Below are 115,343 nucleotides of genomic sequence, written 5' to 3'. Positions count from 1 at the left end.
ACCTTTTCACAGGCGCGCAGGTGAGCTCCTTCGTCAACGATGCGTGGGAAAATCTGCCTTACGCACTTGCAACCATTGAGCCGTATGTCTTGGGAGCTCTCGCAGTCGAAGGTTTTACCCGAACTTATCCTTCGACGTAGCAGGGAATCATCGCAAGCCATGGGATCTTCTGCCTAGTCCAGAAGCTCGATGCTTGGGCGAGTCATGTGCAGGGGTGGATACTCGCCCAGTATCTGGAAGGCCGTGTAGGTTCCGGCGAATTCACGGTCTGAGACCAAGAGCGCAGTTGCGACGGCGACTTCCGCCGCAGCAACGGTTCCCGAACCAGCCAGCAGTCTGCCTCTTAAGGAACGACCATCGCTGGAAACTACCTCTGCCATCAATTTCACTCGTACTCGATCAAATTCGGGGATCGGCTTCAACCCTGGAGATTCGATGATCGGGCGATAAACTGCAGCCTGGTTGGCTTTGGCGGCGAGGGAGGGAAACGCCTCCTTCAAGAGCGCCGTGTCCATATCGATCGCCGCCATGGTTGTTATATTGGGGATATTTGAGGAACGGTAAAGGGCCATCGCATCTCCTGTGGCAATGATGACACCTGAGGGGTGTCCGCCCCAGACGGGCAGCTCTCTTATCCTGGCCACGCCGCGCACACTGTGTTCACGACCGGCTTGGAATGAAATTCCAGGACTAGACAGCACCACATTATGACTCGCAGCTACTCCGGCGCTCTTGAGCCTTGCCCCGGACGGGAGCGTGAGCAAGGTTGCAGAATCTGGCGTTCGACCTAGTGACCGGACAAGCTCATTCACGAGCAGTTCACTAAACCAAGTTCCCATACCCGCACCGGTCACCATCGCGACCCCGCGACTACGCGCATGATCGCTGAGTGACCACGCTGTTTTGTGAACTTGAAATTCATTGGAGGCATCAACGTAGTGCACACCGGAATTGAGACATGCGTCCATCAATGGTCTCGCTGTCTTGACGTAGGGGCCGGCGAGATTGATGACACCAGCGATACCGTCCATGAGTGGACGAAGATCACCGTTTAGCTCGGAGACACGGTAATCGATGTCCATCGTGCCGGCCAGCTCGACCACTCGCGAAGAGTTTCGGCCCGCAAGAATCACTGGCAGACCGACACTCTTGGCTTGCTCTAGACCCAAGACCGCTAGGGCGCCTGTGCCGTACACGAGCCAGGATTGCTGCACGTTCTGGATACTTGAAATGGCTTAACCTCTTCACTCAATAGCACCCTCCTCGACCGGAGAAAGCATGCTGTACGACTTTGCTCAAAAAACCGTTACAAGGGTATGATTTGAACAAGTTCATGGTCTATGCGGGGGCCAATAATCAGCCAGAGCTCCCTCGTGTTAAGGGTATTGCTTTCAACCTTGGACCAAAAATTTGGCACCGAAACTTTTGTGACCAGCACCTAAGGTGCTGGGAAAATGCGACTTTTCCTTGGAGGAACAATGATCATGCGTCGGACCCTCAGATCAGCCTCGGTCTTCATCGCTGCACTGACTCTGGTCAGCTGCACTAGTGGGGCCACTTCGAGCCGCGAAACAGACCAGGCTACTTTGACGCAGGAACGGCTCATCAACTCACTTACGCAGGGGACCCATGAAGTTTACGGGGCCGCCGCCGATAGCGGAGGCGGGAGCGCTGAGGCAAGGATTGAGATCCCTCTCGATCGCGATGGCCTAGAAATTTGGGCCCTATGCTCGGGCGGTAACGGCAAGGCCCTTGTCAGCCTGAACGGTGAAGGCCCGTTCGAGTTGTCGTGCGATGAAGATGGGTCCATCCAGGAGATCACCAGTTCGCTCGTCGTCCAAGGTAGTCGCTTGCTCATTTCGGTCGTAGACGCACCAGAGGCCGCGACATGGTCTGTCGCAGCCTCTGGTGTCCCCCAAAGTTAGAACTCGTTCGCTAGCCTGCTGCTACACGGCAATCGACACCTGTGGGCAAGAATGCAGTTCCAGCCACACCGTTGTACTTAAACATCACGAACGTACCCATCGGGTACGCGTTGTATACCTGACCGAAGCTCAGCTTCGGCGACGTGCAGGAGACACCGAGAGCGACCGCGTTCGAGTAGCCCCCACCCAAGTTGGCATTCAGAACACTGAAAGAAATCCCTCCGCCAGCTGTGATGGAAGCGGTCTGGGTGACCGTCTTTGACAGTGTGCATGTTCCCCCAGGATTCCGGCACGATGTGAGCACGTTCGTCATCCGAGTGTTCGGCTGCTTGGAGGTCACTTGGAAGGTCGCGTAGGGCACAAACCCGGCTCTACTTTCGTCGCCGGCCGGAGCGAACTCGGTCGCATTCTCCGCGTGCTTTAGGACCTCGGGTGAGAATGTGACTTCACTTGACTTGTCTGCGGTCGCAGTTTCCGCCGCCATCCCAGGCGAAACACTTGCAAACATCATCGCCAAGGCTATCGCCCCGGCCGCCAGAATTTTCTTCATTGCAAACTTCCGTTCTTTCCGAGTGAATTGATATGAGGGGCACATTGGGCTTCAAAGGGAGCCCAATACCTGAGTGCCATCATGCCCACCCCACGTCGCTCAGTCGCGACGATCCAGCAGCATTGTGAGGTGCACCTCTCCTCAAAATAGAGCATACCGCCATAACGGTTTGTGTCACAAGCTGATGACCTTGGATCAATCTTTGGCCATCGTAATACGGGAGGCAGGTGAGTTCTTTTTCGACATGTTCCATGGGGTTCTCCTCCAGTGATGGCTCCCCGAGCCGGGGAGCACACCTCTATCGCCCAACGGTTTTTGGGGTCGTGTTGAGATGGGGCTCGTGCCGCGTTTTCCTGGTGCACGGACACCAAGGCTGTATTCGAATCTGCGACTTTTCGCTCCCAATGCGGATGCTCTAGTGAGCCTTAGCTACACCCAGGTACGCACTTCTGGCCGTAGCCGGGGCATGCTGGCCTGTCCCGATATTCTTTGGCCAAAAGCCAACCTAAAAGGAGCAACATGCCTGTACCGTCCCGCGAACATGCCCCGATCCTGAGAAAGTTGCCGAAGGAGATACGGAATGTTTCCCCGAAGCTTTCTTTCTTCACGTGGCACGTCCTAGACGAAGGCGGACCGCAGGTCTACATCGACTCGGTGCACCACGCAGCTGGCAACCGGGGCGGCGGCGAATCGTTCGACGGCGCCGAAAACCGCATCGTGGCCAAGGGCCAGATCAGGCTTGGCTGGTCCGACCGCGAAGATGGCATTGGATTCGCGTTCTCCGTAGCGGACGCGAAAGAGATCACCGACCTCGAAGGTACGGGGACTCTTGACCCCGAGTTTGAAGGGCGCCCCGGGCTGGAATCCTACTAAGCCCCGAGAGGCACCAGGACAGACCATTCCCTCATTTGACGCTAGTTTGCTTGCATCACCATTCCATCAGTGACGACTGCTGTGATGAGACCAGCCTTGGTCTTTGAGAGAGGGTGGTCATGGGTAGACAACACAGCGGCAAACTGCTGGACCGCGATCCTGGCCGTTTCGCTGTCCTCACTATCAGGATCGAAGTTGGTCATTGCCTGTGCCCTAGAGGCGCTGTAGGGAAATATCGCGGATGCACTGCATGCTGCGTTCAACATCGTAGGGAGAGTCTTGGCCCTCGACGGACTCATTTCATTAGCTAAAGTAACAAGCTTGCTAGTTTTTGAAGCGCCAGCGCTAGCCAGCTTCAACCTACCCGGGGCAGACCCATGTACTATGAAAATACATAGATACCTCCGGATAACGTCCCTCTTGTCACTAAAGTGATTAGGCACCGTTGGCTGTAGATTATGCAAAGAACGGCTCGCACCTAGTGCGGGCCGTTCTGCTTTGGGGCCACGGCAGACCAGGCTACGGATCGGGCTGCTCTCCACTCACTCTTGCGTCCGCCGTCTTCCTCCACCCCGGTAGCGCGCTGTCAAGCGCTTCCAGCCGCCAGTGCAATATCTCTCGGTGATGTGTCTTGTGGTGCTGTGTGGCCATCCAAATTCCCAGCACATGTTCTGTCTCGGTCGTAGTCTTCGGATGTCTGGGTAGGCGACCATGCTCGGCAACGAATTCAACTACTCTGCCAAGCTGTTCCCGCCACCGCCGGTCCCACTCGCGCTCCAGATCTGTTGTGATCCAATCTTCCCAACACCCCCATCTCGCGGGCCTTCGCCCATCCCAAGGTCTGCGCCAAGTGTGAATGGCGCTGGTCCGAAAGCCACACGTAGAGAGACGCTTCACGGTCCTTCGTGCCATGGATGGTGGGATAGTGGCCGTGGGTAGCGATGAAGTCTCGAAGCTCGGCCAGATGCCTGTGCCACACCTTGGATGGCCCTCGAGGCGCTTCTGCCCGTGCCACGGCCAAGTCAGGATCAATGGCTCTGCGGCCTTCGAGATGCCGATGGATTGTCCCGACGCGGGAGCCCGTCAGTTCGGCGATTCGGGGAACCGGGAGGCCAGCAGCGTACATTCGGTCCCACGCCTCGTGATTCGAGTCAGCGATCTGTGCCATGGGGGGCCCTTTCCAATCGTCGTAGATTGGGGCCAGCCTAGCTGCGCTGATTGACCGGCGCACCGTGTAGTAGTGGAAAAATGCATGTCACGGAATCAATTGTCGCCGACAATCGCGGGGCGATTGCATCGGTGCGGCATCCTGAGACTGGCTGATTCGGCCCATCGGTCGGGGCCACAGGATCTCCTTCACTTCCTCGGTGACCAATCGCCAAATGCGTTCATTCATAAAAAAACTTGCCGGAATCGAGGTCTGATAATACTGAGCGACCAGTGTGTCACTTTGCCCGCCCTACCTGCCACAAGGAACAGTCTTAGTCTGACTGAGCGAGAGAGGTTTGAGACGATTGCTCTTGATGTCCAGCCGGCAGTCGCGTCAGTTGGTGTGCCCCTTGCGTGGCGTGAACGTGTGCCACTTGGAAGGCCCCCCAACAGGCTGATCCTCCGACGAATACCCACAACCACGCATCGCTACCGCACCCCTCGACTAAAGCGAGTGCCAAGAGGACTCCAGTACCCATAACCGTGACCGCACATACGAATCCGAGCAGAAACTCGCGCTTGGTCCCGCCTTCCATCTGAGCCAACGTGTCGATACGAACGGGCTCCACATCTGAACCGCCCAACACAAATTGTCGGGCCACCCTCGTCCGTTCAGAGTAGAGCCTGATTGCTTTCCGGACCATGATCGTCAGGTTCAAGACCCCAGCGACCACTGCGATCACCAGGAATAAGGTTTCGCTACTCCGTGAGGCGGCTGAGATCACAAACGCAGGGGACAGCAATGTCCAAGCGATCGCTGAGGAGAATCGCCACCAAGGGACGTATTGAGCAGCAATCAAATACCCTTGTCCCCGGAGTTTGAGTCGCTCAAGAACCATCTGCCTTGCTGAATCTTTCTCGACGCTGAGGGCCGCCGATGTCCATTCAATTGTCCGGCTGGCTCGCGCAGCGCCTGAGAGCTGACCCAAGCCGACTACCAATCCAAGAACCGTAGCGCCGACTGCCAAGATGGCACCGAAAACAGTAAGGATGTCGGTGTCTTTCGGTATCCAGTCCATGGCATGACTCTACTGGCCGCAAATGGATACAGGAGGTACCTCGCCAACATGCCCACTCCGACTTGCTTATTCTCCGGCCGAGAGGTTCGCATCAGGGACGTTTTGGTGGCGAGGTCGCATTGGGGCCAAGCCGAACACTTCCCCTCGCAGTATCGAATGTAATGTTTCTGATACGTTGGATGAATATTTGAACAAGTAGTGAGGGTACCTGTGGGTAACGAGAAGGCCACCGACCAGTTTGTGCGTGAATTGTTGCGCGACATCGACGTCACCAAGCCGTGGGAGCAGGACGGGGGACCCAAGTGGAAGCGTGATGCGCTGGCGAACGGTTCCAAGTCGAAGACTGCGAGAGCCGAAGGCAAACCTGAGTTCGTCTTCGTCGTCGATGATTTCATAGTCGTCATCGAGGACAAGAAGGAGTCACGGTTCACCCGGTACCTATTAGACGGGCAGATCGATACGGATCATCCTTACCGTTCCGACTACGCACTCAACGGCGCAGTCCACTACGCATCCGCTATGCTCGCTAACGGTACCCCACACGATAGCGGGATCTTTGCAGTAGGTATCGGCGGTGACGAGCATCATCACGAAATCGCCGTCGCATACATTTCGCCAGGGATCATCAAGCAGCTCGAAGATCTCGACAACCTTGATGTCTTCGCCGCCGACAAGATCGTCGAATATCACTCCGTCGCCGTCCTCGGCAATAAGCCGCGGGCCGAACGACAGCTCGACTCGGTCAAGGCAGCAGCGTCACAGCTTCACGAGGGGATGCGGAACTACGGATCGGTCGAGAATGATCGTAAGGCCCCGCTTGTTTCGGCGATTTTGCTAGCTCTCCGAGACCCCGATTTCTCAGTTGAAGACCTCAAGGGCTCCTACGATGAACGGAGACCCAATAGTTGGGACGGCAAAAAGATCTATGACGCGGCTTCCAACTACATGGACTCACAAGGGTTCGGTCCAATGCAAAAGATCGGCACGTTGCTGGACCAGTTTGCTTTCATCGCGAAATCTCCATCCCTAAACCGCGTAAATTTGGACTTGGGAATGACACCCATCAAGTCGTTCACGCAGATCCTTCAATCCGAGGTTCTGCACGTGGTCACCAATCCCTCAATGAGTTCATTCGACGTGCTCGGTAACTTCTACCACGAGTTCATTTCTTACGGCGGTGGAGACGGCAACACGCTCGGCATCGTCCTGACGCCCGATCACGTGACGACACTGATGGCCGAACTGATTGACATCGGTGCTGGTGATTGGGTGCTTGACCCAACTGCCGGAACAGCGTCGTTCCTGATCGCCGCCATGCAGCGAATGTTTAAGGACGCTGGCAACGATGAGGCTGTCAAAGAGGACATCCGAGCAAACAGGCTTCACGGGATTGAACTACAAGATAAGCTCTTTGCCATAGGCACCACGAACATGATCCTTCGCGGCGATGGCAAAGCGAATTTTCGTCGCGACTCAATTTTTGAGGCCCCTGTCCGAGAGATGCGAGGTGACAAACTCGACGCCAACGGCAACTGGATCCAAGGTCATGGCTTCACGAAGGTGCTGCTAAATCCGCCGTACTCTCAATCGAAAGACGCAACGACACGTCATCTTTCGGAGCTCGCATTCATTGAAAAGGCCCTGTCATTCCTCAACACCGGTGGCCGACTCGCAGCCATCGTCCCGCAGTCGGCGATGGTAGGGAAAACCAAGGAAGATAAAGCGCGTAAGGCTTCCATCCTAAAGAACCACACTCTTGATGTGGTCATAACCATGAATCCCTCGACATTCGCCAACTCAGGTGTAACACCACACGCTGTTGTGGCGCTTTTCACGGCTGGTAGGCCCCACCCGTCGGACGCCATGGTGAAATTCGTAAACTACGAAAACGATGGTTACAAAGTCGCGATGCACCGTGGACTCGTCGACACGGGAACAGCTGCGTCGCGGCGAAAACACCTTCGCGACGTCCTGCGCGGCAACGCCGACGACGATACACGATTTATTGTGCGGTCAGAGATTAAGGCAACTGACGAGTGGCAACACTCGTATTTCTACTTCAACGACCAGCCGCCGACTCACGACGACTTCTTGGCGACGGTTGCCGATTATCTAACTTGGCAGGTAGACATGCACGCACACGGGCGGGGAGACCTGATCACGCCGAAGCCTTTCGACGAGGTCCCAGGTGAGACATCGGTTACAGCGAGCGTGATTGAGCAATGAGCGCCCTTACTGAGCTGAAGTTTGAACCGATGTATGTCCTTCAAGCCGAAGGCCGAGAAGGTGGCCTATTCCAGGCGCACAAGGGCAAACGACTGATCACGGCTGACCGGAGGGCTGGCAAGACACCTTTCGTGGCCGGCTCTAGGATGAACAACAGCATCACTGACTTCGCTGATACTCCGGCGCTGTTTCCCGGCGGGTGGGTGACGCTGATTTACAACGGTGATGGCGGCACCGGTCACGCAAAGTACCAGCCGGCACCATTCAGTGCATCTGATGATGTGATTGCACTTGAGCCATTGTCGGTTGAAGCCTCCGAGGCATCCCTGCTTTTCATCGCTTGCCTGCTTACTCATCAATGTGTGCCGAAATTTGGATTCGGTTACAAGTTGACTCTGCATCGACTCAGCCGTCAGAAGATCTTGGTGCCCGTGACCACCGATGCCTACGGCATTCGGACCGTTGACTGGGCGGGAATGTCTCGTTTTGGGGAGGAGTTGTTCGTCGAGGCGCATTCGCAAGCGCGCGCTGCTCGTTGGACTTGTCCCATAGATGACGAGGAACTCCCGAACCTGAAATTCGAACCGAGGCCCATCATGGATGTCTTTGAGACGATGCATGCCGCCGGAAAGTGGCTGGATCATAATAAGGCCGTCCTTCACGGTGAACCTTCTGTGCCGTACGTCACTCGTTCGGGTGTTGGTAACGGAGTCGGTGCGTTTCTGCCACATCAAAGCTTCGATGCTCCTAACGACGGTAATGCCATCTCAATAGGCGTCTCTACGTCCACCGTGTTCTATCAGCCCGTAGCCTTCTACACCAGCAAGGAAATTCAAGTCCTCCGGCACCCGAATCTCTCTGTTAATAATGGGCCTGTACTGGTAGCAATCATCCGTGCACAAATGAGCAAGTTTCAATGGGGCAATGGAGCGTCACTTGTGCGGCTTAAGGCAACCCGCATCATGGTTCCCGTAAGTACCGATATTGATGGCAAGTCCATCGTCGACTGGGATGGGATGAGTCGCTATGGGCGCGTCCTGAGAGGCCAGGCGGAACGCTCACTTGACACTGTGTTGAGCACCATTCTGGAAGCTGTTGCGGCGTGATTGAGAAACCCCGCACGTTCGCCGGCATCGGGACCACGATCCGTGAAGCCCGGATAAAGCGGGGCTGGTCCCAAACGGTTCTCGGTGAGCGAGCGGGCGTATCTCGTCCCACAGTTGCTCGAATTGAAGCGGACCACGACATCTCGACGGCGACTCTTTCCAAGGTCGCCACCGCACTTGGGCTCACGGTGGAGCTAGAAGTCAGGGAATAGCCCTTACGCATGGCGCCGGTCCGACCCGCGCCGTTTCGTATGTCTTAGTTCATAAGTAGAAACGATGGTTGACTGGGTCAATCTAACCCTGTTGAGCATAAGGACATCATGAAACTGGTTGCTGTTTCGTTAAAGAACTTTCGTGGCTATGAGCAGGAGCAGTGGATCGAATTCGGTGACCTCACCACTGTGGTCGGACGAAACGATGCGGGCAAGTCGACGATCCTTGAGGCGCTAGACATCTTCTTCGGCGGCGGTGTCGTGAAAGCGGACAACACCGACAAGAACGTTTTGACAGATGACAACTACTTCGAGATCAGCTGCAAGTTCTCAGAGGTTCCTTCAAGTCTCATCCTGGATGCTCAGGCGGAGACAACTCTCGGCGCGGAGCACCTGCTTGACGCTGATGGGCATCTGCATATCAGGAGAAGGTGGGTTTGCACTGGCGCGAAGCCAAAGGAAGAAATCCATGCGGTCTGCCAGCACCCGGCGAACGAGGGTCTAAATGAACTGATCGTTTTGGGTAATGCGGGGCTGAAGAAGTTGGCCCAGAATCGCCTAGACACTGACGCTTATGCCGCCGTCAACAAGTCAACTAATCCTCAACTCCGGACTGCGCTCTGGGGAACTGAAGAATTGGTTTTGGAAGAAACTTCTGTGCCGCTGAGCAAGGAAGACGGCGGGAAGATCTGGCAGAAACTTGCAACCTACCTTCCTCATTTCGCACTGTTCCAGTCTGACCGTAAAAGCACCGATGCTGACGACGAAGTCCAAGAGCCAATGAAATTGGCGATCGCGGCAGCTTTGGCTGAAGAATCCGTAAAAGAGCTTCTTACTCAAGTTGTCGATGCGGTAAGAATTCGGGCGACTGAACTTGCCACGCGCACCCACGAGGCATTGGCCGAGATTGACCCCGCAGTGGCAGAAGGATTGATCCCGGATTTCAAGAGTGATCCACGTTGGAACAGTTTGTTTTCCGTCGCTCTGCAAGGCTCCAACGGAGTCGCTATCAACAAACGTGGATCTGGCGTTCGGCGGCTGATCCTAGTGAGCTTCTTCAAAGCCGAAGCTAAACGCAAGCTTGAAGAGAACGATAAGACTTCAGTGATCTACGCACTTGAGGAGCCAGAAACTTCGCAGCATCCCCACAATCAACGTATCCTCCTGGACTCATTCAGCGCCATGGCAGAGGCTGACGGTACTCAGTTGATCCTCACTTCCCACAGTCCGGGCTTTGTTTCCCACCTACCGGCGAAGAGTCTCCGGTACGTGCGTAAGGACCCTTATTCCGGTGCACCTACTATTTCCGAAGGCACGGATGACACTTGGACTGAGCTAGCTGATGAGCTTGGGGTGCAGCCGGACAACCGGGTAGTAGTCCTGATTTGTGTGGAAGGTCCCCATGATGTGACCTCGCTCCAGCAATTGTCCAAGGCTCTCCATGAGAGCGACCCTGAAAAATATCCCAATCTCATAACGGACCACAGATTTGCTTTCGTCCCTCTTGGCGGCGGAACACTCGGGCAATGGGTCAGTAATCGCTATCTGAAGGGTCTCGGCCGGAAAGAGTTCCATCTGTACGACGGCGATGTCAAAAAGTACAAAGGTTCCGCCGATCAGGTAAACGCCAGAGGCGACGGCTCGCACGCGATAACCACAAAACGATTAATGATGGAGAACTATCTTCATCCTGAAGCGATTTTCCAGGCTTTGGGCGTTCACGTTGAGTTTGACCACCAAAGCAATGTGCTGAATCTAGTGGAGGCCGCAACGAAGAACACTGAGGGCGTTCGTCCCATGAAAAATGGGGTGGTTAAGGGACGCCTTGCAGAAAAAGGTTTTGGCCAAATGACAGCTGCCCTACTGGATGAATCTGATCCCGATGGTGAGGTTAGAGGTTGGTTCGAGCACCTCGACAAAATGGCCCGATCGTAAAGTGAATATGAGGTTCTAACCCGATGAAGTGAGTGCCCCGTAGTTGAAACTGGACACTCACTTTTTCATTGCGGACGTCTGTTGGGGCTGCTCGCTGTAGAGGCTGGGAGTCAGTGCCTATCGGGGGTATGGATATTAACGCTTGGGTAATTCCCATTGTCATTGCAATTTTGGGACTTGCCGGCGTCGCCGTCGGCGGAGGGCTAGCAGCCACATCACTATTGCGGGTGCGTCTCATTGACAAGGTCCGGGAGGACTCTCGGGGCCATAGGGACTTCCAAGTCCGCGCGGTGGAGGCGATGAATGAGCTAGGAACATCATCGGCCCACCTCATCGCCAAACGGATTTCGACCCTTACTCAAGCCCATGACGCGGCACTGCTTATAGTGCATTGAATTTCGACCAGAGTCGGCCCTAAATGAGGATTCCTCGTCGGTAGCGAACTTGCTGCGTTACGGGATGCTGGCAATCAATTTTGGCACGCTCTCGCCCATACGCGCAGTTCTGCTCTTATATTGACTACCCTTACAGCTAGGCTGACAGTGCCCGAATCTCGTATTCAACTTGCCGCCGTAGGAAGATTTAGACAAGGAACCTAATCCCAATGACCGTAAAATTACCGCGCTTAGTCGATTCTGGCGGCTTCAAGATCAAAGATAAGTCCTTCTACGTTGCCAGTGATGCTGAAGACAACATCCAGAGGATTGGCTCTGTGCCGGAGCTTCTCGCAGCGATCAAGAAAGTTAAAGGCACTACTAAACGAGAACTATGGTTCCGTGGTCACAGACAGTGGTCGTGGCGCTTAGAACCTACATTCTTCCGCGACACCGAACGGTATCCTAAATTTTCCAAGGAAGAAATCAAGGCGGGCAACACCATAGGCCAGATGGAATTCGAGCTAGGAAATCTGGAAGCGACCCTCCAGGTCGTGAAGAAAGTCGTCGAGGACCGCGGCCACAAGACCGTATCTAATAGCGAAGTGTTACTGCTCGCGCAACACTATGGCGTCGATACGCCATTACTGGACTGGACTACTTCACCGCTAGTCGCGGCTTGGTTCGCGCTCAACAAGGCCTCGAAGCTCGACCCGACCAACCCTCCAGTGCTGTGGCTTTTGGATCCTCAGTTTGTAAATACTGGAGCCTTCTATTCAATACCTCCACGACTTGAGGACGGGGCTGGTGTGGACATCGAGGAGTTATTTCCGCTACTCCACTTATCCGCGAAAGCGATGAAGCAAGATGACACTCCGATGGAGTTTCCAGTGGCGCTCTTCTCTAATAGTGACTTCACGTCGAGAATCGGACGCCAATCTGGGAAGTTCACCTATTCAGGCCCAGCGCGATTATTTAGAAATGTTGCCACGGGAGGTGCGACGCTCGGTAACAATGGTGAACGCCCTTTCGCTCCTCTCCTTCTCGATGTCAAGCGCGCACCCTCGATGATGAGAGAGTTAGACATACTCGGTGTGAATGAAGAAACCGTGTATGGAGGTCGTTCCATCGACGAATCAATCGAGAAGGAATTAAAGGATGCTGGTCTCCGTCGCAACGGTAAACCAGTTGGTCCTTAGATGTTGCCTCCTCACTTAGAAGGTTGACTTGAAGTCAACGTTTCATGTGAGGCTTTTTGGCTACCCATCAAACGATCGAATGATGGGACCCCAACTGTGCGCCTCAGAAATCCTCAGAATCACCCTAAAAACTGTCGCAACTTGTGTGTCTCACATAGGATTTGTTAAAGTTGTCTCAATAACAAATGAGTGCATCCGGTTTATGAGAATGAGGCCACATGCGGTACGGGTATGCGAGGGTAAGTATGAAGAGCCAGGAGATCGGCAGTCAGATCGACGAGCTAGTTACAGCCGGGGTCGCGGAACAGGATATTTTCCGGGACGTCGGTGTCAGCGGCAAGCGGGCATCCCGCCCCGGCTTGGATGCCATGCTGGCAGGTCTCCAGTTAGGAGATGAGGTTGTCGTCGTGAAGCTCGACCGCCTAGGCCGGTCCATGCTCCACACCGCCCAACTTGCAACGGACTTCCGGGAACGCGGGGTCGGATTCCGGTCCTTGAGGGACAACGTCGACACATCGACGGCCATAGGCCGGATGATGTTCAACCTACTGGCCACGTTCGCGGAATATGAGAGAGAAATGATCGTTGAGCGGACAGTTGCCGGGCTGGAACATGCTCGGGAGAATGGTCGCCTGGGAGGACGCAAGCCCGTCATGCAGCACCCGCTGGCGTTGCAAGTGAAAGCGCTCGTCGATGGTGGACTGAAGCCCGTTGAGATTGCCAAGCAGCTCAAGGTGAGCCGGGCGACAGTCTACCGATACCTGGAAACTTATGAGAACGCCCTGGAGGGTGTCTGGGAATCGGCGTCTACGACCACCTGCCCCAGCTGATGCCTGAGCAACACTTGATGGCCCGCCAGAGGGGCGCGCGGGGCGCACCGCTCGGCGGCCGAAGGTCGACGTATGCTGACAACTCAGGCCATCATGGATGCTGGGCTAGCCTTTTTCGACCATGCCTTTCGTGAGCATCCCGCCGGGTAACCACAGCCGAGGCTGTCCGAGTTGCAGGAAGAGCACCTTGTAGAGCTGTAGAGGTCCGGTGAGCACACCACACCTGAGATGGCCCAGCAGTGCGGCGTTGCACGGTCAACGGTGTGCAAGGCCGTCGAAAGGGCTGGGGCTTTATCGGTGGCGTGAGTGAACTGAAGGCAGTTTTCAATCCTTTCAGGTGAAGTCGCCCACCAGCCCTGGCTCGGTGACGACCAAATCATTTCGCTCAGGGTCGTCCCATGAGCTTGGAGGAGGGCCGAGGATTTTATTTTCAGCCTTGATCACGAACCATCCGAACAGGTGGTTTCCGCCTGCCCCGATGCCAACTCCGATGAATAGCGGGATTTGCTTTCCGAGGACAAGAGTTCCCTGCTTCAGGCCGTACTTGGTTATGAACCTTGGGCCGAGGACTTTGTTGGCCGCGTTGATCGCCGACATCGGAATCGACTGGACAATCTTCTTCCCCCAATAGGGGGCAGTGCGACCGATCAACGGTTCCAAGACGGACTTCGCCGCAGAGTCTCCAACGAGGACACATGTGACTAGAAATCTGCGTCGCTCAACGTCTTCAACGTCACTTCCGTGGATCTCAGCAACTGACAGGGTGTAGAGGACAGAGGCCTCCAAGAACGTGACTAGGTCGGCAGCAGCGACTGGAACTTGAACCCACCCATTCGGGATAATCGCCGTCGCGCCCGCGCCTGCTCCCGTTGCGGTGACGGTGGCAAGATATATCTTGTTCAGATAGGAGACGAGCTCTGCCGGAGATTTGCCAGGGTGAACTCGACGGAGACGCGCGACGTTCTCAACCGCCAGCGGGTATTGAGCATCCACTGCCTTGTTGAGTCCTGCTTTGACAAGAGCTTGAGGGTTGAACTTCCTTTTTTCTTCCACCAAGTGATTATGCCTTAAAGCCTGCCTCGCTAATCGAACGGGACCTCACGAAGTTTGTAAGTTCGCCAGGTGTTGACGACGACATGCGGCCGGCTGGTGTTCCCCTTGATGTTTGACTGTCCGCCAAGAAAGAGGGCGTGATCGAAGCCCCCAAATCTATTGCCCCCATCGGCTGACAAGCTGATAATCAGCCGCACCAAATTAGAATTCCCTTGTCATGCGTGAGTCTGGGTTGCGCGCCGCATAAGGGACCAGCTAGCCGGTTCTTTACCTTGAAAGGGCGTCCTTAACCACCTTCATGAGGAATCCCACGAGGAATCCAAGTGGATCTGACGACTGATTCATAGCTTCTGCGGCTCGTGCAACGGGATCGATACGAGCTATATCTGTGTTTTGCAATGGTGAGTCGAGCTGCACTTCAGGATTCCCGTCGACGAGAACATCCAGTGAGACTCTAGCCCCTCGACGCAGTAGTACAGGCTTGATGCGGATGCGGTTGGCAATTTGATCGATATCGGGCTCCACATCGACAGAATTGATGTCAACAACAGTCAGATAGCCGTTGGGAAGCACTATTTCAAGGTTCCTCATAGCATCGAAGTGCGATGAGGAAATATCAGCAGATCCGATGTTCTTCAGTGTGATCTGCAGAATGTATGGGTCCACGACCGGCGTCCCCCCGTAGGACACCTCGAGGGCGCCCTTGGCCCGACTTGTTCCAGCAATTAACTGCACCGCATCCCAAGCAAAGAGGAGCTTTCGTCTTCTGTTGCCGAACTTCCGCCCGAAGAACCAGCTAATCATCACAGCAATAAGGATTCCGGCCAGCCATAACCACTCATTTTGTCCCCAAGTCATTGGACAATTATGCAGTAGATGTTAGGACCGCACATTCGGTAGCGGGTGTGTGACGAAGTGGCAGCGCTCGTGCAGGGGCCGGATAGCACCTCGGGAGGTCCCCTGGACGGGTGGACGGCATGGATGGCCGGGGTAGGGCCCAGTGCCTCGGTGCCTCGCCAACGACCATGTGAACCGCCGCATGGCCAGTGGTCCAGGCGTTATCCGAGAGTCATACCCCGGGGTGAGGACGCCGTGTCTGCTGCCTGGGCGCGGCGGCAGGCCCGGCCAATGGACCAGGCGTCGGGTGGTGCCATACGGCCGGATTATACGACTTGGTAAATGCCCTGGTGGCATCCAGAGTCGTGAGGGGAAGCCATGCTTGTAGAGTTCGCACCCATAAAAAGGAGCATCCGCTAACACCGCTGGTTGTTGGTCTAGGCATGCCGGCCCAGAGTCCGTGACTGTCCGTCGGACTTGGCCATTGGAGCAACGTCGGCAGCTGGCATTGGCCGGCTCCCTCTAGAACCAGGTCTTGTGCCTGGCCACCCAAGATCCCGCCGAGGTGACCGATCGGCATCGTCAAAGTCTCTGACGTTAGGCAACACCGTGCCGAGGTTCGATACCAACAGTCTCCTCGGCGGCAGGTAGCGTAGTGATCCGGTTACCATGGCCGACCTTTTTGATGACTACAGTCATGAGCATTTCGACCACAGCACGGCGGCGGGCCAAGGTCGAGTGGTCCCACCATGCACGTACATCGTCAACTCCTGCAAGGTCAGCTAGTGGGTCATGCCTTACGGCTTCAGCAATTTCATCGTTTACAGTTCGAAGCTCGCTAGCAAGGTCGTCCAGTGCTCCCTCAGCAGCCTTCGGGCTCATCTTTCCGGAGGCGATCAGAAAGGCAATAGCACCATCGCGCCCTTGGAGTTCGAGTCGGCGGGAATGGAGCACAGCGATGTCGGCAGTATCCGGACGCGATGCGAGCAGCGCCATTGCATCCCGCTGTGATAACCGGGCAATGCAGACCTCCGCAACGTACGCATCTATGATGTCACCGTTCCTCATGAAGTGGCCCCTGACGCAGCGGTACGCGTGGTAACGCTTCGTGGGCGCTTTGCCAGACCCATCAACTTTTGCGGTTGGATGGGTCTCTCCTGCGGCTGATCGGACGAATTCCCGACAGACCCCGCAGACAGCCAAACCAGCGAGCAGCCACTTCCGGGCCGTGCCTTGGTGATTGGGCTTGACACCGATGAGGCGCCCGCGCGTGGCGAGTAGTTGATCCAGGTCCACCACCGGTGCCCAAGCGCCGGGGACACATTCTTCAATTCGAATCTTCGTCGAGTCGAACTCCCCGGTTGGTTGTGCTGGCGCCAGTAGGGCTGCGTACACGGGGTTCAGCAACACCCGCCTTATCGTAGAGGCACGCCACGGAGCACCTCTTCGGGTAGACCGTCCAGATGTGTTCAGGTCCCGGGCCACCTGCCCCAAGGGTGCGCCAGCAAGGAACTCCTTGAAAATTTGCCGCACGTCCTGTGCTTCGTCTGGATCGATCACGAACCGGGTTCCCTGTTCATCGCGGTCTTGCTTCGCCACCCACCTGTAGCCGTGCGGGACCATGCCGGCCGTCGGGTGACCCGTCGCACGGCGTTCTAGCGCATACCGCTTGGCCCGTGCAGCCTTTAGCTTCACTTCACGCTCTGCTAGGAGTACCAGCTGCTTGAACATGAAGTCATCCACCGCTGTGTCGATCCCCCCACGGACGGTGAGTACCCGGATCGTGCGGCGTGGGACACTCAGCTCAAGAACATCACTCAGATTGCGTGTCAGCCGGTCAACGTCGTTGGCCAATACTGTGTCGAACTCTCCGGCGTCGAAGGCCTTGAGCATCGCCGCCCACTGCGTGCCGGAGCCACGCAACTTGCTGGCGCTGGTGTCATTGTCACGGTACTCAGCAACGATCCGCCAACCCTTGTACTTGGCCTCTGCGCGGCAGTCGTCGATCTGCTGGGTGATGCCTTGCTCCTCATCCGCCGACTGGCGGGCATAGACTGCGATCCTTGGGTTATTGGGGTCTCTAGAGGCCATAGAGTGAGTCTAGATGAAATATGTCATTAGTCGCCAACGGTGGCCAGTGTGGCTATGGCGTATTCAGCTGTCGCCATCCCTGCTTCCAGGCTCCTGTGGGCCACATGTCTGCCCTCTGCCACCGGACGAATTCTGGTGTTCACGACAGGGCGATTCCTGATTGCTCCGGGAAAGATCTCACGAACGTTCTCGGCGACGAACGTGCCATCTGCGCCGAGGATCTGCCCCTGTGCGGATTCATTACTATTCATCTGAACTCCTTGATATTCCACAACTGCTGTCTGCAGTTTTTGATGCAAATACGTCTTTGAGCTCCGCCGCTGGCGTTGGGAACGTTCAGCGATGTGTGGGCTGGTAGCTCCAAGCCTGCTCCAGTCCCCACGCCCATAAAAGGGCACTTGTGCAATCCGTGGACTAACCCTTCACTGGCTGTGCCTGTGGATGAATGAAGCGGGCCTTCGCAGCCGATTCCTGGCGAACATCCATGTCACAGGGCTGGAATCATGGCCATCACCACAGGCACCACACCCAAGGCGATGAAGGCTGGCAACGAGCAAAGTCCTAGTGGAACAACGAGTTTGACACCCAAGGCTGCTGCCCTCTTCTCAGCCTGGCGGCTGGCGGTTCGCCGGTACTGCTGCGCCTGGGCATGAAGCAGGGGCGCCGCCGCCGCTCCCGTCAATGCAGCAAAGCTGAGGGCAGTATGGATCTGGGCTACGTCAGGGCGCCCCATGTTTCCCTCCCACGCGTTGTGCCAGGACGCTCCAATCTCCAGTCCTGCCACCACACGCAGCAAACTCTCACGAATGCGCTCCGCCGAAACACCAGCAACCAGGCGCAGTGCGCCCGGCACTGTGAGCCCGGTATCCAGTGCTGTGCCTAGAAGTTCCAGCAGAAGCGGCACGTCCTCTATGCCGGCGGCCGGTTCATCGGACCCGCCGGGTTGTTGTCTTCGATGCTTGCGCCCGGCAACTCCGGGCACCAACTTTTTCGCCTGTGAATTCTGCCAAGTCGGACCTGAGGGATCATGATGACCCTGGGCACGCATCGCAGCCACGGAACTTGCCCCCCAGAGGCACCACGATGCCACCATGGAGAAGGCCAAAACCAGAATTGATCCCGTCATGGCAACCTGCGTATGCGGTGCTGGGATCCACCAGTTATGTTGGCGGTGCGAATTCTCCGAGCTGTGGGCGGAGCCGCCGCTGTGGCGATCATTTTGCTGGACCAAGCCCAACCTGCGAGCGCAAAAGTCACACCAACGGCGAGCACCGTCCAACCAATCGGCCCACCTAGGAGCGCCCCGAGGGGGTCCACCCCCATCGACATCCCGAGACCGAGCCCAATAAAAGGCAGCCAGCTCAACAGGCGCACCGTGGCTCGTGGGCCCGCCAGTGCGGTTTCCCGCAAGGCTGCTGCGTCTTGTTCGGCCTCGATGGCTGCAGCTAGCCGATTCAGAACTCCTGTCACGCCCGCACCGCTGGCCTCACACACCTCAAAACAGGCAGCCAGCTCCAACCAGGTTCTGTGCTGCTCAGCCGTCAGCGCAGCGCCCCGGGCTGTGGGATGCCCGCGCTCATTGGCGAGTGCCGCTGTACAGGCCTCACGTATTGATGCAGATGCTGGCAGCCCCAAGGTGCTGGCCCGTTGCACGGCCAGGACCAACAAGATGGTCGCGTCAGCAGGCTGTGGTGGACCGTTGATCCGCAGTTGAGAAAGTGTAGGTGGTGCCTGCGAGGGACCCGTGGACCACAGGTTCCTTCCACTGCCCCCACGCTCGCTTGTTGCACCGTCAGCTTCCACTGTCAGCACGTGGCCTAGCGCTCCCCAAAGAACTGGTCCTGTCCTTCCAGCCGCCAACAGTGACGCCAATTGACGGACCAATCGCGGTAAATCCTCCGGCGGAGCGTGCTTGTTCCGAATACGGGGAATCTGGCGAGTTCTGCCCACGACCGGCGGCTTCCGCCAGGCGGAGGTGTCAAGAGTAAGGAGGATGCCGGCCGCGCACAGCAAGACCAGCATCAGTATTGCCCTCACGGTGGCACCACTCGTTGTGGTCCTGCGGGGGTTAACACGGACGGTACATCAAAGTTTTCGGTTATGCCCAGGCGCCCGGCAAGCGAGGGCCAGCCACTGCCTTGAACAAGTTGATCAGCCAGCTCCGGCCTAGTGACATCAGCTCGAGGCAGTGGTGTTGCCTGGACATGCAGAGTTAGCGCAGGCACCACGGTCAGCTGGCGGTCGCGGAGTTCCACCACAGCAATTTCTGCGGCAACCCTGCGTCCTTGGATTCTTTCAAGATGAATGATGACATCAAGGGCACTGGCGCCCTGCAAATACACTGCCTCAGGGCTCATGGATGCCAGGGCCCCCAGCGCCGTGAGCCGTGCGGGCACGTCACGGGCACTGTTTGCATGAATGGTGCCGCCGCCACCGCTGTGCCCGGTGTTCAGTGCCATGAGCAGTTCCCGGACTTCTCTGCCCCTGCATTCGCCCACTATCAAACGCCCGGGGTTCATGCGCAAGGCTTGACGCACCAACTCCGCCAAATCCACTGCTCCGGCACCCTCTGCGTTCTCGTGACGGGCTTCCAACGTCACCACGTGGGGATGCTCCGGCTCCAACTCGGCAGCATCTTCTATCAGGACAAGCCGTTCCTGTGCGGGGCACAGACCAAGGAGAGTTGTTAGCAATGTGGTTTTGCCGGCTCCTGTGGCCCCACTGATGAGGAAATTCAGCCGGCATTCAATGACCTTCTGCAGGACACGAGCCAGCCTCGGCTCCACGCTTCCCGTGGCCATCAACTCATCCAGGGTTAGAACAGTTTTGTGTTTCATGCGAATGGACAGCAGCGTTCCGGTGGCGGAGATGGGAGGCAGTACCGCATGAACCCGGTAACCGGAGGCAATCTTCACATCCACGCACGGGCTGCTTTCATCCAATCTGCGACCCCCGCTTGCCACGAGACGCACGGCCAACGAGCGCAGCTCCCCCTCATCGGAAAACCGGACCGCGACGCGTTCAGGGCCCATCCCGCGATCAAGCCACACGGAGTCCGGTGCATTGACAAAGATGTCGCTCACAGCAGGGTCCCTCACCAGCGCCTGCAAGGGGCCCAGGCCATTGAGTTCGGCCGTGATCCTGTCCATGGCCACCAAAGATCCTGCGGCACCGAGCAACCGCCCGCTTTCCCGCACGGCAGCTGCCACCTGAAGGTCCGTCACAGGCCCTGCGTGGGCCAGAACTGTCCTGCGAACCACGTCGAGCAGCTCAGCATCCACCAGCTCCGGCCCGGCGGAACTATCCCAGGGGTTCCGGGGGAAGTTCTCGTTGTGTGCTGACGCACTCATGACTGACTCCTGCCCCGGGACCGGCGGGCCAGACTTTTGTCCCCTGCCATCCACTCAAGCGCGCTGGCCACCAGCATCCGTACGCGCCGTCGTCGCAACAACTCTGGGAGTCGCTGCGAGTCCAACGCTGCAGCCACTCCCCGCAGGCGCGGAAACTCGCCCACCAACGGCAGGCCCATAGCATCGGCCACCATGGCCGCGTCGAGGCCCTCCGCCACCGGGCCACGGACCACCACGGCAACCGGCATGGGCGGCAGCGAGTCCATCATCGCCAGCGCAGCCGAAGCAGCCCGCGTTCTTGCCGGGACCACCACAAGCAGTCCATTGCAGTGAACTGCAAAAGTCCTGAAGGCCTCGGGTGTTCGGCCCACGTCAACCAAGACCAGACCAAATGCTCCCTGAGCCGCCCGCATTACTTCAGCCACCGCAGACTGCGCTTGAGGCGGGGCTTGGGGCCCTGCCGTCAGGGGTAGCCGGGATTGGTGTGCGGCCACGGGCCGGCTCCCCGCTGAGGCAGGACCCCTCATAGCCACGGTGCCTTCTGTGTCCGGCCGCCCCGTTGAGTCCCACGAGATGAACGTCAAGGGGCCAACGTGGGGAAGTGCGGCAGCCAGTTGTTCAGGATTGATGGATCCGGAAACGCCCAGCAGTTCCGGCCAGCGCAGCCCCGGAATATCCTGCGCAGACATGGCAGCGCTCAAATCTCCTCCCCACCTGTCACCATCGATCAACAGGGTTCGGGTACCGCGCGCAGCAGCTTCGGCAGCCACCAGCACTGCCAATGTTGAAGCACCTGCCCCGCCACAACCTCCCACAATGCCCACCACCCCAGCCCCCGGAGAGGGACTGTGCAGACACGCCAAGTAGTCGGCCAGCCACTGCGCTGAATCCGGCAAAATGGCTACCCTATCTGCCCCGAGCCGTGCTGCCTGGCGCCACATTTGCCCTGCATCGTGGGCAAACCCCACAACAACGGTTGGACCACGCCAACCGGCGAGTCCCACCTCAACAACCGAATCGACCAGTACCGCCGCAACATCATCCCACTGCACAGGCAACTGCTCCAGGTCCTGCCCAATCAGCAGCTCAACCGCGCCTGCCGCACTGACCCGCCCCACTTCACCCTGCAGTTCCGGCGTGGCCGACAGCAGCAGCACAGTGGTGTCGCGGCGTGGGAGCCAGGGGTCCCCCGCCTTCCCGCGGGGCAGGCTTTTGCTGCTTCTCATAGGACAACTGTGACCATGCAGCGCCTGGGTCTCCAGAGCCCAAGGACAGAATGTGGACAACGGGGCACCATAGGGTGGCTGTGGAGGAATTAAGCAATCCGCCAGTGGAGAATAGAAGCTATGTACGCATTGCTGGCCATAGCCCCCGACAGTCCCACTGTGGTGGTTCAGCTCAGGCACGACGACGGCACGCCCGCCGCCCCCGCCAGGGCCGTGTCCCGAACGGGTCTCGGCGAGCTGGTGCGCAACATTGAGCACGAGCACCGTCCCCGCTGGGTATGGGACCGGGCAGCGCATTGGTATCCGGAGCTGCTGGCAGCCAACGTTCGGGTTGAAAAGTGCCACGATTTGACCCTCTGCCAGAACATCTTGCTGCACTCAGAGTTTGCTGCGACAAGCGACTACCACCGGCAGTTCACCCCCGTACCACCGGAAAACGAGTCCCTCCAGCGAGGAATTTCCCGCGGCGGGATCAACACCGGCCAGGAAAGCTTGTTTGACGCACCCCCGGCCATTGCTGCCCACAGGGCGTGGGACTTGGACACCGTGGCAAAGGAACTTGGGGCCCAAAAGGCCGCCATTCATTCATCCACAAGCCCCTCCCGGCTCACACTTTTACTCAGTGCAGAATCTGCCGGCGCTTTAGTGGCTGCTGAGATGCAATATGAAGGTATCCCTTGGCGGGAAGACCTACATAGGAGGCTGCTGCATGAACTGCTCGGACCCGAACCCAGCATCCACACGCACCCGGAAAAAATGGAAGCCCTGGCAGGGGAACTGCGCACCGCCCTCAACGCACCATCACTGAATCCTGATTCTCCACAGGAGCTGATGCGGGCTCTGCACCGGGCCGGGATCGACGCCAAATCCACCAGAAGCTGGGAACTGATGGAGTTCAAGCACCCTGCCATCGAATCCCTGCTGGCATACCGAAAACTCAGCAGACTTTTCACCACGAATGGCTGGAACTGGCTCGAACAATGGGTTCATGACGGACGTTTCCACTCTGAATACGTGGTGGGTGGTGTGGTGTCCGGCCGCTGGGCATCCCGCGGTGGTGGTGCCATGCAGATCCCGGCACAGATCAGGGGCGCGGCCGTGGCCGATCCCGGCTACTCACTCATTGTGGCCGATGCTGCGCAATTGGAGCCCCGCGTGCTAGCAGCCCTGGCCCAGGACACGGCCATGGCAGCGGCGGGCCAGGACGACGCCGGGAACAACAAGGACTTGTATGCCGGAATTGCGGCGCAAGGATTTGGCGGCGACCGCAGCATGGCTAAAATTGCTTTGCTGGGCGCCATTTACGGCGCTACCTCCGGCGAATCGGGGCGCCTGGTGCCGCAATTGGCGCGCATGTATCCCCGCGCACTGGACTTTGTGGAACGGGCAGCCCGGGCCGGGGAACGTGGCGAACGCGTGAGTACCTACTTGGGCCGCAGCACCCCGCCCACCACCACCGAGTGGCACGACAGCCAGCGAAGCGACTCGGCCCAGGAGCAACGCAGGGCTGAATCGGCGGCCCGCTCCCGTGGCCGGTTTACCCGCAATTTTGTGGTTCAGGGGACGGCTGCGGAATGGGCCTGCTGCTGGTTGGCGGAATTACGACGCCGGTTGCGGTCTCTGCCGGCCGCCTCACCAACCGTCGGCGACAGTCCGGCGGGTGGGGGCGCACCGGCGTTGGTGTTCTTCCTCCACGATGAAGTCATGGTGCACTGCCCGGACGCCTTGGTGGAGGAAGTAACCCAGATTGTGCACGAGTCGTCCAGGGCCGCCACCGAACTGATCTTCGGCAAGATTCCGCTGGAGTTTCCCGTCAACGTCAGTGTTGTCCAGTGCTACGCTGACGCCAAGTGAATCAGGGTGGCTGTACGGCCACCCGCAACGGCAAAAGCAACCCGTGAGAGGCCCCGCATGAGCGATGCCCAGTCAACGCCCGCCACAGCACCGGCCGCACCCCTACTCCGGGCAGCCCGTGGCACGCATCCTGAACAAGTTTTTTGCAACGGCAGCATCCTCACCATGGACGGCCCGGCCCCCAAGTATGTGGAATCGTTGGTCATCAGCGGCGGCACGATCGTTTTTGTTGGCGACGAATCGACGGCACGGGAGCGTTTCCCCGCCGCCGAACCACGTGATCTGGACGGGGCAGCCCTGCTCCCCGGGTTCATTGACGCGCACAGTCACTTTTCTGCAGCTTTTGACCTTGCCGACAGGGTGAACGTGGGCCCGCCACCCCTGGGCCACTGCACTGACATTGCCACAGTTCTGCAAACACTGGAGGCGTTCAGGGTCAGCCGCAGCATTGGCCCCGGCGAGTGGCTCATCGGTTATGGCTACGACCAGGAGGCCCTGACCGAAAACCGGCACATCACTGTCAACGACTTGGACGCGCTCTTCCCCGACGCCCTGGTCATGTTGGTGCACGTTTCCAGCCACGGCGCCGTCTTGAATTCGGCGGCCCTGCAGTGGGCGGGCATCAATGCCACCACGCAAACGCCCAGCGGCGGTGTCATCGCCCGGCTGCCAGGATCGCAGGACCCGGCGGGGCTGCTCATGGAAACGGCGTATATGAACCTCGTGGTGAGCAAGCTGCCGGTTCTCAGCCCGGGGGACAAGCTTCGCCTGCTCGACGCCGCCCAACAGGACTATGCCTCGCAGGGGTACACCCACGCCCAGGACGGTTTCGTCACTGTGGCCGATCTGGATCTCTACCAATCGGCGGCAGCTGGCGGGCTGCTCTATTTGGACATCGCAGTTCTGGGCTCATTCATGGAAGCGCCCCAATGGTTGGGCAATCCAAAGTACCCCACGGGAAGTTACAGTGACGGATTCAAGATCGCCGGACTGAAAGTTTTGCAGGACGGTTCACCCCAGGGCCGCACAGCGTATATGCGAAGTCCGTACCTGACGGGCGGTTTGGACGGCCAGGCGGATTGGTGCGGAGAGCCCATGATGCCGTTCGAGTCCTTCGCTGCGCTCGTGCAAGGCACCCTCATGCACGGCGTCCAGCTGTACACCCACGTCAACGGCGACGCCGCCATCGACCAGCTCATCCGGGCCGTGGAACAAACAGGAACCACAGCTGCCGACGACTTGCGGACGGTAGCCATCCATTCACAATTCCAGCACCCGGAACAACTGGCGGACTACGTGCGGCTCGGCATCACGCCAAGCTATTTCACCAACCACACATTCTTCTGGGGCGATGTGCACCGCGCCAACACGGGCGAGGGCCGGGCAGCGTTCATCAGTCCCCTCAAATCTGCTCTGGAAAAGGGGTTAGTCGTGTCCAATCACAGCGATTTCCCGGTGACAGCCCTGAACCCGTTCTTCATGATTTTCACCGCCACGAACCGCACCACCCGGTCCGGGAACATTCTTGGCCCGCACGAGCGGGTCAGCGGCTACCAGGCACTGCGGGCCCTCACCACCGGACCGGCCTTCCAACTCTTCGAGGAGCACAGAAAAGGTATGTTGAAAGTTGGCATGCTGGCTGATCTGGTGATGCTCGACGTCGATCCCCTGACGGCAGTTGCCGACGCGGTCAAGGACATTCAGGTGTTGGAAACCATCAAGGAAGGCGTGACTGTTTTCAGGCGCTAGATGGGGGCAGGAATTTCGCGGTTTTCATCCCACGGCACTGCCCAGCCCAATTCCTGGAAAACATACGTGAGGATGCCCGCGGTGAACCCCCACACCACCACGCCGTTCACCACAAAAGCGGGTCCCTTGTAGGGAAACCTGCCTCGTTTCAAGACTGCACTGACCCGGTTCTCCGGATCCAGCAGATCCCGCACCGGCACCCGGAAAACCTGCGCTGACTCACCATAGTCAACAACATCCACAGGCGATTGTCGCGCCCACCATCCCACCACCGGTGTCACCAAGAAATTACTGACGGGCAAGGGCACCTCGGGCAGCATGCCCAATACTTCAACCCCTGTCGGGTCAAGACCAGTCTCTTCTTCGGCTTCGCGCAACGCGGCAGCCACGATGGTGGCGTCCGTTCGATCCACTCCGCCACCGGGAAAAGCCACCTGGCCGGGGTGATCGCTGAGCGTGTGTGCGCGTTCAATCAGCAGTACGTCCAAATCGGCCGACACCAACGGCTTTGTTGAGGTGGCTGGTACGTCATCCAAAGCACCAAAGAGCATCAGCACAGCCGCTTGCCGGGCGGAGTCCCTGTCCATGGCTGGTTGCCACAACGACGGCCGTCCGGCCCTCAAGGCTGCCGGCAACGCGGCCGTGGCTGCTGCTTTTTCGGCCAGCGCCGCCAGATCCGCGTAGGCACTCACAGCTTTGATTCCGAATCCCGAGCAGCGCGCTGGAACTCTTGCCTGTACTGCGCGGCCATATCCACATCGGCAAGCATGCGCGCCAACAGATCCTCGGCTCCGGCAGCAAGCTCATATTTGAGCAGTTTGGCAGCCTTTACAGGGTCAACTTCGCCATCTCCATAGGCGGGGCACAAGTGCGCGATCGGGCAGGCTCCGCAGGCGGGTTTGCGGGCGTGGCAAATGCGTCTGCCGTGAAAAACCACACGGTGCGAGAGCATTGTCCAGTCTTTGGGCTCGAACAAGGCAGCCACATCGGCTTCGATCCGCACGGGATCGCTGGATTCGGTCCAGCCAAATCGCCGGGCCAACCGCATGAAATGCGTATCCACGGTGATGCCAGGAACGCCAAATGCATTGCCCAGCACTACGTTGGCGGTTTTTCGTCCCACTCCCGGCAACGTAACCAGGGCTTCCAGGGAACCTGGCACCACGCCGTCGTACTCATCGACAAGGCGCGTGGCCAGCGCGAGCAGGTTCGCCGCCTTGGCCCGGAAGAATCCCGTGGGCCGGATCAGCTCTTCCAGGTCCACGCTGTGGGCCTGGGCCAGCGCCAACGGGTCCGGGTAGCGGGCAAACAGTGCCGGGGTGACGGCATTGACGCGGACATCGGTGGTTTGCGCCGAGAGCACGGTGGCCACCAGCAGCTCAAACGGGTTGCGGAAATCCAGTTCTGCGTGCGCATAGGGGTATAGCTGCGCCAGTTCGCGGTTGATTTTCCGGGCCCGGCGTTTGAGTGCCAGCGTCGATTCCTTTGCCACCATTTCGTTGAGAACTACTGGCTGTCCGAGGCCCGCTCAATGCCCACCAGGTCAAGCAAAATGCCTGTCTTGCCGTGGCTGTCCTGGACCAGAAAACTGCTTCCGCGGTCTTCCAGTGCCAAGATCCACGAGCCGGGTGTCAGCTTGAAAACAAACTGGCGGGTCTTCTCATCAATCACGTTCTGGGGACGGTCAACGGCAAACCAGAAGGGATCAGACACCACGGGGGCGGCGCTGGCCTTGGGGTTTACGGTGGCGGCGATGCTCTCCTTGACGGGAGTAGCGACGGGGGCAGGTGCCGAGGAAACCGCTGCCGGCTCGGCCACCTGGGGGTTCAGCGTGGTCGCGGGTGCATCCGCGGACTGATCCGCCACGGTGTTCGCAGCGGCGCTCTGGCTGCTGGCCTGGGCGGCCGAATGAGCGGAGGTGGCCGCGGCAGCTTGCGCGGCCGGCTGGGCGGTTGTGGGCTGCGCCGTTGTGTGCGCAGTTGTGTGGACTGTCGACTGGGCAGCCGGGGCAGTGCTGCCCGCGGCCGCGATCGTTGCGGACTGGGCAGCTGCGGTGGCTGCAGGTGCCGCGTCGGCCACGGTTTGGGCAGCGGCGCCAGCAGTTGCACCAGCAGCTCCGACGCCTGCTGCAGGGGTTTCCTTGGCGGGGGTGAAAATCTGGCCGGCTGCCGTGTGCCCTGCTGCTGCTTGCGGGGCGTTCCACGCGTGGGGCTGCGAGGTGGTGTGAGCACCGGCAGCTGCGACTCCAGCCACAACGCCTGCGGCCGCACCGCTGTTCGAGCGTGAAGCTGCAACGTCATGGGTGGCAACCACGGTCTTCGCGGCCGAGGCGCGCGCAACGGCGGGAACGGCGTCGCGCGCTGCAACATGCGCAGGAACTTCAGGCCGGCCGGCAAAATCCGAGGCCAGCATGGGGATCCACTGTGCGCAAACAGTAGCCGTGAGCAGCACCAGCGAACCCACCAGGCCCAGCAAGTAAGCGATACCGAAGGTGGTTACGGTTCCGGTGAAGAAGAAGAACGTGGCGAAACATGCCACAACAGAAGCAAATTGGTCAATGGACAGCGAACCTATGCGGATCTTGACCGCAGGGCTCAGCCGGCGGACCAGGAACAGAGCGCCCACAGCCAGCGGCAGGATGACGCCGACGCCAATGTAGAACAGTCCAGCAGCATTCCACAGGTTGAAGGTTCCGGCGATGGTGACAATAATCGGCACCAGTGAGGCGATGAAAATTAGTGCAACGGATCCCAGCACTGCCAGGTCGCGAATGGTCAAGGGGCCGGCTACAGCAGTGCTGACCGTTGCCACGCCGGGGCCTGTGGTGGCCGGCGCCGATGGCGTTTGTTGCTCTGTCATGGTCTTACTCCTAAATGTCACGATTACTCCCAAGCCTAGTTACCGCAGAGGGCCAACACTAGCGAGCCACAGCAATACCGGTTAGTAATACACCACACGGGGAGAACTGCCCATGCCTTGGTGCATCGCCGGGTCACGTGCAGTTGAGCGCAGAATCGACCCCACTGGCCCCATTCGACTGTGACGGCAGACACGTTTTAAGCTGGAAAGCGCTACAGTGAAAGCAGGACGACAACTTCTGTCCCTGGCACCCAATCTGCGTAAAGCCATCAGCCCTGTCAAGGAGCTGCGGCGCACTGCGCCATGATTGGCGCTGCCTGGGATGTTAGCTAAGTAGGAATGAAGGGATATTAGATGTCTGAGGTCACCTCACCCGCGGTACACGAGTCCGGGGACGCACTGGAAAATCTCCTCACCGAGAGCCGCCAGTTTCCGCCCAGCGCGGAATTCGCCGCCAACTCCATCGTCAAAGCCGACGAATACGATGCCGCCAACGCTGACCGCCCCGCTTTCTGGGGCAAGCAGGCCCGCGAACTGCTTTCCTGGTCCAAACCGTTTACCAAGACCTTGGACTGGAGCAACCCGCCGTTCGCCACCTGGTTCGAGGACGGCGAAATCAATGCCGCCTACAACGCCCTGGACCGCCATGTGGAGGCCGGCAACGGTGACCGCGTCGCCATTCACTTTGAGGGCGAGCCCGGCGATACCCGCACGTACACCTACGCGCAGCTCACGGAAGAGGTCAAGAAGGCCGCCAACGCGTTTGAGGCGCTTGGCCTGGCCAAGGGCGACCGCGTAGCCGTCTACCTTCCCATGATTCCCGAAGCAGTCATCACCCTGCTGGCCTGTGCCCGCATTGGCGCCATCCATTCGGTGGTGTTCGGCGGCTTCTCGGCCGACGCCCTGCGCTCACGCATTGACGACGCCGAGGCCAAGTTGGTTGTCACGGCCGACGGCACCTTCCGCCGCGGCAAGCCCAGCGCGTTGAAGCCTGCCGTGGATGAGGCGCTGGCAGCACCCGGGCACTCCGTGGAGAACGTCGTGGTGGTTAAGCGCAACGGCCAGGACGTCAACTGGGTTGAAGGCCGCGATCAGTGGTGGGACGACACTGTAGGTACAGCCTCCACCGAGCACACCGCCGTCGGACATGCCGCCGAGCACCCGCTGTTTATCCTCTACACCTCCGGCACCACGGGCAAGCCCAAGGGCATCCTGCACACCACCGGCGGCTACCTCACCCAGACCGCGTACACCCACCGCGCCGTGTTTGACCTGCACCCGGAAACGGATGTTTTCTGGTGCACGGCCGACGTCGGATGGGTCACCGGTCATTCCTACGTCACCTACGCGCCGCTCATCAATGGCGCCACGCAGGTCATGTACGAGGGCACCCCGGACTCCCCGCACCAGGGCCGCTTCTGGGAAATTGTTCAAAAGTACAAGGTCTCCATCCTGTATACGGCCCCCACGGCCATCCGCACGTTCATGAAGTGGGGCGAGGACATCCCCGCCAAGTACGACCTCTCCTCGATCCGCCTGCTCGGATCCGTGGGCGAGCCCATCAACCCGGAGGCGTGGATGTGGTACCGCCGCGTCATTGGCGGCAATAACGCCCCCATCGTGGACACCTGGTGGCAGACCGAAACCGGCGCCATCATGATTGCCCCGCTGCCCGGGGTCACCAGCGCTAAGCCCGGATCCGCCCAGGTCCCCATGCCCGGCATCGCCGTGGACGTGGTGGATGAGCTCGGGGTTTCCGTGCCGCACGGGCATGGCGGCTATCTGGTGATCCGTGAGCCGTGGCCTTCCATGCTGCGCGGGATTTGGGGCGACAACGAACGCTACAAGGAAACCTACTGGTCCCGCTTTGACGGCATGTATTTCGCCGGTGACGGCGCCAAATGGGATGACGACGGCGACATTTGGCTTCTGGGCCGCGTTGATGACGTCATGAACATTTCCGGGCACCGCCTCTCCACCACGGAGATCGAGTCTGCTTTGGTCAGCCACCCCTCGGTGGCCGAGGCAGCCGTGGTGGGCGCAGCTGATGAGACCACCGGCCAGGCCGTGGTGGCGTTTGTGATCCTGCGCGGCTCTGCCGTGGAAGACGCTGACATTGTCACCACCTTGCGCAACCATGTGGGCAAGGAAATTGGCCCGATCGCCAAGCCCAAGACCATCCTGGTGGTGCCCGAACTGCCCAAGACCCGTTCCGGGAAGATCATGCGCCGCCTGCTCAAGGATGTGGCCGAAGGCCGCGCCGTGGGTGACTCCTCAACCCTGGCTGACAACACAGTCATGAACCAGATTGCCGAGTCCCTGCGCGCCTAGCTTCTTCACAACTGACCCGCAGAAAACGACGAAAAATCGCTATTTTTACGTGATTTTCGGCGTTTTCTGCGGGTCAGTTGCTTAAGTCGGAAGGGTGGCTGCTCCAGTGGGGCATTATTAACCCATGACCTCAACCACTGCAGCGGACCGCGGCGCACTGCTGATCCTCAACGGCCCCAATCTGAACCTTCTGGGCACCCGCGAACCGGAGATTTACGGCTCAGCCACGCTGGCCGACGTCGAACTTCTCGCCACCGAGGCGGCCACGGCTGCCGGGTTCAGTGCAAGCTGCGTGCAGTCCAACCATGAGGGTGTTTTGCTGGATGCCATTCACGCAGCCCGGGGAACGGCTGTGGGGATCATCATCAATGCCGGCGCGTACACGCACACCTCAGTGGCGCTGCGGGACGCGATTGCCGCCGTCGAACTCCCCACCGTGGAGGTGCACATCTCCAACGTGCACCAGCGCGAGGAGTTCAGGCACCACTCCTACCTGTCAGCCGTGTGCGGCACAGTCATTGTTGGCGCTGGCATTCACGGCTACGAGCTTGCGGTGAGCTACCTGGACAAAACCCTGAATTAGAGGCCTAGAAGGGCCGCTAACCCGTCAACCGACCTTGCAGGACCCTGCGGACACGGCACTGTTGAGCTGGGGCGCGGCCGCGATCACAGGTCCGGCTTCTTCCATGGTCAAGGCGAAGCCAATGTTGTTTTGCGTGGTGGCTTTCGCGAAGATGACGCCCACAACGCGGCCATCGCTATCCAGCAAGGGCCCGCCGGAGTTGCCTGACTGGACGTTGCCAGCCAGCTGGTACACGTTCAGGAGGGATTTTTGCCCGCCGGTGATGTCCGGAACCATCATGGGTCCGGAGGACAGCACAGTGGCCGGGCGCACTTGCAAGGGCCCGCCCAGCGGGTAGCCCGCAAACGCCGCAGCCGTGTTGCTGGGTGCCGTTCCTGCCGCGGGCAGTGGCGCAGCGTCCAACGAGTCCACGGCCAGAATTGCCAGATCCTTCACAGGGTCAAAGAACACCACGCGGGCAGGCAGAACACCTTGGGTTTGGGTTTGCACCACCGGCCGCGCAACGCCGGCAACCACGTGTGCGTTGGTCAACACCCGTCCGGGCGAGACCACAAATCCCGTGCCCGTCTGGTTTTGTCCACACTGGAATGCTGTCCCGGAAATCTTCATGACTGAGGTGGCCGCGTTGTTCCAGGCCGAGGTATTCGTGTCGGCATTGGGTGCCGCAACCTGAACATTGGGTCCGGCCGGGTTCAACAGCGCGGGGATCCCCTCATCCAAAACCAGGGAGCGAATTTGGGCGGCAGCCGCCTTGACCGGATCTGGTGTCCAGGCCTCAATTCTGGAGATGACTTTCGAGTCGCTCAGTTGCTTGGAGACGGCCGGGATACCCAGGTTGGACACGCTAAATGCCAGCATCGATATGACTAGTGCGGCGACAAAAACGTTAAGCACGCCACCCAAAAGCCTGTTGACAGTCCTGATGGAGTCCGATTTCACACGCCGGCCAATGGCCCGGCCAAGGCGCATCCCCAATGCATGGCCACTGGCTATCAGCACCACGGTGGCACCCAACACCATGGCGGTACGCCAACCGGGGCTGGGCGCGAATTGGTTGACGAAGGGCGCAGCAAAGAACGCCGCCACGGCGCCTGCCACAAACCCTGCAAGGCCGCCCAGCCCCACTACAAGCCCGGTTTTCAGGCCGTAGATCAACTGCCACAACAGCCACAGGATCAGCACCGCATCTAGCCAGGAAAAACCAAACACCTATGAGCAGAGCTCCTCGCGGGCTGGGCCCGCCATCATCAAAGTTCGGGCACAGAACGTGTCCCGACTGGACATATTACCGGGGCAAGCCGAACGATCCCTGAGCTTTCGCACGTCTCAATCTGCCAATATGCTGTCAACGAACGTCTTGAATGCCAAATTGGTCACAAAAACAGAAAAGTTCTGAAACAATCAATATTAGGTCAGAACTGATTAGCTACATACTGCAAGGAGATTTCATGGACATCGAGGTACTACGCCGGGCACCCCTTTTCGCTACGCTCGACGACGAGGCATTCCGCCTTTTGACGGACGAACTGGCTGAGGTGGATCTCTCTCGCGGCGCATCTGTCTTCCGTGAAGGCGACCAAGGCGATCAGCTGTACTTCATCGTTTCGGGCAAGGTGAAGCTGGGACGCACTTCCTCCGATGGTCGCGAGTCCCTGGTTGCCATCTTGGGCCCGGGCGAGCTCTTTGGCGAAATGGCACTCTTCGATCCGGCACCCCGCAGCACCACTGCAACAGCCGTTTCTGAGACTCGCCTGGCCGGGTTGAAGAACGAATCCCTGAACAATCTGCTGCGCAACCGCCCCGAGGTCTCCATGCAGTTGCTGCAGGCCCTGGCCCGCCGCCTGCGCCGCACCAACGACAACCTCTCCGACTTGGTCTTCTCCGATGTTCCCGGGCGTGTTGCCAAGGCCATTCTGGACCTGGCAGACCGCTTTGGCCGACCGGCCACCGACGGCATCTTGGTAGCCCACGAGCTCACCCAGGAAGAGTTGGCCCAGCTGGTCGGCGCTTCTCGCGAAACAGTCAACAAGGCCCTGGCCGAATTTGTCCAGCGTGGCTGGCTCCGTCTGGAAGCCCGCGCAGTTGTCATCTTGGACGTCAACCGTCTGCGCCAGCGCAGCCGGTAGTCCCCACCCGCCGGCCCGATAAATCGCTGACGCGATTTCCCGGGAACCTGGCGAGCGTGGGCCCACCCGCAAAAAGCACGGGCCCGGCCACCTAATTAGGTGGCCGGGCCCGTGCTTTTTTGTCACGAGAACCGCTCGTGGACGCGAATGCTGACCTTAGCCGCAAAAGAGTCTGTGTAACCATGCATCTCGCGGCTAGGGTCAGCACAGCCGTCAGAAGCAGTGAACCCGTGCCGTTACCGCTCGCGGCAGGCGCCGCCTTCGGACGCTGTTAACACTTCCAGGCAAAACGCCTCAGGGTCCTCGCCAATGAGCCGCGGCTGGTATTCATTGATGGGGCGCTTGTGGTTCAAATATGCAATGCACCCGCGCGCCGCGGCAATTTTCTCCAGAATGATTTCCACACCGGGCACCACCAGCTCACCGAGCGTCAGCCCAACGGTCAGCGGCTGGCCCACTTCATCACCCAGGGCAGTGGTTTCACGATCCGCCAAAATATCCCCGGCACTTGCCCATCGTCCCCACACACCCTTGCTGGTGAGCAGTGACGCCTGCTGGTTGATGGGTGTGGCAGCGGCAAAGTATCGGGTGTCAAAGCGCCTGTGAGCAAAATCCGGGCTCAACCAGTGACTCAGCGGCTTGAGCAGATCCGTGCGCAACGCCAATCCGTACCGCTCCAGCAAGGCAGCGAAAGTGGTTTCCTGCCCGGCAATGGACTCGCGGGCGCGCATCCATTCGGGTCCGGAAATGTTTTCCACGAGGCTCGACGCATCCGGACCGGCCAACAATATGCCGGTCTCCTCGAACGTTTCGCGAATGGCAGCCACCACGTGACGCTTGGCCAGGCCTATGTCTGTCGTGCCCAGGCTCTTGGCCCACACTGTGGGTGAGGGGCCCACCCAGTCGGTGACGTCGTCGTCCGCGGCCTCAATGGTGCCGCCAGGAAACGCAACCGCACCCAGCGGAGATCCCCCGGGGCGGTACGTCAAAAAAGTTTGCAAACCGCTGGGGCTGTCCTTCAACAGCACCACCGACGACGCCGGCCGCGGCTTGCTGGGCGTGCGGGCACCAAATTCCACCCATGTCTGCGCAGCTTCCCGCTGGTCTGCACTCAGCGGGAAACGGCGCTTGCCCATGGGCCGCGCACCCACGGGACTGCTACTGGAATTCGGCAATCAGCTCAACCTCAACAGGAGAATCCAAGGGCAAAACGGAAACTCCGACGGCGGAACGTGCGTGAACTCCGGCGTCGCCGAATACTTCGCCCAGAAGTTCGGAGGCGCCGTTGATGACACCTGGCTGGCCTGTGAAAGATGGGTCCGAGGCAACAAAGCCAACAACTTTAACAATCCGGGTCACCCGGTCCAGGTCACCAATGACGTTTTTGAGCGCCGCAATGGCGTTGATGGCACACGTGGCGGCCATGGACTTTGCGTCCTCAGCTGAAACCTCGGCTCCGACCTTGCCCGTAGCTGTGAGTTTGCCGCCAATAAATGGGAGCTGCCCGGAGGTGTAAACGTGGTTGCCGGAGATGACGGCTGGCACATACACAGCTACAGGGGGGACCACCGGGGGAAGGGTCAAACCCAGCTCGGTCAGGCGTGCCTCAATGCGCGAGGATCCGTGGTTTGATGCGGTTTCCACGGTTACGCCTTCTCTCGTTTAAGGTAGGCCACCAAGCCCCTGCCGTCAGGTCCGGGAACAACCTGGACAAGCTCCCAGCCGTCGTCTCCCCAGCTGTCCAGGATCGCCTTGGTGTTGTGGATAATCAGCGGAATCGTAGAGTACTCCCATTTGGTCATACGTCAAAGAGTATCCCCTGCCGGTAAACTGAGAAAATGGCAGCAAAAAAACACCCCATTTTCGATACCGCCACCACTCTAGGCAAATTGGTCGCCTTCCTGGGCGTCAGCACCATTTGTGGTGTCCTGGTGGCCGGACTCATGGTTCCGGCTGTGGCACTGGCGGGCACAACCACCACCTCATCCATCTCTTTCTTTGATGATCTCCCGGATGAGATGACTGTTGGCACCCCCGCCCTGTCCTCGAAGATTCTTGCTGCCGACGGGTCCGTCATTGCGACTTTCTACGATCAAAACCGTACCGAAGTGGCTCTGGAGAACATTTCCCCGTTCATGAAGAACGCGGTGATTGCTGTTGAAGACGCCCGCTACTACGAGCACGGGGGCATTGACACCCGTGGTTTGATCCGTGCCGTTACCTCCATGGCCCAGGGCGGTGGACGCCAGGGCGCCTCCACCATCACCCAGCAGTACGTGAACAACGTCATCATTCAGACCTACGCTGCCAATGGCGAGAATGACAAGATCAAGCTCGGCTCTGACAAGGGTATCGGCGAGAAAGTGCGCGAGATCAAGCTCGCCATCTCCATGGAGAAGAAATATTCCAAGGACGAAATCCTGCAGGGCTACCTGAACTGGGTGCTTTACGCCAACGGCAACTTCGGCATTGAATCAGCTGCATCCTTCTACTTTGGTGTCCACGCAAAGGATCTCACCTTGCCGCAGTCGGCTCTCCTGGCTGGCGTGGTGAACAGCCCCACCGTTTACGACCCAGTGGCGAACCCCGAGGCCGCAGTTGGCCGCCGCAATTTGGTGCTGGCACACATGCTGGACCAGGGCATGATCGATCAAAAGCAACATGACGAAGCAGTTGCGTCACCCATTGGCCTGAACATCCAGGAGAACCGTCTGGGCTGCACAACGGCCGTCCGTGCTGAGTACTTCTGCGAGTACGTCACCAACCTGATCTCCAATGATCCCGCCTACGGAAAAACTGTGGAGGACCGCGAAAAGCTGCTGCTCCAGGGTGGACTGGCAATCACCACCACACTGGATCCGGGGTTGCAGGATGCTGCACAGGCCCAGCTGCAGAACTTCACACCCATGGAAAACAACCCTGACAGGGTAGGTCAGAGCCTGGTCACAGTGCAGCCTGGCAGCGGCAAGATCCTAGCCATGGCCCAAAACACCAAGCTGGCTCCGCCGGAAGGCCAATGGAAAACCGACTACAACTTCAACGTTGACCGCCTCGACGCCAACGGCAATTCGCTGGGCGGCTCGGGCGGATTTGATGTGGGTTCAACCATCAAGCCCTTTACCTTTGCCGAGTGGCTGAATTCAGGCCACAAGATCAACGAAATTGTCAATGCCTCGGTCCGCAAGTACCCGGCTGGCTTCCAATGGAACAACTCGTGTGGTTCCACGGGCGGAATCTACGACTCCAACAATCCTGACGCCGCGGATGACCTCCAGAATGCAGAAGAAGGCTGGTACCGGAACTTGACGGCGCGTGAGGGCCTCTACAACTCCCTGAACACTGCCACCTTTGCCACAGCCGCAAAACTTGACATCTGCAACATCCAGAAAATGATGACAGCAACGGGAATCCACAATGGTGAGGACCCTAAGCAGCCGTACAATCTGGAGAACGTCAGCTCACTCCTGGGCTCAGGCGAAGTGGCACCGGTGATCATGGCCTCTGCCTTTGCCACCTTTGCTTCCGGCGGCGTCCACTGCGATCCCATTGCCTTGGTTTCAATTTCCAATGCCAAGGGAGATAAGTTCCCGGTACCCTCCGCCAATTGCAAGCAGACGGTAAAGCCTGAAGTTGCCGCAGGCGTCAACTCGGTGCTGGGTGAAGTGCTGGTCCGCGGTTCCGGCTACCAGATTCCGCTGCAGTTCAAGCCCGCAGATCCGCTGCAATACAACTCCGCTGCCAAGACCGGTACCACCAATGACTCCCAGCAAACCTGGACCACGGGCTACACCAAGGGTCTGGTGACCACCTCATGGGTGGGCAGTCCTGAGGAGAAGAACCGTTCCAACAACGGATTGCTGATCGCCAACCAGCGCATCAGCTATGTGGATGGTGCCACCTACGCTGGCAAGGCGTGGCAGGGGTACATGAATCAGGTTGCCGGGTTCTTTGACGTGAGCAGCTTTACACCCCCGCCGGCCAGCATGGTCAACGCCCCCGTGACCGTTGCACCCCAGCCAGCTGCGCCCAAGCCCGCAACGCCAAACTCCGGCGGCTCCGACAAGCCGGCAGACGAAAAACCTGCCGACAACAAAGACAAGAAAGACTAGAGCACGGCTCAGATGTCACGTACACGTACAGCCGGATCCAGCCTCTCCGCGTTGGGAGCAGCGGCGGGGCTCGCCGTAGCCACGGGTGTGGGCGCTGTGGCGTATGGTGCCTTGATTGAGCGCAACTGGTTTGCGATCCGGGAAGAGCGGCTTGCGATTCTGCCGCCAGGTGCAGCGCCTTTCACGGTGCTGCACCTCTCAGACATCCATCTCTCCCCGGGTCAGCACAAGAAGACGCGCTGGTTGAGGGAACTCGCCGCAATTCAACCGGACCTTGTGGTCAATACGGGGGACAACCTCAGCCATCCTGCGGCCATTGCCCCGTTGCTGGAGGCTTTGGGTCCGCTCATGGAGTTTCCTGGCGTCTTTGTGCCCGGTTCCAATGACTACTTCGCGTCGACCTTCAGGAACCCTTTTGCGTACTTTGCCGGGCCGTCCAAGCTTCCCGCTGGAAAGAACCGTGAGCCTGTAGCCCTGGACACCGACGCACTCCATACCGGCTTCGGTTTGGGCGGTTGGGTAAATCTGACCAATAGGGCGCAGTCCATCCCGTTCAACGGTATTCGCTTTGACTTCAGCGGCGTGGATGATCCGCACCTCAATCGCGAACGCTACGCCGGTTGGCCGCGAGGTTCCGTCACCCAAGACAACGCCCCGCACGTGAAAATTGCCGTGGTCCATGCCCCGTATCAACGTGTTTTGGACCATTTCACTGGCGAAGGTGCCGACCTGATCCTGGCCGGACACACCCATGGCGGACAGGTTTGCCTGCCCGGGTACGGCGCCTTGGTCACTAATTGCGATCTGCCCACGTGGCGCGCCAAGGGCCTCAATGACTGGGACGCCCACGGCTTGAGGAGCCCCGTCAACGTCTCAGCCGGCATTGGCACGTCCCGCACAGCACCTTTCCGCTTTGCCTGCCGCCCCGAGGCTGTTGTCCTGACGTTGACAGCCAAAGAGTGACTGCCAAGGATTGACGGCGAAGAACCGACAGCCATAGAGTGGCAACACTCAACGCCGTTATCAATCTTTGGGGACCCGCAGTGAAAAGACATCTGTTTCTTCTGGGAGCAGCGCTGTTGTTGTTGAGCGCCTGCGGCACCACTCCCGACGCCGGCGGGGCCGCCGGGGCCGCCGGCACAACATCGGATGCCACCGACGTTTCCACACAGACGCCGACCCAATGCGCGCCAGTAGCGGGCGGCATTCCCCACTCGGTGAAGGACTTTGACTGCCTGAACCTCAGCTCAGTGAGCGGCAGTGACTCCACTGGCGAGTTGGCATGGCTGGGCAACGAACCGTTTACTGTGATGACCATGCCTCGAGACGGCGGCGTATCGTTCTCCTCCAAAACTCCCTGCAACACTCTCATGGGCCAAGTTGAAGTCAGCGACACACAATTTGTGGTGGGCTCCAATCTGGCCATGACGATGATGGCTTGCCAGAGCCCCCAAAGTGATTACGAAAAGTGGGTGGTCAAGTTCTTCTCCACACCACTGGATTACACCTTGAACGCGGACTCTCTGATCCTGAGCAACACCGTTGGGACAGTTACTTTCAAGCCCGCAGGCTCCTAGCTGCGGAGCCGCTATGCTCGGCCCAACACCACGATTTCGCGATCACGGCCCCTGTCCGCTATTCTTGAGAGGTTGCTTTTTCAGACCTTCACAGGTCCGGGAAGAGTGGCGGATCGGGGTGTGGCGCAGCTTGGTAGCGCGCGTCGTTCGGGACGACGAGGCCGCAGGTTCAAATCCTGTCACCCCGACCAAATCACAGCAGCGGTATCCACTTCGGATGCCGCTGCTGTTGTTTTATCCCCTGAGGCCGCCATCCCGGGCGCACAGGCACCAACGGGCAGCGGCTCCCAGCTGGCAAGGAGCCGCAACGGCTAAGATGGATCGCATGAGTGAGATTCTTCCCCCCTGCCCTGTCTGCGCCAGCGAATACAGCTACGAGATGGGTGAACTGCTGGTCTGCCCAGAGTGCGCCCACGAGTGGTCTCCGGTGGAGGACGGCAACTCGGAAGAGGCTGCGCAGGAAACTGTGGTGAAGGACGCCGTGGGCAACATCTTGATCGACGGCGACACTGTCAGCATCGTGAAAACCATGAAGATCAAGGGCAGCCCCCAGGACCTGAAGATCGGCACAAAAGTACGCAACATTCGCCTGATTTCCCCTGTCAATGGGCATGACATCGACGCCAAAGTAGACGGTTTTGGCCCCATGAAACTCAAGTCCAGCGTAGTCAAAAAGGTCTAGTCCAGCCCAACTTTTTTTAGACAGGATGTTTGGGTGAGTTCATGGTTTGAAGCGCTGCCGGCCTTTGTCGTGGCGTTGTTGATGCTCGCCCTGCCCGGCGGCGCAGTTCTACTGGCTCTGCGGGTGCGCGGTCTCATGGCGCTCTGTTTGGCCCCTGCAGTGTCGGTGTCCGTCATTGGCGTCAGCGCCGTGGTGGCTCCGCTGATCCATTTGCCCTGGAACGTGGCGGTGGTGCTCTTGGGTACCGCCGTCGCCGCTGGAGCCGGCTGGATGGCCAGGCGCTTCATCCCAGCCCTCAGCGCTGTCTCGCCTGCGCACTCCCCTGCGCAGGACCATAAGGCCAACACGGGGGTCGGCGCAGCAGCCGCAGGCGTTCTCGTTGCACTGGCGATGACGACGGCGATTCTGACGCTCGTTGCCAGCAACCCCGAACAGTTCACGCAGGGCTACGACTCCGTCTTTCACCTCAACGCCACAGCGTATGCCGCGGAAACCTCCAACGCGTCTTCCTTCGCCATTTCCGGGTTCATCCTGCCCACTGTGAAGACAGTTTTTTATCCCGGTGCCTGGCATGGGCTGGCGAGCCTGCTGGCCATTGTCACCGGTGTCAGCATCCCCGCGGCAACAAACATCATGTGGTTGGCAGTGGCGGGCGTGGTGTGGCCACTGAGCTGCGTCTTTTTGACTCGCGTGCTCTTTGGCACGGGGCGCACACTGCTCATTTCGGCAGCCGTTCTGGCGGCTGCCTTCCCCGCCTTTCCATGGCTTTTGCTGCAGTACGGTTCCGCGTACCCCAACGCGCTTTCCAATGCCTTGGTTCCCTTGGGGATTGGCTTGGTGTTGTTGATTATCAGGCCGTCAGCTCACACGGGCCTACATCCCGCCCAAGCCTTGACGGTGGTGGTGCTGTTCATGCCGGGGGCCGTCATGGCCCAACCAAACGGAATTTTCAGTATCTTGCTGGTCTTGACTCCGCTCTTGGCCTACCTGATTTTCGCGTGGCTGCGCACTGGCTTTAGACGTTCACGACGTCACGGCTGGAACCGTTTGGGCCTACTCATCCTGGTCACCGCCGTGGCAGCCGCCGCCATGCTGGCCGTACCGCAAATCCGCAGTCTTTTTGGCTACACCAGCCCGGCATTCCTGTTCTTTCCGCTGGCCCTGCTGCGAAACTTCACCCATGCACCGGCCCCCATCTGGTTCCCGGCCCTGGCTCTGACGGCCCTGGTCCTGCTGGGTGTGCGCGCCGGATTCCGCAGCCCCGGGCTGAAGTGGCTGGCACCGGCACTCGTTTTGGTGGCTTTCACCTACCCTCTGGCCACCGGCACCAATGCCAGCCTGGCCAACATTGTCATGGCTCCCTGGTGGGACAACCCGGAACGCATTGCCGCCCTCATGCCATTGCTTGCTGTGCCGCTGGCGGCTCTGGGCATGGTCAAGCTGGTGGAATGGCTGATCGGCAGATTCCCAACATTCTTCATCCGCACTGGCTTGCGGGAGACCAAGGGCAGGGCGACGACGGCGGCCGTTCTCGTCGTCGTGCTTGCCTTCTCCAACCCGGGCCTGTGGCAAATCAAGGACCAGGTGGGCGTGATGTACCGCGTCCCCGCCGAGCCTGATGGTCTGGCGCAGGTGGACGCCCATGAGTTGGCGTTGATTCACAGGCTCGGAAATTACACCACCAAAAACGACGTCATCGCCAATAATCCTTACAACGGATCGGCCTTGGCCATGGCGCTGGCGGGGAGTCGAATGCTGTTTCCGTATAGCTCGCAGGGGGATTTGAACCCCGATCTTTACACGCTGCGTTTTTGGCTCAACCGTGTGGGCAGCGATCAAGAAGTATGCTCGGCCGCGAAACGCCAGGGCGTCACGCATCTGCTGGATTTTGGCACCGACTACATCCCTGCGTTTAACGATCCGCGTTCGCTCTATCCTGGAATCACGCTGGCACCCGATTCCGATGCCTTCACCCTGGTGGCCAGCGAAGGGCACGCCAGACTGTACAAGATGACACTTTGCGGCGGAGTACCTATCTAGAAGGACAGCAGCAGCCACTTTTTGACACTTTTGTCATGTTTTCCGCTCCGTTCCATTGTTGACGCCGTAGAGTGTAGCCAACGGTGGCATGCGGCAAGCAAGGAGCAAGCGAGTGGGTAGTAGTTTTGGTGATCGACTCAAACAGGAACGTTTGTCGCGTCAACTCACACAGGCTGAACTGGGCGGTGAGCTCTATTCGGCAAGCTACATTTCCCTGCTGGAGAACGCCCACCGTGAGCCAACGGCTGACATCATCAAACAGTTGGCCTCGCAACTTCAAATGGCCCCTTCTGCGATTGCCGAGTGGGTTCAGGCATCCTCCCCGGCGGAAAGCGAATATCTTCGACTGTCCCTGTGTGCCCGGCAATGCTGGGACACCCGCGACTACCTGGGCGCGGCCAGCAATGCCAAAGCTGCTGCCGATTTGGCCTGCGCCAACCAGAATCCGGTCATCTGGTGGAACATGACTTTCCTGAGCGCCAACTCATTGCTGCGCAACGGCAACCATGCGCAGGCCATTGAGGTGTTGATCGCGCTGTTGAAGCACCCGCTGACAACTGCCAGTGATCCTCTCTCGCTCCGCGCACATCAGGTCATGGCTGCGACCATGCTGGCTCAAGGCTCTCTGTCTGAGGCCATCCAGCACGCCACCGCCGCAGTGGAAATCGGTTCCGGTGACAGCGCCGAAGAATTCAGTGCCTATTTGATGGCGCTTCAAACACTTGTTGGCGCACTCACGGAAGCCGGTCGTCTTGACGAGGCTTGGACACACACACTGATTCTTGCCGATTCCGTCACGGATTCCACCCCCGATCAGATGGCCGGGGAAATCCACTGGGTCATTGGCAACGTTGCGTTTATTCGCCAAGACATCCGGGTGGGCTTGGAACACCACGCGAAGGCAAGCCGCCTTCTGTCCCCTGCCGCCGACCTTGCCCGGTGGGCCCAGTTCAACAAGGCAACAGCCTGGGTGCGGCTCATGGCGGGCGTGGTGGAGCCCGCCACCTTGCAGGCCATTGAACGCAGCGAACTGGCTCACTCCGTGGTGGGGGCAACGGCCTCGGAGACCCTCGAAGTCTCATTGCTTCGGGCCCGGTGGCACTACCTCAATGGCGAGTTGCCTCGGGCATTGGAACTTTTGGCCAACATTGAAGCCAACAAGGAGCAGCTGGCTCCTCATATTGCCGGCGATTCAGCCTTGTTGCTGGGCAGTGCATTGAAAGCCGCTGACAGCTCTGCCCAGGCGCTGGAAGCGTTCACCAACGCCAGAGACAGGTTCGTTCTGGCCGGAGCCGCGGACAGGGCTGCCGTGGCCCAGGAAAACATCACCGAACTTCAAGGTTCCCCCCGCTGAGGCTCCCGGCGCGGCCCAACAAAACTGGCCCGCATAAAACGGCGAAAATCATCCAATTCGGAGCGATTTTCGTCGTTTTCTGCGGGCTAGTTGGAAAAGCTAGATGAAGGTTTCGCCCGTCAGGCGCTCGTACGCTTCCACGTAGCGGGCCCTGGTGCGTTCCACGACGTCGGCCGGAAGGGTTGGCGGCGGCGTATCCGAGGCCTTGTCCCAGCCCGATTCTTCACTGGAGAGCCAATCGCGCACATATTGCTTGTCAAAACTGGGCTGGGCCTGGCCCGGAGCCCACAGGGCCGCATCCCAGAAGCGTGAGGAATCAGGGGTCAGGACCTCGTCACCTAAGGTGATGACGCCGTCGGCCGGGTCTGTGCCAAACTCCACCTTGGTGTCAGCCAGGATGATGCCTCGTTCGCGGGCAATTTCTTCCGCCCGGGTGTAAATCTCCAAGGTCAGGCTGCGCAACGCTTCGGCGTCGTCGGCTCCCACAGTTTCCACCATGGTCTCGAAGCTGATGTTCTCATCATGCTCACCCACCTCGGCTTTGGCCGACGGCGTGAAGATGGCCGGCACCAGGCGTGAGCCATCCACCAACCCGGCCGGCAGCGGCAGGGTGCAGACAGTTTGTGACTGGCGGTACTCGATGAGTCCGGTGCCTGTCAGATAGCCGCGGGAAATGCACTCGATGGGGAACATTTCCAGACGCTTGCACACCATGGCGCGGCCGGCAACCTCCTCTGGAACGCCGGTTTCAACCGTTGCTGCGATCACGTGGTTGGGCACATCGAGCTGCGCAAACCACCACAGGCTTAAGCCGGTCAGAATCCGCCCCTTGTCAGGGATCTCGGTGGCCAGGATGTGATCGAAGGCGCTGATGCGATCGCTGGCAACCACCAGAACCACGTCGCTGCGTCCGGCGAAGGGGGTCGCAGCAGACGCGACCGCCGTTGCGGCCGGCTCGTAAAGGTCACGAACCTTGCCCGAGTAGATGTGGGTCCATCCGGGCAGGACGGGGGCCGCGGGGATTGCTGAAGCCATGATTTTCTTGTCCTTAAGCCTGTGCCGAGGTGTTTGTCACGGTGATTTCTCCACGGGCAGCCTTGGCCGCAATGTCATTGCGGTACTGGCCACCTTCTAAGGAAATCTCCTCAATGCCGGCATAGGCACGCTCGCGCGCATCCACCAGGTCAACGCCCAAACCAACCACAGCGAGCACGCGACCGCCGGCGCTCACCGTGTATCCGGCGTCGTCGGCGGCGGTGCCCGCATGCAGCACGTGCACGCCGTCGAGCCGGTTGGCCTTCTTCAGCCCACGGATCCGGTCCCCTGTACGGGGAGCATCGGGGTAGTTTTCGCTGGCCAAAACCACAGCCACGGCCGTTTCAGGCAGCCAGCGCAACTCATCGATGTCTGCCAGCTGGCCCTTGGCCGCCGCCATGAGGACACCGCCCAAGGGGGTCTTCAGACGGGCGAGGACTGCCTGCGTTTCCGGGTCGCCGAAGCGTGCGTTGAATTCAATGACGCGGGTGCCGCGGCTGGTCAGCGCCAACCCGCAGTACAAAACACCCACAAAGGGTGTGCCTCGGCGGGCCATCTCATCAATGGTGGGCTGGGCCACGCGGTCAATGACTTCCTGAACCAGGCCGGCGGGGGCCCACTCGAGCGGGGAATATGCACCCATGCCGCCGGTGTTGGGGCCTTCGTCGCCGTCGAAAATGCGCTTGAAATCCTGGGCAGGAGCCAACGGGACAACGTTGTGGCCGTCGGCAAGGACAAACAGGGAAACTTCGGGGCCGTCAAGGAACTCTTCGATGACAACAGTGCCGCCCACATCAAAGCAGGACTGGGCATGGGCCAAGGCTTCGGCGCGGTCATTGGTAACCACAACCCCCTTGCCGGCGGCCAAGCCGTCATCCTTGACAACATAGGGGGCACCAAAGGTGTCCAGTGCGTCGGCAGCCTCGTCGGCGTTGACAGCAACCTTGGCCATGGCCGTGGGGACCTGTGCCTCCGCCATGACAGCCTTGGCAAACGCCTTGGACGCTTCCAGCTGTGCGGCTTCCTTGCTGGGGCCAAAGACAGGAATTCCGGCCTCGCGCACGGCGTCGGCAACACCTGCGGCCAAGGGAGCCTCGGGCCCCACAACAACAAGGTCGCTTCCAAGCCTCAACGCCAGGGCTGCAACAGCGGCTGGATCGCTGGCGTTGAGCGCATGCGTGGGCACAATGGCTGCGATGCCGGCATTGCCGGGGGCAGCGTGTACCTCACTGACGTTGGGGTCGCTAAGCAACGAGCGGACAATGGCATGTTCGCGGCCTCCGGGGCCAATCACTAGAACCTTCACCCCTCAAGGGTACTTGCCCGAGCGCCCCGAGCCGTAAAGTGTCACATGAGCGGATTGGCCCGCAACTCAGGCTGGCTCCGTCCGAGGAATCTACATACCCACCCATGAAAGCCGGAAACAGTCAATGGGCAGCTCTGACATCGGCGCCATGGCGGCGTTCTGCACGTAATGTGACTCGAATCGCCGCCCGTTCATTGCCCGCGTTTCCGCTACTTGATAGCTTGACGATTGGAATTGCCTGAAATATCTCTCCTATGAGGGCAGCGGCGCCCCGCGCGCATCCACAAGCACACACTAGCTCTCTTCACCCCGGTCTCTTCAGGTCAACTCTTCAAGGGGATTTACTTCATGCAAGCATTCACGCGCGGCCACTTAAAGCGCGGGGGTGCGGCCTGTGCCGCAGCCGCCGTGCTGATCGGCGGAACATTCACCGCCGGAGCCGCCTCAGCAGCGCCAGGGCCAACACCAACACCCAGCCCTGTGGTCACCACACCCGCAACCGATGCTGCCCCCGCTGCCGGGGCCGCACTTCCTGGCGGTCTGGCCGAGGCGCTTGAGCGCGACCTTGGCATGAGCCTTGCGGAATTCAACGCCCAGGGTGCCCTTGCAACCCAGGCTTCAGCGATCCAGGCACAAGTTTCCAAGGTTGATCCAACAGCCGTTGTCACCCTCACGGGCGACACCATCGCCGTCCAGACCTCAGCCGCCGGAGTTGCCAAGGCGGCCGCCGGCAACAGCAAGGTCACCGTCACGGCAGCCACCACATCAATCGTGTCCAGGAATGCGACAAACGTGGACGCCCTGTTCGCCGACTACGTCTCCACTTTCGGCGCCGAGAACTTGTTGTCAGTGGCGCTCAATGCCAGCGGCGAGTTCATGATCCGCACCGGTGAGCCGGAGAATGGCCTGCCGGTGGCGACGCCGGCATTTACCAAAACGCTGGAGCCCTCCATAGCGGACTTTGCAGCGAAATACGCCAACGTGGTGGTTGAAGATGCCAGCGGCCCCGCCAAGCCCACCTTCGAGGAGGGCGATCCCTTTGACGTGGTCAACGGCCAGGGGTATGCCGCCTTCGATGCTGCCAAAACCAAGGGCGGGCTTTGCAGCACCGGCTGGAACGGTTTCACCAAGGGCGGGGAGCCGGCCATTGTCTCGGCCGGCCACTGCACCATGGATGGATTTCTAACTGACGCATACCTGACCAACCCAATTTTCGACAAGGCAGCAACAGGGGATCCCGCAGTTCGACCCCAGCTCCTTGCCCCGCTGGGCACCATGGGCTTCTCCCAGTTCGGCGGCCCGGGCAACAGCACCACCACCACCGACCCTGACGGGTGGCACGCTGGCAGCAATATTGGCACCGACGTCTCAGTCATTGACGGCCTCCCTGAAAACTTCACTCAGGCACCCAAGGTAGCCAAGTGGACCGGCGCGGCAACATGGGCTGTCCCTGAGCAGGTCTCCACCGACTCCACCAATATCAACGTCACGGCCGTTGCCTCACCCGTGCTGGGAGCGCCCGTGTGCAAATCGGGCCGCACCACCGGCTGGACGTGTGGATCAGTTGACGAAATTGGCGCCTACGCCGTTGCCGGCATCAACTATCCCTCCGAACAAAATCCCAATGGAGACCCATTGGACATCCGCGCCGTTCGAGGTTTCGCGTCCTTCACCAGCACCATCATGAACGACCACGGCGATTCCGGCGGTCCCATCATCTCGGGCACCACCGCAGTGGGCATCACCAGCGGCGGCGGCCAGATGAACGACGGCACGTTCGTTGCCATTGCCGCCGACCTAAAAACCGCTTTAGCCGCCACTGATGGCTACACGGTCAAGATCTTCCTGGAAGCCCCCAAGGTCACCTCCACATCACCCGTCTTCCGCAAGGGCACCGTCACGGGCACTGTTGCAGGTGCACCGGCCGGAACCACGGTGTCCGTCACCTTCGGCGATGAGGATCCTCTCAACGCGGCAGTGGAATCAGACGGCACCTGGAGCATCGCCGCACCGAACAAGTTCGGCACCTTTGCCGTCACAGCCCAGGCCAAGAACGGTTTCAGCACCTCAGCACCCAGTGAGTCCTCCATTCAGGTCATCAAGGAGACCCTGGCCGCCCCGGCCATCACCTCCCCCGTGGACGGCAGCAGCGTTGGGGCACCTGTCACCACAATCACCGGAACCGGCAAGGCTGGCGCCACGGTTGAGTTGTCGGGCGATGTCACCGGCACCGCTGTTGTTGGCGAAGACAGCAAATGGTCATTCACGCTGCCGCAGGGCCTGGATGACGTCAGCGTATACCGTGTGAATGCGAAGCAGACCCTGATTGATTGGAACGACTCCTCGGCCACAACCAGCTCCTTCACCGTGGCGCCGCCGGCGCCAGTCATCACCTCGCCGCGCAACGGCCAGGAGTTCGTCTTCAACCAGGGCCCGCAGGTCATCTCCGGCACCAACCTGGAACAGGCCAGCGTTCAGGTTACTGTGAACGGCAAGAGCTACACAGCCGTTGTGGAGGGCACCACCTGGAGCGTCGCACTGGCTAACAAGCTGACCAGCGGCAGTTACTCAATCACGGCCGAGCAGCAGTGGGGTGACTTCCGGTCCCTCACGGCTGCGTCCACCGTGACTGTGCTCGCTGAACCCGCGCCGCCGGCAACACCAGAGTCCACAGCGCCCCCCACCACCCCGGGAGCCACAACGTCACCTACGACGGCGCCGATCGTGGCGCCTTTGGCCGCTGACGACCTGGCCAACACGGGGGCCTCAAGCTCCCTATTGATACTCGGTGGAGCCGGTGTGCTGCTGCTTCTGGGCGGTGCAGCGTTCCTGCTGATTCGCCGCCGCAACGCGCGCTAAAAGCAGTAGGCTGTAATACAACAGCTGTAACAACATAGGCAGTGGGTCCCGTTCTCAACGAATGGGACCCACTGTGCTTTGGACAACAGCGACTTTATACAACGGCTTTAGGCCCACAGCAACCTTGGGTCACAACGCCAGCCATCGAGACCAGCACCAGAAAAGGGGGAGGCACCATGAACAGCAAGGCAATCGCCGCAGTTGTCCTCGCAGCCACCATGAGCGGAGCCCTGGGCATGAGCGGATGTGGATCGCCACCGGTTCCGCCAACGCAAACCCCTTCCCCAGCAGCCAGCGATGCCGACACCGATGCCCTGCTGGCGCTCAATGAAAAGCTGCGGTCCCAGCTTGGTGACTCCTATTCCGATTCCTGGATTGAAGCCAATAAACTGCATGTTGCCGTGACCAACCAGGCTGCCGCAGACCTCGTGACAGCCGCCGGCGCCGTGGCGACGATTGTCACGGTGGACGCCGCAGCGTTGGAAGCAGCCCTGCAGGCCGTCGCAACCTGGCGCGCCACGCTCCCCGCCGAACAGGGCGCAGCCATTCACAGCATCATCCCGGACGGCCGGACAGGAACCTTGACAATTTCCGTTGCCATCGAGCAGCTCGAGGCGGTCACCAAAGCCGTGGCGGAGGACAACCCTGCCGGGGCAATTGCTGTGATCGTCAAGGAATCCTCCGGCCTGCCAACACCTCTTTAATCGCTAGGATGTCACCATGATCCATACTTTCCGGGCGCACGACGCCGTTGAACTCGCCGTCCTGGAACGCAGCGGATTTGTTGAGTCCGTCCACATCGGCTCGGCAGTTGTGGTGGCCGGGGACGGATCGGTAGTCACGGAGCTGGGGGACATCAACGCGCCCATCTACCCGCGCTCAGCCATGAAGCCGTTCCAGGCCCTGGCCGCGATGCAGTCCGGTGTTCCGCTCCGTGGAGCCCAGGTGGCCATCGCGGCAGGAAGCCACACGGGTTCGTTGGAGCACATGGATGTGGTCTCCGGCATGCTCAAGGCGGCCGGCTTGAACGAAACACATCTGGGCTGCCCCGCAGCGTGGCCCCGCGATGCCGACGCCCGCGCCTGGCTGGTGCGAACCGAACGCGGCAAGTCCAAAATTGCCATGAACTGTTCCGGCAAGCACGCGGCCTTCCTCTGGGCCTGCACCGAGAATGGTTGGGACACCGCCGGCTATTTGGAACCAAACCACCCCATGCAGCGCGCCGTGCGCACCGTGGTGGAAGAGTACACAAGCGATTCGGTGATGCACACGGGCGTTGACGGCTGCGGCGCTCCCGTCATGGCCGTCACGTTGACTGGTTTGGCGCGCGGCTTCAGCACTCTCGCCAAGGCGCCTTCGGACAAGTTCGCCAACGCCCGGGCCGCCACCATTGCAACGTCCATGCTGGACTACCCGTGGGCCGTGGAGGGCCACGGGCTGCCCAACACTGTTGTCATGGAAGAGCTTGGAATTCTGGCAAAAATGGGGGCCGAAGGCGTGCTGGCCATGGCCACACCCACTGGCGCCAGTGTGGCCGTCAAGGTCTTGGACGGCAACGGCCGGGCAGCCACCTTGGTGGCCCTGACACTCCTGGCCGCCGCTGGCGCACTCGACATTCCGGAGGTGGCCACGGTGTTGGCCCGCGTGGTTCCCCCCGTCATGGGCGGAAACAGCCCGGCCGGCAGCCTGCGCCTGGGCCGAGCCGTCAGCGTACTTCTCGACTAGCGTGGGCCCATCCGCACCCATCCACGCCCTCCAAAACACAACCCGCACAACCACGAGCAAGGAGCAGGACATGAGTGCCCGGCGTCGTATAGATATTGCCGATGGCCAGGCGGCTCTGGTCGCGTGGCAAAACGGGGACACCGCCCGGGCTGTCACGGCCACCGCCGTCCGCTACTCGCTGGAGGAATTGGCTGCACGGGCGCCCGGCAATTCCGTGGAGGTGCGGGTGCCACCCTTCGGCGTGACCCAGTGCATTCCCGGTCCACGGCACACTCGTGGCACGCCGCCAAATGTTGTGGAGTGCGACGCCGGCACCTGGCTAGCGCTGGTGACCGGCCAGACCGCCTGGGCTGACGCCGTCGAACACGGCCAGGTGGCAGCATCCGGGCTGCGCGCTGACCTGTCCGCCGAGCTACCCCTTCAGCGGCGCTAAAAAGCGTCCCAGCCTTGTTGCCAGCTTGGGCAGGTACGCTAGAGGCATGACTTCCCAGCCTGAATCCGCTTCCGGAGAGCCCCGCAAACTGACTGTGCGCCGCGCCCCGAAGTACGTCCCGTTCATGATCGCCGGCGCCCTGGCCGGCATTGTGACGGCAGCCATTTTCGCCTCCGTCACCCCGCCCAACGAACAATTTGAAACATCAAGCATTTTTGGCTTCTTTGCCGTGCTGATGGTTCTGCCCGGCGCGGGACTTGGCGCCATTGTGGCACTGGTGCTGGACCGCGCCAGCACCCGCCGCAGCAAAACGCTGTTGGTGACGTCCCTGCCGGATGATGACAGCAACGCCGACGGCGAAACCGCCTAGCCACAACCCGCCACCGGCAGCAACATAACGCACGTCACAGTAGGTCGTGGTGCGCGTCATTACATGAGACAATTTTCAGGTGGCACGCGGAGACGGAAAACTATCCCATGATCTTTTACCCGGCGAAAAGGGACCTCAGGACGCTTGTGGCGTTCTGGGCATCTGGGCACCCGGTGAAGAGGTTGCAAAACTAACCTATTACGGCCTGTATTCACTACAGCACCGTGGTCAGGAATCGGCTGGCATCGCAACAAGCGATGGCAAGCGAATCAGTGTATACAAGGACATGGGACTCGTATCCCAGGTCTTTGACGAACCCACACTGAACACCCTGACGGGGCACATGGCTGTGGGCCATTGCCGGTACTCCACCACGGGCGCAGCCAACTGGGCCAACGCCCAGCCCACCCTCGGTGCAACCGACAGCGGCACTGTGGCCCTGGCACACAACGGCAACCTGACCAACTCTGCTGAACTGCATGAGATGGTCATTGCCAAGTACGGCGTCCCCACCTCAGGTGAAATGGCACAGGGCAACACCACCGACACAGCCTTGGTCACCACCTTGCTGCGCGGTGAAGAAGGCCGTTCCCTGGAAGAAACAGCCATGGAACTGCTGCCCAAGATCCACGGCGCATTCAGCTTCGTCTTCATGGACGAGCACACCCTGTACGCAGCTCGCGACCCGCACGGCGTCCGCCCGCTGGTCCTTGGCCGCCTGGACAGCGGCTGGGTGGTCGCCTCCGAGGGTGCCGCCCTTAACACCATTGGCGCCACACTCATCCGTGAAATCGAGCCCGGCGAATTCATCGCCATCGACGAGGACGGCGTGCGCACCCAGCGCTTCGCACCCGCCACCCCGGCCGGCTGCGTCTTTGAATACGTCTACTTGGCCCGCCCGGATGCCACCATTGCCGGCCGTTCCGTGTACGAGTCCCGCGTGGAAATGGGCCGCCAGCTGGCCCGCGAAAACCATGCCGAGGCTGACCTGGTCATCCCGGTGCCGGAATCCGGCACCCCTGCCGCCATTGGCTACGCCGAGCAGTCAGGCATTCCCTTTGCACACGGGTTCGTCAAGAACGCCTATGTGGGCCGTACCTTCATCCAGCCCAGCGACACCCTGCGCAAGCTCGGCATCAAGCTCAAGCTCAGCGCCCTGGAATCAGTAATCCGCGGCAAGCGCATTGTGGTTGTGGATGACTCCATTGTCCGCGGCAACACCCAGCGCGCAGTGGTCCGCATGCTCAAGGAAGCCGGCGCCGCCGAAATTCATGTGAAGATCTCCTCCCCGCCCGTGCGCTGGCCGTGCTTCTACGGCATCGACTTTGCCTCACGTGCGGAATTGATTGCCAACGGTGCAGCCATTGACGAGATCGGCAAGTCCATTGGCGCCGATTCGCTGGCCTACATCTCCGAAGACGGCATGATCGAAGCCACCCTGCAGCCGCGCGAGCGTCTCTGCACGGCCTGCTTCACCGGCACCTACCCCATTGAACTTCCCAGCAGCGACCGTTTGGGCAAAAACCTGCTCGAACGCACCAATGCTGGCAACTCCACCACCTCCACCGGTTGCGATCCGGGACCTGACTCGGAAATGGAAAACCTCCTGACCGACCAGGACCGCACAGCAGCTGACGGTTCTTAAAGCATTCCAAGAAAGAGACGCCATGACCAACGCCTCCAATGATTTGCCAGCAACGGGAATCACCTACGCCAGCGCCGGTGTTGACACCGAAGCAGGCGACCTCGCCGTTGAATTGATGAAGGAAGCTGTCAAGGCCACCCACGGCCCCAACGTTGTTGGCGGTTTCGGCGGATTTGCCGGCCTGTACGACGTCTCCAAGCTCCTGACGTACAAGAAGCCGTACCTGGCCACCTCCACCGACGGCGTGGGCACCAAGGTTGCCATCGCCCAGGCCATGGACATCCACGACACCATTGGTTTCGACCTGGTGGGCATGGTTGTGGATGACATTGTGGTGGTTGGCGCCGAGCCGCTGTTCATGACCGACTACATTGCCACCGGCAAGGTTGTCCCCCAGCGTGTGGCTGACATTGTCCGCGGCATTGCAGCTGCGTGCAAGGTTGCCGGCACCGCCCTGGTGGGTGGCGAAACGGCCGAGCACCCGGGCCTGTTGGCTCCTGATGAGTACGACGTCGCAGGTGCTTGCACGGGCGTCGTCGAGGCTGACTTGCTGCTGGGTCCGGAACGGGTCCGCGCCGGTGACGTCATCATCGGCATGGCATCCTCCGGCCTGCACTCCAACGGTTACTCCCTGGTGCGCCGCGTCATCAACCACGCTGGCTGGGCCCTGGACCGTCAGGTTTCCGAGCTTGGCCGCACCTTGGGCGAGGAGCTCCTTGAGCCCACCCGCGTCTACGCCGCCGACTGCCTGGATCTGACCCGCTACCTTCCTGTCACCCAGGAAAAGGCAGTTCACGGTTTCAGCCACATCACCGGCGGCGGTCTGGCCGCCAACTTGGCACGCGTACTCCCCCAGGGCCTCATCGCCACGGTGGACCGTTCAACGTGGAGCCTGCCGGCCATCTTCAACCTGGTCTCCCAGCTGGGCAACGTGCCGCTGGCCGACCTGGAGCGCACCCTGAACCTTGGCGTGGGCATGGTGGCAGTGGTTTCCGCTGACGCCGCCGACGACGCCGTGGCCCGTCTGAACTCCCGCGGACTGCCGTCCTGGGTCATGGGTACTGTCACAGCCGAGGCATCGGATTCAGATAAGACCGGTTCCGATTACACCCAGGGCGCCAAGGGCGTTGACGGCGGCGCTGTCCGCCTGGTGGGCAACTACGCTTCCTAGTTACTAAGTTCGACGGCGGTCCCCACCAAGTGGCGCGGGCCGCCGTCGTGCTTTAACTTCACTCACGAAAAATGCCGCCGCTCCCGCTTTTTGCCACAGGTAAACCTGCGGCATTTTGCGGGAGCGGCGGCATTTCCAAAACTGGTTTTAGCGCAACAAAATCCCCACACGACGCTTCAGCATTTTTGGCTGTGCGTCATGCAGGGTTTGTTGCGTTTGGTGTCTAAACGGTCCTAGCCAATGCGGCGGGAGTCCACGTCGTCGTCGTCCTCAAACTGATCTGCATATTTATCTTCATATGCCGAATAATCCGGTTCTGCAGGAACCTCGATTTGCTGGCTCGGGGCTCGCCGAGTTGTTCCACCGAGCTCTTTCTGCAGAGCTGAATAATCAGTGTTCGGGGAGTAATACTTAATGTCCCGAGCCTGCTTGGTTGCCTTCGCCTTTTGACGGCCGCGCCCCATGGCGTGACCCCCTTTTTACACTTGGACCGGAGGTGGTCGCTCGGGCTAAGAGCGAGGCTCCGGAATATTCGGTCAATTTGTCGTACTCATAGATTACATGAGTTCTGGAGCAATCGCGGCAGGCATGGGCTGTTCTGCCCATAGCCAAACATCAAATTTGACGCTGCGGCCACCCAATATTCGATAGAGTCAGCTGTAGGCGGAGAATTTGTTCCGCAATGACGGCTCTTTTGCGGCCAGCACGAAGACGAAACACTGTGTCAGCCACCAACTTCAGTCCATCGATTTCGCGTCAGATCCTTAACGCAGCACGGAAGGTTTAGTACCCATGAACGAAAGCAGCGACGCCAACGGTCAGGGCGCTGAAGAATTCCCCACCCCCACGTCCGGCGAGCCTGAGACAGGCAGTGCCGAAGCGAGGCTTTCCGGCACTGACTACAAGTTTGCCGAGCCCACGCTGGGCGACGCCGCGATCAGCGAGGACGTCGCTGAAAGCGTTGACCTTGAAACCGCTGAAGCCGAGGCCGCCGCAGTGGAACACGAGGCCGAGCTGGCAGCCCGGGGTGTCTCCTCCGGTCTTGGCGAGGACCTCCCCGGCACCCCGGCAGCCAGTGAGCCCGACTGGGACTCCGCCACCACTGTTTTGCGCACCGATTTTTCCCAGCCGCCGGTAGCCACCAACCCATGGACACAGCCCGCGCAGGAAGCCGCACCCGAACAGCCTGCAGCCACGGAGCCCGTTGCGGCCCCGGCTGTACCTGAAGCTGACCTGCCGCCCGCTCCGGAGGCTGCCCCGGGGCAGTTCGACGCCGGAGCTGGCGCACCCCACACGGACCCTGCCCAGGACGCCGCAGCGGCGACGACTCTTGGCCACAGCGTGGACGATGGGCACGGCTGGCACCGCCCGGAAACGCAGTGGCAGCAATCTGCCACGCCTTGGCAGCCTAAGGCCGGTGCCTGGCAGTCCCCGGCACAGATTGCCCGTGGTGAGGCCGATGCCGCAAGCGCAGCTGCTGCTGTCGGAGGCACGGATGCGGCCGCATCGGCCGGACAGCCGGAATTCACCCAAGCCATCCCCGCAGTTCCGCCTGTCCCGCCAGCGCCTGCGGCCACTGCACCCGCTGCGCCGTACGGCCAGCCTGCCCAGGCAGCGCAGCAGCCCTACCAGTCCAGTCAGCAGCCAGGAGTTGCCTCCCAGTTTGGCTCGGCCACGCCTTCCGCTCCGCAAGGTTCCGCCGCGGGCGCCCAGCCGCCCTACGGCCAGGCACAGCCCCCGTATGGTCAGCAGCCCGCCCAGTCCGGCGCCCAGCCGCCCTACGGCCAGGCACAGCCTCCCTACGGTGCACCAACACCCTTTGGCCAGCCGGCAACCCCGGGCGGACAACCCCCGTACGGCGCACCCGGCATGCCCCCAGTACCCGGCGGACCCCAGGGCCCCGGTTTCCCCGGCGGCCCCCAAGGTCCCCAGGGCCCCGGTTTCCCCGGCGGCCCCCAGGGTCTTCAGGGTCCCGGCGGCAGTGGCGGCGGAAACGGCAAGAAGAAGCTCTTCATCATTTTGGCCATCGTGGTCCTCGCCGTTGTGCTGCTGGGTGTTCTGGTGACACTGCTCATCGGATTCATCACCTCCAGCTTGAACAATGCCGGACCCGCCCCGGCACCGACCACGCAGTCGCAGGAATCCCCGAGTGACGACCCCAGCAGTGAGGACGTGGATCCGGGCTTAGATGTGGTGGTGCCGCAAGCATCACCGCTGGACTGGATTCAGGGTGACTGCCTGCGCGACTTCAAGGGCGTTTCCGCAGCGGCTGATGTTGTGCTGTGCAACAGCCCGCACTCGGCGCAGCTCGTGGGTACGTTCTACTACGGTGACGACGAGACGTTCCCCGGCGGTGACGCTCTGAAGGCCAAGGCTGCCGAGATTTGCAAGGACGTGCAGCTGACCACCGAGGCGGAGAGCATGAAGGACTTGAAACAGCTCACTGCCTACCCGTCCCAGTCGACCTGGGACGACTCCGGTGATCGTCGCGTGGACTGCCTCATCCAGGACACCAGCGGCAACAACTTGTTGTCCTCGTTGACCAAGTAGCAACGTCTTAAAAAGCTGAAGGGCTGTGGGATTCGGAAATACACTTCCGAATCCCACAGCCCTTCTGTTTGCCCTAGCGGCGGGCGTCGGCGGGCGAGTCTGCCGGAACCCGGCTCACGCTCAAGCCGGAGCTGCTGGGCGATTCCATGTCCAACTCATCAAAGTCGGCCGCGGTGTCCACCAGAACCGTGTCGCCGTCGGCCACGGTGCCAGCCAGGATCTCCTTGGCCAGGCGGTCGCCAATCTCGCGCTGCACCAGCCGGCGCAACGGCCGGGCGCCGTAGGCGGGGTCGTAACCCGTCAAGGCCAGCCACGCCTTGGCGGCGTCGGTGACCTCCAGCGTCAGGCGGCGTGAATGCAGCCGCGTGGACAGCGCCTGCACCTGCAGGTCCACAATGTGGGATAGCTCTTCCACACTAAGGGCGTCGAACATGACAATCTCATCGAGCCTGTTCAAGAACTCAGGCTTGAACGATGACTCCACCACGCCCATGACAGCCTTGCGCTTTTGCTCATCGGACAGGTTCTGATCCACCAGGAACTGCGAGCCCAGGTTGGATGTCAGCACAATGATCACATTGCGGAAGTCCACTGTGCGGCCCTGCCCGTCGGTGAGCCGGCCGTCGTCGAACACCTGCAAGAGGATGTCAAAGACTTCCGGGTGCGCCTTCTCCACCTCGTCAAGCAGCACCACCGAGTACGGGCGACGGCGCACGGCCTCAGTCAGCTGGCCGCCCTCGTCGTACCCAACGTAGCCCGGAGGCGCACCCACCAGGCGGGACACCGAATGCTTCTCGGAGTACTCGCTCATGTCGATGCGGATCATGGCGCGTTCGTCGTCGAAGAGGAAGTCGGCAAGAGCCTTGGCCAGCTCCGTCTTTCCCACACCTGTGGGGCCCAGGAACAGGAAGGATCCCGTGGGCCGGTCCGGATCGCTGATGCCGGCCCGGGCACGGCGGACCGCGTCGGAGACAGCCGTCACAGCCTTGGACTGGCCAATCAAGCGCGAACCCAGGACCTGCTCCATCTGCAGCAGCTTCTGGCTCTCACCTTGCAACATACGCCCGGCAGGAATTCCCGTCCAGGCAGAGATGACCTCGGCGATGTCGTCGGCCGTGACTTCCTCCGCGACCATCAGGTCAGCCTTTTCAATGGACTCTTCTTCCGCGGCTGCGGCCTCCAAGTCACGCTGCAACGCCGGAATTTCCCCGTACAACACCCGGGAGGCTTGCTCCAGGTCGCCGTCGCGCTGGGCCTTGTCCGCAATGGAACGCAGCTCATCCAGCTTGGCCTTCAAGTCACCAACCCGGTTCAGGCCCGCCTTCTCTGCTTCCCAGCGGGCGTTGAGCCCGGCCAGCTCCTCCTTCTTGTCAGCCATGTCGGCGCGCAATGCCGCCAACCGTTCCACCGATGCGGCGTCCGTTTCTCCACTGAGAGCCAGTTCCTCCATGGTCAAACGGTCGACGGCGCGGCGGAGCTGGTCGATTTCTTCCGGTGCGGAATCGATCTCCATGCGCAGCCTGGACGCCGCCTCATCCATCAGGTCGATCGCCTTGTCGGGCAGCTGACGACCGGTGATGTAGCGGTTGGACAGCGTCGCGGCGGCAACCAGGGCGGAGTCGGCGATGGCCACCTTGTGGTGCGCCTCGTAGCGTTCCTTCAAGCCACGAAGGATGCCGATGGTGTCATCGACGCTGGGCTCGCCCACGAACACCTGCTGGAAACGGCGCTCCAGCGCAGGATCCTTTTCGATGTTCTCGCGGAATTCATCCAGCGTGGTGGCACCAATCAAGCGCAGCTCGCCACGCGCCAGCATGGGCTTGAGCATGTTGCCCGCATCCATGGAGCCCTCGGAAGCGCCCGCGCCGACCACCGTGTGGATCTCGTCGATGAACGTGACGATCTGACCGTCGGAGGCCTTAATCTCCTCCAACACAGCCTTCAGCCGCTCTTCAAACTCGCCGCGGTATTTGGCCCCGGCCACCATGGCGGCCAGGTCCAGGCTGATGAGCGTTTTCCCGCGCAGGGACTCCGGCACATCTCCAGCCACCATGCGCTGGGCCAGACCTTCCACCACGGCCGTCTTGCCAACGCCGGGCTCACCGATGAGCACGGGGTTGTTCTTGGTGCGGCGGCTGAGGACCTGCATGACGCGGCGAATCTCGGAGTCTCGGCCAATGACGGGGTCCAGCTTGCCCGAGCGGGCAATGGCTGTCATGTCCACCCCGAACTTTTCCAGCGCCTCGAAGGTGTTTTCCGGATCGGGTGAGGTGACCTTGCCGTCGCCCCTAACAGAAGGCAGCGCGGCGTCCAACGCAGCCCGGGAGGCACCTGCCTGGCGCAGGGCGTTTCCTGTTGCTCCGGCGTCGTTCGCGAGACCCAGAAGGAGATGCTCGGTGGAAACGTAGCTGTCTCCCATGGCCTCGGCGGCCTGCTGGGCAGCTTGCACGGCCATCAAGGTGTTGCGGCTGAGCTGGGCCTGGGCAACGGAAGTGCCCGACGACGACGGCAGCTCGCGGATCGCGGCGCTGGCGGCGACGCTGACAGCGTCCGGATCAACTGCCGCAGCCCTCAGTAAAGCGACAGCAACGCCTTGGCGCTGATCCATCAGGGCCTTGAGGAGGTGCGCTGGCTCCACGGTGGGATTGCCGGCGGTGGAAGCGTTCATGGCAGCGGAGGAAAGAGCCTCCTGGCTCTTTGTGGTGAATTTGGCGTCCAAGAGGGGTCCTTTCGTTGTGTGTCAACAATGTGTGGCGACTCAGCTCCTACAAAGTTGAGTCTACTACGCTCAACTTACGATCGCGAGAAGTTATTCCGGAATTCTTGATGTGCGCGAAAAATTCTTGACATTGACGATGCGTCAACCTTTACCGTGGTGTTCATGGACCTTTCAATTCAACAGCTGGCCCAACAGAGCGGCACTACAAGCCGCACTCTACGTCACTATGGCGACATTGGCCTACTACCCCCGAGCCGCATCGCCAGCAATGGCTACAGGCACTACGACCAGGCCGCCCTGGTGCGGTTGCAGCGTATTTTGCTGCTGCGGGAACTGGGCTTGGGCCTGCCCGCCATTGCCTCGGTACTGGAACATGAAACCTCGCCCGCGGCGGCCCTGCGCACGCACGTCGACTTGCTGCGGGCCGAACAGGCGCGGCTGGTGCGGCTGATTGCGTCCGTCGAAAAAACCATTGCAGCCCAAGAAAAAGGAGAAGAAATCATGGCCGAGAAAATGTTTGACGGCTTTGACCACACGCACTACAAGGAGGAAGTGCAGCAACGCTGGGGCAAGGATGCCTATGCACGCAGTGATTCATGGTGGCGCGGAATGGATGCCGCCTCGCAGCAAACCTGGAAGGACCGGCTTGCCACACTGAATAGCGGTTGGACAGCCGCAGCCGCAAGCGGGATGGCCGCCGATTCGGCAGCCGCCCAGAAACTGGCGCGGCGCCACGTCGAATGGCTGGGTTCCATCCCGGGGACGCCCGCGTCCACCTCCGGCTCTACGCCCCGGGGCAACCTCAAGGACTACATCCTCGGGCTCAGCGAAATCTACGTGGCCGATGAGCGCTTTGCGGCCAACTACGGCGGCACGGCCGGGGCCACGTTTGTGCGGGACGCCCTGGCTGTCTATGCGGAACGGGAGCTGTAGCGGGGCGCGGGGCCACTGCGTGCGCTCACACAGGTCCTGACCGCACGGTCAGTGTGCAGATAATGCCCTCAAAATCGATTTTGAGGGCATTATCTGCACACTCGAGAGACCGGGCGCGCGAAAAGTAAAGTTTCCCTTACATATCTGCGTGACTGACGGGGCAAAAGTTGAAGAAGCAGATAGCAAGCGTGCTCATTGCGGGCCTGGCCCTGCTGGCGGTGTTGCTGGCCTGGGCCAATGCAGCGGAATCGCCAGACGATTGGCCCGCCCGCATTCTGGCTGCCGCTGTGGTGATCGCGGCTCCACTCACAATTCAAGCCCTGAAGAAACGTCATCAGGTACGGACACTGGAGCAGGCCGAAGGCAGCTTCGAGCGGTAAGTCTCCGTCCGGGCCCAATCCGCCGCTTACCTTGATGCCCTCGTGATCCTTGTGCTGGCCCTTGCCATGGTGGCCACATTCGGACATTCACTCCTCGCCACCATGATCACGTTGGGCGCCGCCGTGCTTGTCATCTTGTCCTTTTGGATCCGCTACCAACAGACAAAGAACGCATGCTTGCCGGAGACGGTCGATGAAGAATCGCATAGCTGAGTCGCGCAAGGCGGCAGCGTTGTCGCAGGAAAGCCTGGCTGCCATGCTGTCCGTTTCCAGACAAACAGTCATCGCCTTGGAGCGCGGGAAATACAATCCCAGCCTTCCGCTGGCATTCCGGCTCGCGAGGGTGTTCAATACGACCATTGAGGGACTTTTCACCGACGAGGAACTGGGGCCATGATCTTCATCGATCCGCCGTATTGGCCGGCACACGGGACAGTGTTCTCACATCTCATCTCCGATGCCTCCTTGGCAGAACTGCATGACTTTGCCGCAGCCAATGACGTGGCCAAGCGTGCCTTTGACCTGGACCATTACGATGTCCCAGCGCGCCGCTACGACGATCTGGTGGCGGCGGGGGCCATGGCGGTCTCTGGCAAGGACCTGGCCCGCGCCCTGGTGGCGTCGGGGCTTCGCATCAAGGCTAAATATCGGGTCAAGTCGACTGGGTCAGTTCTGGAAGTGCGCTGGGACGCGCTACTTCCGGGGCAGCGGGAGCTGGGGGCTGAGTTGCTGCGCCGCTGGAACGAACCCCACCGGCACTACCATTCGGCCAGCCACCTCTTGGCGGTTTTGGAGTCCCTGGACCTGCTCACAAACAGTGCACCGCCGCCCGCTGTGGCCCTGGCAGCCTGGTTTCATGACGCCGTCTACAACGGGGTGCCGGGCACGGACGAAGAGGAATCAGCCGAGCTGGCCCAGCAGCACCTCAAGGGGCTGGCGCCACCGGCCGTCGTCACCGAAGTGGCCCGTTTGGTGCGGCTGACGGCGCAGCACTCCCCTGCCGCGGATGATCACGCGGGAGCCTTGCTGTGCGACGCCGATCTGGCCATTCTGGGTTCGGCACCCTTGCGTTATGCGCAGTATGTGACGGATGTTCGCAAGGACTACGCGCACATTCCCGAGGACCAGTTCAGCTTGGGACGGGCAGCCGTACTGAGTCAGCTATTGGCGTTGGAGCCGCTGTTCCGCACGGAGCTGGGGCAGCAGCTCTGGGCGGTTCAGGCCCGGATCAACATGTCCACCGAGTTGGCGCAACTGGACCACACGGTCATCGACGCCGGTAGGCTGGCACCATGACCGGCTACAGCTCCCTGCCCGTGTGTGAATTCGCGTTCCCCGGCCCCTTGCGGGACCAACTTGTTGCCGCCGTCCTTGACGGTTCCAAGACCTCAACCACCGCCACCTGCATTGAATACGAGATTGAGCAGGAGGCGCTTCCCTTTGTTGGAGCGCAGGAAGTGGTCATCGACTCCGCAGGCAAGCCCGTGGCTGTCATTGAAATGACCGACGTTCGCTTTGCCCGCCTCGCGGACGTGGACCTGCAACATGCCATCGACGAGGGCGAGGGCTTCAGCACCGTGGCCCAGTGGCGGGCCGGCCACGAGGAATTTTGGCATTCACAGGACATGCGCGACGCCATGGGAGACCCCCGTTTCACGGTGGATGACGGCACGGAGCTGGTGCTTCAGCGCTTCAAGGTGGTGGCGCGGCTGCCCTAGCGCCGCCAGGCATGGGGCACCTATTCTGGGGCCATGGAAACCTTGGGGACGGTCCGGATTTGGCACGACGAAGAAGGCTGGGGAGTCATTGACTCAGAGCCCACGCCCGGCGGTTGCTGGGCTCATTTCTCCCACATTGCCGTGCCCGGCTACGCTTCGCTGAAAAACGGCCAGGCGGTAATTCTTGAGTGGGAGGCCGCGGACCAGGACGGTTTCACCTTCCGGGCAACACGGTTGTGGCCCGCCGGTGCGGTGCCCATCACCAATGAACCCACGCCCGCCGACGGCCCGTACTCTTCCAGTCTGTCCATCACCTTTGAGGGGTAAGCGGTATCATAATTTCGGTGCCGCCGCAGCTGGCTAAGCTGGTGCCATGGCCCCGAAAAAAGAATCTCGCGAACCCCGGCTGACACCGCTTCATCTGCATGACCTGGTGGAGAACGACGATGCGTTCTTTGGCCCGGGCGACACCTATGACGGCCAACTCTTCGACAAGCCGTCCTTTGACGAAGCCAACCTGACCTCCACGGACTTCCTGGAATGCCAGCTCAACGGGCCAACCCTGAACAACACCGAACTGCGCGGCGTACGCTTCCGTGGCACGGTGATCAATGACAGCTTTGCTCCCGTGATGCATGGCGCGCGGACCAGCTGGCGGGACACTGAAGTCACGGCCCCGCGCTGGGGATCGGCAGAGCTTTACGACAGCAGCTGGCAGTCAGTGCGCATTGACGGCGGCAAAATCGACTTCCTCAACCTGCGCGCCGCCAAGATCACGGACCTGCTCATCAGCGACGCCATCGTCGGCGAACTGGATCTGGGCGGGGCCACCGTGACCCGAATGGCTCTGAAGAATTGCCGGATTGGCACCCTTGACCTGCAGCAGGCCACGCTGAAGGACCTTGATCTGCGCGGCACGGAATTCCGCACCCTCAACGGCGTCGGATCCATGTCCGGGGTGGTCATGGACGACTATCAACTGGGCCTGCTGGCACCCATTCTGGCGACGCATTTGGGCATCACCATCGCCTAGCGGGCTAGACTCGGCATGTGAAGCTACGTCCTACCTCATCGGAACATGTTCTTGCCCGTCGCGGAATTGCCGGCCACCGCCAGTATCGCATCCCGGCCCTGGCTGTCTCCCCGCGCGGCACCCTGCTGGCCGCCTATGACGGCCGCCCCAATTTGGATGATCTGCCCAACCCGATCGACCTGCTGATCCGCCGCAGCCTGGACAATGGCGCCACCTGGGAACCGCAGCAAACAGTCCGCACGGGCACCGGATTGGACGGCTATGGCGATCCCAGCCTGCTGATCGACACCCAGACACAACGAATCTTCATGTTCCACGCGGCGGGCACGCATGCCGGCTTCTTTGAGGCCATTGAAGGGCTGGAGGATCAAGACAGCATCCAGCACGCCGATCTCAGCTTTTCCGACGACGACGGCGTCACCTGGCAACACCGCAGGCTCACCGCCATGCTCAAACGCGAGGGCATGACAGGCTTGTTTGCCGCAGCCGGCGCAGGCATCCAAATCCACACGGGCCCCTTCGCCGGACGCCTGGTCCAGCAATTTGTGGTGCTGTCCCGCGGCGAGATTGCCTCCGCCAGCGCGTACAGCGACGACCACGGAGACACCTGGACCCTGGGCGAATTCATCGCCGGCGGCAATGAGAATAAGGTGGTGGCCCGCACTGACGGCAGCCTGTTGATGCACTCCCGCGCCACCCCGTACCGACTCACGGCCGTTTCCACCGACGGCGGCCACAGCTACTCCCCCGCGCAGCCCCACCACGAGCTGCCGGACCCCAGCGACAACGGCTCCGTAGCACGCTTTGACGGACTCCCCAACGTCAACGGGCTCGCTTCCCCAGAGACTGACAGCTGGCTCATTGCCACCCACAACCACGACCCGCTGCTGCGCCGGAACACTGTTTTGAAGCTCTCGCAAGACAACGGCGCAACGTGGCCCTACGCCGTCGTACTGTGCGCGGGAAGTTCCGAGTACTCCACGGCAGCCCGCCTGCCCGATGGCCGGATTGGCGTGCTCTATGAACGCCAGGGCTACCAGGAGATTGTGTATGTGGTGCTCGACCCGGCGGACTTGCTGGCCTCCCCTGCTGCTGATTTGACGCACGACGGCGGCACCACCTACGCCGGCGGGCTCGCTTTGGACGTGGCGTTGCGGTCCATTACCCCGGGCCGCCCCGCTGTGTGGGAAAGTGTTGGCGAGAGTTTTGTGCTGACACAGACCGACGGGGATTGGGATCCGGCGGCGTGGAAGGAAGTGGGGCAGGGCTATTCCGCGGACGCGCCCCAGGTGCTGTCCAACCGTGAATCGCAGGATCTGAACTACGGGCCGGTGATCCCCGGATACAAGGAGGGGGACGTGCTGGCGTTCAGCGGCCGGGTGCGCAATGGCGACGCGGTGCCTTCAGTGGTTGCTGTTTTCCTTGAGGGCGCCGCTGTGGCTGCTGAGGTTCTGCTGGCGGCGGAGCCATTGGACCCCGGTCAGGCCCGCGGGTTCACGGCCAGCTACACGGTGACGGCAGAGGATGTTGCCGCCGGCAGTGCCACCGTCACGTTCACCCTGAATGCCGGCGACACCTCGCAGGCCGCCAAGAAGGCCTTTGCCTTCGGCATGGTGACGGGCAACGTCACCGAGTCCTGACCCGGGTTCGTTCAAATACGGCGGGCTAGCGTGCCGGTCCGTCCAGATCATCCAGCGAGCTGGCTATTTTGTGGCGGGCATCGGCCGCCGTGTGCACGGCTTTGAGCGTCTCGGCAGTGACGTTGAAACCCGCCACCCTAGCCTGCAGCTGGGTCAAGGCAGCTATCAGCATGGTCTCCTGCTCGGCCAGGGCGTCGCGTTGGGAGAGCAGGTCGGCCATTTGCTCGCCCATGATGAGGTGGCGGCCCAGGGCAGTTTGCGCCGCTGCCCCATCCCCGGCGGCCTGAGATTCCTCGGCCTGGGCGGACAGCTGATCCATGGCACCTTGCAGGTGGCTTGCCTGCAGGTCCAGTCGCTGCCGGCTCACCGACACATCGGCCACGCCGCGGCGCATCTTCTGCACGGCAGCCTGCTGCTTAATCTGCGCGTCCGCCAAGGTGAGTTGATTGGTGGAGGAGGCACCGGCGTCGTACGTCTTCTTGGCCCGCGTGGGACCGAAGAAAGCTGCAAGCCGGGCAAAAAAACTCATGAGGACGGCTAGTCCTTGCCGAGATCCGTGTAGGTGGCGGACCAGTTCTTGAGCATGGTGGCTTCAATTTCCAGGGTGCGGGTGAGGTCCTTCAGATCCACGTCGCCGGTGGGCGCGGCGGCGCTGGCTAAGGCGTTGCGAACACCCTTGGCCGTCTGGGTGATTTGTTCCACCTGGACGCCAAGCGTCTTGGAATAGAGGCCCTGCACCGCGGGGTCGGGCTCCTGCTGGGCCACCAACAGCTGGTGCTCCATGACGGTGCCGGTTTGTTGGAGGGTGTTGAAGATCTGCTCAAGATTGCCGGTGTACTGGCCGGTGCTCTGGGCCACGGCCAGGGAACGCCGGGTGGCTTCCAGGGACTCCGCCAAGGCAACTCGCTGTTTGAGGATCTCGGCCACAGGCCCGGTGCTTGTCTCGGCCCGGGCCTTGAGGGCATTGCGTTTGGCCGACTCGTATTTGGGCTTGGAAATTTTCACCAGGCCCAGCACCCCGCGGCGGATCAGCACCCCCATGACGATGGCCACACCCACCACAATCGCGATGATGACCAGCATGAGGATTAAAAAGACTGTGCCGAAGTCCATGGTTTCTTCGTTTTCCTGCCGTTGAAAATCGCTGAGAGATCGTGGAAATTAGCCTAGCACCGGCCGCTGGGGAAAGCTCAGGGTCATCCCCGATGCCATTGTGGGTGCCAGCAGGGCACAATGGGGTGATGAAGACACTCTTGAACATCATCTGGCTGGTTTTCGGCGGTTTTTGGCTGGCTCTTAGCTACTTTCTGGCCGGAATTGTGTGCTGCATTCTCATCATCACCATTCCGTGGGGCATAGCTTCCTTCCGCATTGCCGGCTACGCCCTGTGGCCGTTTGGCCGGACTGTGGTGGACAAGCCCGGCGGCACGGGCATTGCCAGCACCCTGGGCAATGTCATTTGGATTCTGGTGGCCGGGATCTGGATTGTCATCAGCCACATCACCACAGCAGTTGCCATGGCCGTGACCATCATTGGCATCCCGCTGGCCATCGCCAACATCAAGATGATCCCCATCTCCTTGATGCCGTTGGGCAAGGAAATTGTGCCCACCAGTCAGCCCTTTGTGCGCAGCTACCACTAAAGGCCCTGCCCAGATGACGCCCCTGGAGGACCCGCCGGGGCAATGCCGCGTAAGCTGGTGCCATGCGTATTAAGTCCGACTGGCTGGACATCATTGTCAACTTCGCCAGCTTTACAGCCATGATCCTGGTGCTTACCTTTGCCCGGTTCTCGCTGCCCATCAAGATCGTGCTGGCCTTTGCCGTTTCCCTGGCCATCACGGGAGGCTGGTCTTACTACAAACGCAAGCTCCGCCGTCGCCCCTCAGACCCCAAGCGCCTGCACGTGTACAGCGTCAAGAATGAGGACGAAAAGTAGTGGAAATTATTCGTTACGCCTCACTCAAGACCATGCCCTGGCCCAACGGCGGCGGAGTGAGCCGGCAACTCGCTGCGGCTCCGGCCACTGACGGCGGTTTCGATTGGCGCATCAGCATTGCCGAGGTTGCCAAGGCCGGGCCGTTTTCACCCATGCCCGGGATGGACCGGATCATCACCGTGATCGACGGCGAACTCATCGCTCTCACGGTTGACGGTGCCGAGCAGGCACTGGAAAAGTTCCGCCCGTTCCGCTTTTCCGGCGACTCCGAGACGTCCGCAGCCCTGCCCACCGGCACGCTGAAGGACCTGAATTTGATCACCCGCCGGAGCGCCTTCAAGGGCTATGCGGCCATCATCGAGCTGTCCAAAAAGCGCCCGCACCCCGTCTTTGCCGACCAGTTTGCCGTGCTGCTGCAAGGTGCTGCCACTGTTTCCCCCGCTGCGGTTTCAGTTGTCGACGCCGGAGCCTCCTCCGCTGCGCCCGTCACCTCAGCCGAGTCGCTGGGCAAGTTCGACACAGTGGTGGGGTCCGAGGACGCACCCGAAATTTCAGGCCGCGGGTTCCTCGCCATACTGAGCATCGATCCCGTCGGGTAGCACTGCCCACCCCTGCATAATTCCCCAACTTCATCCCTTGGTCTGATGTTCCGCGCCCCTTGGCTCTCCTAGGCTGGCCGTTCTGGGGAAAGGGTTCAACCGTGAGATTTTCAATTCGCGCAACGATGGGTTCGGTGGCGGTGGCGGCTTTGTTGGGACTGGGCGCATGCGCCGCCCCACCCACCACCACGTACACCAATGAGGCGGGCCAAGAAGTCACCGTGAATTGGAAAGACTATCCTGTGCATGCTTACTCCCTGCCCGCGGAACTGCTGGATGCCCCCGTCAAAGAGGACACCGAAGCCGTCGCGGCGGAACTGTTCGAGGAAATCAAAACAGCCCTCACCGCTGAATATCGAATGGAATGGGAAGCCCGTGGCGAAGCCGGCTGGTTCCCCACCACGGGCAATGGCTACGGCGGCCAGGCCATGACTTACACGTACAACTCCGTTGAGTGGAGAAGCACCACACTTCCCCCATCCACTGCCGAGTGGAAGAAAATCATGAGTGTCATCAATGGGTTCACCACTGCCTCTGGATTGGGCCCCGTGAAGCTCACCCCTGACAGCGACTCATTGGCGAACGACCCTGAACGGCAAAAAGAGCTGGTGGAAGAATACGGCACGGCTGATCTGGACAAACTGTATTGGTGGGCCGGTACAGCGTATTCGGGTTCCCAGTGGCTCTCCGTCAATTTGGTCAATGTGGCTAGAGATACCAGCGGCAAAGCAGCCAAGGAATATCAAGAATCCGAGCTTCCGGCACGCTCCATCTCCATCACCTACGGCACTACCACCGTGTCCCGAGCGGATCTGCCTACGTTCAAGAAAGCCTTGGAACAGTTTGAAGGACTGACGCCCCCGGAACCCACCACCTCGGACTGAGGCCGCCGTCATCTTCACCGTCGGCCCACCAAAACTCTTGGGCAATTTGGCGCTGCCATGCACAATGGGCATATGGAACAGCCTCGTTTGTCCACCCACCCCCGGCCTGGTCCATGACCTTCCCCATCCTGGCCCTCATTTGCGTGGCCGCCCTGCTGGGCCCGCTGCTGGCGCTCCCGGCACGGTGGCGCATTCCGGTGGTGATCGGAGAGCTGCTCGCGGGGATCCTCATTGGCCGCTCCGGACTGGGTTTGGTGGATCCGGCCGAACCCACCTTCACGTTCCTAGCGGACATGGGGTTTGCCCTCATCATGTTCGTGGTGGGCACGCACGTCCCGGTCCGAAACAAGCAAATTCGCGCCGCCCTGGGCAGTGGCGCCCTGCGCCTCATGGTGGTGGCAGCGGCTGCCGCAGCGGTGGGCATTGGCCTGGCTGCTATTTTTGGCGGCGGGCACGCACCGCTCTACATCGTGTTGCTCGCTTCGTCGTCCGCAGCACTGGCGTTGCCCATGATTGGCTCCCTGAAATTATCAGGGCCTCCTGTCCTTGCCATGACAGCCCAAGTGGCCATGGCCGATACTCTGGCCATCATCGCCCTGCCGCTTGTTCTCAACCCGGCCACAGCGGGCAGGGCGGCACTGGGCTCCTTGGCAGTTATGGCGAGTACCGGCGCCATGTTTTTGTTGTTGCGCAGAGCGGACGCAAACGGCACTTGGCGACGTATTCACAAGGTTTCTGAAAACAGGAAGTTTGCCTTTGAACTGCGATTCCAGCTGGTGGTCCTGTTTGCCTTGGCAGGCCTGGCGGTGTGGAGCCATGTGTCCATCATGCTTGCCGGATTTGCGTTCGGGCTGGCGGTTTCGGCCGTGGGAGAGCCGCGCCGGCTGGCCCATCAATTATTTGCCCTCACCGAGGGATTTTTGGGCCCACTATTTTTTCTCTGGCTTGGCGCGTCCTTGGACCTACGCGAACTTGCCGCCCATCCCCCGATGATCGCGCTGGGGCTGTCCCTGGGGTTTGGTGCCATAGCCGTCCATTGCGTGACGTGCTTCCTTGGTCAACCACTGCCGCTGGGCGTGCTCTCCGCTTCGCAGCTGGGCGTGCCCGTCGCCGCTGCCACGATTGGCATTCAGCAGAATCTGCTGGCTCCTGGCGAGCCGGCCGCCCTGATTCTGGGCGCCCTTGTCACGATTGCTGCGGCCACCGTTGCCGCTAGTCGTTACCGAGCTGCTGCACCAGCGCGCCGCCGGTGAGTGCCGCCGTCGTACATCATGCCATTAACCAAAACTGACCCGCAGTTGTGGTCGAAAAACACCGCGAAATCGCGATTTTTCGACCATTACTGCGGGTCAGTTGCTTGGGCCCACGCGCCCGAGGGTTCCCTGGCCGAGCTTGCTAGGTTAGGGCGGGCGTGGGGACTAGTTAGCGGGCGCGGCGCTGGTTGGACGCAGGCGCTGACGCGCGGCGGGGTCCGCCGGAGCGTGCACCGCCACCGTTGGAGTTGAAGCTGCCGCCGGAGTTGCCGCCAGTGTTGGAGGACCACACTGCGCCACCCTGGCCGGCACCGCGTGAGTTGCTGCGCGGGGCGTCGTTGGTGTGCGAGGAGCTGCGCGTTGCTGAACCCTGGCCTGCGCGGTTGCCGCGAGCCACGTCGCCGTCGCGAGCCGGGCGGCCCTCGCCGGAACGTGCCGGACGACCTTCACCGGCGGCACGGGCCGGACGGCCCTGACCGGCAAAGCGACCACCAGCAGGCTGGCCTTCGCGACGCTCGGAACGGTTCCCGGCAGCTGCCGGACGCTCAGAGGAATCGGCGGAAACGCGACCGCGTCCACCACGACCGCCACGGCCACCGGCTGTGGGGGCTGCGCCTGTGCGGGCACGCTTGCGCTGAGCGTTGGCGCCGGTTGAGGTGCCACCACCCTGTGCCGGCTGCTTGGAAGCAAGCAGGGCTGCGCGGGTGCGGGGATCAATCTTGTCAGCAACATCGCCCACCAGGTTGGCAATGGTCGGTGAGCTGGCGTTGACGCGCTCAAAGTTCACGTCAACACCGGCTGCCTTCATGAGCTTCTTGACGTCGCTCTGCTGCTCGGGGAGCGTCAGGGTGACAACAACGCCGTCGGACCCGGCGCGAGCCGTACGCCCTGATCGGTGCAGGTAAGCCTTGTGCTCTGTGGGCGGGTCAACGTGGATGACCAGTTCAATGTCATCAACGTGCACGCCGCGGGCGGCAACGTCGGTGGCAACCAGGACGCGCACGTCACCGGTGGAGAACTCGGCCAGGTTCCTGTCACGGGCATTCTGTGACAGGTTTCCGTGCAGATCAACGGCGGGGATACCGGCGTCGGTCAGGGTCTTGGCCAGCTTGCGGGCGTGGTGCTTGGTCCGCATGAACAGGATGCGACGGCCGGCACCGGAGGCCAGTTCAACAATGACCTGCTTCTTGATGGTCTGGTCGCCAACAACCAGAACATGGTGCTCCATGGTGGAAACCGAAGCAACCGGCTCATCCACTGAGTGGGTGAGCTGGTTGGAGAGGTAACGCTGAACAATCTTGTCCACGCCGTTGTCCAACGTTGCGGAGAACAGCATGCGCTGGCCCTGGGTGGGCGTGGTGTCCAGCAGGCGCTTGACGACGGGCAGGAAGCCGAGGTCAGCCATGTGGTCGGCCTCATCCAAAACAGTGATCTCGACACTTTCCAGTGAGACGATGCGCTGCTTCATGAGGTCTTCGAGGCGGCCCGGGCAGGCGATGACGATGTCGACGCCGGCGCGCAGTGCCTTTTCCTGGCGAGCCTGGGAGACACCGCCGTAAATGACTGTGGTGTTCAAGCCCATGGCCTTGGCCAACGGCTCGATAGTGTTGTTCAGCTGGGTGGCCAGCTCACGGGTGGGTGCCAGCACCAGGCCCATGGGGCGGCCGGGCTTGCGGAAGTAAGGGGCTTCGCGCTCGGCCAGACGGGCAACGAGCGGGATAGCGAAGGCAATGGTCTTGCCGGAGCCGGTGCGGCCGCGACCCAGAACATCGCGACCTGCCAGCGTGTCAGGCAAGGTCTTGATCTGGATGGGGAATGCTTCTTCAATGCCCTGAGCGGCGAGTGAAGCAACGATTTCCTTGGGCGCACCAAGGGCAGCAAAAGTTGTCATGTAAAGAGAGAATCTTTCGTAAGGCGGTTCAACGTCCCAGGATCAGTTTTGAGCCCGGGTTCGCCGATTCAATGCCAGAGCGTGTCAACCGCGGGCCGCACAGTGCAAAATTACTGTGCAAATCTTTGCGGGACAAGTTGCATGCGTTCATCGACGCAGAATGCGCTTGATGCACATTAAGTATTCCCAGTCTAACAGGGGCACGACGCCGGGCGCTCACCTTAGTGCCGCATCTCACCTTCTGCGGCGAATGCTGACCGCAACTGCGAGCTGCATGGTTACACGCGGTCTTTTGTGGCCAAGGTCAGCACTCGCGGTCACAGCTGCAGTTATCCACCGTTGTCGCGGCCAAAACCACCCCGCGTGTTCAGCGACATGGCAGGTCACGCCCTCAAGGCCGGCTATAAGGGCGTGGTCTGCCATCTTTTTGGCGTAGGCGGTGATCTGGAAGGTGTCGGGGCTGCTCAGCAATCGAAACAGCAGCAGATGTGGGTTGCGGGCCCCGGAACCCGCATCAGCTGCAGTTTCGATGACAGAACTCGCTGCCAACCCGCATCAGCTGCTGCTTCGAATGCAGGAATCTCACCAATACCGGTAAGGGCCAGCCTTCAGAAGAAGCCCGGTACCCTTAAAGGGATGAGTGAAACCCCAGCTTCCGTCCCCGAATCCCCCGCAACAGCGACTGACGCGCCCGCAACTGCGCCCGCAGATCAGCGTGCGCCGCGTTCGCAGGACGGAACAGCGCGCCCCGTCACCCCGGGCAGCCAGGCTGCGGAGGGGACCTACCGCGCCCAGCCGGTGTCTTTTGTGCGCCGCGGCACGCGTTTGCAGGGACGGCGCCAGCAGGCCTGGGACGATCACTCCGACACCCTCGCAGTGGACGTTCCCCGCCACATTGCCGACACCTCGGTTCACCCCGAGTACGTTTTCGACGCCGAGGCGGAGTTCGGCCGCACGGCCCCCCTGGTCGTGGAGATTGGTTCAGGTCTGGGAGATGCCGTGGTCCACGCCGCCATGGAAAACCCCGACAAGGACTTCCTCGCCGTCGAGGTGTACACGCCCGGCCTGGCGCAGACCATCCAAAAGATCGTGGCCAAGCAGCTGACCAATGTCCGCGTGGTGCAGGCCAACGCGCCGGAGGTCCTGAGCACCATGCTCCCGCCCGGTTCCGTCAGCCAAGTCTGGGTGTTTTTCCCGGACCCCTGGCACAAGTCCAAGCACAATAAGCGCCGCATGGTGAAGGACACCTTCGCCCCTCTGGTTGCCCGCGTACTGGTCCCCGGCGGAATCTGGCGCCTAGCCACCGACTGGTCCACCTACGCCGAGCAAATGCAGCAAGTGGGCCAGGCATCTACTGACTTCACCAACATGCACGACGGCGAGCGCACCGGAGCCGAGAGCCCCCTCACCGAGGCTCGGCTCAGCGGAGTCGACTGCGAGCAAAGTGAGGACCCCGACGCAGTGGGCGGTTGGGCTCCGCGCTTTGACGGCCGCATACTGACCAGTTTTGAGAACAAGGCCCACAAGGCTGGCCGGGTCATCTTTGACCTGGCCTTCCGCCGCAACTAGTCCCCTCGCCCTCCCTAACAACTGGCCCGCAGAAAACGGCGAAAATTCACGGATTTGACGTGTTTTTCGGCGTTTTCTGCGGGCTAGTTGCTTTAAAAACTGGGGCGCACGCTTCGTCATGTTGGCGCATACCCATGACACAAAAGTCACCACAAAAAACAAAAGTCGCATGATCATGGCAACAATTAGCACAGCACTTTGTCGACTAATCCAGTGACTGTAGTAAACCGCCCGAATGCCCCCTAGGGTGGGGCCATGACTGCTGAACCTTTTGTTGCTGGAGTCGATGGCCCGGCGTCGGACGCGATGTTGAAGCTGGGGCGTTTCTTCACCAAGTGGGATGTGAGCGATGATTCCCGCGCGGTTTTCCGGGAGGGCGGACGGGCCGGCGACATCTTTTATCGCGACAGGTGGAGTCATGACAAGGTGGTGCGGTCAACCCACGGCGTGAACTGCACGGGGTCGTGTTCTTGGAAGGTGTATGTCAAGGACGGCATCATCACCTGGGAATCCCAGCAGACCGACTACCCCAGCGTGGGCCCGGACAGCCCCGAGTATGAGCCCCGCGGCTGCCCCCGCGGCGCGGCGTTCTCCTGGTACACCTACTCCCCCACCAGGGTTCGCTTCCCCTACGCCCGCGGCGTGCTCGTGGAAATGTACCGCGAAGCTAAGGCCCGCCTCAAGGACCCCGTGCTGGCGTTTGCCGAAGTCGCTGCCGACCCAGAAAAACGCAAGCGGTATCAAAATGCCCGCGGCAAGGGCGGCCTGGTCCGTACTTCCTGGGCCGAGGCACTGGAAATAGCTGCCGCCGCGCACGTGAACACCATCAAGACGTACGGCCCGGACCGGGTGGCGGGCTTCTCCCCCATCCCGGCCATGTCCATTGTCAGCCACGCCATTGGCACCCGCTTTGTGCAGCTGATCGGCGGGGTCATGACCTCCTTTTATGACTGGTACGCGGATCTTCCCGTGGCCAGCCCTCAGGTCTTTGGTGACCAAACCGACGTCCCGGAGTCCGGCGACTGGTGGGATGCCACGTACCTGATGATGTGGGGCTCCAACGTCCCCGTCACCCGCACCCCCGACGCCCATTGGATGACTGAAGTGCGCTACCGCGGCACCAAGGTCATCGCTGTGAGCCCCGACTATGCGGACAACACCAAGTTCGCCGACGAATGGCTGCCTGCCGCGGCCGGCACCGACGCCGCCCTGGCCATGGGCATGGGCCACGTAATGCTCAAGGAATTTTTCGTGGACCGCCAGGTGCCGTTCTTCCAAAGCTATGTCCGCCAGTTCACCGACCTGCCGTTCCTCATCAGGCTGGTGAAGCGCGACGACGGGACGTACAGTCCCGGCAAATTCCTCACCGCCGCGCTGGTCCCCGGCCAGGAAAACCAGGAGGATGCCGCGTTCAAGACGATGCTCTTTGACCGGGTGAGCGGCAAGGCCATTGTCCCCAACGGCACCCTGGGGCACCGGTACTCCAAAACCGGCGAGGGCAAATGGAACCTTGATCTGGAGGGCATTGAACCGGCCCTAAGCATGGCCGAGGTGTCCAGCGAATCGTTGGAGATCCTGTTGCCCTGCTTTGAGGACCCCGAGGGTGCCGGCTCCATCCTCAAACGCGGGGTTCCCGTCAAGATGGTTGAGGGCCATCTTGTCACCACCGTGTATGACTTGATGCTGGCCCAGTACGGTGTGGGCCGGCCTGGCCTGCCGGGTGACTGGGCAAGCGACTACAACGACGCCTCCACCCCGTACACTCCCGCCTGGCAGGCAGAAATCACCTCAGTCCCCGCCCAGGCGTGCATCCGGATTGCCCGAGAATTTGCCCGCAATGCGGAACAGTCCAAGGGCCGTTCCATGATCATCATGGGCGCCGGCATTTGCCAGTGGTTCCACGGCGACACCACCTACCGGGCCATTTTGGCGCTGGTCATGCTCACTGGCTGCATGGGCCGCAACGGCGGCGGCTGGGCCCACTATGTGGGGCAGGAAAAGTGCCGCCCCATCACCGGCTGGGTGTCCCTGGCCAATGCCCTCGACTGGTCGCGCCCGCCGCGCACCATGATCGGCACCGGCTATTGGTACATGCACACTGACCAGTGGCGCCAGGACGGCTACTCCGCAGATGCCCTGAAGTCCCCACTGTCCACGGGCAGTTTGGATGGCATGCACACGGCCGACGCGCTGGCGCAGTCGGCACGACTGGGCTGGATGCCGTTTTATCCGCAGTTCGATGCGAACCCGCTGGATCTGGCAGACCAAGCCATCGCAGCGGTGGCGGCAGGTGAGGCGCCCGATGAGAAGACGTGGGTTGCGCAATCATTGCAGAACGGGACCATCAACCCGGCCATTGAGGATGTTGACGCACCGGAAAACTGGCCACGCACGCTGGTGCTGTGGCGTTCGAACCTGTTTGGTTCCTCGGCCAAGGGCAACGAGTACTTTCTGCGCAACCTGCTCGGCACCCACAACAACGTCATGGGCCAGGACAGCGAGGCATCACTCAAGCCCAAGGACGTGAAATGGCACGAGCAGGGCCCCGAGGGCAAGCTGGATTTCCTGGTCTCCGCCGACTTCCGCATGACCAGCACAACCCTGCTGTCCGACGTCGTTTTTCCCGCGGCAACCTGGTACGAGAAGCACGACCTCTCCTCCACCGACATGCACCCGTTTGTGCACGCCTTCACCCCGGCCATTGACCCGCCGTGGGAGACCAAGACTGACTTTGAGATGTTCCAACTGCTCGCCGAGGAATTTTCGCGCCAGGCAGTGCAGCACTTGGGCACCCGCAAGGATCTGGTCAGCGTCCCGCTCATCCACGACACCGTGGGGCAGATCGCCCAGCCAGGCGGGGTGGTTCGCGACTGGCGCGAGGACGGCATTGAGGGTGTCCCGGGACAGAACATGCCCAACTTCATGGTGGTGGAACGCGACTACACGGCCATCGCCAACAAGCTCACGGCTGTGGGCCCGCTGGCAGACAAACTGGGCTTCACCGTCAAGGACGTCAACTACAAACTCGACAAAGCGCTCACACACCTGGCCAAGGCGAACGGCGTCATGATGGGCGGTGCGGCGCACGGCCGCCCGGCCATCGACACGGACGCGAAACTGGCCGAGGCCATCTTGACGTTCTCCGGCACCACCAATGGCCAGCTGGCTGTCAGCGGCTTCAAAGAGCTGGAAAAGCGCACCGGCGTGAAGCTGGTGGATTTGGCCGAGGGCAGCGAGGAAAAGCATATTTCCTTCGCCATGACCCAGGCCGGGCCGGTTCCGGTGATCACCTCCCCGGAATGGTCCGGCTCGGAGACGGGCGGGCGGCGCTATTCACCGTTCACCATCAACATTGAGCGACTCAAACCCTTCCACACGCTCACGGGGCGCATGCATTTCTTCCTTGACCACGACTGGATCATCGACATTGGTGAGGCGCTGCCCATCTACCGGCCACCGCTGGACATGCACAAACTCTTTGGCGAACCCAAGCTGGGACCCACGGGCGAGCAGGAAATTGTGGTCCGCTACCTGACCCCGCACTCCAAATGGTCCATCCACTCCGAATACCAGGACAACCTGCTCATGCTCTCGCTCTCGCGTGGCGGCCCCACCGTGTGGATGAGCCCGCAGGATGCCAACTCAATCTGCGTCTTGGACAACGAATGGGTTGAGTGCGTGAACATGAACGGCGTGTTCGTGGGCAGGGCGGTGGTCAGCCACCGCATGCCGGCAGGTGTCGCCTACATTCACCACGCCCAGGAGCGCACCATCGACGTGCCCAAGTCGGAGGCCACGGGCCGGCGCGGCGGCATTCACAATTCGGTGACCCGGCTGCTCGTGAAACCCTCGCACCTGATTGGCGGCTACGCCCAGCTCACGTACGCGTTCAACTACCTTGGCCCCACGGGAAACCAGCGGGACAACGTTTCCACCATCCGCCGTCGCTCTCAGGAGGTGCAGTACTAATGCGTGTAATGGCTCAAATGGGCATGGTCATGAATCTGGACAAATGCATTGGCTGCCACACCTGCTCCGTCACCTGCAAGCAGGCCTGGACCAACCGGGCAGGCGTGGAGTACGTCTGGTTCAACAATGTGGAGACCCGCCCCGGGCAGGGCTATCCGCGCCGCTACGAGGACCAGGAAAAGTGGAAGGGCGGCTGGGAGCTGAACAAGCGCGGCCGCCTCAAACTCAAAGCCGGCGGGCGCGTGAAGAAACTGTTCGGGCTGTTCGCCAACCCCATCCAGCCCGAGCTCAAGGACTACTACGAGCCCTGGACCTACGACTACAAGACGCTGGTGGACGCACCCCTGGGCGATGATTTCCCCGTGGCCCGGCCCAAAAGTCTGATCACCGGCAAGGACACCAAAATCACCTGGAGCGCCAACTGGGATGACAATTTGGGCGGCACCACGGAGCTGGGCCATCTGGATCCCATCGTGGAGAAGGTGCGCCGCGAGTCCGAGGACAAAATCAAGTTTGAGTACGAGCAGACGTTCATGTTTTACCTGCCGCGCATTTGCGAGCACTGCCTAAACCCTTCCTGCATGGCTTCCTGCCCGTCCGGCGCCATCTACAAACGCGTTGAAGACGGCATTGTGCTGGTGGATCAGGACCAGTGCCGCGGCTGGCGCCAGTGCATGACGGGCTGCCCCTACAAGAAGATTTACTTCAACCACAAAACCGGCAAGGCCGAGAAGTGCACCTTCTGCTACCCGCGCATCGAGGTCGGTTTGCCTACCGTGTGCTCGGAAACCTGTGTGGGCCGGCTGCGGTATCTGGGGCTTTTCCTGTACGACGCCGACGCCGTCACCGCTGCCGCCTCGGTCACCGATCCCAAGGACCTGTACCAAGCGCAGATGGACGTGCTGCTTGACCCCAACGATCCTGACGTGATCAAGGCGGCCCGCGAGCAAGGAATACAGGAGGACTGGATTGAGGCGGCCCAAAAGTCGCCCGTGTATGCGCTGACCAAGGTGTACAAACTGGCCCTGCCGCTGCACCCCGAGTACCGGACCATGCCCATGGTTTGGTACATCCCGCCGCTTTCCCCCGTGGTTGATTTACTCCGCGATCAAGGGCACGACGCCGAAAACCAGGACGTGCTCTTCGGCGCCATTGACGCCCTGCGCATCCCCGTGGAGTACCTGGCCGAGCTGTTCACGGCCGGGGATACCGAACGTGTCACGGAGGTGCTGCGCAAGTTGGCGGCCATGCGCGCCTATATGCGCGGCATTTCCCTGGGCAATGACCCCGACGAGTCCATCCCGGCCAGTGTGGGCATGGACGGGGCCACCATGTATGAGATGTACCGGCTCATGGCCATCGCCAAATACAGCGAACGCTACGTGATCCCCAAGGCGCACGCCGAGCAGGCGCACGACCTTGAGGAGATGGGCTGTTCCTTGGACTTCGACGGCGGACCCGGCATGGGTGCCATGGGCAACTCACCCTTCGGCGAAGCCAGCGGGCGCCCCACACCTGTGGCCGTGGAAACGTTCAATGCACTCAAGGACCGGCAAAGCTCGGATTCCGTGGCGGGAGCTGACACGCTGCGCGGCCGGGTGAACCTGCTCAATTGGGACGGCAACGGCGCACCGCCCGGATTGTTCCCGCAAGATCACCCCACCGGGCCGGCCGTTGATGCCCGGGCGGATGCCCTTGACGGCGGTGGCTCATGAGCAGGCAGACCGGCAAACAAGACCAGGTTTCATTTCTGGCCGCCGCCTGGTGCCTGTCCTACCCCGATGCCGCACTGGTGGCCAGGGTGCCGCTTATGCGCGCCGCACTTGGCGAGTTTCCGGGCGCAAGCCAGCCGTTCGCCGTCGTGCTTGCCATGCTGGAGTCCACCGACTTGATGGAACTGCAAACCCAGTACGTCCAGGAGTTCGACTTGGGCAAGCGCCACGCCCTGCACCTTTCCTACTGGACGGACGGAGACACGCGCCGCCGCGGGGAAGTGTTGGGGGCGTTCAAGAAGGTGTACCGCGGCTCAGACACCCTGGTGGACACGCACGGGGAACTGCCGGACTACCTGCCCATGGTGCTGGAATATGCGGCCACGGTGGACATGGTCGCCGGCAAGGAGTTATTGCAGCAGTACCGGCCCAGCCTTGAACTGATCAAGTTTGGGCTGCTGCGGGACAATCTTCCCCACGCCGCCATGGTGCAGGCCGTGTGCAACTCCCTGCCCGGGGCTTCGCCCGCCGATGAACAAGCTGTCATGCGGATGGCCGGTTACGGCCCACCCACCGAGTCCGTGGGCCTGGACCCCTATGATCCGCGGCTGCTGCCCATGAAAGGTGCCTGAGCAATGGACATTTTCTTGTGGGGCGTCCTGCCCTACGTCATGGTGGTCATCCTGGTGGGCGGCAGCATCTGGCGCTACAAATACGATCAATTTGGTTGGACCACCCGGTCCTCCCAACTGTATGAATCCAGGCTGCTGCGGATTGGTTCCCCGCTGTTCCACTTTGGCTTGCTGGCCGTCATTGCCGGGCACTTCTTTGGCCTGGTCATCCCAAAATCGTGGACAGAAGCTGTGGGCATGACCGAAGACCTTTACCACTTCAACGCCTTGTTTGTGGGCTCCATTGCCGGGGTGGGGACCCTGGCCGGGATCGCATTGCTGATTTACCGCCGCCGCAAGACCGGTCCCGTGTTCATGGCCACCACCAAAAACGACAAACTCATGTATGTGGTGCTGCTGGCCGCCATTCTCTTCGGACTGTGGACCACCCTGGCCAGCGTGTTCTTTGACGAACACGGGGTGACGTATCGCGACACTGTCTCTCCCTGGTTCCGCTCACTGTTTATTTTCCAACCCGATGTTGGTGCCATGGCTGCCGCTCCGACGTCGTTCCACATTCACACGCTGGTGGGCATGCTGCTGTTCATGGTGTGGCCCTTCACGCGGCTGGTCCACGCCTTCACAGCACCCCTGCACTACTTGTTCCGGCCTTACATTGTGTACCGCTCCCGGGACAAGGGCGCCAGCGTTGCCAACCGTGACGGCTGGTCGGACGTGGGCACGCGAGACCGCGACACCCGGAACCGCTAACTGACAACAGGAGAGAGCATGGCACAGACCAAAGCAGCACCCGCACTGAAGGGCCAGGCGCTGAATCTGGCCCTCGCCACTGCCGCCTCCGTGGTGGGGTTTTGGGCCTGGAACGTGATTGCCACCCTCAGCTCGCACTATGCCAAAAACCTGGAGCTTTCCGCAGGGACCATGGGCATCCTGGTGGCCATGCCCATCTTTGTGGGCTCCCTGGGCCGCATTGTTGTGGGCATCATGACCGACAAATACGGCGGCCGGGCCCTCTTTACGTTTGTGCTGGTGGCCACCATCCCCACGGTGTTGTTGGTGGCCTTGGGCGGCGCCCTGAATTCCCTTGCCCTGGTGCTTGTTGCAGGCTTCCTGCTGGGTGTTGCGGGCACGGTGTTTGCCGTGGGCATTCCCTTCGTCAGCGCCTGGTACCCGCCGGCGCGGCGCGGATTTGCCACCGGCGTTTTTGGTGCAGGCATGGGAGGCACAGCACTGGCGGCGTTTCTCAACCCACGTTTAGTGAAGTCCATCGGCTACGTGCCAACCCACCTGGTGATCGCCGGGCTGCTGGCAGTCATGGCCGTGCTGGTGTGGTGTTTCATGAAGAACGCCCCCGGCTGGCAGCCCAGCACGGCGCCGGTGGTGCCCCGGCTCGTCGAGGCATCCAAGCTGGCCGTCACATGGAAGATGTGCTTCCTGTACGCCGTGGTCTTTGGCGGCTTCGTCTCCTTCGCCACCTACCTGCCCACGTATCTGCGCGACGTTTACGCTTTTGACCCGAGCGCTGCCGGCGCACGGACTGCCGGCTTTGCCCTTGCCGCAGTGATTGCCCGGCCCATTGGCGGAGCGTTGGCGGACAAGATTGGGTCCAAGCCTGTTGTGCTGGCATCCCTGGCGGGCGTTGCGGTCCTGGGCTTCCTCGTGGCACTGGAACCTGCCGCAGATGTTCAAGCCGGCCCCATTTTCATTGGCCTCGCGGCAGCACTTGGTTTGGGCACAGGCGGGGTGTTCGCCTGGGTTGGCGCGCTTTCCCCCGAGGGCAAGGTGGGGACCATCAGCGGCATTGTCAGTGCTGCCGGCGGTTTGGGCGGCTACTTCCCGCCGCTGATCATGGGCTGGACCTACAACCCCGACGCCGAGCATTACAAGTACGCCATTGGGCTATCCCTGCTGGTGGTCACGGCCATCGTGGCGTTGCTCTTCGCCTTGTTCCTCGTGAAAACACCCGCAAAGGAGGCCGCTGCTCACCCCACCACATAAAAACCTTATCCATCGAATGGAGGCGGCCAAGACCTGCATTGGGGGCAGTTCTTGGCCGCCGTGGTGTGCACAGGGCTTCTTGGGGTAATCGAGGGCCCCAATGCTGCGTAAGATTGATAGATGTGGTTCTTGGCCTTGGATCACACCCCAACCGACAGGTGGAAAAGTTCCGTGACGTACTCCGCCGCCGATTCACGTTTGCTAACGCGAGTCGCCGAGTTCACCGAGAATTCCATTGCCTCTGGCCGTGCCTACGCTGACGAGGACCGTGTCGCCGACATCGTCCTGGAACCAGCAACGGGTCTGCTCTCCGGCACGGTATTTGGCGCCCAGAAATACAAGACGACAGCCAAGCTTGTGCGCGAGCACGACGGCGTCATCGCGTGCCGTGTGGGCATCTGCAGCTGCCCCGTGCGGCAAAACTGCAAGCACGTTGTGGCGTTGATTGCCGCCGCCGAGGCGGAACAATCATTCACCGACTTCTTTGTTCCGGAGGAAGCCCCCCGCGAACCCACGTATCTTGAAACACTGCTGGCAAAGGCCAAGGGCGGCAAGTCTGCAGCTCCAGCCCCCGTTGAGGGCGGGGCGGAACTTGCGCCCGAATCGTGGGAAGCGGCGTTGTCTGCGTTGCTGCCGCCAACCACCGCAGCACCCAGCCCCGACACACCCGCCTTGGGCCTGCAATTTGAGCTTCACGTCCCGCCGCCGCGGTTCTCCTACCGCGGCCGCGGCAGCACCGTCCCCGCCGAAGCAGTGCTGAACGTTCGCCCCGTGGTGATGGGAACGCGCGGAAAGTGGGTCAAGTCAGGCGTCAGCTGGGCCACTCTGGGCTATCTGGCATACGGCGGCGTCCATGACAAGACCCAGCTGGAATGGCTCAGCGAGTTCCTGTCCTCGCACAGCCCCCGCCAATACAGCCACGGCAACGCAAGCGCCTGGCTGGCACTAAATGACTTTGCCGGCCGGAATTTGTGGCAGCTGCTGGCCAGCGCGCACAAAAACGGCGTGGCCTTAATCCAGTCAGGGACCGGCGATCCCATCCGGGTCAGCACCCTCGAGGCCACACTGTCCCTTGATGTGACCCGTCCGGAAGCCGGCGGTCTGGATGTTGGTCCGCTCATTGAAGTGGACGGTGTCCCCGTCACTCAAGAGGTCGTTGGCCGGATAGGCACCCCCGTCAGCGGGCTGTTTATCAGTGACCAAAGCGAGCCGGCACCCAGTTCGGGCAGCACATCGTTGGCGCGCAACGGCGTCGTGCGGGGAAACATCACCGTGGCACCCCTGCCGGCGGACACCTCCGCGCAGCTGCTCGATTTTGCGCTGCGCAAAGAGAACGTGCACGTTCCGGAGCTGGCGCGCGAGAAGTTCCTCACCCAGTTCTACCCGCAACTCAAGCAGGCGGCGGCCGTGGTCTCCGCGGACCACTCGGTGGAATTGCCGGCATATGTGGAGCCGACACTGTCCTTGTTGGCGGCGTACGGCACCGACCACACGGTGCGCCTGCACTGGGAGTGGCACTACCCCGTGGGCAGCCGCATCACATCGCTGCCGCTCTGGCCGGAGCTGGGCGAGGGTGCCGTGCGTGATGTCGGCGCCGAGGCAAGGCTCATCGCCAGTGTCGGGCAGCCGTGGGAAGAGATCACTGCCATGGGTGTGGCGGCCAACAATGCCTGGGGTGACCCCATTTTGGCGGCCTCCGCGCAATTGAACGGCCTTGACACCCTGGCGTTCACCGAAGTGGTTGCGCCGCTGATTGCCGAACTGCCCGGGGTCACGGTGGAAACCTCCGGAGACATTGCCAGCTACCGCGAGGTCACCGAGGCCCCCGTCGTCACCATTTCCACCAAGGCCACCGATGAGCGCGACTGGTTTGATCTGGGCATCGTCATCACCTTGGAGGGCCAGTACGTCTCCTTCGCCGCCGTGTTCTCGGCACTGGCCGCCGGGAACACCCGCATGCTGCTGCCCAGCGGCGCCTACTTCTCGCTGGACCGCCCGGAGCTGCACCAGCTGCGGGCACTGATTGAGGAAGCCCGCGGCCTGAACGACCATAAGGACGGCGAGCTGCGGATCAGCCGCTTCCAGGCCGGCCTGTGGGACGAGCTGGCCCAGCTGGGCATTGTTGATGAGCAGGCGCAGGCCTGGAGCAAGGCCATTTCTGGACTGCTCGACGGCGGTCCTCCCGTTGCGCTGCCGTCGCCACCGATGCTGAACGCCACCTTGCGTCCGTACCAGCTGGACGGTTTCAATTGGCTGCACTTCCTTTACAGCTTCGGTTTGGGCGGCGTGCTGGCCGATGACATGGGTTTGGGCAAGACCGTCCAGACACTGGCGCTGATGTGCCAGGTCAAGGCCGAAGACCCCGATTTGAACAAACCGTTCCTGGTGGTGGCACCCACCTCCGTGGTGGGCAACTGGGCCAGTGAAAGCCTAAAGTTCGCCCCTGGTTTGAAGGTGGTGACCGTCTCCGAGACCTTTGCCAAGAGCGGGTTGAACTCAGCCGAGTTCTTTGCAGGTGCTGACATCGTCATCACCTCCTACGCCTTGTTCCGCATCGATTTTGCCGAATACGGGATGCAGCCATTTGCCGGGTTGATCCTGGATGAGGCCCAGTTCGTCAAGAACCACCAGTCCAAGGCTTATCAATGTGCCCGCAAGATCAAGGCCCCGTTCAAGCTGGCCGTGACGGGTACCCCCATGGAAAACAACCTCATGGAGTTGTGGGCTCTGCTGTCCATCGTGGCCCCGGGTCTTTTCCCCAGCCCCAAACGCTTTGCCGAGTTTTACCAGCGACCCATTGAAAAGAACGCCGACTCCGAGCTGCTGAGCAAGCTGCGGGCCCGGGTCAAGCCGCTCATGCTGCGCCGCACCAAGGAAGCGGTCATTGCGGACCTTCCCGCCAAGCAGGAACAAATCCTTGAAGTGGAATTGAATCCTCGGCACCAGAAGATCTACCAAACACATCTGCAACGTGAACGCGCCAAAATCCTTGGCCTGCTGGAGGATGTGAACAAGAACAGGTTCACCATTTTCCAGTCCCTGACGCTGCTGCGCCAGCTCAGTTTGGATGTCTCCCTGGTGGATGAAACGCAGGCGGGCGTGCGCTCCTCCAAGCTGGATGTTTTGTTTGAGCAGCTGGAGGACGTGGTCAAGGAAGGCCACAGGGCGTTGATCTTCAGCCAGTTCACAGGTTTCCTGGGCAAGGTTCGCGACCGGCTGGTCGCCGAGGGCATCGACTTCACCTACCTGGACGGCAGCACCCGCAACAGGGCCGCCGTCGTGGATGAATTCAAGACCGGCACGGCGCCGCTGTTCCTCATCAGCCTCAAGGCCGGTGGCTTTGGTTTGAACCTGACCGAGGCCGACTATGTCTTCATCCTGGACCCGTGGTGGAACCCCGCCTCGGAGGCGCAGGCAGTGGACCGCACCCACCGCATTGGCCAGAAGAAGAACGTGATGGTGTACCGACTGGTTGCCAAGGACACCATCGAAGAAAAGGTTATGGCGCTCAAGGCCAAGAAGTCCCAGCTTTTCTCCGATGTGATGAGCGGGGACTCCTTGTCCAGCGGCGCGTTGACGGCCACGGACCTGGCCGGCCTGTTCCGCGACTAGTCCCCACGCCCTCCCCAGACTCGTACCTCGGCCGGGGCCCCTCGGGCGCGTGGGCCCAAAACAACTGACCCGCAGTAGTGGTCGAAAAAACGCGATTTCTCGACGTTTTTCGACCACTACTGCGGGTCAGTTTGTATTTGCAACTGTTAGCGCTGCGGGCGCCATACCACCATGGCCTGGCTGCGGGGGCGTGGACGCTGGCCGCGGGCCAGGGCAACAATGTCATCGCCGGTCAGGCCGGCAGCAAAAACGCGGCTATTGGCCCGAAGCGGGCCCGATTTCAGCGCCGCTGTGACAGTTTCCAGCTGCTCGCTGAGGTCAAGCACCTGGGACCGCAGCAACTCCACCTGGTTTTCCAGCTGCATGATCCGGCGAATGCCCTCAAGGGATACACCGGCCTGAGAGAGCCGTTGCACCTCACGGAGCATATCCACATCATGCTGAGAATAACGCCGCGCCCTGCCAGGGGCGCGGGTCGGCATCACAATGCCCAAACGGTCGTATTGGCGCAATGTTTGCGGGTGCATCTCCGCCAACTCCGCCGCCACGGAGATCACAAAGATGGGCGCGTACGGGTCAACATTCATGGTGATCTCCTTCCTAGCGACGTGGTTGGGCCCAAGCGGGGGTTGTTGCTACAGTCTGGCTTTGTCTTTCAACGCGGCCCGGGGGTCGCCGTCGGCCGTTGCCGCCGCATACGCGCGAACAGCCTCTTCGGCTTCCTTGTTGAGTTTCTGCGGCACGGCCACGTCAATGGTGACGAGCAGATCGCCGTCGCCCTTGGACGTTTTCACGCCGGCGCCCTTGACTCGCAAGGTCCGCCCGGAGGGGGTTCCGGCTGGAACGCGAACCCGGACTGTGTCCCCGGTCAAAGTTGGCACGCTGATGTCTGCACCCAACGCCGCTTCAGGGAACGTCACGGGGACGTGGATGCGGATGTTGTTGCCATCGCGGACAAAGAAATCGTGCGGTTTGACGTTGACGCTCACCATCAAGTCGCCCGGTCCCGCAGCGCCCGGCTGGCCCTTGCCCTTGACGCGGACCTTCTGGCCGTCCTTGATGCCAGCAGGAATCCGGACGTCAATGACCTCGCCGTTGGGTTCGCGCAGGGCAATCTTGGTGCCGTTGATGGAACCGCCAAAGGATATGGAGGTCGACGCCGTACGGTCCGCACCCTTGCTGGGAGGCGGGGGCTGGTATCCGCCAAAGCCTCCACCGCCGCCACCGAAGAGGTCCGCGAATTCCGGCGGAAGGCCGGAGCCATTAAAGCCTTGTGAACCGCCGCGCGGTGCACGTCCGCCGCGTCCGCCACCAAAAAGGTCGCCGAACACATCTTCAAAGCCTGCGTTCCCGCCGCCCTGGCCGGCTCCGCCTGCACTGAAACGGGCGCCTCCGCCCATGGCCCGGATGGCGTCGTACTGCTCGCGATCTTCCTTGCTGGAGAGCACCGAATACGCTTCGGAGACGTCCTTGAAAGTCTTCTCCGCAGTGGGGTCGCCGGAGTTGGTGTCCGGATGGTACTTCCGCGCCAACTTCCGGTATGCCTTCTTGATGTCGGCGTCCGATGCATCTTTGGCCACACCGAGAATTTTGTAGAAGTCCTTTTCTGCCCAGTCCTGACTTGCCAAGACGCCTCCTTTCTAAAAGTTTGTGGGGTGGTGCTGTGTATTGGGGCGGTCCCCGCGGCTGCTTTCAACCACGGGGACCGCCCCAACAACGAAGGTGCTATTCCGGTACTGCCACGATCACTTGGGCGGCGCGCAGGATACGCTCGCCGGACTTGTAACCGTTGCGCAGCACCTGGCTGACGGTGTCGATCTCAACCTCAGCTGAAGGCTGCTGAATGAGCGCCTCGTGCACTGTCGGGTCGAAAGCAACGCCTGTGGCGTCAATCTTTTCCAAACCGTACGTGGCCAAGGCTGCCTCCAGCTTGCTGGCAATCGCAGCAAACGGGCCGTCTACGATGTCGCCGTGGGCTCGCCCTGCATCAATGCCATCAAGGACAGGAAGCAGCGAGTTCAGCACACCGATGACTGCCATCTGTCCGGCAACTGCCCGGTCACGCTCAACGCGCTTGCGGTAGTTGACGTACTCGGCCTGCAGTCGAAGAAGGTCATTCTTCAACTCGGCAGCATCGTCGGCAGCTGCACCCTGGGCCACGGCGTCCTCGGCGGGAACCTCAACACCGTTGAGGATGTCTTCTGCCTGGGACAGTGCATCACCGTCGGCGGAACCGGCGGGATTGACCACGGGGTCGTTCTCCGGGACCTCTTCGGGGTTTACTGAGTCAGCCATGGTTACTTCTTCTCGTCTGCGTCTTCGTCGATGATCTCGGCGTCAACGATGTCCTCGTCAGCGGCACCGTCCGATGCAGCACCTTCGGAAGCTCCGGCGTCGGCCGGTGCACCCTCAGCGGCGGAGGCAGCGTAGATAGCCTCGCCCAACTTGGACTGTGAAGCCTGCAGCTTCTCGAACGCAGCCTTCACAGCATCGTCGTCGTCGCCGGCCAGTGCCGTCTTCAACTCGGTGACATCAGCCTTGACCTCGGTCTTGACGTCCTCGGGCAGCTTGTCATCGTTGTCGGCCAAAACCTTGTCCACCGAGTAGTGCAGCTGCTCGGCGCTGTTGCGCAGATCTGCTGCCTCACGGCGGGCCTTGTCCTCGGAAGCGTGCTCTTCAGCATCGCGAACCATGCGCTCGATGTCTTCCTTGGAGAGCGAGGAACCACCGGTGATGGTCATGGACTGCTCAACACCTGTGCCCTTGTCCTTGGCGGAAACGTGCACAATGCCGTTGGCATCGATGTCGAAGGTGACCTCAACCTGCGGGACGCCGCGAGGAGCAGGCGCAATGCCTGTCAGCTCGAACGTGCCCAGCGGCTTGTTGTCGCGGGTGAACTGACGCTCGCCCTGGAAGACCTGGATGGCCACTGACGGCTGGTTGTCATCAGCGGTGGTGAAGGTCTCGCTACGCTTCGTGGGGATGGCCGTGTTGCGCTCGATCAGGTGCGTCATGACACCACCCTTGGTTTCAATGCCCAGGGACAGCGGGGTGACATCGATGAGCAGAACGTCCTTGCGCTCGCCCTTCAAAACGCCAGCCTGCAGTGCGGCACCAACGGCCACAACCTCATCCGGGTTGACGCCCTTGTTGGGCTCCTGACCGCCGGCGAGCTGCTTGACCAGTTCGGAGACGGCGGGCATGCGGGTGGATCCACCAACAAGAACGATGTGGTCAATGTCAGAAACCTTGATGCCGGCTTCCTTGATGACGTCGTTGAACGGCTTCTTGGTGCGGTCCAGCAGGTCAGCTGTGAGCTCCTGGAACTTGGCGCGGGTCAGCTGCTCGTCCAAGTGAACCGGGCCGTCGGGGGTGACGGAGAGGTACTGGAGTGAGACGCTGGTGCTGGAGGCCGAGGAGAGTTCCTTCTTGGCCTGCTCAGCAGCTTCCTTCAGGCGCTGCAGGGCGATTTTGTCCTTGGACAGGTCGATTCCCTTGACCTTGAGCTGGTTCAGCAGGTAGTCAACAACGCGCTGGTCCCAGTCGTCGCCGCCGAGGCGGTTGTCACCGGCGGTGGAGCGAACCTGGATGGTGGAGAAGTTGTCTTCATCCTTGCCAACTTCAAGCAGGGAAACGTCAAACGTTCCGCCACCGAGGTCGAATACCAGGATGAGCTCGTCTTCCTTGCCCTTTTCCAGGCCGTAAGCCAAGGCAGCAGCCGTGGGCTCGTTGACAATGCGCAGCACCTTCAAGCCGGCAATTTCGCCGGCTTCCTTCGTGGCCTGGCGCTCGGCGTCGTTGAAGTAGGCCGGGACGGTGATAACAGCGTCGGTAACCTTTTCACCCAAGTAGGATTCGGCGTCGTTCTTGAGCTTCATCAGGATGCGGGCGGAAATTTCCTGCGCCGTGTACTTCTTGCCGTCAATGTCGACGTTCCAGTCGGTGCCCATGTGGCGCTTGACGGAAGCAATGGTGCGGTCAATGTTGTTGACGGCCTGGCGCTTGGCGATTTCGCCAACCAGGACTTCGCCGCTCTTGGAGAAGGCAACTACTGAGGGGGTGGTGCGGCCGCCTTCGGCGTTGGCGATAACCGTGGGCTCGCCGCCTTCCAGGACGGATACAACAGAGTTGGTGGTTCCGAGGTCAATACCTACAGCACGTGACATAAGTGGTTCCTTTCATGAGCCGCTGCGTTAACAAGTCCGGCCACCGTGAGTGGTGAAAGGTTCGCCCAAGCAGCGGGTTTGAGCGTTCTGCACTCAACTTTACTCAGGCTCGTTTGGATGTCAAGCCAAGTTGAGCGTACTTGACTCAACTTTCACTTTGGGCGAACGGCACGACGCCGGATGGCCGGGTTTTGTGCCGCACGCCACCTCATGGGGCTGGCGCCTTGGGCGGCGCGGAACCCCACAATGTGGAAACCTCTGGCCGCAGCGGCGTTGCGGGCGTACGCTCCCCTGTATGAGTGAGCAATCCAGCAACGATCAGGGCGATGTTTACACCCACGGACACCATGAGAGCGTGCTGCGTTCCCATGCGTCACGGACAGCTGACAATTCCGCAGCATACTTAATACCGCACCTGAGCCATGGGCTCCGCGTGCTGGATGTGGGCTCGGGGCCCGGCACCATCACGGCCGATTTTGCCCTTTTGGTGGCTCCGGGCGAGGTACTTGGTCTCGATCGGGCCCCCGAAGTGGTTGCCGCTGCCACGGCGCTGGCCAGCGAACGGCACCTGCGCAATCTCAGCTTTGACACAGGCGATGTGTACAACCTCGATTTCCCGGACAACACCTTTGACGTGACGCACGCCCATCAGGTGTTGCAGCACCTGACAGACCCGGTGGAGGCGCTGAGGGAGATGCGCCGGGTGACAAAGCCCGGCGGCATTGTGGCTGTGCGCGACGCGGACTTCCACGGCATGTCCTGGTACCCGGAGCTTCCCGAACTCGATGAGTGGATGGCCCTGTATCAGCAGGTGGCCAGGCACAATCAGGCCCAACCGGACGCTGGCCGGCGGCTGCTGCACTGGGCTAAGGCTGCAGGCTTCACGGAGGTGACGCCGTCGAGCGCCAACTGGCTCTACGCAACGCCGGAGCAGCGCGCCTGGTTGGCAGGAGTCTGGGCGGACAGGGTGGTGGGTTCAGCCTTTGCCGAACAAGTTGTGGCCTACGGCTTTGGCGACTCCGCAACGTTGGCCCGGATCGCGGCCGGCTGGCGGGCCTGGGGCGCCGCGGAGGACGGCTGGTTTGTGATGCCCAACGGGGAAATCATCGCCCGGGCCTGACTGGGCTCAGCTCCCGATGAGCATGACCGCACTTTGTCCGCATGCAGGCCGTTGCGCAACCACCTGCAAGCGGACAAAGTACGGTCATGGGGGCCCGGCGTCTGCCACGTGGGCGGCGCAATGAAACGCGCGCCCGGCCACGTAAGCTTGGCGGGTGGAATTTTCTTTGTGGCTGGCCCTTGCCGGCGCCGGCGCCATGATCAGCCTGACTCCCGGCGCGGGCGCCATCAACACCATGTCCAACGCGCTGACCTCCGGCTTCCGGCGCTCCTTTTGGGGCATTTTGGGCCAGCAGCTGGCGCTGGTCATTCATGTGGTCATCGTGGCGGCAGGTGTGGGCATCCTGGTATCAAGCTCGCCGTTCCTGTTCATGATGATCCGCTATGTGGGCGCCGCCTATCTGGTCTATCTAGGTATCCGGAAGTTGCTGGCCAAGGCTGAAAAGACTGACGACGCCAACTCCCCCACCGTGGTGGAGTCCGGTTTCTCCATGTTCCGCCGCGGGCTGTGGGTGAACCTGCTTAATCCGAAGGCGATTGTTTTCTTCCTGGCGTTCATGCCCCAGTTCTTTCGGCCCAATGAACCATTGCTGCCGCAGTACGTGATCCTGACGGCAACCGTGGTGGTCATCGACATCATCGTCATGTGGTTCATCTTTGCCGCGGGCGCCAAACAGCTCAAGCACTTGACCACCAGCGAGCGCGGGCAGCTGATTCTTAACCGGATCTTTGGCATCTTGTTCATTGTTGTGGGCATCTTGTTGGCACTGGTGTAGGCCTCAGGCCCAACACCTTGGGTCCGCGCTGCGGCCTGCGGCGTCGATAGACTTATCCAATGACCAAGCCCTACCGGATCATCACCGTCTGCACCGGCAACATCTGCCGCTCACCCATGGCCGAATTCATATTGGCGAACGCCGCCAGGGATGCTGGACTCGATGTTGAGGTCGACTCGGCAGGCACCACGCAATGGGAGATCGGCAATCCCCTGGACTCCCGTGCCGCGGATGTGCTTAGCCGCCACGGCATCCCGACCACAGCCCACACTGCACGCCACTTCAACACCGCCTGGTTTGCTGAACGCGAGCTGATCCTGGCCCTGGACACCGACCACTTTGATGCGCTCCTGGCCCTTGCCCCCACCCCCGAGGCCGCCGCGAAGGTGCGCATGCTGCGCTCCTTCGACCCTGCCGTGGCCCATGTGGGCAGCCAGGCGCAAGGCATCTATGATCCCTGGTTCGGCGACGACCATGATTTTGAAGTCAGTTGGGCCTTGATTTCGGCAGCCGTCCCAGGCATCCTGGCCTACGTCACCGCCAACGGCGCAGCACGGGGCACAGACCGTGGCTAGTCCCCAGCCGCTCCCACCGCTCGCAAGCTCGCAGCGGGCCCCTCGCGACGGTGGGCCCACCCAGCCGCTCCCACCGCTCGCAAGCTCGCAGCGGGCCCCTCGCGACGGTGGGCCCACCCAGCCGCTCCCACCGCTCGCAAGCTCGCAGCGGGCCCCTCGCGACGGTGGGCCCACCCAGCCGCTCCCACCGCTCGCAAGCTCGCAGCGGGCCCCTCGCGACGGTGGGCCCACCCAGCCGCTCCCACCGCTCGCAAGCTCGCAGCGGGCCCCTCGCGACGGTGGGCCCACCCAGCCGCTCCCACCGCTCGCAAGCTCGCAGCGGGCCCCTCGCGACAGTGGGCCCACGCAACGGCCCGTCATCATCGCCGTCGACGGCCGCTCCGGTGCCGGAAAGACCACTGTTGCGGTGGAATTGGCGGCCATGCTGCGCCGTCACCGCACGGTCTCCCTGTTTCATCTGGAAGATATTTACCCCGGCTGGGATGGCCTGGTCGGCGGGGTTGAACGCTACATTGACCAGGTGCTGGCCCCCCTGAGCCAGGGCTCCCCGGCCACGTGGACGGCATGGGATTGGGAAGCCAAGAATAGCGGCGCTACCCGCACCACCGAGCTTGCCCACGTGGTGCTTGTGGAGGGTGTGGGATCTTCACTGGGCCGGGCCGGGAAATTCCTGGATGCCGTGATTTGGGTGGATGCTCCCAGCCATGTCCGCAAGCAGCGGGCCCTGGCCCGTGACGGCGAGACGTACGCACCTTTTTGGGATAGTTGGGCCGCCCAGGAGGAACTCCTACTCAGCGATTCTGGCAGCGCTGCGAGGGCCGACGTGGTGGTGGACGGCACCCACGGCGTGGCCCGCGCCCCGGAATTTGTCCTTGACGCACTGACCCAGTTGCCTGCCTTGGAACATGTCCTGAGCCCGGAACTGGCACGCCGCCGGGGCTTGGATTTTTCGGCCGTGCGCATCGATGCGCTGCCGACCGGCGCAGATCTGTTCCAGGCCCTGTACGGGAGTTCCACCAACGCCGTCTGGCTGGACAGCTCCATCGCGGAAAGCGGTGGCATTTCGGCAGCGCAACCCAACCGGGCCCGGTTTTCCATCATGGCCGATGACTCCGGCTGTTTTGGCCAGCTGGCCCGCTACCACCAGGGCCTGACAACAGTTAGCTGCGGGCAGGTGACCACCCGCATTCGCGGCACCTTCTTCCACTGGCTGGACTCCGTCTGGGGCCGCAAGGCAGTCCGCGCACCCCAGCACTACCCCGGCGATTTCACCCTGGGGTGGCTGGGCTATTTGGGTTACGAGCTCAAGGCCGAAACAGGCGGAACGGACACGACACCGCGGGCCGGAAACGCCGCAGACCTGCCCACTGCCGCATTGCTGTTTGCCGGCCGGGCAGTGGTGCTTGACCATGAAGAAAAGTGCCTCTACGTTTTGACCCTGACGGCAGCCCACCACCCAGCGTCCACCGAGGAAGCCGCCAACTACGTGGCATTGGTTCGCCATGCGGTGCGGACCACCGCTCCCTCCCCACAGCATGGGACCGCCGGGGTAGCACCCACTCCCACCACCGCGCCCCGCTTCGTGGCCCGTGACGGCGAGCGCCGCTACAAGGACATGATCGCCGCGGCCAAGGCGCAAATCCACGACGGCAATTCCTACGAGGTTTGCCTGACCACGCAATTGACAGCGCACACGCCCGAGAAAGTGGATGCCTGGGCGGCCTACACGGCCCTGCGCACGCGCAGCCCAGCCCCCTTTGCGGCGTTCATGCGTTTGGACTCGATCAGCGTTTGCAGCACCTCACCGGAACGCTTCTTGCGTTTTGACGCCGCCGGACTGATGCGCGCCGAACCCATCAAGGGCACGCGGCGCCGCGACCTGGACCCTGCCGTGGATGCTGCCCTCAAGGCGGATTTGGCCACCTCCCTCAAGGACAGGGCGGAGAACGTGATGATTGTTGACCTGTTACGCAACGATCTCTCCCGCTTTGCCCTGCCGCACACCTTGATGGTGCCGCGCCTGTGCGCCATTGAAAGTTACGCCACGGTGCATCAAATGGTCAGCACCATTGAGGCGCAGCTGATCCCGGGCAGTTCGCGTGCTGCTGCCGTGGCCGCCGCCTTCCCGGCCGGGTCCATGACGGGTGCGCCAAAAATCAGCACCATGGCCATTCTCGACTCGCTTGAGGCCGGGCCGCGTGGCATTTACTCCGGCGCGTTGGGCTACTTCTCCCTCAATGCCGCCATGGACCTCTCAGTGGTGATCCGCACGCTGGTCCTCACAGATACGCACGACGGCGGCACGCACTTTACGCTGGGGGTCGGCGGCGCCATCACGGCCGACTCAGACGACGAGGCCGAATGGCAGGAGATCCAAGCCAAAGCCTTCGGCGTCCTGTCCACCCTGGGCTCAGAGTTCCCGGCGTAACCGGCGACGGCCCGCCATTTTTCCGGCGACTATCCGACTCCTCGGCCGCGGGCGGCCTGCGGGTCTCCTCTACGTCGCCTACAAAAAATGCCGGCTCCGCCGCCGCGTAAGACGCGTTACTGGAGGGTGGCGGTCAGGCGTGCCACGTTGTCCACGTAGCGGGCCAGGACGGGCCGGTTGACCCATTCCTCCAAGTTCAGCTCACGCGAGATGGCCCGGTAGTGGTCTTCCACGGTGTGCATCTGCTGGACCACCTCGCGGTCAATCATCATGACGGTGACTTCAAGGTTGAGGGAGAAGCTGCGCATGTCCATGTTGGAGGAGCCAATGACGGCAACGTCGGAGTCCACGGTGAAGTGCTTGGCGTGCAACACCAGCGGCTTGGGGTACAGGTAGATCCGCACGCCAGCCTTCAGCAGCGCCTCATAGTAGGAGCGTTGGGCGTGGTGAACCAGGAACTGGTCGCCCTGCTCGGAGACAAACAGTTCCACCAGCACCCCGCGCTGGGCGGCCGTGGTGATGGCGTAGAGCAGTGAATCGTCGGGCACAAAGTAGGGGCTGGAAATGGTGATGCAGTCCTTGGCCGAGTACAGCAGGGTGTTGAACAGGCGCAAGTTGTTCTCGGTGACGAACCCCGGACCACTGGGCACCACCTGACACAGAGAACCGCCGGAAAAGGATTCCCAATGGTGGGTGGCCAGCTGCGACTCAAGATTTTCCTCGGTCTCGGATGACCAGTCGGTGGCGAACATGATGTTCAGGGTGCCCACGATGGGTCCCTCCAGACGGGACATGAGCTCCACCCACTTGCGTCCAATCTTGTGGTTTTTCTTGTTCCGGTAGGACGGCTCAATAACGTTTTGGGAGCCGGTGAAGCCAACGCGCCCATCCACCACAAGAATCTTTCGGTGGTTGCGCAGATCCGGTCGGCGCCATTGGCCCTTGACGGGCAGGAGCGGCAGCATGCGCCGCCACTGGATCGAGCTGGCCTTGAGGCGCTTAATCATGTCCCCGTAGCCGGGCACCCGCAAGGAGCCAATATGGTCAAAGAGCACGCGGACACGCACACCACGCTCCGCCGCCGCCTCGAGCTCCCTAAAGAGCCTGTCGGTGCAGTCATCCGAGCTCATGATGTAAAACTCTGCGTTAACGTAGTCCGTGGCCCGGCTGACCTCATCAGCCATGGCATCCAGAGACTCCTGGTACCCCTCAATCAGCTCAACGGAGTTGCCCCCCAACACCGGGAAATAACCCAAGTTGCGGTTCAGTTCCATGGCGGATTTCACCCACGCAGGGCCCTCATATTCGGGAACCTGGGCCGCAATGTCCGCGGTTCCTTCCAGAATCCGCAGGTTGACGGCGTCCTGGGTCTCTCGCCGGCGTCGTGAGAGCCTGAAGTTGCCGAACATGAGGAACAGGATCAAGCCAATATAGGGCAGGAAGAAAATACATAGCAGCCATGCCATGGCAGTTGTGGGGCGCCGGTTGCCGGGAATAACGCCAAGCACCACAATACGGATGGCCAAATCCACCAACAAAAGCAGCGCGGAAACCCAAGGACTCACTGCTGGCAGACTAAACGCCGTCCAGATCATGCGGGCCTCCCAGATTTCGTAAGCTCGTTCCTAAGCCAAGTGACAATAGCCTAACGGTAGTTCGTGTCTGGGCAGTTCCTGACCCGTTGGGTAACCTGCTGAGGCTATGCTGGGCGTAATTTTCCATCCGCGTTTTGAAACTTTGCAGAAAGAAGTTCAACTATGAGCAACTCCAGCCAGCCTGAAGTCTCCGTCGACATTTTTGCCCTCGACCCACTCAAACTAACGCAACAAGCCGTCAAAGGCCTGCGCATGGCCTTTGCCATCAGCGGCGCTGTGGCATTGATCCTGGGCATTGTCCTGCTGTTCTGGCCCACTAAAACCCTGGCCGTTATTGCCATCTTCCTGGGTATCAACTTCCTCATTGCCGGCGGCGTGAGGGTGGCGTTGGGTATTTTCAGCCACGGCCTCTCCACCGGCTTGCGCATCCTGGATGTGGTTCTGGGCCTGCTAGTTCTGGTTGCAGGCGTCATTATCCTGCGCAATTCAGCGGCCAGCGGCGAAGCTCTCCTGCTGTTCACGGTCATCTTCATGGGCATCGGCTGGATCATTGAAGGCATTGTGGCCATCGCCGAAGCCGGCAGGGGATCCACCCGCACCTGGGCCATTGTCTTTGGTATTCTGAGCGTTCTTGCGGGCATTGTGGTGCTGGTTGTTCCGGTCTGGACCGCGCAGTGGCTGCTGCTCATGAGCGCCATCATGCTGATCATCCTGGGCATTGTTGGCCTGGTCCGCGCATTCACCTTTGGCAAGGCGATCCTGCAGGCCAGCTAAGCTCTACTGCATGACAGTTTTGGTATTTCTGGATCCCGTTCACCCCGCTGGCCGGCTGGCCGACGCCTCATCCCCCACCATTTTGGCTACGGATCAAGGCGTGACGCGGGGGGACGGGATTTTTGAATCCCTGCTCGCCATCAATGGTGTCCCCCGCAAAGTCCAGGCCCACCTTGACCGGCTGGCGGGTTCGGCACTGACCATGGATCTGGGGATTCCGGCGGCGGAGGTTTGGCTGGCAGCCATTACGACGGCGCTCACGGCTTACGCCGGCGGCTCGGCTGCCGAGGGGCAGGCAGTGGTGAAGTTGATTGCCACCCGCGGCCCCGAAGGCGGCAACACCCCCACCGCCTGGGTGCAGGTCTCAGCCGTCTCACTGGCCTTGGCCAAGCAGCGCGACGCCGGACTGTCGGTGATCTTGTTGGAGCGCGGCTATGACAGCGACATTGCCGCGCGGGCGCCGTGGCTGCTTTTAGGCGCGAAAACCCTTTCCTACGCGGTGAACATGGCCGCCCTGCGCCACGCCCACAGCCAGGGGGCCGATGACGTGATCTTCACCAGTGGTGACCAGCTGGTACTGGAGGGACCCACGTCGTCAGTTCTGTTGGCACACATCTCGGATGATTCAGGTGTCCCGGTGAAGCGGCTCATCACACCCCATCTGGATACCGGAATTTTGCCCGGCACCACTCAGGGAGCGCTCTTTGCAGCGGCCAAGGAGGCTGGTTGGGAACTGGGCTACGGCCCAGTCACCCCGGCGGACTTGCTGGACGCTGACGCCGTCTGGCTCATTTCCAGCTTGCGGCTGCTGGCCCCCGTGAACACCATTGACGGTGTGGAGATCGGCACGGCGGCCAACCGGGCGCAGCTCAGCGCCGAACTCAGCGCACTGTTGGCCACAACGCTGTAGGAGACTATGCGGTTAGGCGGCTACGCTGTCTGACTCCCACTGAACAGGCACCAGTGGACGGAACTTGTTGGCCAACAGGATCAACACAATAGTCGTCGCAATGAACGCCACGGCAATGAACAGGCAGGTGATGGCCACGGCGCCGTAGCCGCCGTTGGCCGGATTCAGGAACGGGTAGGCATACCAGCCGGTGATGGCACCGCGGACCAGCGAGTAGGCCAAATAGGCCAAGGGGAAAAACACGGCGATCCAGAGGCTGCGCAGCGAAAGGGGCTTGCGGGGGGACTGGATGAGCCAGTCTGCCACCACTACCACCGGCATAACGTAGTGCAGCCAGGTGTTGATCCACGGGAGCAGCGAGCCAAGGTCCACATCACGCAACAACGCGCTGAACACCATACCCACCAGCGCCATGGCAACCACTGAAACGCAGCGCAAAACCTGCCACAGCGGCCCCAGCTCCTTGCCACGCCACGTCAGCACCGACTCCACCAACAGCACCACCGCAGCAAAAATGTTGCCAAGATTGGTGAAGTAGCTGAAGAAGTTCAGCACTGGGAAGCCATTGCTGATGTGAATACCCAGTTGGGTTCCCACGGCAATAAGCGTTACGGCACCGAACAGGAAGCGGACTGCGGCAAAGGCGCGGGTCAAGGTCATGCGTTTATCTTGCCACTTGGCGGGGTTGCCGTGTTGCAACGCGCCCGTCATGTTGAGCCACACTGACACATTCTTGGGCCCGCTGCACGGCTCATGTGCTATTTTTTCAAGTAAGTAATGAGTGCCAGCGTCAAGCCCTGACTCGCTGGCCGGCAACCCTCTTTCCGGCGGGGTGCCTCAGGTGAATACTTGGCAAACCCAGCTACCCAAGCCACAGGTTTGCAAGCGTGAACGTCTTATTGCGTGCTTATCAGCCAACCCTCGTTAAGCGCAGTCTCCCGCTTGCAGATTTAGCGCTTTCTTGCAATGAGGAGAACACATGTCCGCGGACGAATCCCCCCTGGCCTACCGGCTCATCACCGGCCCCGATGACAAGTCTTTTTGTGAGCGCATTTCAGAAGCTCTGGCCGAAGGCTACGTGCTCCACGGAGGACCGGCCGTAACCTTCAACGGGACCAGCGTCATCTGTGCCCAAGCATTGATCCTCCCACAGGCCATTGCCGCCAGTGACGCAGCAGTTGCCACGGCCGTGGATGAGCTCGATGCTGAGCTGGAGTTCGACGGCGAGGGCATCGCATGAGCTACGCAGGAGACCTTGCCCCGGCCACGGCTTGGGAACACCTGGCAGCAGGCGCGGCACTCCTTGATGTGCGCACCGAGGGAGAATGGGCGCACATTGGCGTTCCAGACACCTCGGCACTGAACACTGAGCCTGTCTTCATCCAATGGAACCTGGCCAGCGGACACAGCAACCCTGACTTTCTGGCGCAGCTATTGGCGGCAGTGCCCACGGAAAAGCCGCTGGTGGTGTTGTGCCGCTCCGGCGCCCGTTCCATCGCCGCGGCCCACGCCGCCACGGCTGCCGGGTACACGGCCTATAACGTCCTGGAGGGCTTTGAGGGTGAGCCGGACAGCTACGGCGAGCGGGTCATCAACGGCTGGAAGAACCGCAGCCTGCCCTGGCGCTAGCAACGCAGCGCCCCGCGCCGCCGCCGTAAGTCAGTCAGTCAGTCAGTCAGTCAGGACCGCACCACCAGCGAAATAGGGTAAGTCATTGAGTAACTTTAACGAGCACGCCGCCACCTGGGCGCAGGACACCCAGGCCGTGCGCGGCGGGCTTGACCGCAGCAATTTCTCCGAAACCTCCGAGGCCTTGTTCCTGAATTCAGGGTTCGTGTACGAATCGGCTGAGGCCGCCGAACAGGCCTTCACCGGCGAGGCGGACCGGTTCGTGTACTCCCGCTACGGCAACCCGTCCGTGGCAACCTTCCAGGAACGCCTGCGCCTGCTCGAGGGCAAGGAGGCCTGCTTTGCCACGGCCTCGGGCATGTCCGCCGTTTTCACTGCCTTGGGTGCCTTGCTGGCGGCCGGGGACAGGGTGGTTGCCTCACGATCACTCTTTGGCTCCTGCTTTGTCATCTTGAACGAGTTGCTGCCGCGGTGGGGCGTGGAAACGGTGTTCGTGGACGGACCGGATCTGGATCAGTGGCGCGAGGCCCTTTCGGTGCCGACCACTGCCGTGTTCTTTGAGTCCCCGTCGAACCCCATGCAGGAAATCATTGACATACAGGCGGTGTGCGACCTGGCCCATGCCGCGGGCGCGCAGGTGGTGGCCGACAACGTGTTTGCCACCCCCCTGCTGCAGCGATGTGGCGATTTTGGTGCGGACATCATTGTGTACTCCGGCACCAAGCACATTGACGGTCAGGGGCGTGTTCTGGGCGGCGCCATCCTGGGCAGCAAGGAGTTCATTGACGGTCCCGTCAAGAACTTGATGCGGCACACGGGCCCCGCCTTGTCGGCGTTCAACGCGTGGGTCCTGACCAAGGGCTTGGAAACCATGAACCTGCGCGTCACGCATTCGTGCAACAACGCCCTGGCCCTGGGCGAGTTCCTTGAGGCCCAGCCACAAGTTAGTCTCGTGCTGTACCCGCATCTGCCGTCCCACCCACAGTACGAGCTGGCTAAGAAGCAGATGAAGGCCGGCGGCACGGTGCTGACGTTTGAACTGGCGCAGCCGGGCACCGGAACCACCAAGGATGCAGCGTTTGCCCTGCTCAATGCCCTGCAAATCATTGACATTTCCAATAATTTGGGCGACGCCAAATCCCTGATCACCCACCCTGCCACAACAACCCACCGCGCCATGGGCGCGGAGGCCCGTGCGGCCATTGGCCTGCGCAACGGCTTCCTGCGCTTGTCAGTGGGTCTGGAGGATGTGGAAGACTTGAAGGCTGATCTGGCGCAGGCGTTGTCCGCTATTTAGCGAGCTTGCGCGCCCATGCGGAGAAGCTGGCCACGTCGGATCCGGACATGACGGCGGCCGGCGGTTCGCTCACGGGGACAACCATCAGCGCCAGCGCGTCCGCGGGAAATACTGCCATCCATTTTCCGGCCTCGGAGGCCCTACCGGCCGTCGCCGCAGCATCAACCCCCACCGCGTTGCACAGGAAGACATCCGGGCTGGCCCCCATCGGATCGACCATGCTGATCCGCCCGTCGAGCAGTTCGAGGATTTCCGCGTGAAGCATGGTCACGGTGAGGTCGCTCGTGGTCAGCTGCACGCAGTGCATCAGCTTGGTGCCTTTGCGCCCGCGCGGCAGGTCCACATCGGTGGCCGTCAACCCAGCACCCTGCCACGGGATTCCGCCGTCCCGCGGGATGGCGGCGGGCGGAAGGGGTGCTGCGGCATCGCGTTTAGTCCAAGGAAACATGTTGCTGAGCCTAGCGGAACCACCGTCGTGCGTTAAAAAAAATTGTGGCCGCGCCCGTCTCCCGTTTTCGCGCCCGTTCGGACGGGCGCGGCGGCCCGAAAGTCCGGCGTTTCTAGTCTTGGAAGTACTCGATCTCCGCGCCAATGGTGTTGAGGCGTTCGGCCAGGTCCTCGTAGCCGCGCTCAATCACGTAAATGTTGCGCAGCTCGGAGGTGCCCTTGGCGGCGAGCATTGCCAGGAGGATGCAGGCGGCCGGGCGCAGTGCCGGGGGGCAGCCAATTTCCGCTGCACGCCAGGCCGTGGGGCCGGTGATGTCGATTCGGTGCGGGTCCAGCAGGCGAACGCCGGCACCGAGGCGGTTGAGTTCCGTCAGGTAGATGGCCCGGCCCTCATACACCCAGTCGTGGATGAGCGTGGTGCCCTCCGCGCAGGAGGCAATCACGGCGAAGAACGGCAAGTTGTCAATGTTCAGGCCCGGGAAGGGCATGGGGTGGATCTTGTCCGGCGCCGCCTTCAACTCGGACGGCAGCGTGGTGATGTCCACCAGGCGGGTCTTGCCGTTGCGGGCCACGTACTCGGCGGACTTGAGGTACTTGAAGCCCATTTGCTCCAACACCTTCAGTTCAATTTCCATGAACTCAATGGGAACCCGTGTCACGGTGACTTCAGACTTGGTGACGATGCCGGCCGTAATCAGGCTCATGGCCTCGATGGGGTCCTCAGACGGCGCGTATTCAATATCCACGTCAATGCGGGACTTGCCGGTGATGGTCAGTGTTGTTGAGCCAACACCTTCCACCGTGACGCCCAGGCCCTGCAGGTAGAAGCAAAGGTCCTGCACCATGTAGTTGGGGCTGGCGTTGCGAATGATTGTTTTGCCTTCGCGGTGCGCGGCGGCCATAATGGCGTTTTCGGTGACCGTGTCGCCACGTTCCGTCAGCACAAATGTCCTGTCCAGGGCATCACTCACAGGGGCGTGGACCTGGTAGAAACCGTCATGGGCTATGACTGTGAGGCCAAATTCGCGCAGTGCCTGCATGTGCGGTTCCACTGTGCGTGTGCCCAGGTCGCAGCCGCCGGCGTAGGGAATCCGGTAGGATTCCTGCTCATCAAGGAGGGGGCCCAGCAACATGATGACGCTGCGGGTGCGTTTGGCTGCAGCGATGTCCATGGAGGCAAGGTCCAACACGGCGGGCCGGCGAATCTGGAGGTCGTTGTCTTCCATCCAGGTGCACTCAACACCAATGGATGTCAACAGTTCAACAATGCGGTTGACCTCTTCAATGCGGGCCAGGCGACGCAAGGTGGTGGTGCCGCGGTTCAGCAAGCTGGCGCAGAGCAGGGCAACGCCGGCGTTCTTGCTGGTGTTGACCTGGACGCTTCCGGAAAGTTGGCGCTCCCCGTGCACACGCAGGTGCGTGACAGCGTTCTTGGTGGTGGCTCCCACGCTGAAGAGGTTGGCCTCCAACAGTGCTTCCATCCGCTGGATCATCCGCAGACTCAGGTTTTGTTTGCCTTGTTCCATCCTGGCGACAGCACTTTGGCTGGTGCCCAACTGGGACGCCAATTCACCTTGGGTCCAGCCTTTTTCGGTGCGGGCATCGCGCACCAATACGCCAACTGTTGCTGCAGCCATTTGAGTCATAACAACTTTTATATCACAGGATGCATATTTTACTTGACATTTGTGACCCAATGGGCAGTTTGTGCGAAAAACGGTCAAAATTAACCGTTACATGCGATAATCCTTAAGTGAGCGCGGCCGCGGAAGTCGGCGTCACACTCAACGGTACCCCGACCTCGGCCGCACGTACCAAAACACCCAGCAACTTTGAGCCAATCGGCTAGCCCCGCTCGGCCTCGGTGGCACCTTTCGCGGGACCCAGATGAACTCCGCCCTAGCTGAACAAGGCGATGGAAGCGGCCAGGGTCTCGGCCGAGTGCTGGAGCTGGGCTTCCTCCCTATGGTCCATGTGCGTGTCGAGCACACGCTGCACGCCGCCAGCGCCAACGATCGACGGCACACTCAGGGCCACGCCGTCGATCCCCCGGTAGCCGTGCAGCACGCTCGAGACGGGAAGGATGCTCCGCTCGTCCTGCAAAACGGCCTCGACAATGCGGGCACCCGAGAGCCCGATCGCATAGTTCGTGGCACCCTTGCCGGCGATGACCTTGTAGGCGGCATGGACCACGTCGTGGGTGAGTGATTCGAGCCGTTCACGGGGAAACAGCAGGGACCCGGAGGAGTCGGTCCATTCCGGTAGCGGGGTCTGGCCGATGGTCGCGGTGGACCACAAGGGGAATTCCGTGTCGCCGTGCTCGCCGACGATCAGCGCATGCACGCTTTGCGGCGCCACCTGCGCAGCCTCTGCCACGAGCCAGCGCAGCCGGGCGGAATCAAGCACTGTGCCCGTGCTGAAGATGCGCCCGTGCGGCAGATCCGTGATGCGCTCGGCTACTGCCGTGAGCACATCGCACGGGTTCGTCACCAGGATGAACACGGCATTGGGTGCCAGGGCCACCAGTTGCGGCAGCATCTTCTCCAGGATTGCCACGTTGACGCCCGCCAGCTCAAGCCGGGTCTGGCCAGGCTCCTGCTTGGCCCCGGCCGTGATGACCACGACGTCGGAATCGGCCACCAGCTCAATGTCACTTCCGCCCGTGATGCGCGGGGCACCCACAAAGGGGGTGCCGTGGGCTAGGTCAAGGACTTCGGCCTCCACCTTGGCCGTGGCGATGTCATACAAGACAACCTCGCGTGCGGAACCTCGAATGAGGGCGGCATAGGCCAGCGACGTGCCGACGCTGCCGGCGCCGACAATGGTGAGCTTGGTGCTGCGTGCGATCGTCATGCCCCCAGTATCCCAGCCACCCAGACGCTTCCACAGTATGTGTCCGGCTGTTTCCTGGCGGCGATCACACCGGCAAAGGAAAGGCCCGCCCTGCACGCCTCAAGGCGCCAAGGGCGGGCCGGTTGCTGTCTCGCTAGCCAAACACGGGATTCCAGCTGCCCAGCAGCACGGCTGCGCTCACCGATACGGCTGCGATCACCAGCCCCCCAGCGACAACCCACAGGTCATGACGGGCGAACGATGATTCACGGGCCCAGGTGCGCGGACCTGCCCCGAAACCCTTGGCCTCCATGGTGACAGCCAGCCGTGACGCCCGGCGCACGGCCTGCACCAGCAACGCCATGGCCTGACCCAGCTGGGCCTTGACGCCACGGAACAGCCCGGGCTCACCGCCCACCCCGCGGGCACGGCGCGCCATGCCGAGAGTTTGCCATTCCGCGACCAACAAACCCACCAGCCGCATGGCCGCCAGCGCCCCAAGGACAAAACGGTGCGGCAGCCTGAGTTTTTGCGCCAACGCGTCGGCCAGATCCGTGGGATCGGTGGAAGCCAGCACAATGATTCCCGGCAAGGCGATGGCCAAACCACGCAGGGCAATGGCCACCCCGGCTTCCAGCGACCCGCTGGTAAAGGTCACGGGCCCCCACTCCAACAAAAGCTCACCGGTTTTGGGCGCCAGCAGGGCCGTCCCGTAGCCGCCCACCACTGCTGCCACCAGAATGGGCCAGCCGCGCAGCAACAGCATGCGCGCGCTCAGTCCAGCCAACGGCAGGAGCATGCATTCAAGCACCAGGGCAACGGTTGCCGAGACCCAGTCAACGCTGACCAGCAGAACCACTGTGAGCGCCATGCCGGCGCCCAGCTTCGCCAGCGGGTTGGCACGGGCCAACCACGCCGTGGAGCGGGGCGTGGCGATGATGTCGACGCTCATCGCTGCACCACCGACTCCGCTGAAAGCAGGGAGGCCGCACCTTGCGGCATCTGTTCGGGGGCGCCCAGCACCAGCTGTTCTCCACCCAGCACAGCACCAAAGGCTGCATCGTGTGTCACGGAAATCACGGCTGTCCCCGCATCCAGCAGCTCAGTCAGCAGGGATGCCAGCTCGGCCCAGGTGTTGGCGTCTTGGCCAAAAGTTGGCTCGTCCAAGATCAGCACCTGCGGGCTGGCCGCCAACACTGTGGCCACGGACAGGCGCCGCTTTTCCCCGCCGGAGAGCGTGAAAGGGTTGGCATCGGCCAAATGGTCCAGCCGCAACCGCGTCAGCAGCCCATCCACCGAATCTCCGCCGCGCCCCAAGAGTTTCGGTGCAAACAACAGCTCCGCACGGACACTGCCGGTAACAAATTGGTGCTCAGGTTCCTGAAACACCGTTCCGATCCGGCTGATCAGCTGGCGCCCGCGCCACTTCAACGGAGCAGTTCCGGCCCCGCGGGCCAGCTGCTCCGTTGCCAGCAACTGCCCGCCTGCTGGCGCCAGCAAGCCCGCCAGGGTCAGTGCCAGTGTTGATTTTCCTGCCCCGTTGGGGCCCGTCACGCTCAGCGCCTGCCCGGCGCTGACCCGCACGGAAGGAACCACAGCGATTGGAACGCCCGGGTGCCTGCGCCGTCCCTTGGTGCGGGAGACGCCAAGACCGCACGCCTCAAGCAGGAGCAGCTCCCCGGCGTCGTGCGTGGATGAGGCTTCCCTGGGCCGGACCGCCGGCACGTAGCCCGGCACCCAAATCCCGGCCGCCGTCAGCAGTTCCCGGCTTTGCGCCAAGACGGCGGCCGGCGGGCCGTCAAACAACACCCCGCCTGGCTCGCCCAGCGCGGCTGGCGCCAGGACAATGATCCTGTCCACGACCTCAAGCCACACGGAAACCCGGTGCTCAACCACCACAAGGGTTGCCCCGGATTCATCCAGGCTGCGGCGCACGGCATCGCGCACCTCCACCACACCGGCAGGATCCAGATTGGCCGTGGGCTCATCCAACAACAACAGGCCGGGGCGCATGGCCAGCATGCCAGCGAGCCCCAGCCGCTGTTTTTGCCCGCCAGACAGGGCCGAGCTTGGATGATCCAGGGGCAGCTTCAACCCCACGGACTCCAACGAAGCGCTCACGCGGCGCCAGATCTCATCCCGGGGGACGGCCATGTTTTCTGCACCAAAGGCAACGTCGTCACCAATGCGCGAGAGCACCACCTGAGCGTCGGGGTCTTGCTGCATGAGCCCTGCCCGGCCGCGTGATTCCGCCACTGGATAGCCGTCGATGAGCAGTTCACCGGCCTCATTGGCGTCCTCATCGTCCCCCAGCACCCCAGCAAGGGCGTGCAAGAGTGTCGACTTGCCAGCACCCGAGGGACCCAGCAACAAGACCCGCTCCCCGGGGGCAATCTCCAGATCCAGGTCATGTACGGCCTTGTTGGTGCGGCCCGAATGCTGCCAACCCCAGCCCTTTGCACTGATCCGCGCCGGAGTTGTCCCCCGGTGCGCCCAGGAGCCCACGCCTAGACCGCTCGTTCGATCGCGGCGCCGCGCGAAGGCAGATTGGACAACGCACCCGTGCGTGCCAGTCCGCGCACGGCCAGCCAGGACACCAATCCGGCAATGATGGCGCCAGAGATCATGGCCAGGACCACGTAGACGAGCTTCCACTCCATGGCCCAGGCGACATTCCAGACCAGGGAGTCGTTGATGCCCATGGCCAGGCCTGCCAGCGCTCCGGCCAGCAGGGCCACAGGCAGGTTGAACTTGCGGTAGCGGAACAGCGCAAAGCCCAGCTCAGCACCGAGGCCCTGGACCAGTCCGGAGAGCAGCACGGTGAAGCCGAAGTGGGTGCCCAGCAGCCCCTCCACACTGGCGGCAATCAGTTCACAGTAGAGCGCTGCGCCGGGCTTGCGGATGACCAAGCCGCCCAAGACGCCGGCGATCAACCAGCCGCCACCGTACAGTGCGCCAACGGGCGGGAAGGCGACGGTGAAAGCGCTGATCAGGCCGTACCCGGCGGACCAGAGCCAGAAAATGACGCCGATGGCGACACCCAGAACGGACACCACCACAATGTCCACAACACGCCATGTGGACTTGCGTGCCGCCTGGTTTTGATTGCTTGGTGCGGCGTTTTTGCTCGCGATTGACTTACTCATGGTTCCTCCTTCGCAGGAGGGGCGGCAGGCGGACTTTCCGCGCAGCCGAAGAGAACTCGACTCCCTTCGCCGGTACTAACCGGAGCAGGTTCGAGGGTCTGCGGCTAACCGCACTCTCAGCGCCGGTACCCAAGGCGGGTAGACGCTCCCCTGTCGTGTTTGAATTGCGGCTTCAGTTTACCCCCGCCGGATGCCGCGCACTAATACTTCCGCACGACCTGACGTAATGCACCCGTTCGCCCACCCGTTCCTCGAGGTAGCCGGTTGCCCTCGTGCGGGGCGTCCGGTGAACGGGGCTAACGACGCCGGGCGGGCACCGAAGGGAATCCCGGTGCCCGCCCGACGGACAAGCTGAGGTACGACTCGCTGCCCGCTGTTGTTAGTGGCTCGCCACCCTGCGACGGGTCACCGCGAACACGCCCGCACCAGCAATGAGCAGCAACACGGCGAGCCCACCCAACATCGTGGCGTTGGCGCCAGTACTGGCCAAGCCATCCGCAGCAGCCGGGGTGGTTACCGCAGCGGTGGCCGCACCAGTGATGGTCAGCGGTGCGCTCAGCTGGCGGGAGGTCCCGTCAACTCCCACACCGTCAATGACGATGCTGTGCAGTCCGGGCGCAACATCCACAGGCAGGTTCACGCTCAAGGTCACAACACCCTGGGCATCAGCCGTGACCGTCCCCAGCAACACCGGTGTGGAATGCAGGGTGAAACTCGCCTCACTGCCCGGCTTGAAGCCCGTGCCACTAACTGTCAGCCTCCCACCCGGCGCCAGAGTTCCAGCGCTCAAGGTGATGCCAGCCGACGGCGTGCCCGACGGGGTAGCGCTCGGCGTGCCCGACGGGGTAGCGCTCGGCGTGCCCGACGGGGTAGCGCTCGGCGTGCCCGACGGGGTAGCGCTCGGCGTGCCCGACGGGGTAGCGCTCGGCGTGCCCGACGGGGTAGCGCTCGGCGTGCCCGACGGGGTAGCGCTCGGCGTGCCCGACGGGGTAGCCGTTGCCGACGATGACGCACTCGGGGTGGTCGTGGGGCTTGGCGTCACTGTGGGCGTCGCCGTGGGGCTTGGCTCAACCACGTCGCCAACATAAGGCCCGCTGCCAACAGGGCCTGTGGCCCGGACTCCCAGCTCGTAAACTACCGGCCCGACACCCACTGCCCGGCCAGCCCCGGACTTGAACAGGATCCGAACTCCGGAAATGGTGGCCTGCGTCAGAACAGCCTCCTGGAAGCTCACCGCAGGGTTCAGGGCACCCAGGGTGACCCATTCGTCGTCGGACTTTACCTGCAAATCACCCGCCATGTGACCCACCACCGCCACGGACTTCATGGCGGCAGGCGTATCCAAAACATAAGTCAGGTGGGCGCCGGCAACGGGTGCGGTGGCTGCCTCGAAAGCACTGTTGATGGTGGCATCGAAAGCACTGGCCGGACCAGTCCCATTGGCACCGGCCAAGTTAGTGGTGAGCTTCTGGGTGGCTTCGAAGGCTTGGAACTCGCGAATCTTCACCCACTGGCCCCCGGAGTTGGCAGCCGCAGCCACCAGGCGGATGTACCGGGCGCTGACAGGGGTGTCAAAGCTCTGCTCGATGCGCGGCTTGCTCGCAAACGTGCCCGCCGAGGTCCATGTGCTGTTGTCGGCGGAGTACTCTAGTCGTGCGTTGTAGATCATGTCGCCGGCCTGAGAATCTGAATCGGCCTGTTGGATCAAAACCTTGCCAACCGGCTTCACTGCACCCAAATCAAGGGTGACGGTGGATCCGACCACCGGCGGGGCACTTGACCACCAGAGGGTGCTGGCGTTGCCGTCAACCATTTTGCCGGGTGTGTTTTGCTGGTAGGTTGCCAACGAAGAAGACGCGGTCCCCGGGAAGTTGTTCGCTGCTGCCACGGGGGTCAGGTTCAGCCAGGTGTTGTAGCGTGCCTGGGCTGCTGCGGTGAAGATTTCAAAGACGCCGTCACCCACAGACGGGATGATCTGGTTGGGTGTGATGCCAATGTTGTTCGGACCAACATCGGGCACGGTCGCGCGCTTGGCCAACGCCATTTCTGCGTTGGCTTCCAATGCGGCATCCGTTGCGACAACGCCGTTTCCGGACTTGATGGCGATCAGCATGGCGACTTGCTCTTCCATGGCCGTGGCCCAATGGGCAGCAGCGTCGATCCATGGCTTGGAATCGTCGTAGAAGCCCTTCATGGCCATGGTTGCCAATGTCTCAGGGCCTGCCTTGATAGTGGCCAGGCGGTCCTGCAGCGACTTCATCCCTGCCACGTTACCGGCGTCGTACGCTGTCCAGAAAGCGGCTACATCGGCACTGAGGGCAGGGGCTGTCTTGGAGTTGGGGCGGTAGGGCTTCCAGCTCTGGTTCAAGTCGACGAAGGTTTCCAGCGACTTGCGCACGGCAGCCTCTGCACCGGCAAGCTCTGTGATGATTGCCGACTGTGTGGTTGCAGCGTTGTAGGCGGGACTGTTCCACGAGTAGTCACCAAACCCGGCCAGGGCGATCATGGAGGCGTAGGCCTCGATCATTGGGTTGGAGGTGATGCCGTCGATGTGCTTGTACAGGTTGGGATCGCGCCCTTCCAGCGGGTTCAGGAACAGGCGCCCGCGCTGGCCGTCGTTGACCGGCAGGTTGTCCCAGATGTAGAAGTGTTCGGCGTTGTAGGTGTCCACAGCCTTGGTCACCGATGCCTCGGTGATGGTGTTTGAAAAGACGCCCTCCCCTGTCCATTGGATCAGGATGGAATCATCGGTGGCCAGGCCAAACTGGTCCTTGTAAGGATCTTCGGCGGAACCGTTGTAGTTGGTGGGAACGGTTTGCAGGGGCTGCAGATTGTGCACCTTGACGTAATCGTTGACAATCCGGTTGAGGTAGAACGCCTGTCCGTCGGCGAGCTTCCTGAATCCGGAACTGGTGAACTTTGCCAGGTCGGCAGCACACTTCAGTGACGGATCAATGTCATCCAAGGCAATGTAGAAGCTGCTCACGCCAATGCTGCGGAGCTGGTCAAATTTAGCCACCGTGGAGTTGTAGTCGGCGTCGGAGGAGTAGCAAACATCGTTGCCCGGAGACAGGGCAAAAGTGAAGTTCACATGGTTTGCGTTGGCCTCATCGACGAGTTCCTTCAGGTCGGCCAGTTCTGCTGCGGGGTACAGGTCACGCCACTTGGCGCGCAGGTAATTGTCATCTTTGGGCGTGTAGATGTAGGTGTTCAACTTGTGCTTGCCGTAGAAGTCCAGCTGGTCCAGACGGGCCTGATGCGACCAGGGAATGCCATAGAAACCTTCAATGGCGCCTCGGATGGACATCAGTGGCCAGTCCTTGACAGTCATCGCCGGGGCTGAGCCGTTTGCGACCACCTGGCTCAGGCTCTGCACGGCGTAGAAGGTGCCTGTGGCATCTTTACCGTTGAGTACCAGTGCGGGTTTGCCAGCGATGGTTCCGGTGGCAATCACATAGCCGTCAGTCGCCAAGGCGTCAGCACTTGTGGCACCCACAGCTGCCAGGGCCGCTGGGATGGCGGAGTTGTTGGCGGCGGTGCCCAGAAATACTGTGGCACCCGCGGCTGTTCCGGCATCCACGAATGACGCGGTTCCGCCTGCTTTGTTGATGACCTGGCCGAGCAGGTCCTTGGCGGCGGCGTCAGTTGTGGCGCCCACGGCGACCTTGACCGTGCCTGTCAACGGGACGGAAACGCCCGTTGTGTTCACTTCCTGCGGCGTGGGCAGAATCCCTGTAGGCGTCGCAGCCGCCTGGGCCATTGGAAGCGCGGCTGGCGACAACGCAGCCATGCCACTTCCGGCAATGATGGCCAGAGCCAGCGCTCCGGTGGCAACGTTCTTTAAGGCACGTTTCACACTGTTCCCCTTGGTGTTTTGCAAGCAGGCGTCATCACCATGATGATATGGATCACAATTTCCGGCCAATTGGGTGAAACTCTACTGACCTGCCAAGGATTCCGTCAATTGATTACGTACGACAATTGGAGGTGGCTAGCGAGCAAAATATGGCAACCCATCCGCACGTGAAAATGCCGCAAAACAATTGCCTGGACCTGAGAGGCTAGGCTAAACGCAAGGCATTTTCCCGCTTTGGGTCAGCCCCACACACTGAGGAGCGCTTTATGAACATCGTCTACAAATTGCTCGGCCCTGCCGTGACCTTGGGTGCAGGTCTTGTGGCTAGCAAGCTGGTGGACACGGTTTGGGAGAAAAGCACTGGCAACAAGCCCCCGCACGACGGGACGGACTTGAAGAACAGCCTCCGCTCCGCCCTGACATTTGCATTGGTGTCCTCGGCGGTGGCCGCCATCATTCAGGTTTTGGCCGGACGAACCACCCAAAAAGCCATCGCCCGGTTTGGCCAGCACCACGAAGACGTCTAAAACACCCGCCGGCGCGCGCCAAGCAAAAATCGAACGGGCAGTAGTTGTTGATGTTTTTGTTAAACATCAACAACTACTGCCCGTTCGGCGAGGTGCGGGAGGAGTTGGGGACTAGTCCTTGCGGTCGCCTTCTACGGCTGCAGCGACAACTTGGTCCAACTCATCAACACTGAGCAGTTCCGGCCTGCGGTGTTTTGTCCGGTAGCCGGCACGGCCCACCATGTGGGCAGAGACGGGCACCGTGAGCAGCTGAAAGAGCCACGCCACGATCAAGATCGGCAGCAGCGACCACAACCGCATCTGCAATCCCATGGCGGAGAGCATGAGCAGCAGACCCAAGACCTGTGGCTTGGTAGCCGCGTGCATGCGACTCATCAAGTCCGGGAAGCGCAGCAGGCCAATGGCCGCTGCAAGACTCATCAGCGCCCCGCCCAGCAGGCAGACGGCCGTCAGCACATCAATCAGGACGTTCATCCTTCTTCCTTCCTGTGGGCCACAAAGCGCGCCACGGTGACTGAGCCGATGAAGCCGATGACTGTCAGCACCACCAGGAGCGCCAAATTGTCGGTGTGCTTGTTCATGGCCATTTCAGTGGCCAGCGACGCTCCGAAAATAGCCAACAAAACATCCGCAGCGATGACACGGTCCAGCAGGGAAGGCCCGGCGGCAATGCGGTAAATGGTTCCTGCCGCGGCCAGCGTCAGTATGGCGGCAACAATGATGACAACAATGCTCATGGCGGTCATTTCTCCTCCTGCGAAGATGTGGCAGGCGCCGCAGGAGCCACGTGGGTCACCATGGGCGCACCGGTGGCTTCTGCCTTCAGTGCGGCCAGCTCTTCCTTGGTGCCCATCACCCGTATCAATCCGGCCTCGATGTCCTGGATGCCTCGACGAACCTGTTCAGCAGCTGCCGGTGTCTCCACGTTCATGGCATGGACGTACAGTGTGGCCGTGCCGCGATCCACCTCCACCACCAGGGACCCCGGGATGAGTGACAGCACATGACCAACGGCCGTCATGAGCAGATCCGAGGTGCTGCGCAGGGGTACGGCAATGACGGCGTTGCGAATCCGCGGGCCCTTGGTGAAGGCCCAATACAGGACCTGAACACTGGCCACCGTGACTTCCTTGATGAACCACAGGACAAAAGTCAGGGCACGCAGCACGTTGAAGCGTCCGCTGAGTTCAACAGGTGGCAGGTAAAAAGCGCGTGATACACCCACGGCAATCAAGGCGCCAAAGAGCAGGTTGCCGGCGCTGAAGTCCTGCCACAGTGCACCCCACACCACAACAAGCCACACGAGCAGCGGCAACTTCTGCATGACGGTCCCATTGCGTTTCATTTTTACACCTTGGCTCATGGGTTGCCCGCCCCCAATCCCAGGACGGCTTCAATGTAGGCAGTCCGTTCCAGCATGCTGGTGGCTGCGTCCTGGCTCAAGTCAAAGAGCGGACCGGCAAAAACGGTCATGGCAACACCGAGCACCACCAGCCCCATGGTGGAATACACCATCATCTTTGGCAGGATGGGTACCTCGTTTTCACCCGAGAAACGACCCTCTGTGGCATCCACATGCTTGCTGCTGCGCAGGGCGCGCATGCTTTCCTTCCCCGAGGCGTCCGGAGCGGTGGAGAGCAGCACGGCGTCTGGATCTTCGGCGTCGGCGGCGCTGCGCCAAAATACACGGTTCCAGACGCGAGCCACCACCAGCAATGTCAGCAGGCTGGCTACGACACCGCCCACAACCACCGCATAGGCCAGCGGAGAGCCGTCGGCAACACCTGCTTGCAGGAGGCCCAGCTTGCCCAGGAAACCTGAGAACGGCGGAATGCCGGCAAGGTTCATGGCGGGGATGAAGTACAGCACGGCCAGTATGGGCGACAGCTTCGCCAGCCCGCCCAGGCGCATAATCGAGGAATTGCCGCCGCGCCGCTCCACCAGGCCTGTGACCATGAACAGGGACGTCTGGATGGTGATGTGGTGGATGACGTAGAAAATGGTGGCGGCCAGACCAATGACCGATGACAGTGCGACGCCGAAAATCATGTACCCGATATGGCTCACCAGGGTGAAGGAAAGCATACGTTTTATGTCAGTCTGGGCTATGGCACCCAGAATTCCCACCAGCATGGTCAGCAACGCCACCACAAGAAGCACCGAGTTGAAATGGTCCGTGGGAAAGAGCAGCGTTTCGGTCCGGACGATGGCATAGACACCCACTTTGGTCAGCAATCCGGCGAACACTGCGGTCACGGGAGCAGGGGCTGTGGGGTAGGAGTCGGGGAGCCAGAAGGAGAGCGGGAACACAGCCGCCTTGATCCCGAACGCCACCAGCAGCAGCACGTGCAGCAGGTGTTGGGTGCCGGGATCCAGTTCACCGAGCTTGATGGCAAGGTCGGCCAGATTGACTGTTCCGGTGGCACCATAAATCATGGCGATGGCTATGAGGAACAGTAGTGAGGACACCACACTGACAACAACGTAGGTGATGCCTGCACGGATGCGTGACCCGGTTCCGCCAAGGGTCATGAGCACATAACTGGCGGTCAGCAGGATTTCAAAGCCCACGTAGAGGTTGAAGAGATCCCCGGCCAAGAATGCGTTGGAAACGCCTGCTACCAGAATCAAATAGGTGGGGTGGAAGACGGAAACGGGTCCGCTTTCTTCACCGTCGGCGGCGCCCTGCCCCGTGGCATAGGCAAGAACTGCCAGGCTCACTGCGGAGGAGACCACCAAGAGCAGGGATGAGAATTGATCGGCGACCATGACAATGCCAAAGGGTGGCGCCCACCCGCCAAGCTCCACGGCTATGGGTCCGGACTGCCACACGCGGGCCAGCACCCAGACCTCCAAGGCCAAGGTGACGGTGAGGGTGCCCAAGCTGACACGGCGCTGGGCACGCGGATGCCTGATCAGCACGAATGCCCAGGCGGCGCCCAGGAAGGGCAGGACTACGGCAAGTGGTGCCAGGCTGGCAACATTCATTCCTTCTCCCCCGTCGGCGATTGAACCTCTGGCGTTTTCAGGACCGGTGATTCTGGGTGCACATCCTTCTTGGATGTCGCGACCGCTTTGGCGTCAATCACTCTCTTGGGCACAATTCCTGGAATTGTCTCGCGCTTCCCTAGTGGCTGGTTATTCTCGTGGAAGTCGGAGACCTCAATGGCAATCTCGGAGTCCTCCTCGTCGTCGTACAGATCCTGCATGGCCACGCGAATATCCTCCTGATCCACCTGGATGTGGTCGGCGCGGCTGAGTAGCCATGACCTGTAGATCAGGCTGAGCATGAATGCTGTCACAGCGAAGGAGATCACAATGGACGTCAGGATGAACGCCTGCGGCAGGGGATCGTTATATGCACTGGAGGGAATGTCCTTGTTGAAGATCGGGGCCAGTCCGGCATAGCCGCCGGTGGCGAGCAGGAGGATGTTGGTGGCGTTGGCCAGCAGCATCAGACCGAGCAGCACTCGTGTCAGGCTCCGCTCCAGCAAGAGGTAGAGCCCCACCGCATACAGCACGCCCATCACCAATAGGAGGGTTAGATTGATGCTCACTTGGCCACCTCCAACGGCTCGTCATCCTGAATCAGCGCTACGCCGTCCATGCCATCCTCTTCGTGCTTGTCAATCTCGGAGCCCAAGCTGCGCAGAACATCTACAACCAAACCAACAACCACCAGATAGACGCCTATGTCGAAGAGTGTGGAGGTCACAAACTTCACGTGACCAAAGATGGGCAGCTCGAAGGCAATGATGGCGCTTTGGAACACGTCGCCGCCCAGGAAGAGCGGGGCCAATCCGGTCAAAGCCGCGATGGTCAAGCCCAAGCCCAAAAGAGTTCCCGCTGAAATCCTTGTTGCCTCAGCCAGTTCAAAGCGCCCACCCGCCAAATAACGGATGGTGAGGGCCAGGCCTGCAACCAGTCCGCCGGCGAAGCCTCCGCCGGTGGCGTTGTGGCCGGCGAGCAGCAGGTAGATGGAGATGACAATAATGCTGTGGAATACCAGCCGTGCCACCACTTCAATGATGATGGAGCGGCGCTCCGGGGCCAGGGTGCGCCCAGCAACGAGCCACGGGTTGCCAGGTGCTGCCGCGAACCGCTTGGCGATCTGAACGGTTGGTTCAAAGGAGGCGGCTTGCAGCTTGCCAACGCTTCCGGTGGCTACAGTCTCCGCCCGCGGAAGCCGCTGCCCGCGTCCACGCACAAAGATCAGGCTGGCAACACCTGTGGCCGCAATGGCCAGCACGGAAATTTCACCGAACGTGTCCCAAGCGCGAATGTCCACAAGGGTCACGTTGACAACATTGAGACCCCCACCACCCTCATATGCCATGATGGGCATATCAAGGCTCACGGGAACATGAATGCGCGATCCCATCGCCACGATGGCCACCACCACCATGGTGGCG

The 115,343-nt window shown here is 61.3% G+C and carries 102 protein-coding genes, 1 tRNA gene and 2 riboswitches (2 of these 105 running past the window's edge); of the genes, 58 read left to right on the top strand and 45 right to left on the bottom strand.

Annotation, left to right across the window (positions count from 1 at the left end; genetic code table 11):
• On the top strand, positions 1-140 hold the final stretch of the coding sequence (locus tag CVS27_RS00785; protein WP_165788224.1) for a TetR family transcriptional regulator. Its footprint begins 481 nt before the window's first position; 140 of the gene's 621 nt are visible here — the last part of the coding sequence; its start codon lies off the left edge, out of view; its stop codon occupies positions 138-140.
• 33 nt (positions 141-173) lie between these two features.
• Here the strand turns inward: CVS27_RS00785 and CVS27_RS00780 are convergent, their stop codons facing one another.
• Positions 174-1,196 (bottom strand): saccharopine dehydrogenase NADP-binding domain-containing protein, encoded by a 1,023-nt coding sequence (locus tag CVS27_RS00780; protein WP_279325094.1) that lies wholly within the window; start codon positions 1,194-1,196, stop codon positions 174-176.
• Between the two features lie 739 nt (positions 1,197-1,935).
• The gene (locus tag CVS27_RS00770; RefSeq protein WP_103463836.1) at positions 1,936-2,475 is read right to left on the bottom strand and encodes a hypothetical protein; all 540 of its coding nucleotides are present in this window, start codon (positions 2,473-2,475) and stop codon (positions 1,936-1,938) included.
• A gap of 519 nt (positions 2,476-2,994) precedes the next feature.
• On the opposite strand from CVS27_RS00770, the gene CVS27_RS00765 reads away from it, so the two are divergent.
• Positions 2,995-3,348: a hypothetical protein gene (locus tag CVS27_RS00765; RefSeq protein ID WP_103463835.1), complete on the top strand. Its 354-nt coding sequence runs from the start codon at positions 2,995-2,997 to the stop codon at positions 3,346-3,348.
• A 41-nt stretch (positions 3,349-3,389) separates the two neighbouring features.
• Here the strand turns inward: CVS27_RS00765 and CVS27_RS20680 are convergent, their stop codons facing one another.
• The 3 genes from CVS27_RS20680 to CVS27_RS00750 form a co-directional block, all read right to left on the bottom strand.
• A complete protein-coding gene (locus tag CVS27_RS20680) occupies positions 3,390-3,551 on the bottom strand; it encodes a hypothetical protein (RefSeq protein ID WP_165788222.1) in 162 nt (53 codons plus the stop codon).
• Positions 3,552-4,075: 524 nt separating this feature from the next.
• Entirely contained in the window at positions 4,076-4,474 is a 399-nt protein-coding gene (locus CVS27_RS21590; protein WP_370739455.1) for a Helicase associated domain protein, read from the bottom strand.
• A gap of 355 nt (positions 4,475-4,829) precedes the next feature.
• A complete protein-coding gene (locus CVS27_RS00750; protein WP_103463832.1) occupies positions 4,830-5,576 on the bottom strand; it encodes a hypothetical protein in 747 nt (248 codons plus the stop codon).
• A gap of 210 nt (positions 5,577-5,786) precedes the next feature.
• Here CVS27_RS00750 and CVS27_RS00745 point away from each other — a divergent pair, with 210 nt between their 5' ends.
• The 6 genes from CVS27_RS00745 (at position 5,787) to CVS27_RS00715 (ending at position 13,458) form a co-directional block, all read left to right on the top strand.
• Positions 5,787-7,802: an HsdM family class I SAM-dependent methyltransferase gene (locus CVS27_RS00745; protein ID WP_103464102.1), complete on the top strand. Its 2,016-nt coding sequence runs from the start codon at positions 5,787-5,789 to the stop codon at positions 7,800-7,802.
• The gene (locus CVS27_RS00740; RefSeq protein WP_103463831.1) at positions 7,799-8,908 is read left to right on the top strand and encodes a restriction endonuclease subunit S; all 1,110 of its coding nucleotides are present in this window, start codon (positions 7,799-7,801) and stop codon (positions 8,906-8,908) included. Before CVS27_RS00745 ends, CVS27_RS00740 begins: the two co-directional genes overlap by 4 nt.
• Positions 8,905-9,120 (top strand): helix-turn-helix domain-containing protein, encoded by a 216-nt coding sequence (locus CVS27_RS00735; RefSeq protein ID WP_103463830.1) that lies wholly within the window; start codon positions 8,905-8,907, stop codon positions 9,118-9,120. Before CVS27_RS00740 ends, CVS27_RS00735 begins: the two co-directional genes overlap by 4 nt.
• A gap of 108 nt (positions 9,121-9,228) precedes the next feature.
• On the top strand, positions 9,229-11,055 hold the full coding sequence (locus CVS27_RS00730; protein ID WP_103463829.1) for an ATP-binding protein: 1,827 nt from the start codon (positions 9,229-9,231) through the stop codon (positions 11,053-11,055).
• A 604-nt stretch (positions 11,056-11,659) separates the two neighbouring features.
• Positions 11,660-12,628, top strand: a complete 969-nt coding sequence (locus tag CVS27_RS00720) for an FRG domain-containing protein (RefSeq protein WP_103463827.1) — start codon at positions 11,660-11,662, stop codon at positions 12,626-12,628.
• A 218-nt stretch (positions 12,629-12,846) separates the two neighbouring features.
• Positions 12,847-13,458, top strand: a complete 612-nt coding sequence (locus tag CVS27_RS00715) for a recombinase family protein (RefSeq protein ID WP_103463826.1) — start codon at positions 12,847-12,849, stop codon at positions 13,456-13,458.
• A 333-nt stretch (positions 13,459-13,791) separates the two neighbouring features.
• Here the strand turns inward: CVS27_RS00715 and CVS27_RS00710 are convergent, their stop codons facing one another.
• From CVS27_RS00710 to ssd, 7 genes are all read right to left on the bottom strand, one after another.
• Complete coding sequence (locus tag CVS27_RS00710; protein WP_103463825.1) at positions 13,792-14,514, bottom strand: hypothetical protein; 723 nt, start codon at positions 14,512-14,514, stop codon at positions 13,792-13,794.
• A 264-nt stretch (positions 14,515-14,778) separates the two neighbouring features.
• Positions 14,779-15,369, bottom strand: a complete 591-nt coding sequence (locus CVS27_RS00705; RefSeq protein WP_133162843.1) for a hypothetical protein — start codon at positions 15,367-15,369, stop codon at positions 14,779-14,781.
• Between the two features lie 576 nt (positions 15,370-15,945).
• Positions 15,946-17,439, bottom strand: coding sequence for a recombinase family protein (locus CVS27_RS00700; RefSeq protein WP_103463823.1), 1,494 nt, complete (start codon positions 17,437-17,439; stop codon positions 15,946-15,948).
• Positions 17,440-17,465: 26 nt separating this feature from the next.
• Positions 17,466-17,690, bottom strand: coding sequence for a DUF4244 domain-containing protein (locus tag CVS27_RS00695; RefSeq protein ID WP_103463822.1), 225 nt, complete (start codon positions 17,688-17,690; stop codon positions 17,466-17,468).
• A 236-nt stretch (positions 17,691-17,926) separates the two neighbouring features.
• On the bottom strand, positions 17,927-18,565 hold the full coding sequence (locus CVS27_RS00690) for a type II secretion system F family protein (RefSeq protein ID WP_103463821.1): 639 nt from the start codon (positions 18,563-18,565) through the stop codon (positions 17,927-17,929).
• Positions 18,566-19,472: 907 nt separating this feature from the next.
• Positions 19,473-20,789 (bottom strand): TadA family conjugal transfer-associated ATPase, encoded by a 1,317-nt coding sequence (locus CVS27_RS00680; protein WP_103463819.1) that lies wholly within the window; start codon positions 20,787-20,789, stop codon positions 19,473-19,475.
• Positions 20,786-22,015 (bottom strand): septum site-determining protein Ssd, encoded by a 1,230-nt coding sequence (ssd, locus tag CVS27_RS00675; protein WP_103463818.1) that lies wholly within the window; start codon positions 22,013-22,015, stop codon positions 20,786-20,788. Before ssd ends, CVS27_RS00680 begins: the two co-directional genes overlap by 4 nt.
• Before the next feature lie 120 nt (positions 22,016-22,135).
• Here ssd and CVS27_RS00670 point away from each other — a divergent pair, with 120 nt between their 5' ends.
• Positions 22,136-23,869 (top strand): bifunctional 3'-5' exonuclease/DNA polymerase, encoded by a 1,734-nt coding sequence (locus CVS27_RS00670; RefSeq protein ID WP_103463817.1) that lies wholly within the window; start codon positions 22,136-22,138, stop codon positions 23,867-23,869.
• Positions 23,870-23,926: 57 nt separating this feature from the next.
• Entirely contained in the window at positions 23,927-25,618 is a 1,692-nt protein-coding gene (locus tag CVS27_RS00665; RefSeq protein WP_103463816.1) for an amidohydrolase, read from the top strand.
• On the opposite strand, the gene CVS27_RS00660 is transcribed toward CVS27_RS00665, so the two are convergent.
• From CVS27_RS00660 to CVS27_RS00650, 3 genes are read right to left on the bottom strand one after another with little or no spacing between them, the layout of a single operon-like run.
• Complete coding sequence (locus tag CVS27_RS00660; protein WP_243399999.1) at positions 25,615-26,310, bottom strand: NUDIX hydrolase; 696 nt, start codon at positions 26,308-26,310, stop codon at positions 25,615-25,617. The genes CVS27_RS00665 and CVS27_RS00660 overlap by 4 nt on opposite strands.
• Entirely contained in the window at positions 26,307-27,113 is an 807-nt protein-coding gene (nth, locus tag CVS27_RS00655) for an endonuclease III (RefSeq protein WP_103463815.1), read from the bottom strand. Before nth ends, CVS27_RS00660 begins: the two co-directional genes overlap by 4 nt.
• Positions 27,114-27,124: 11 nt before the next feature.
• Positions 27,125-28,477 (bottom strand): hypothetical protein, encoded by a 1,353-nt coding sequence (locus CVS27_RS00650; RefSeq protein ID WP_103463814.1) that lies wholly within the window; start codon positions 28,475-28,477, stop codon positions 27,125-27,127.
• A gap of 354 nt (positions 28,478-28,831) precedes the next feature.
• Between CVS27_RS00650 and acs the strand changes: the two genes are divergently transcribed.
• Positions 28,832-30,808: an acetate--CoA ligase gene (gene acs / locus CVS27_RS00645; RefSeq protein WP_103463813.1), complete on the top strand. Its 1,977-nt coding sequence runs from the start codon at positions 28,832-28,834 to the stop codon at positions 30,806-30,808.
• Between the two features lie 124 nt (positions 30,809-30,932).
• The gene (gene aroQ / locus CVS27_RS00640; protein WP_103463812.1) at positions 30,933-31,391 is read left to right on the top strand and encodes a type II 3-dehydroquinate dehydratase; all 459 of its coding nucleotides are present in this window, start codon (positions 30,933-30,935) and stop codon (positions 31,389-31,391) included.
• A gap of 24 nt (positions 31,392-31,415) precedes the next feature.
• On the opposite strand, the gene CVS27_RS00635 is transcribed toward aroQ, so the two are convergent.
• Entirely contained in the window at positions 31,416-32,600 is a 1,185-nt protein-coding gene (locus CVS27_RS00635) for a MarP family serine protease (RefSeq protein ID WP_103463811.1), read from the bottom strand.
• Between the two features lie 239 nt (positions 32,601-32,839).
• Between CVS27_RS00635 and CVS27_RS00630 the strand changes: the two genes are divergently transcribed.
• Entirely contained in the window at positions 32,840-33,517 is a 678-nt protein-coding gene (locus tag CVS27_RS00630; RefSeq protein ID WP_103463810.1) for a Crp/Fnr family transcriptional regulator, read from the top strand.
• 236 nt (positions 33,518-33,753) lie between these two features.
• On the opposite strand, the gene CVS27_RS00625 is transcribed toward CVS27_RS00630, so the two are convergent.
• The 3 genes from CVS27_RS00625 to sp36 are packed head-to-tail and all read right to left on the bottom strand — an operon-like array spanning position 33,754 to position 35,319.
• Complete coding sequence (locus CVS27_RS00625; RefSeq protein WP_103464100.1) at positions 33,754-34,653, bottom strand: NUDIX hydrolase; 900 nt, start codon at positions 34,651-34,653, stop codon at positions 33,754-33,756.
• A gap of 22 nt (positions 34,654-34,675) precedes the next feature.
• Complete coding sequence (locus CVS27_RS00620; RefSeq protein WP_103463809.1) at positions 34,676-35,161, bottom strand: RidA family protein; 486 nt, start codon at positions 35,159-35,161, stop codon at positions 34,676-34,678.
• Between the two features lie 2 nt (positions 35,162-35,163).
• On the bottom strand, positions 35,164-35,319 hold the full coding sequence (gene sp36, locus CVS27_RS20675; protein ID WP_165788018.1) for a Sp36 family protein: 156 nt from the start codon (positions 35,317-35,319) through the stop codon (positions 35,164-35,166).
• Between the two features lie 36 nt (positions 35,320-35,355).
• On the opposite strand from sp36, the gene CVS27_RS00615 reads away from it, so the two are divergent.
• The 7 genes from CVS27_RS00615 (at position 35,356) to CVS27_RS00585 (ending at position 43,279) form a co-directional block, all read left to right on the top strand.
• Positions 35,356-37,626 (top strand): transglycosylase domain-containing protein, encoded by a 2,271-nt coding sequence (locus CVS27_RS00615; protein ID WP_103463808.1) that lies wholly within the window; start codon positions 35,356-35,358, stop codon positions 37,624-37,626.
• Positions 37,627-37,638: 12 nt separating this feature from the next.
• Complete coding sequence (locus CVS27_RS00610) at positions 37,639-38,589, top strand: metallophosphoesterase (protein ID WP_103463807.1); 951 nt, start codon at positions 37,639-37,641, stop codon at positions 38,587-38,589.
• A gap of 80 nt (positions 38,590-38,669) precedes the next feature.
• Positions 38,670-39,203 (top strand): META domain-containing protein, encoded by a 534-nt coding sequence (locus CVS27_RS00605; RefSeq protein ID WP_165788220.1) that lies wholly within the window; start codon positions 38,670-38,672, stop codon positions 39,201-39,203.
• Positions 39,204-39,317: 114 nt separating this feature from the next.
• Positions 39,318-39,394, top strand: a tRNA-Pro gene (locus CVS27_RS00600).
• Positions 39,395-39,528: 134 nt separating this feature from the next.
• Positions 39,529-39,885, top strand: a complete 357-nt coding sequence (locus CVS27_RS00595; RefSeq protein WP_103464099.1) for a zinc ribbon domain-containing protein YjdM — start codon at positions 39,529-39,531, stop codon at positions 39,883-39,885.
• Between the two features lie 33 nt (positions 39,886-39,918).
• The gene (locus CVS27_RS00590; RefSeq protein WP_103463805.1) at positions 39,919-41,925 is read left to right on the top strand and encodes a DUF6541 family protein; all 2,007 of its coding nucleotides are present in this window, start codon (positions 39,919-39,921) and stop codon (positions 41,923-41,925) included.
• 112 nt (positions 41,926-42,037) lie between these two features.
• Positions 42,038-43,279 carry a helix-turn-helix domain-containing protein gene (locus tag CVS27_RS00585; RefSeq protein WP_165788017.1) on the top strand — a complete coding sequence of 414 codons (1,242 nt, stop codon included), beginning with the start codon at positions 42,038-42,040 and terminating at the stop codon, positions 43,277-43,279.
• 99 nt (positions 43,280-43,378) lie between these two features.
• On the opposite strand, the gene CVS27_RS00580 is transcribed toward CVS27_RS00585, so the two are convergent.
• Both CVS27_RS00580 and purD read right to left on the bottom strand, forming a co-directional pair.
• Positions 43,379-44,314 (bottom strand): phosphoribosylaminoimidazolesuccinocarboxamide synthase, encoded by a 936-nt coding sequence (locus CVS27_RS00580; RefSeq protein ID WP_103463803.1) that lies wholly within the window; start codon positions 44,312-44,314, stop codon positions 43,379-43,381.
• A gap of 13 nt (positions 44,315-44,327) precedes the next feature.
• Positions 44,328-45,620: a phosphoribosylamine--glycine ligase gene (gene purD, locus CVS27_RS00575; RefSeq protein WP_103463802.1), complete on the bottom strand. Its 1,293-nt coding sequence runs from the start codon at positions 45,618-45,620 to the stop codon at positions 44,328-44,330.
• Between the two features lie 348 nt (positions 45,621-45,968).
• On the opposite strand from purD, the gene CVS27_RS00570 reads away from it, so the two are divergent.
• From CVS27_RS00570 to purM, 7 genes are all read left to right on the top strand, one after another.
• A complete protein-coding gene (locus CVS27_RS00570; RefSeq protein WP_103464098.1) occupies positions 45,969-48,479 on the top strand; it encodes an LAVTG motif-containing sortase-dependent surface protein in 2,511 nt (836 codons plus the stop codon).
• A 176-nt stretch (positions 48,480-48,655) separates the two neighbouring features.
• On the top strand, positions 48,656-49,183 hold the full coding sequence (locus CVS27_RS00565) for a hypothetical protein (RefSeq protein ID WP_103463801.1): 528 nt from the start codon (positions 48,656-48,658) through the stop codon (positions 49,181-49,183).
• Positions 49,184-49,199: 16 nt separating this feature from the next.
• Complete coding sequence (locus tag CVS27_RS00560) at positions 49,200-50,204, top strand: asparaginase (protein ID WP_103463800.1); 1,005 nt, start codon at positions 49,200-49,202, stop codon at positions 50,202-50,204.
• A 70-nt stretch (positions 50,205-50,274) separates the two neighbouring features.
• Positions 50,275-50,637: a sterol carrier family protein gene (locus CVS27_RS00555; RefSeq protein WP_103463799.1), complete on the top strand. Its 363-nt coding sequence runs from the start codon at positions 50,275-50,277 to the stop codon at positions 50,635-50,637.
• 46 nt (positions 50,638-50,683) lie between these two features.
• Positions 50,684-51,007 (top strand): hypothetical protein, encoded by a 324-nt coding sequence (locus CVS27_RS00550; RefSeq protein ID WP_207767417.1) that lies wholly within the window; start codon positions 50,684-50,686, stop codon positions 51,005-51,007.
• 79 nt (positions 51,008-51,086) lie between these two features.
• Positions 51,087-52,652, top strand: coding sequence for an amidophosphoribosyltransferase (gene purF, locus CVS27_RS00545; protein WP_103463798.1), 1,566 nt, complete (start codon positions 51,087-51,089; stop codon positions 52,650-52,652).
• A gap of 22 nt (positions 52,653-52,674) precedes the next feature.
• The gene (purM, locus tag CVS27_RS00540; RefSeq protein WP_103463797.1) at positions 52,675-53,823 is read left to right on the top strand and encodes a phosphoribosylformylglycinamidine cyclo-ligase; all 1,149 of its coding nucleotides are present in this window, start codon (positions 52,675-52,677) and stop codon (positions 53,821-53,823) included.
• 233 nt (positions 53,824-54,056) lie between these two features.
• On the opposite strand, the gene CVS27_RS00535 is transcribed toward purM, so the two are convergent.
• On the bottom strand, positions 54,057-54,287 hold the full coding sequence (locus CVS27_RS00535) for a DUF3073 domain-containing protein (protein WP_103463796.1): 231 nt from the start codon (positions 54,285-54,287) through the stop codon (positions 54,057-54,059).
• Between the two features lie 328 nt (positions 54,288-54,615).
• On the opposite strand from CVS27_RS00535, the gene CVS27_RS00530 reads away from it, so the two are divergent.
• Complete coding sequence (locus CVS27_RS00530; RefSeq protein ID WP_103463795.1) at positions 54,616-56,373, top strand: hypothetical protein; 1,758 nt, start codon at positions 54,616-54,618, stop codon at positions 56,371-56,373.
• Between the two features lie 73 nt (positions 56,374-56,446).
• Here CVS27_RS00530 and clpB read toward each other — a convergent pair whose 3' ends face one another.
• Positions 56,447-59,092: an ATP-dependent chaperone ClpB gene (gene clpB, locus CVS27_RS00525; protein WP_103463794.1), complete on the bottom strand. Its 2,646-nt coding sequence runs from the start codon at positions 59,090-59,092 to the stop codon at positions 56,447-56,449.
• Between the two features lie 162 nt (positions 59,093-59,254).
• Here clpB and CVS27_RS00520 point away from each other — a divergent pair, with 162 nt between their 5' ends.
• The 8 genes from CVS27_RS00520 to CVS27_RS00485 all read left to right on the top strand — a co-directional run bounded on the left by CVS27_RS00520 (position 59,255) and on the right by CVS27_RS00485 (position 64,796).
• Positions 59,255-60,025 (top strand): MerR family transcriptional regulator, encoded by a 771-nt coding sequence (locus CVS27_RS00520; protein WP_103464097.1) that lies wholly within the window; start codon positions 59,255-59,257, stop codon positions 60,023-60,025.
• A 167-nt stretch (positions 60,026-60,192) separates the two neighbouring features.
• Positions 60,193-60,405 (top strand): hypothetical protein, encoded by a 213-nt coding sequence (locus CVS27_RS00515; RefSeq protein ID WP_103463793.1) that lies wholly within the window; start codon positions 60,193-60,195, stop codon positions 60,403-60,405.
• 193 nt (positions 60,406-60,598) lie between these two features.
• Positions 60,599-60,802 (top strand): helix-turn-helix transcriptional regulator, encoded by a 204-nt coding sequence (locus tag CVS27_RS00510; RefSeq protein WP_103463792.1) that lies wholly within the window; start codon positions 60,599-60,601, stop codon positions 60,800-60,802.
• A complete protein-coding gene (locus tag CVS27_RS00505) occupies positions 60,799-61,701 on the top strand; it encodes a DUF4031 domain-containing protein (protein WP_103463791.1) in 903 nt (300 codons plus the stop codon). Before CVS27_RS00510 ends, CVS27_RS00505 begins: the two co-directional genes overlap by 4 nt.
• Positions 61,698-62,123 carry an ASCH domain-containing protein gene (locus CVS27_RS00500; RefSeq protein ID WP_103463790.1) on the top strand — a complete coding sequence of 142 codons (426 nt, stop codon included), beginning with the start codon at positions 61,698-61,700 and terminating at the stop codon, positions 62,121-62,123. Before CVS27_RS00505 ends, CVS27_RS00500 begins: the two co-directional genes overlap by 4 nt.
• Before the next feature lie 33 nt (positions 62,124-62,156).
• Positions 62,157-62,450, top strand: a complete 294-nt coding sequence (locus tag CVS27_RS00495) for a S1 domain-containing protein (protein ID WP_103463789.1) — start codon at positions 62,157-62,159, stop codon at positions 62,448-62,450.
• 46 nt (positions 62,451-62,496) lie between these two features.
• On the top strand, positions 62,497-63,156 hold the full coding sequence (locus CVS27_RS00490) for a pentapeptide repeat-containing protein (RefSeq protein ID WP_103463788.1): 660 nt from the start codon (positions 62,497-62,499) through the stop codon (positions 63,154-63,156).
• 17 nt (positions 63,157-63,173) lie between these two features.
• Positions 63,174-64,796 carry a sialidase family protein gene (locus CVS27_RS00485; RefSeq protein WP_103463787.1) on the top strand — a complete coding sequence of 541 codons (1,623 nt, stop codon included), beginning with the start codon at positions 63,174-63,176 and terminating at the stop codon, positions 64,794-64,796.
• Between the two features lie 25 nt (positions 64,797-64,821).
• On the opposite strand, the gene CVS27_RS00480 is transcribed toward CVS27_RS00485, so the two are convergent.
• Both CVS27_RS00480 and CVS27_RS00475 read right to left on the bottom strand, forming a co-directional pair.
• Positions 64,822-65,325 carry a PspA/IM30 family protein gene (locus CVS27_RS00480; RefSeq protein WP_103463786.1) on the bottom strand — a complete coding sequence of 168 codons (504 nt, stop codon included), beginning with the start codon at positions 65,323-65,325 and terminating at the stop codon, positions 64,822-64,824.
• An 8-nt stretch (positions 65,326-65,333) separates the two neighbouring features.
• Complete coding sequence (locus CVS27_RS00475; protein WP_103463785.1) at positions 65,334-65,909, bottom strand: hypothetical protein; 576 nt, start codon at positions 65,907-65,909, stop codon at positions 65,334-65,336.
• A gap of 128 nt (positions 65,910-66,037) precedes the next feature.
• Between CVS27_RS00475 and CVS27_RS00470 the strand changes: the two genes are divergently transcribed.
• From CVS27_RS00470 to CVS27_RS00450, 5 genes are all read left to right on the top strand, one after another.
• On the top strand, positions 66,038-66,439 hold the full coding sequence (locus CVS27_RS00470) for a YccF domain-containing protein (RefSeq protein WP_103463784.1): 402 nt from the start codon (positions 66,038-66,040) through the stop codon (positions 66,437-66,439).
• Between the two features lie 62 nt (positions 66,440-66,501).
• Positions 66,502-66,735, top strand: coding sequence for a hypothetical protein (locus tag CVS27_RS00465; protein ID WP_103463783.1), 234 nt, complete (start codon positions 66,502-66,504; stop codon positions 66,733-66,735).
• Positions 66,735-67,334 carry a HutD/Ves family protein gene (locus CVS27_RS00460; RefSeq protein WP_103463782.1) on the top strand — a complete coding sequence of 200 codons (600 nt, stop codon included), beginning with the start codon at positions 66,735-66,737 and terminating at the stop codon, positions 67,332-67,334. The genes CVS27_RS00465 and CVS27_RS00460 overlap by 1 nt, the downstream gene beginning before the upstream one ends.
• Before the next feature lie 101 nt (positions 67,335-67,435).
• On the top strand, positions 67,436-68,218 hold the full coding sequence (locus tag CVS27_RS00455) for a hypothetical protein (RefSeq protein WP_133162841.1): 783 nt from the start codon (positions 67,436-67,438) through the stop codon (positions 68,216-68,218).
• 113 nt (positions 68,219-68,331) lie between these two features.
• Positions 68,332-69,471, top strand: coding sequence for a cation:proton antiporter (locus tag CVS27_RS00450; RefSeq protein ID WP_103463780.1), 1,140 nt, complete (start codon positions 68,332-68,334; stop codon positions 69,469-69,471).
• Between the two features lie 169 nt (positions 69,472-69,640).
• On the opposite strand, the gene CVS27_RS00445 is transcribed toward CVS27_RS00450, so the two are convergent.
• Entirely contained in the window at positions 69,641-71,362 is a 1,722-nt protein-coding gene (locus CVS27_RS00445) for a DEAD/DEAH box helicase (protein ID WP_103463779.1), read from the bottom strand.
• A gap of 636 nt (positions 71,363-71,998) precedes the next feature.
• Between CVS27_RS00445 and trmB the strand changes: the two genes are divergently transcribed.
• The 7 genes from trmB (at position 71,999) to CVS27_RS00410 (ending at position 84,854) form a co-directional block, all read left to right on the top strand.
• On the top strand, positions 71,999-72,931 hold the full coding sequence (gene trmB, locus CVS27_RS00440) for a tRNA (guanosine(46)-N7)-methyltransferase TrmB (RefSeq protein WP_103463778.1): 933 nt from the start codon (positions 71,999-72,001) through the stop codon (positions 72,929-72,931).
• A gap of 255 nt (positions 72,932-73,186) precedes the next feature.
• A complete protein-coding gene (locus CVS27_RS00435; protein ID WP_207767416.1) occupies positions 73,187-76,900 on the top strand; it encodes a nitrate reductase subunit alpha in 3,714 nt (1,237 codons plus the stop codon).
• Complete coding sequence (gene narH / locus CVS27_RS00430; RefSeq protein ID WP_103463777.1) at positions 76,900-78,615, top strand: nitrate reductase subunit beta; 1,716 nt, start codon at positions 76,900-76,902, stop codon at positions 78,613-78,615. Before CVS27_RS00435 ends, narH begins: the two co-directional genes overlap by 1 nt.
• Positions 78,612-79,244, top strand: a complete 633-nt coding sequence (gene narJ / locus CVS27_RS00425) for a nitrate reductase molybdenum cofactor assembly chaperone (protein WP_103463776.1) — start codon at positions 78,612-78,614, stop codon at positions 79,242-79,244. Before narH ends, narJ begins: the two co-directional genes overlap by 4 nt.
• Positions 79,245-79,247: 3 nt before the next feature.
• On the top strand, positions 79,248-79,994 hold the full coding sequence (narI, locus tag CVS27_RS00420; protein ID WP_103463775.1) for a respiratory nitrate reductase subunit gamma: 747 nt from the start codon (positions 79,248-79,250) through the stop codon (positions 79,992-79,994).
• Positions 79,995-80,012: 18 nt separating this feature from the next.
• Positions 80,013-81,242, top strand: a complete 1,230-nt coding sequence (locus CVS27_RS00415; RefSeq protein ID WP_103463774.1) for an MFS transporter — start codon at positions 80,013-80,015, stop codon at positions 81,240-81,242.
• A gap of 234 nt (positions 81,243-81,476) precedes the next feature.
• Complete coding sequence (locus CVS27_RS00410; RefSeq protein ID WP_442319963.1) at positions 81,477-84,854, top strand: DEAD/DEAH box helicase; 3,378 nt, start codon at positions 81,477-81,479, stop codon at positions 84,852-84,854.
• A 146-nt stretch (positions 84,855-85,000) separates the two neighbouring features.
• Here the strand turns inward: CVS27_RS00410 and CVS27_RS00405 are convergent, their stop codons facing one another.
• The 4 genes from CVS27_RS00405 to dnaK all read right to left on the bottom strand — a co-directional run bounded on the left by CVS27_RS00405 (position 85,001) and on the right by dnaK (position 89,020).
• On the bottom strand, positions 85,001-85,441 hold the full coding sequence (locus CVS27_RS00405) for a heat shock protein transcriptional repressor HspR (RefSeq protein WP_103463772.1): 441 nt from the start codon (positions 85,439-85,441) through the stop codon (positions 85,001-85,003).
• Positions 85,442-85,489: 48 nt separating this feature from the next.
• Positions 85,490-86,482 (bottom strand): DnaJ C-terminal domain-containing protein, encoded by a 993-nt coding sequence (locus CVS27_RS00400; RefSeq protein ID WP_103463771.1) that lies wholly within the window; start codon positions 86,480-86,482, stop codon positions 85,490-85,492.
• 97 nt (positions 86,483-86,579) lie between these two features.
• Positions 86,580-87,149, bottom strand: coding sequence for a nucleotide exchange factor GrpE (locus tag CVS27_RS00395; protein ID WP_103463770.1), 570 nt, complete (start codon positions 87,147-87,149; stop codon positions 86,580-86,582).
• A gap of 2 nt (positions 87,150-87,151) precedes the next feature.
• The gene (gene dnaK, locus CVS27_RS00390) at positions 87,152-89,020 is read right to left on the bottom strand and encodes a molecular chaperone DnaK (RefSeq protein WP_103463769.1); all 1,869 of its coding nucleotides are present in this window, start codon (positions 89,018-89,020) and stop codon (positions 87,152-87,154) included.
• 295 nt (positions 89,021-89,315) lie between these two features.
• On the opposite strand from dnaK, the gene CVS27_RS00385 reads away from it, so the two are divergent.
• From CVS27_RS00385 to CVS27_RS00370, 4 genes are all read left to right on the top strand, one after another.
• Complete coding sequence (locus CVS27_RS00385; RefSeq protein ID WP_103463768.1) at positions 89,316-90,140, top strand: methyltransferase domain-containing protein; 825 nt, start codon at positions 89,316-89,318, stop codon at positions 90,138-90,140.
• Positions 90,141-90,294: 154 nt separating this feature from the next.
• On the top strand, positions 90,295-90,915 hold the full coding sequence (locus tag CVS27_RS00380) for a LysE family transporter (RefSeq protein WP_103463767.1): 621 nt from the start codon (positions 90,295-90,297) through the stop codon (positions 90,913-90,915).
• Between the two features lie 59 nt (positions 90,916-90,974).
• Entirely contained in the window at positions 90,975-91,490 is a 516-nt protein-coding gene (locus tag CVS27_RS00375) for a low molecular weight protein-tyrosine-phosphatase (RefSeq protein WP_103463766.1), read from the top strand.
• Positions 91,491-91,896: 406 nt separating this feature from the next.
• Positions 91,897-93,918: a chorismate-binding protein gene (locus CVS27_RS00370; protein ID WP_243399997.1), complete on the top strand. Its 2,022-nt coding sequence runs from the start codon at positions 91,897-91,899 to the stop codon at positions 93,916-93,918.
• A gap of 116 nt (positions 93,919-94,034) precedes the next feature.
• Here CVS27_RS00370 and cls read toward each other — a convergent pair whose 3' ends face one another.
• Positions 94,035-95,513 carry a cardiolipin synthase gene (gene cls, locus CVS27_RS00365; RefSeq protein WP_103463765.1) on the bottom strand — a complete coding sequence of 493 codons (1,479 nt, stop codon included), beginning with the start codon at positions 95,511-95,513 and terminating at the stop codon, positions 94,035-94,037.
• A 162-nt stretch (positions 95,514-95,675) separates the two neighbouring features.
• Between cls and CVS27_RS00360 the strand changes: the two genes are divergently transcribed.
• Together CVS27_RS00360 and CVS27_RS00355 are read left to right on the top strand one after the other, a co-directional pair.
• Positions 95,676-96,287 (top strand): HdeD family acid-resistance protein, encoded by a 612-nt coding sequence (locus CVS27_RS00360; protein ID WP_103463764.1) that lies wholly within the window; start codon positions 95,676-95,678, stop codon positions 96,285-96,287.
• Between the two features lie 10 nt (positions 96,288-96,297).
• The gene (locus CVS27_RS00355) at positions 96,298-97,197 is read left to right on the top strand and encodes an aminodeoxychorismate lyase (protein WP_103463763.1); all 900 of its coding nucleotides are present in this window, start codon (positions 96,298-96,300) and stop codon (positions 97,195-97,197) included.
• A 12-nt stretch (positions 97,198-97,209) separates the two neighbouring features.
• Here CVS27_RS00355 and CVS27_RS00350 read toward each other — a convergent pair whose 3' ends face one another.
• The gene (locus tag CVS27_RS00350) at positions 97,210-97,857 is read right to left on the bottom strand and encodes a Pr6Pr family membrane protein (RefSeq protein ID WP_133159017.1); all 648 of its coding nucleotides are present in this window, start codon (positions 97,855-97,857) and stop codon (positions 97,210-97,212) included.
• A 113-nt stretch (positions 97,858-97,970) separates the two neighbouring features.
• Positions 97,971-98,091, top strand: a riboswitch (SAM riboswitch).
• 85 nt (positions 98,092-98,176) lie between these two features.
• Here CVS27_RS00350 and CVS27_RS00345 point away from each other — a divergent pair.
• From CVS27_RS00345 to CVS27_RS00335, 3 genes are all read left to right on the top strand, one after another.
• Complete coding sequence (locus CVS27_RS00345; RefSeq protein WP_103463761.1) at positions 98,177-98,437, top strand: DUF1737 domain-containing protein; 261 nt, start codon at positions 98,177-98,179, stop codon at positions 98,435-98,437.
• A complete protein-coding gene (locus tag CVS27_RS00340) occupies positions 98,434-98,826 on the top strand; it encodes a rhodanese-like domain-containing protein (RefSeq protein ID WP_103463760.1) in 393 nt (130 codons plus the stop codon). The genes CVS27_RS00345 and CVS27_RS00340 overlap by 4 nt, the downstream gene beginning before the upstream one ends.
• A gap of 85 nt (positions 98,827-98,911) precedes the next feature.
• On the top strand, positions 98,912-100,123 hold the full coding sequence (locus CVS27_RS00335) for an O-succinylhomoserine sulfhydrylase (RefSeq protein WP_103463759.1): 1,212 nt from the start codon (positions 98,912-98,914) through the stop codon (positions 100,121-100,123).
• Here CVS27_RS00335 and CVS27_RS00330 read toward each other — a convergent pair.
• The 7 genes from CVS27_RS00330 to CVS27_RS21000 form a co-directional block, all read right to left on the bottom strand.
• Positions 100,116-100,571: a hypothetical protein gene (locus tag CVS27_RS00330; RefSeq protein WP_103463758.1), complete on the bottom strand. Its 456-nt coding sequence runs from the start codon at positions 100,569-100,571 to the stop codon at positions 100,116-100,118. The genes CVS27_RS00335 and CVS27_RS00330 overlap by 8 nt on opposite strands.
• Positions 100,572-100,683: 112 nt before the next feature.
• Positions 100,684-102,216 (bottom strand): UDP-N-acetylglucosamine 1-carboxyvinyltransferase, encoded by a 1,533-nt coding sequence (locus tag CVS27_RS00325; protein WP_103463757.1) that lies wholly within the window; start codon positions 102,214-102,216, stop codon positions 100,684-100,686.
• Between the two features lie 253 nt (positions 102,217-102,469).
• Positions 102,470-103,423 carry an L-lactate dehydrogenase gene (locus CVS27_RS00320; protein WP_103463756.1) on the bottom strand — a complete coding sequence of 318 codons (954 nt, stop codon included), beginning with the start codon at positions 103,421-103,423 and terminating at the stop codon, positions 102,470-102,472.
• A 133-nt stretch (positions 103,424-103,556) separates the two neighbouring features.
• Positions 103,557-104,354, bottom strand: coding sequence for an energy-coupling factor transporter transmembrane component T family protein (locus CVS27_RS00315; protein WP_103463755.1), 798 nt, complete (start codon positions 104,352-104,354; stop codon positions 103,557-103,559).
• The gene (locus CVS27_RS00310) at positions 104,351-105,907 is read right to left on the bottom strand and encodes an ABC transporter ATP-binding protein (protein WP_103463754.1); all 1,557 of its coding nucleotides are present in this window, start codon (positions 105,905-105,907) and stop codon (positions 104,351-104,353) included. The genes CVS27_RS00315 and CVS27_RS00310 overlap by 4 nt, the downstream gene beginning before the upstream one ends.
• A 2-nt stretch (positions 105,908-105,909) precedes the next feature.
• Positions 105,910-106,548, bottom strand: coding sequence for an ECF transporter S component (locus CVS27_RS00305; protein ID WP_103463753.1), 639 nt, complete (start codon positions 106,546-106,548; stop codon positions 105,910-105,912).
• A gap of 44 nt (positions 106,549-106,592) precedes the next feature.
• Positions 106,593-106,710, bottom strand: a riboswitch (TPP riboswitch).
• Positions 106,711-106,927: 217 nt separating this feature from the next.
• Positions 106,928-110,404, bottom strand: coding sequence for a glycoside hydrolase family 84 protein (locus tag CVS27_RS21000; RefSeq protein ID WP_133162840.1), 3,477 nt, complete (start codon positions 110,402-110,404; stop codon positions 106,928-106,930).
• A gap of 266 nt (positions 110,405-110,670) precedes the next feature.
• Between CVS27_RS21000 and CVS27_RS00295 the strand changes: the two genes are divergently transcribed.
• A complete protein-coding gene (locus tag CVS27_RS00295) occupies positions 110,671-110,931 on the top strand; it encodes a DUF4235 domain-containing protein (RefSeq protein WP_103463751.1) in 261 nt (86 codons plus the stop codon).
• 111 nt (positions 110,932-111,042) lie between these two features.
• Here CVS27_RS00295 and mnhG read toward each other — a convergent pair whose 3' ends face one another.
• The 6 genes in view from mnhG to CVS27_RS00265 are tightly spaced (at most 14 nt apart) and all read right to left on the bottom strand, a layout consistent with a single transcriptional unit that may run on beyond the window.
• Positions 111,043-111,405, bottom strand: coding sequence for a monovalent cation/H(+) antiporter subunit G (mnhG, locus tag CVS27_RS00290; protein ID WP_103463750.1), 363 nt, complete (start codon positions 111,403-111,405; stop codon positions 111,043-111,045).
• On the bottom strand, positions 111,402-111,677 hold the full coding sequence (locus tag CVS27_RS00285; RefSeq protein WP_370739445.1) for a monovalent cation/H+ antiporter complex subunit F: 276 nt from the start codon (positions 111,675-111,677) through the stop codon (positions 111,402-111,404). The genes mnhG and CVS27_RS00285 overlap by 4 nt, the downstream gene beginning before the upstream one ends.
• Positions 111,674-112,276, bottom strand: coding sequence for a Na+/H+ antiporter subunit E (locus tag CVS27_RS00280; protein ID WP_103463749.1), 603 nt, complete (start codon positions 112,274-112,276; stop codon positions 111,674-111,676). The genes CVS27_RS00285 and CVS27_RS00280 overlap by 4 nt, the downstream gene beginning before the upstream one ends.
• 14 nt (positions 112,277-112,290) lie before the next feature.
• A complete protein-coding gene (locus CVS27_RS00275) occupies positions 112,291-113,919 on the bottom strand; it encodes a Na+/H+ antiporter subunit D (RefSeq protein WP_103463748.1) in 1,629 nt (542 codons plus the stop codon).
• Positions 113,916-114,488, bottom strand: coding sequence for a Na(+)/H(+) antiporter subunit C (locus tag CVS27_RS00270; RefSeq protein WP_103463747.1), 573 nt, complete (start codon positions 114,486-114,488; stop codon positions 113,916-113,918). The genes CVS27_RS00275 and CVS27_RS00270 overlap by 4 nt, the downstream gene beginning before the upstream one ends.
• Positions 114,485-115,343 carry the final stretch of a Na+/H+ antiporter subunit A gene (locus CVS27_RS00265; protein ID WP_103463746.1) on the bottom strand. It continues 2,117 nt past the right edge of the window, so the window shows 859 of its 2,976 coding nt (coding positions 2,118-2,976); its start codon lies off the right edge, out of view; the stop codon is at positions 114,485-114,487. The genes CVS27_RS00270 and CVS27_RS00265 overlap by 4 nt, the downstream gene beginning before the upstream one ends.

Source organism: Arthrobacter glacialis (assembly GCF_002909445.1).
GTDB classification, from domain to species: Bacteria; Actinomycetota; Actinomycetes; order Actinomycetales; family Micrococcaceae; genus Specibacter; species Specibacter glacialis.
Note: the sequence above shows the minus strand (reverse complement) of the source record. Positions and strands in the feature narration are given on the sequence as shown.

What these genes read in the sequence shown, in the direction of transcription:
- CVS27_RS00770 (WP_103463836.1), bottom strand. Translation starts at nt 2,475, where the DNA reads ATGAAGAAAATTCTGGCGGCCGGGGCGATAGCCTTGGCGATGATGTTT.
- CVS27_RS00765 (WP_103463835.1), top strand. Translation starts at nt 2,995, where the DNA reads ATGCCTGTACCGTCCCGCGAACATGCCCCGATCCTGAGAAAGTTGCCG.
- CVS27_RS20680 (WP_165788222.1), bottom strand. Translation starts at nt 3,551, where the DNA reads ATGACCAACTTCGATCCTGATAGTGAGGACAGCGAAACGGCCAGGATC.
- CVS27_RS21590 (WP_370739455.1), bottom strand. Translation starts at nt 4,474, where the DNA reads ATGTACGCTGCTGGCCTCCCGGTTCCCCGAATCGCCGAACTGACGGGC.
- CVS27_RS00750 (WP_103463832.1), bottom strand. Translation starts at nt 5,576, where the DNA reads ATGGACTGGATACCGAAAGACACCGACATCCTTACTGTTTTCGGTGCC.
- CVS27_RS00740 (WP_103463831.1), top strand. Translation starts at nt 7,799, where the DNA reads ATGAGCGCCCTTACTGAGCTGAAGTTTGAACCGATGTATGTCCTTCAA.
- CVS27_RS00730 (WP_103463829.1), top strand. Translation starts at nt 9,229, where the DNA reads ATGAAACTGGTTGCTGTTTCGTTAAAGAACTTTCGTGGCTATGAGCAG.
- CVS27_RS00720 (WP_103463827.1), top strand. Translation starts at nt 11,660, where the DNA reads ATGACCGTAAAATTACCGCGCTTAGTCGATTCTGGCGGCTTCAAGATC.
- CVS27_RS00715 (WP_103463826.1), top strand. Translation starts at nt 12,847, where the DNA reads ATGCGGTACGGGTATGCGAGGGTAAGTATGAAGAGCCAGGAGATCGGC.
- CVS27_RS00705 (WP_133162843.1), bottom strand. Translation starts at nt 15,369, where the DNA reads ATGACTTGGGGACAAAATGAGTGGTTATGGCTGGCCGGAATCCTTATT.
- CVS27_RS00700 (WP_103463823.1), bottom strand. Translation starts at nt 17,439, where the DNA reads ATGGCCTCTAGAGACCCCAATAACCCAAGGATCGCAGTCTATGCCCGC.
- CVS27_RS00695 (WP_103463822.1), bottom strand. Translation starts at nt 17,690, where the DNA reads ATGAATAGTAATGAATCCGCACAGGGGCAGATCCTCGGCGCAGATGGC.
- CVS27_RS00690 (WP_103463821.1), bottom strand. Translation starts at nt 18,565, where the DNA reads ATGACGGGATCAATTCTGGTTTTGGCCTTCTCCATGGTGGCATCGTGG.
- CVS27_RS00680 (WP_103463819.1), bottom strand. Translation starts at nt 20,789, where the DNA reads ATGAGTGCGTCAGCACACAACGAGAACTTCCCCCGGAACCCCTGGGAT.
- ssd (WP_103463818.1), bottom strand. Translation starts at nt 22,015, where the DNA reads ATGAGAAGCAGCAAAAGCCTGCCCCGCGGGAAGGCGGGGGACCCCTGG.
- CVS27_RS00670 (WP_103463817.1), top strand. Translation starts at nt 22,136, where the DNA reads ATGTACGCATTGCTGGCCATAGCCCCCGACAGTCCCACTGTGGTGGTT.
- CVS27_RS00665 (WP_103463816.1), top strand. Translation starts at nt 23,927, where the DNA reads ATGAGCGATGCCCAGTCAACGCCCGCCACAGCACCGGCCGCACCCCTA.
- nth (WP_103463815.1), bottom strand. Translation starts at nt 27,113, where the DNA reads ATGGTGGCAAAGGAATCGACGCTGGCACTCAAACGCCGGGCCCGGAAA.
- CVS27_RS00650 (WP_103463814.1), bottom strand. Translation starts at nt 28,477, where the DNA reads ATGACAGAGCAACAAACGCCATCGGCGCCGGCCACCACAGGCCCCGGC.
- acs (WP_103463813.1), top strand. Translation starts at nt 28,832, where the DNA reads ATGTCTGAGGTCACCTCACCCGCGGTACACGAGTCCGGGGACGCACTG.
- aroQ (WP_103463812.1), top strand. Translation starts at nt 30,933, where the DNA reads ATGACCTCAACCACTGCAGCGGACCGCGGCGCACTGCTGATCCTCAAC.
- CVS27_RS00630 (WP_103463810.1), top strand. Translation starts at nt 32,840, where the DNA reads ATGGACATCGAGGTACTACGCCGGGCACCCCTTTTCGCTACGCTCGAC.
- CVS27_RS00625 (WP_103464100.1), bottom strand. Translation starts at nt 34,653, where the DNA reads ATGGGCAAGCGCCGTTTCCCGCTGAGTGCAGACCAGCGGGAAGCTGCG.
- sp36 (WP_165788018.1), bottom strand. Translation starts at nt 35,319, where the DNA reads ATGACCAAATGGGAGTACTCTACGATTCCGCTGATTATCCACAACACC.
- CVS27_RS00615 (WP_103463808.1), top strand. Translation starts at nt 35,356, where the DNA reads ATGGCAGCAAAAAAACACCCCATTTTCGATACCGCCACCACTCTAGGC.
- CVS27_RS00610 (WP_103463807.1), top strand. Translation starts at nt 37,639, where the DNA reads ATGTCACGTACACGTACAGCCGGATCCAGCCTCTCCGCGTTGGGAGCA.
- CVS27_RS00595 (WP_103464099.1), top strand. Translation starts at nt 39,529, where the DNA reads ATGAGTGAGATTCTTCCCCCCTGCCCTGTCTGCGCCAGCGAATACAGC.
- CVS27_RS00580 (WP_103463803.1), bottom strand. Translation starts at nt 44,314, where the DNA reads ATGGCTTCAGCAATCCCCGCGGCCCCCGTCCTGCCCGGATGGACCCAC.
- CVS27_RS00570 (WP_103464098.1), top strand. Translation starts at nt 45,969, where the DNA reads ATGCAAGCATTCACGCGCGGCCACTTAAAGCGCGGGGGTGCGGCCTGT.
- CVS27_RS00565 (WP_103463801.1), top strand. Translation starts at nt 48,656, where the DNA reads ATGAACAGCAAGGCAATCGCCGCAGTTGTCCTCGCAGCCACCATGAGC.
- CVS27_RS00560 (WP_103463800.1), top strand. Translation starts at nt 49,200, where the DNA reads ATGATCCATACTTTCCGGGCGCACGACGCCGTTGAACTCGCCGTCCTG.
- CVS27_RS00555 (WP_103463799.1), top strand. Translation starts at nt 50,275, where the DNA reads ATGAGTGCCCGGCGTCGTATAGATATTGCCGATGGCCAGGCGGCTCTG.
- CVS27_RS00550 (WP_207767417.1), top strand. Translation starts at nt 50,684, where the DNA reads ATGACTTCCCAGCCTGAATCCGCTTCCGGAGAGCCCCGCAAACTGACT.
- purM (WP_103463797.1), top strand. Translation starts at nt 52,675, where the DNA reads ATGACCAACGCCTCCAATGATTTGCCAGCAACGGGAATCACCTACGCC.
- CVS27_RS00535 (WP_103463796.1), bottom strand. Translation starts at nt 54,287, where the DNA reads ATGGGGCGCGGCCGTCAAAAGGCGAAGGCAACCAAGCAGGCTCGGGAC.
- CVS27_RS00530 (WP_103463795.1), top strand. Translation starts at nt 54,616, where the DNA reads ATGAACGAAAGCAGCGACGCCAACGGTCAGGGCGCTGAAGAATTCCCC.
- CVS27_RS00520 (WP_103464097.1), top strand. Translation starts at nt 59,255, where the DNA reads ATGGACCTTTCAATTCAACAGCTGGCCCAACAGAGCGGCACTACAAGC.
- CVS27_RS00510 (WP_103463792.1), top strand. Translation starts at nt 60,599, where the DNA reads ATGAAGAATCGCATAGCTGAGTCGCGCAAGGCGGCAGCGTTGTCGCAG.
- CVS27_RS00505 (WP_103463791.1), top strand. Translation starts at nt 60,799, where the DNA reads ATGATCTTCATCGATCCGCCGTATTGGCCGGCACACGGGACAGTGTTC.
- CVS27_RS00500 (WP_103463790.1), top strand. Translation starts at nt 61,698, where the DNA reads ATGACCGGCTACAGCTCCCTGCCCGTGTGTGAATTCGCGTTCCCCGGC.
- CVS27_RS00495 (WP_103463789.1), top strand. Translation starts at nt 62,157, where the DNA reads ATGGAAACCTTGGGGACGGTCCGGATTTGGCACGACGAAGAAGGCTGG.
- CVS27_RS00490 (WP_103463788.1), top strand. Translation starts at nt 62,497, where the DNA reads ATGGCCCCGAAAAAAGAATCTCGCGAACCCCGGCTGACACCGCTTCAT.
- CVS27_RS00480 (WP_103463786.1), bottom strand. Translation starts at nt 65,325, where the DNA reads ATGAGTTTTTTTGCCCGGCTTGCAGCTTTCTTCGGTCCCACGCGGGCC.
- CVS27_RS00475 (WP_103463785.1), bottom strand. Translation starts at nt 65,909, where the DNA reads ATGGACTTCGGCACAGTCTTTTTAATCCTCATGCTGGTCATCATCGCG.
- CVS27_RS00470 (WP_103463784.1), top strand. Translation starts at nt 66,038, where the DNA reads ATGAAGACACTCTTGAACATCATCTGGCTGGTTTTCGGCGGTTTTTGG.
- CVS27_RS00465 (WP_103463783.1), top strand. Translation starts at nt 66,502, where the DNA reads ATGCGTATTAAGTCCGACTGGCTGGACATCATTGTCAACTTCGCCAGC.
- CVS27_RS00450 (WP_103463780.1), top strand. Translation starts at nt 68,332, where the DNA reads ATGACCTTCCCCATCCTGGCCCTCATTTGCGTGGCCGCCCTGCTGGGC.
- CVS27_RS00445 (WP_103463779.1), bottom strand. Translation starts at nt 71,362, where the DNA reads ATGACAACTTTTGCTGCCCTTGGTGCGCCCAAGGAAATCGTTGCTTCA.
- trmB (WP_103463778.1), top strand. Translation starts at nt 71,999, where the DNA reads ATGAGTGAAACCCCAGCTTCCGTCCCCGAATCCCCCGCAACAGCGACT.
- CVS27_RS00435 (WP_207767416.1), top strand. Translation starts at nt 73,187, where the DNA reads ATGACTGCTGAACCTTTTGTTGCTGGAGTCGATGGCCCGGCGTCGGAC.
- narH (WP_103463777.1), top strand. Translation starts at nt 76,900, where the DNA reads ATGCGTGTAATGGCTCAAATGGGCATGGTCATGAATCTGGACAAATGC.
- narJ (WP_103463776.1), top strand. Translation starts at nt 78,612, where the DNA reads ATGAGCAGGCAGACCGGCAAACAAGACCAGGTTTCATTTCTGGCCGCC.
- narI (WP_103463775.1), top strand. Translation starts at nt 79,248, where the DNA reads ATGGACATTTTCTTGTGGGGCGTCCTGCCCTACGTCATGGTGGTCATC.
- CVS27_RS00415 (WP_103463774.1), top strand. Translation starts at nt 80,013, where the DNA reads ATGGCACAGACCAAAGCAGCACCCGCACTGAAGGGCCAGGCGCTGAAT.
- CVS27_RS00405 (WP_103463772.1), bottom strand. Translation starts at nt 85,441, where the DNA reads ATGAATGTTGACCCGTACGCGCCCATCTTTGTGATCTCCGTGGCGGCG.
- CVS27_RS00395 (WP_103463770.1), bottom strand. Translation starts at nt 87,149, where the DNA reads ATGGCTGACTCAGTAAACCCCGAAGAGGTCCCGGAGAACGACCCCGTG.
- dnaK (WP_103463769.1), bottom strand. Translation starts at nt 89,020, where the DNA reads ATGTCACGTGCTGTAGGTATTGACCTCGGAACCACCAACTCTGTTGTA.
- CVS27_RS00385 (WP_103463768.1), top strand. Translation starts at nt 89,316, where the DNA reads ATGAGTGAGCAATCCAGCAACGATCAGGGCGATGTTTACACCCACGGA.
- CVS27_RS00375 (WP_103463766.1), top strand. Translation starts at nt 90,975, where the DNA reads ATGACCAAGCCCTACCGGATCATCACCGTCTGCACCGGCAACATCTGC.
- cls (WP_103463765.1), bottom strand. Translation starts at nt 95,513, where the DNA reads ATGATCTGGACGGCGTTTAGTCTGCCAGCAGTGAGTCCTTGGGTTTCC.
- CVS27_RS00360 (WP_103463764.1), top strand. Translation starts at nt 95,676, where the DNA reads ATGAGCAACTCCAGCCAGCCTGAAGTCTCCGTCGACATTTTTGCCCTC.
- CVS27_RS00355 (WP_103463763.1), top strand. Translation starts at nt 96,298, where the DNA reads ATGACAGTTTTGGTATTTCTGGATCCCGTTCACCCCGCTGGCCGGCTG.
- CVS27_RS00350 (WP_133159017.1), bottom strand. Translation starts at nt 97,857, where the DNA reads ATGACCTTGACCCGCGCCTTTGCCGCAGTCCGCTTCCTGTTCGGTGCC.
- CVS27_RS00345 (WP_103463761.1), top strand. Translation starts at nt 98,177, where the DNA reads ATGTCCGCGGACGAATCCCCCCTGGCCTACCGGCTCATCACCGGCCCC.
- CVS27_RS00340 (WP_103463760.1), top strand. Translation starts at nt 98,434, where the DNA reads ATGAGCTACGCAGGAGACCTTGCCCCGGCCACGGCTTGGGAACACCTG.
- CVS27_RS00330 (WP_103463758.1), bottom strand. Translation starts at nt 100,571, where the DNA reads ATGTTTCCTTGGACTAAACGCGATGCCGCAGCACCCCTTCCGCCCGCC.
- CVS27_RS00325 (WP_103463757.1), bottom strand. Translation starts at nt 102,216, where the DNA reads ATGACTCAAATGGCTGCAGCAACAGTTGGCGTATTGGTGCGCGATGCC.
- CVS27_RS00320 (WP_103463756.1), bottom strand. Translation starts at nt 103,423, where the DNA reads ATGACGATCGCACGCAGCACCAAGCTCACCATTGTCGGCGCCGGCAGC.
- CVS27_RS00315 (WP_103463755.1), bottom strand. Translation starts at nt 104,354, where the DNA reads ATGAGCGTCGACATCATCGCCACGCCCCGCTCCACGGCGTGGTTGGCC.
- CVS27_RS00305 (WP_103463753.1), bottom strand. Translation starts at nt 106,548, where the DNA reads ATGAGTAAGTCAATCGCGAGCAAAAACGCCGCACCAAGCAATCAAAAC.
- CVS27_RS00295 (WP_103463751.1), top strand. Translation starts at nt 110,671, where the DNA reads ATGAACATCGTCTACAAATTGCTCGGCCCTGCCGTGACCTTGGGTGCA.
- mnhG (WP_103463750.1), bottom strand. Translation starts at nt 111,405, where the DNA reads ATGAACGTCCTGATTGATGTGCTGACGGCCGTCTGCCTGCTGGGCGGG.
- CVS27_RS00285 (WP_370739445.1), bottom strand. Translation starts at nt 111,677, where the DNA reads ATGACCGCCATGAGCATTGTTGTCATCATTGTTGCCGCCATACTGACG.
- CVS27_RS00280 (WP_103463749.1), bottom strand. Translation starts at nt 112,276, where the DNA reads ATGAAACGCAATGGGACCGTCATGCAGAAGTTGCCGCTGCTCGTGTGG.
- CVS27_RS00275 (WP_103463748.1), bottom strand. Translation starts at nt 113,919, where the DNA reads ATGAATGTTGCCAGCCTGGCACCACTTGCCGTAGTCCTGCCCTTCCTG.